Origin of the sequence: Pseudoalteromonas sp. SCSIO 43201, from assembly GCF_023716725.1 — a bacterium.
Classification (GTDB): Bacteria; Pseudomonadota; Gammaproteobacteria; order Enterobacterales; family Alteromonadaceae; genus Pseudoalteromonas; species Pseudoalteromonas peptidolytica.
Map to the genome: position 1 here is coordinate 1 of NZ_CP072684.1, position 115,343 is coordinate 115,343.

Annotated in this window: 98 protein-coding genes (1 of these 98 running past the window's edge); 38 read left to right on the top strand and 60 right to left on the bottom strand. The window is 41.8% G+C overall.

Features of this window, described 5'->3' with window-relative positions:
- The first annotated feature begins 116 nt into the window (after positions 1-116).
- Positions 117-1,301: an alkaline phosphatase family protein gene (locus J8Z24_RS16885; RefSeq protein ID WP_176032273.1), complete on the top strand. Its 1,185-nt coding sequence runs from the start codon at positions 117-119 to the stop codon at positions 1,299-1,301.
- A gap of 402 nt (positions 1,302-1,703) precedes the next feature.
- On the opposite strand, the gene J8Z24_RS16890 is transcribed toward J8Z24_RS16885, so the two are convergent.
- A complete protein-coding gene (locus J8Z24_RS16890) occupies positions 1,704-1,913 on the bottom strand; it encodes a hypothetical protein (RefSeq protein WP_147390881.1) in 210 nt (69 codons plus the stop codon).
- 227 nt (positions 1,914-2,140) lie between these two features.
- On the opposite strand from J8Z24_RS16890, the gene J8Z24_RS16895 reads away from it, so the two are divergent.
- The 3 genes from J8Z24_RS16895 (at position 2,141) to J8Z24_RS16905 (ending at position 8,378) form a co-directional block, all read left to right on the top strand.
- A complete protein-coding gene (locus J8Z24_RS16895; protein ID WP_147390882.1) occupies positions 2,141-3,730 on the top strand; it encodes a sensor domain-containing diguanylate cyclase in 1,590 nt (529 codons plus the stop codon).
- 92 nt (positions 3,731-3,822) lie between these two features.
- Positions 3,823-5,232, top strand: coding sequence for a YfcC family protein (locus J8Z24_RS16900; protein WP_128731515.1), 1,410 nt, complete (start codon positions 3,823-3,825; stop codon positions 5,230-5,232).
- Positions 5,233-5,819: 587 nt separating this feature from the next.
- On the top strand, positions 5,820-8,378 hold the full coding sequence (locus J8Z24_RS16905) for a bifunctional diguanylate cyclase/phosphodiesterase (protein WP_252095806.1): 2,559 nt from the start codon (positions 5,820-5,822) through the stop codon (positions 8,376-8,378).
- Positions 8,379-8,902: 524 nt separating this feature from the next.
- On the opposite strand, the gene hemH is transcribed toward J8Z24_RS16905, so the two are convergent.
- Entirely contained in the window at positions 8,903-9,922 is a 1,020-nt protein-coding gene (gene hemH / locus J8Z24_RS16910) for a ferrochelatase (protein ID WP_125252947.1), read from the bottom strand.
- Between the two features lie 234 nt (positions 9,923-10,156).
- Here hemH and J8Z24_RS16915 point away from each other — a divergent pair, with 234 nt between their 5' ends.
- Positions 10,157-11,710 carry a methyl-accepting chemotaxis protein gene (locus tag J8Z24_RS16915; RefSeq protein ID WP_125252948.1) on the top strand — a complete coding sequence of 518 codons (1,554 nt, stop codon included), beginning with the start codon at positions 10,157-10,159 and terminating at the stop codon, positions 11,708-11,710.
- A gap of 192 nt (positions 11,711-11,902) precedes the next feature.
- Here J8Z24_RS16915 and J8Z24_RS16920 read toward each other — a convergent pair whose 3' ends face one another.
- The 5 genes from J8Z24_RS16920 to J8Z24_RS16940 all read right to left on the bottom strand — a co-directional run bounded on the left by J8Z24_RS16920 (position 11,903) and on the right by J8Z24_RS16940 (position 19,317).
- Positions 11,903-13,111: a tyrosine-type recombinase/integrase gene (locus J8Z24_RS16920; protein ID WP_125252949.1), complete on the bottom strand. Its 1,209-nt coding sequence runs from the start codon at positions 13,109-13,111 to the stop codon at positions 11,903-11,905.
- Positions 13,112-13,848: 737 nt separating this feature from the next.
- Complete coding sequence (locus J8Z24_RS16925; protein WP_252095807.1) at positions 13,849-15,072, bottom strand: DUF642 domain-containing protein; 1,224 nt, start codon at positions 15,070-15,072, stop codon at positions 13,849-13,851.
- Between the two features lie 365 nt (positions 15,073-15,437).
- A complete protein-coding gene (locus J8Z24_RS16930) occupies positions 15,438-16,661 on the bottom strand; it encodes a DUF642 domain-containing protein (protein WP_252095808.1) in 1,224 nt (407 codons plus the stop codon).
- 260 nt (positions 16,662-16,921) lie between these two features.
- Positions 16,922-17,866 carry a substrate-binding domain-containing protein gene (locus J8Z24_RS16935; protein WP_252095809.1) on the bottom strand — a complete coding sequence of 315 codons (945 nt, stop codon included), beginning with the start codon at positions 17,864-17,866 and terminating at the stop codon, positions 16,922-16,924.
- Positions 17,867-18,126: 260 nt separating this feature from the next.
- On the bottom strand, positions 18,127-19,317 hold the full coding sequence (locus J8Z24_RS16940; RefSeq protein ID WP_252095810.1) for an MFS transporter: 1,191 nt from the start codon (positions 19,315-19,317) through the stop codon (positions 18,127-18,129).
- A 112-nt stretch (positions 19,318-19,429) separates the two neighbouring features.
- On the opposite strand from J8Z24_RS16940, the gene J8Z24_RS16945 reads away from it, so the two are divergent.
- A complete protein-coding gene (locus J8Z24_RS16945) occupies positions 19,430-20,320 on the top strand; it encodes a LysR family transcriptional regulator (protein WP_128732522.1) in 891 nt (296 codons plus the stop codon).
- A 204-nt stretch (positions 20,321-20,524) separates the two neighbouring features.
- Positions 20,525-21,469 (top strand): metallophosphoesterase, encoded by a 945-nt coding sequence (locus J8Z24_RS16950; protein ID WP_176032215.1) that lies wholly within the window; start codon positions 20,525-20,527, stop codon positions 21,467-21,469.
- Positions 21,470-21,495: 26 nt separating this feature from the next.
- Here J8Z24_RS16950 and J8Z24_RS16955 read toward each other — a convergent pair whose 3' ends face one another.
- Together J8Z24_RS16955 and J8Z24_RS16960 are read right to left on the bottom strand one after the other, a co-directional pair.
- On the bottom strand, positions 21,496-23,202 hold the full coding sequence (locus tag J8Z24_RS16955; protein WP_252095811.1) for an alkaline phosphatase D family protein: 1,707 nt from the start codon (positions 23,200-23,202) through the stop codon (positions 21,496-21,498).
- 143 nt (positions 23,203-23,345) lie between these two features.
- Complete coding sequence (locus J8Z24_RS16960) at positions 23,346-24,266, bottom strand: sensor domain-containing diguanylate cyclase (RefSeq protein ID WP_252095812.1); 921 nt, start codon at positions 24,264-24,266, stop codon at positions 23,346-23,348.
- Positions 24,267-24,470: 204 nt separating this feature from the next.
- Here J8Z24_RS16960 and J8Z24_RS16965 point away from each other — a divergent pair, with 204 nt between their 5' ends.
- Positions 24,471-25,646 (top strand): efflux RND transporter periplasmic adaptor subunit, encoded by a 1,176-nt coding sequence (locus J8Z24_RS16965; protein ID WP_252095813.1) that lies wholly within the window; start codon positions 24,471-24,473, stop codon positions 25,644-25,646.
- Positions 25,647-25,648: 2 nt separating this feature from the next.
- Positions 25,649-28,834 carry an efflux RND transporter permease subunit gene (locus tag J8Z24_RS16970; protein ID WP_252095814.1) on the top strand — a complete coding sequence of 1,062 codons (3,186 nt, stop codon included), beginning with the start codon at positions 25,649-25,651 and terminating at the stop codon, positions 28,832-28,834.
- Between the two features lie 256 nt (positions 28,835-29,090).
- Here J8Z24_RS16970 and J8Z24_RS16975 read toward each other — a convergent pair whose 3' ends face one another.
- The 18 genes from J8Z24_RS16975 to J8Z24_RS17060 form a co-directional block, all read right to left on the bottom strand.
- Positions 29,091-29,516, bottom strand: a complete 426-nt coding sequence (locus J8Z24_RS16975; protein WP_125253134.1) for a hypothetical protein — start codon at positions 29,514-29,516, stop codon at positions 29,091-29,093.
- 111 nt (positions 29,517-29,627) lie between these two features.
- Entirely contained in the window at positions 29,628-30,539 is a 912-nt protein-coding gene (gene secF, locus J8Z24_RS16980) for a protein translocase subunit SecF (protein WP_252095815.1), read from the bottom strand.
- A 1-nt stretch (position 30,540) separates the two neighbouring features.
- The gene (secD, locus tag J8Z24_RS16985; RefSeq protein WP_252095816.1) at positions 30,541-32,370 is read right to left on the bottom strand and encodes a protein translocase subunit SecD; all 1,830 of its coding nucleotides are present in this window, start codon (positions 32,368-32,370) and stop codon (positions 30,541-30,543) included.
- A gap of 634 nt (positions 32,371-33,004) precedes the next feature.
- Positions 33,005-33,472: a hypothetical protein gene (locus J8Z24_RS16990; protein ID WP_176032208.1), complete on the bottom strand. Its 468-nt coding sequence runs from the start codon at positions 33,470-33,472 to the stop codon at positions 33,005-33,007.
- Between the two features lie 117 nt (positions 33,473-33,589).
- Positions 33,590-33,865 carry an HU family DNA-binding protein gene (locus tag J8Z24_RS16995; RefSeq protein ID WP_125253138.1) on the bottom strand — a complete coding sequence of 92 codons (276 nt, stop codon included), beginning with the start codon at positions 33,863-33,865 and terminating at the stop codon, positions 33,590-33,592.
- Between the two features lie 153 nt (positions 33,866-34,018).
- The gene (locus J8Z24_RS17000) at positions 34,019-34,543 is read right to left on the bottom strand and encodes a DUF2878 domain-containing protein (protein ID WP_252095817.1); all 525 of its coding nucleotides are present in this window, start codon (positions 34,541-34,543) and stop codon (positions 34,019-34,021) included.
- Positions 34,515-35,777: an SAM-dependent methyltransferase gene (locus J8Z24_RS17005; protein ID WP_252095818.1), complete on the bottom strand. Its 1,263-nt coding sequence runs from the start codon at positions 35,775-35,777 to the stop codon at positions 34,515-34,517. Before J8Z24_RS17005 ends, J8Z24_RS17000 begins: the two co-directional genes overlap by 29 nt.
- A 1-nt stretch (position 35,778) precedes the next feature.
- A complete protein-coding gene (locus tag J8Z24_RS17010; RefSeq protein ID WP_128732537.1) occupies positions 35,779-36,510 on the bottom strand; it encodes a DUF1365 domain-containing protein in 732 nt (243 codons plus the stop codon).
- Complete coding sequence (locus tag J8Z24_RS17015) at positions 36,507-37,760, bottom strand: NAD(P)/FAD-dependent oxidoreductase (protein ID WP_252095819.1); 1,254 nt, start codon at positions 37,758-37,760, stop codon at positions 36,507-36,509. The genes J8Z24_RS17010 and J8Z24_RS17015 overlap by 4 nt, the downstream gene beginning before the upstream one ends.
- Positions 37,753-38,469 carry an SDR family NAD(P)-dependent oxidoreductase gene (locus J8Z24_RS17020; protein WP_252095820.1) on the bottom strand — a complete coding sequence of 239 codons (717 nt, stop codon included), beginning with the start codon at positions 38,467-38,469 and terminating at the stop codon, positions 37,753-37,755. The genes J8Z24_RS17015 and J8Z24_RS17020 overlap by 8 nt, the downstream gene beginning before the upstream one ends.
- A complete protein-coding gene (locus tag J8Z24_RS17025) occupies positions 38,466-38,891 on the bottom strand; it encodes a nuclear transport factor 2 family protein (protein ID WP_176032204.1) in 426 nt (141 codons plus the stop codon). The genes J8Z24_RS17020 and J8Z24_RS17025 overlap by 4 nt, the downstream gene beginning before the upstream one ends.
- 5 nt (positions 38,892-38,896) lie before the next feature.
- Entirely contained in the window at positions 38,897-40,270 is a 1,374-nt protein-coding gene (phrB, locus tag J8Z24_RS17030) for a deoxyribodipyrimidine photo-lyase (RefSeq protein WP_252095821.1), read from the bottom strand.
- A 2-nt stretch (positions 40,271-40,272) separates the two neighbouring features.
- Positions 40,273-41,232, bottom strand: a complete 960-nt coding sequence (locus J8Z24_RS17035) for a YbgA family protein (RefSeq protein WP_128732534.1) — start codon at positions 41,230-41,232, stop codon at positions 40,273-40,275.
- A 15-nt stretch (positions 41,233-41,247) separates the two neighbouring features.
- On the bottom strand, positions 41,248-41,898 hold the full coding sequence (locus J8Z24_RS17040; protein WP_252095823.1) for a ChrR family anti-sigma-E factor: 651 nt from the start codon (positions 41,896-41,898) through the stop codon (positions 41,248-41,250).
- Positions 41,895-42,515, bottom strand: a complete 621-nt coding sequence (locus J8Z24_RS17045; protein ID WP_128732532.1) for a sigma-70 family RNA polymerase sigma factor — start codon at positions 42,513-42,515, stop codon at positions 41,895-41,897. The genes J8Z24_RS17040 and J8Z24_RS17045 overlap by 4 nt, the downstream gene beginning before the upstream one ends.
- Before the next feature lie 64 nt (positions 42,516-42,579).
- Entirely contained in the window at positions 42,580-43,152 is a 573-nt protein-coding gene (locus J8Z24_RS17050) for an LON peptidase substrate-binding domain-containing protein (RefSeq protein ID WP_252095824.1), read from the bottom strand.
- 87 nt (positions 43,153-43,239) lie between these two features.
- Entirely contained in the window at positions 43,240-43,557 is a 318-nt protein-coding gene (locus J8Z24_RS17055; RefSeq protein ID WP_128732530.1) for an MGMT family protein, read from the bottom strand.
- Positions 43,535-44,437 carry a LysR family transcriptional regulator gene (locus tag J8Z24_RS17060; RefSeq protein WP_128732529.1) on the bottom strand — a complete coding sequence of 301 codons (903 nt, stop codon included), beginning with the start codon at positions 44,435-44,437 and terminating at the stop codon, positions 43,535-43,537. Before J8Z24_RS17060 ends, J8Z24_RS17055 begins: the two co-directional genes overlap by 23 nt.
- A gap of 100 nt (positions 44,438-44,537) precedes the next feature.
- Between J8Z24_RS17060 and J8Z24_RS17065 the strand changes: the two genes are divergently transcribed.
- Together J8Z24_RS17065 and J8Z24_RS17070 are read left to right on the top strand one after the other, a co-directional pair.
- Positions 44,538-45,617: an efflux RND transporter periplasmic adaptor subunit gene (locus J8Z24_RS17065; protein ID WP_252095825.1), complete on the top strand. Its 1,080-nt coding sequence runs from the start codon at positions 44,538-44,540 to the stop codon at positions 45,615-45,617.
- Position 45,618: 1 nt separating this feature from the next.
- A complete protein-coding gene (locus J8Z24_RS17070) occupies positions 45,619-48,687 on the top strand; it encodes an efflux RND transporter permease subunit (RefSeq protein ID WP_176032198.1) in 3,069 nt (1,022 codons plus the stop codon).
- Positions 48,688-48,749: 62 nt separating this feature from the next.
- On the opposite strand, the gene rluF is transcribed toward J8Z24_RS17070, so the two are convergent.
- From rluF to J8Z24_RS17125, 11 genes are all read right to left on the bottom strand, one after another.
- The gene (gene rluF / locus J8Z24_RS17075; RefSeq protein WP_176032197.1) at positions 48,750-49,745 is read right to left on the bottom strand and encodes a 23S rRNA pseudouridine(2604) synthase RluF; all 996 of its coding nucleotides are present in this window, start codon (positions 49,743-49,745) and stop codon (positions 48,750-48,752) included.
- A gap of 67 nt (positions 49,746-49,812) precedes the next feature.
- Positions 49,813-50,886, bottom strand: a complete 1,074-nt coding sequence (locus tag J8Z24_RS17080; protein ID WP_128732525.1) for an ABC transporter substrate-binding protein — start codon at positions 50,884-50,886, stop codon at positions 49,813-49,815.
- Positions 50,879-51,976 carry a DUF418 domain-containing protein gene (locus J8Z24_RS17085; protein WP_252095826.1) on the bottom strand — a complete coding sequence of 366 codons (1,098 nt, stop codon included), beginning with the start codon at positions 51,974-51,976 and terminating at the stop codon, positions 50,879-50,881. Before J8Z24_RS17085 ends, J8Z24_RS17080 begins: the two co-directional genes overlap by 8 nt.
- Positions 51,976-53,193 (bottom strand): EAL and HDOD domain-containing protein, encoded by a 1,218-nt coding sequence (locus J8Z24_RS17090; protein WP_176032196.1) that lies wholly within the window; start codon positions 53,191-53,193, stop codon positions 51,976-51,978. The genes J8Z24_RS17085 and J8Z24_RS17090 overlap by 1 nt, the downstream gene beginning before the upstream one ends.
- 763 nt (positions 53,194-53,956) lie before the next feature.
- Entirely contained in the window at positions 53,957-55,495 is a 1,539-nt protein-coding gene (locus J8Z24_RS17095; protein ID WP_176032195.1) for a glycogen synthase, read from the bottom strand.
- A 16-nt stretch (positions 55,496-55,511) separates the two neighbouring features.
- Positions 55,512-56,786 (bottom strand): glucose-1-phosphate adenylyltransferase, encoded by a 1,275-nt coding sequence (glgC, locus tag J8Z24_RS17100; protein ID WP_128732475.1) that lies wholly within the window; start codon positions 56,784-56,786, stop codon positions 55,512-55,514.
- Positions 56,787-56,818: 32 nt separating this feature from the next.
- The gene (locus J8Z24_RS17105; protein WP_176032194.1) at positions 56,819-59,302 is read right to left on the bottom strand and encodes a glycogen/starch/alpha-glucan phosphorylase; all 2,484 of its coding nucleotides are present in this window, start codon (positions 59,300-59,302) and stop codon (positions 56,819-56,821) included.
- 1 nt (position 59,303) lies between these two features.
- Positions 59,304-61,346: a glycogen debranching protein GlgX gene (glgX, locus tag J8Z24_RS17110; RefSeq protein ID WP_252095827.1), complete on the bottom strand. Its 2,043-nt coding sequence runs from the start codon at positions 61,344-61,346 to the stop codon at positions 59,304-59,306.
- Positions 61,340-63,577: a 1,4-alpha-glucan branching protein GlgB gene (glgB, locus tag J8Z24_RS17115; protein ID WP_252095828.1), complete on the bottom strand. Its 2,238-nt coding sequence runs from the start codon at positions 63,575-63,577 to the stop codon at positions 61,340-61,342. The genes glgX and glgB overlap by 7 nt, the downstream gene beginning before the upstream one ends.
- A complete protein-coding gene (gene malQ / locus J8Z24_RS17120) occupies positions 63,578-65,557 on the bottom strand; it encodes a 4-alpha-glucanotransferase (protein ID WP_252095829.1) in 1,980 nt (659 codons plus the stop codon).
- 8 nt (positions 65,558-65,565) lie between these two features.
- On the bottom strand, positions 65,566-65,865 hold the full coding sequence (locus tag J8Z24_RS17125) for an isoamylase early set domain-containing protein (protein WP_125253163.1): 300 nt from the start codon (positions 65,863-65,865) through the stop codon (positions 65,566-65,568).
- A gap of 545 nt (positions 65,866-66,410) precedes the next feature.
- Between J8Z24_RS17125 and J8Z24_RS17130 the strand changes: the two genes are divergently transcribed.
- Entirely contained in the window at positions 66,411-68,312 is a 1,902-nt protein-coding gene (locus J8Z24_RS17130) for a putative bifunctional diguanylate cyclase/phosphodiesterase (protein ID WP_176032190.1), read from the top strand.
- 69 nt (positions 68,313-68,381) lie between these two features.
- Here the strand turns inward: J8Z24_RS17130 and J8Z24_RS17135 are convergent, their stop codons facing one another.
- Positions 68,382-68,810, bottom strand: coding sequence for an Lrp/AsnC family transcriptional regulator (locus J8Z24_RS17135; RefSeq protein WP_125253165.1), 429 nt, complete (start codon positions 68,808-68,810; stop codon positions 68,382-68,384).
- A gap of 184 nt (positions 68,811-68,994) precedes the next feature.
- Here J8Z24_RS17135 and J8Z24_RS17140 point away from each other — a divergent pair, with 184 nt between their 5' ends.
- The 3 genes from J8Z24_RS17140 (at position 68,995) to J8Z24_RS17150 (ending at position 72,133) form a co-directional block, all read left to right on the top strand.
- Positions 68,995-70,200: an aspartate aminotransferase family protein gene (locus J8Z24_RS17140; protein WP_125253166.1), complete on the top strand. Its 1,206-nt coding sequence runs from the start codon at positions 68,995-68,997 to the stop codon at positions 70,198-70,200.
- Positions 70,201-70,230: 30 nt separating this feature from the next.
- A complete protein-coding gene (gene astA / locus J8Z24_RS17145; RefSeq protein WP_125253167.1) occupies positions 70,231-71,256 on the top strand; it encodes an arginine N-succinyltransferase in 1,026 nt (341 codons plus the stop codon).
- Between the two features lie 73 nt (positions 71,257-71,329).
- Positions 71,330-72,133, top strand: a complete 804-nt coding sequence (locus J8Z24_RS17150; RefSeq protein WP_125253168.1) for a DUF1338 domain-containing protein — start codon at positions 71,330-71,332, stop codon at positions 72,131-72,133.
- A gap of 55 nt (positions 72,134-72,188) precedes the next feature.
- On the opposite strand, the gene J8Z24_RS17155 is transcribed toward J8Z24_RS17150, so the two are convergent.
- Complete coding sequence (locus J8Z24_RS17155) at positions 72,189-73,022, bottom strand: trypsin-like serine protease (RefSeq protein WP_176032189.1); 834 nt, start codon at positions 73,020-73,022, stop codon at positions 72,189-72,191.
- A gap of 741 nt (positions 73,023-73,763) precedes the next feature.
- Between J8Z24_RS17155 and J8Z24_RS17160 the strand changes: the two genes are divergently transcribed.
- Together J8Z24_RS17160 and J8Z24_RS17165 are read left to right on the top strand one after the other, a co-directional pair.
- Positions 73,764-74,594, top strand: coding sequence for a polyphosphate kinase 2 family protein (locus tag J8Z24_RS17160; RefSeq protein ID WP_128732468.1), 831 nt, complete (start codon positions 73,764-73,766; stop codon positions 74,592-74,594).
- A 3-nt stretch (positions 74,595-74,597) separates the two neighbouring features.
- Positions 74,598-75,905 carry a DUF2252 family protein gene (locus J8Z24_RS17165; RefSeq protein WP_252095830.1) on the top strand — a complete coding sequence of 436 codons (1,308 nt, stop codon included), beginning with the start codon at positions 74,598-74,600 and terminating at the stop codon, positions 75,903-75,905.
- A gap of 8 nt (positions 75,906-75,913) precedes the next feature.
- Here the strand turns inward: J8Z24_RS17165 and J8Z24_RS17170 are convergent, their stop codons facing one another.
- On the bottom strand, positions 75,914-76,930 hold the full coding sequence (locus J8Z24_RS17170) for a ribonuclease Z (protein WP_353507003.1): 1,017 nt from the start codon (positions 76,928-76,930) through the stop codon (positions 75,914-75,916).
- A gap of 37 nt (positions 76,931-76,967) precedes the next feature.
- Between J8Z24_RS17170 and J8Z24_RS17175 the strand changes: the two genes are divergently transcribed.
- From J8Z24_RS17175 to J8Z24_RS17200, 6 genes are all read left to right on the top strand, one after another.
- Positions 76,968-77,504: an isochorismatase family protein gene (locus J8Z24_RS17175; protein ID WP_252095831.1), complete on the top strand. Its 537-nt coding sequence runs from the start codon at positions 76,968-76,970 to the stop codon at positions 77,502-77,504.
- A 44-nt stretch (positions 77,505-77,548) separates the two neighbouring features.
- Positions 77,549-77,812: a DUF3081 family protein gene (locus J8Z24_RS17180; RefSeq protein WP_125253173.1), complete on the top strand. Its 264-nt coding sequence runs from the start codon at positions 77,549-77,551 to the stop codon at positions 77,810-77,812.
- Positions 77,805-78,134, top strand: coding sequence for a hypothetical protein (locus J8Z24_RS17185; RefSeq protein WP_252095832.1), 330 nt, complete (start codon positions 77,805-77,807; stop codon positions 78,132-78,134). Before J8Z24_RS17180 ends, J8Z24_RS17185 begins: the two co-directional genes overlap by 8 nt.
- Positions 78,127-79,605, top strand: coding sequence for an FAD-binding domain-containing protein (locus J8Z24_RS17190; protein ID WP_252095833.1), 1,479 nt, complete (start codon positions 78,127-78,129; stop codon positions 79,603-79,605). Before J8Z24_RS17185 ends, J8Z24_RS17190 begins: the two co-directional genes overlap by 8 nt.
- Before the next feature lie 124 nt (positions 79,606-79,729).
- On the top strand, positions 79,730-81,334 hold the full coding sequence (locus tag J8Z24_RS17195; protein WP_252095834.1) for an AbgT family transporter: 1,605 nt from the start codon (positions 79,730-79,732) through the stop codon (positions 81,332-81,334).
- Between the two features lie 187 nt (positions 81,335-81,521).
- A complete protein-coding gene (locus tag J8Z24_RS17200; protein ID WP_252095835.1) occupies positions 81,522-82,139 on the top strand; it encodes a glutathione S-transferase family protein in 618 nt (205 codons plus the stop codon).
- A gap of 38 nt (positions 82,140-82,177) precedes the next feature.
- On the opposite strand, the gene J8Z24_RS17205 is transcribed toward J8Z24_RS17200, so the two are convergent.
- From J8Z24_RS17205 to J8Z24_RS17215, 3 genes are all read right to left on the bottom strand, one after another.
- Positions 82,178-82,627 (bottom strand): DMT family transporter, encoded by a 450-nt coding sequence (locus J8Z24_RS17205; protein WP_147390000.1) that lies wholly within the window; start codon positions 82,625-82,627, stop codon positions 82,178-82,180.
- Complete coding sequence (locus tag J8Z24_RS17210) at positions 82,624-83,265, bottom strand: nitroreductase family protein (protein ID WP_252095836.1); 642 nt, start codon at positions 83,263-83,265, stop codon at positions 82,624-82,626. Before J8Z24_RS17210 ends, J8Z24_RS17205 begins: the two co-directional genes overlap by 4 nt.
- 61 nt (positions 83,266-83,326) lie before the next feature.
- Positions 83,327-83,926, bottom strand: a complete 600-nt coding sequence (locus J8Z24_RS17215; RefSeq protein ID WP_128732462.1) for a Crp/Fnr family transcriptional regulator — start codon at positions 83,924-83,926, stop codon at positions 83,327-83,329.
- A gap of 53 nt (positions 83,927-83,979) precedes the next feature.
- On the opposite strand from J8Z24_RS17215, the gene zapE reads away from it, so the two are divergent.
- Positions 83,980-85,059 carry a cell division protein ZapE gene (gene zapE / locus J8Z24_RS17220; RefSeq protein ID WP_252095837.1) on the top strand — a complete coding sequence of 360 codons (1,080 nt, stop codon included), beginning with the start codon at positions 83,980-83,982 and terminating at the stop codon, positions 85,057-85,059.
- A gap of 156 nt (positions 85,060-85,215) precedes the next feature.
- On the opposite strand, the gene J8Z24_RS17225 is transcribed toward zapE, so the two are convergent.
- From J8Z24_RS17225 to J8Z24_RS17235, 4 genes are all read right to left on the bottom strand, one after another.
- Entirely contained in the window at positions 85,216-85,986 is a 771-nt protein-coding gene (locus J8Z24_RS17225; RefSeq protein WP_252095838.1) for a class I SAM-dependent methyltransferase, read from the bottom strand.
- Positions 85,987-86,037: 51 nt separating this feature from the next.
- Entirely contained in the window at positions 86,038-86,856 is an 819-nt protein-coding gene (locus tag J8Z24_RS17230; RefSeq protein ID WP_252095839.1) for a helix-turn-helix domain-containing protein, read from the bottom strand.
- 159 nt (positions 86,857-87,015) lie between these two features.
- Positions 87,016-87,189: an AraC family ligand binding domain-containing protein gene (locus J8Z24_RS21910; RefSeq protein ID WP_176032180.1), complete on the bottom strand. Its 174-nt coding sequence runs from the start codon at positions 87,187-87,189 to the stop codon at positions 87,016-87,018.
- A gap of 192 nt (positions 87,190-87,381) precedes the next feature.
- Entirely contained in the window at positions 87,382-88,353 is a 972-nt protein-coding gene (locus J8Z24_RS17235; RefSeq protein ID WP_252095840.1) for a transposase, read from the bottom strand.
- Positions 88,354-88,704: 351 nt separating this feature from the next.
- On the opposite strand from J8Z24_RS17235, the gene J8Z24_RS17240 reads away from it, so the two are divergent.
- The 3 genes from J8Z24_RS17240 (at position 88,705) to J8Z24_RS21855 (ending at position 89,656) form a co-directional block, all read left to right on the top strand.
- Positions 88,705-89,193, top strand: a complete 489-nt coding sequence (locus tag J8Z24_RS17240) for a hypothetical protein (protein WP_125253511.1) — start codon at positions 88,705-88,707, stop codon at positions 89,191-89,193.
- A 25-nt stretch (positions 89,194-89,218) separates the two neighbouring features.
- The gene (locus J8Z24_RS17245; protein WP_252095841.1) at positions 89,219-89,455 is read left to right on the top strand and encodes a hypothetical protein; all 237 of its coding nucleotides are present in this window, start codon (positions 89,219-89,221) and stop codon (positions 89,453-89,455) included.
- Positions 89,456-89,524: 69 nt separating this feature from the next.
- Positions 89,525-89,656 carry a hypothetical protein gene (locus J8Z24_RS21855; protein ID WP_280177928.1) on the top strand — a complete coding sequence of 44 codons (132 nt, stop codon included), beginning with the start codon at positions 89,525-89,527 and terminating at the stop codon, positions 89,654-89,656.
- A 68-nt stretch (positions 89,657-89,724) separates the two neighbouring features.
- On the opposite strand, the gene J8Z24_RS17250 is transcribed toward J8Z24_RS21855, so the two are convergent.
- The 4 genes from J8Z24_RS17250 to J8Z24_RS17265 all read right to left on the bottom strand — a co-directional run bounded on the left by J8Z24_RS17250 (position 89,725) and on the right by J8Z24_RS17265 (position 95,546).
- Positions 89,725-90,852, bottom strand: coding sequence for an alpha/beta hydrolase-fold protein (locus tag J8Z24_RS17250; protein ID WP_252096027.1), 1,128 nt, complete (start codon positions 90,850-90,852; stop codon positions 89,725-89,727).
- A gap of 164 nt (positions 90,853-91,016) precedes the next feature.
- Positions 91,017-92,786 carry a hypothetical protein gene (locus J8Z24_RS17255; RefSeq protein ID WP_176033373.1) on the bottom strand — a complete coding sequence of 590 codons (1,770 nt, stop codon included), beginning with the start codon at positions 92,784-92,786 and terminating at the stop codon, positions 91,017-91,019.
- Between the two features lie 506 nt (positions 92,787-93,292).
- Complete coding sequence (locus J8Z24_RS17260) at positions 93,293-94,576, bottom strand: DEAD/DEAH box helicase (RefSeq protein WP_176033372.1); 1,284 nt, start codon at positions 94,574-94,576, stop codon at positions 93,293-93,295.
- A 55-nt stretch (positions 94,577-94,631) separates the two neighbouring features.
- Positions 94,632-95,546, bottom strand: coding sequence for a 4-hydroxy-tetrahydrodipicolinate synthase (locus J8Z24_RS17265; RefSeq protein WP_128732325.1), 915 nt, complete (start codon positions 95,544-95,546; stop codon positions 94,632-94,634).
- A gap of 174 nt (positions 95,547-95,720) precedes the next feature.
- On the opposite strand from J8Z24_RS17265, the gene J8Z24_RS17270 reads away from it, so the two are divergent.
- The gene (locus tag J8Z24_RS17270; RefSeq protein ID WP_125253507.1) at positions 95,721-96,374 is read left to right on the top strand and encodes a DUF6058 family natural product biosynthesis protein; all 654 of its coding nucleotides are present in this window, start codon (positions 95,721-95,723) and stop codon (positions 96,372-96,374) included.
- Positions 96,375-96,718: 344 nt separating this feature from the next.
- Here J8Z24_RS17270 and J8Z24_RS17275 read toward each other — a convergent pair whose 3' ends face one another.
- Positions 96,719-96,973, bottom strand: a complete 255-nt coding sequence (locus tag J8Z24_RS17275; RefSeq protein ID WP_125253497.1) for a hypothetical protein — start codon at positions 96,971-96,973, stop codon at positions 96,719-96,721.
- 531 nt (positions 96,974-97,504) lie between these two features.
- Here J8Z24_RS17275 and J8Z24_RS17280 point away from each other — a divergent pair.
- Complete coding sequence (locus tag J8Z24_RS17280) at positions 97,505-97,762, top strand: type B 50S ribosomal protein L31 (RefSeq protein ID WP_125253496.1); 258 nt, start codon at positions 97,505-97,507, stop codon at positions 97,760-97,762.
- Between the two features lie 5 nt (positions 97,763-97,767).
- Positions 97,768-97,905 carry a type B 50S ribosomal protein L36 gene (gene ykgO, locus J8Z24_RS17285; RefSeq protein ID WP_080672543.1) on the top strand — a complete coding sequence of 46 codons (138 nt, stop codon included), beginning with the start codon at positions 97,768-97,770 and terminating at the stop codon, positions 97,903-97,905.
- 61 nt (positions 97,906-97,966) lie between these two features.
- On the opposite strand, the gene J8Z24_RS17290 is transcribed toward ykgO, so the two are convergent.
- A complete protein-coding gene (locus J8Z24_RS17290; RefSeq protein WP_252095842.1) occupies positions 97,967-98,362 on the bottom strand; it encodes a cytochrome b562 in 396 nt (131 codons plus the stop codon).
- A 239-nt stretch (positions 98,363-98,601) separates the two neighbouring features.
- Between J8Z24_RS17290 and J8Z24_RS17295 the strand changes: the two genes are divergently transcribed.
- Both J8Z24_RS17295 and J8Z24_RS17300 read left to right on the top strand, forming a co-directional pair.
- Complete coding sequence (locus J8Z24_RS17295; protein WP_252095843.1) at positions 98,602-99,651, top strand: ABC transporter substrate-binding protein; 1,050 nt, start codon at positions 98,602-98,604, stop codon at positions 99,649-99,651.
- A gap of 159 nt (positions 99,652-99,810) precedes the next feature.
- Positions 99,811-101,457, top strand: coding sequence for a S8 family serine peptidase (locus J8Z24_RS17300; protein WP_252095844.1), 1,647 nt, complete (start codon positions 99,811-99,813; stop codon positions 101,455-101,457).
- Between the two features lie 21 nt (positions 101,458-101,478).
- Here J8Z24_RS17300 and J8Z24_RS17305 read toward each other — a convergent pair whose 3' ends face one another.
- The 4 genes from J8Z24_RS17305 to ybaK all read right to left on the bottom strand — a co-directional run bounded on the left by J8Z24_RS17305 (position 101,479) and on the right by ybaK (position 106,855).
- A complete protein-coding gene (locus tag J8Z24_RS17305; protein ID WP_252095845.1) occupies positions 101,479-102,309 on the bottom strand; it encodes an EamA family transporter in 831 nt (276 codons plus the stop codon).
- The gene (locus J8Z24_RS17310; protein WP_176033368.1) at positions 102,310-103,251 is read right to left on the bottom strand and encodes a phosphotransferase; all 942 of its coding nucleotides are present in this window, start codon (positions 103,249-103,251) and stop codon (positions 102,310-102,312) included.
- Positions 103,252-103,524: 273 nt separating this feature from the next.
- Positions 103,525-105,780: an acyl-CoA dehydrogenase gene (locus J8Z24_RS17315; protein ID WP_176033367.1), complete on the bottom strand. Its 2,256-nt coding sequence runs from the start codon at positions 105,778-105,780 to the stop codon at positions 103,525-103,527.
- Positions 105,781-106,396: 616 nt separating this feature from the next.
- A complete protein-coding gene (gene ybaK / locus J8Z24_RS17320) occupies positions 106,397-106,855 on the bottom strand; it encodes a Cys-tRNA(Pro) deacylase (RefSeq protein ID WP_125253489.1) in 459 nt (152 codons plus the stop codon).
- Between the two features lie 278 nt (positions 106,856-107,133).
- Between ybaK and J8Z24_RS17325 the strand changes: the two genes are divergently transcribed.
- Positions 107,134-107,307, top strand: a complete 174-nt coding sequence (locus J8Z24_RS17325; protein ID WP_176033366.1) for a hypothetical protein — start codon at positions 107,134-107,136, stop codon at positions 107,305-107,307.
- Positions 107,308-107,482: 175 nt separating this feature from the next.
- Positions 107,483-107,704 carry a hypothetical protein gene (locus J8Z24_RS17330; RefSeq protein WP_176033365.1) on the top strand — a complete coding sequence of 74 codons (222 nt, stop codon included), beginning with the start codon at positions 107,483-107,485 and terminating at the stop codon, positions 107,702-107,704.
- A gap of 129 nt (positions 107,705-107,833) precedes the next feature.
- Here the strand turns inward: J8Z24_RS17330 and dnaJ are convergent, their stop codons facing one another.
- Positions 107,834-108,970, bottom strand: a complete 1,137-nt coding sequence (dnaJ, locus tag J8Z24_RS17335) for a molecular chaperone DnaJ (protein ID WP_125253487.1) — start codon at positions 108,968-108,970, stop codon at positions 107,834-107,836.
- A 153-nt stretch (positions 108,971-109,123) separates the two neighbouring features.
- Positions 109,124-111,046: a molecular chaperone DnaK gene (gene dnaK / locus J8Z24_RS17340; protein ID WP_176033364.1), complete on the bottom strand. Its 1,923-nt coding sequence runs from the start codon at positions 111,044-111,046 to the stop codon at positions 109,124-109,126.
- 343 nt (positions 111,047-111,389) lie between these two features.
- Between dnaK and J8Z24_RS17345 the strand changes: the two genes are divergently transcribed.
- The 4 genes from J8Z24_RS17345 to J8Z24_RS17360 all read left to right on the top strand — a co-directional run.
- A complete protein-coding gene (locus tag J8Z24_RS17345) occupies positions 111,390-112,184 on the top strand; it encodes a thioesterase family protein (protein ID WP_176033363.1) in 795 nt (264 codons plus the stop codon).
- Between the two features lie 217 nt (positions 112,185-112,401).
- Positions 112,402-113,607 carry a PqiA/YebS family transporter subunit gene (locus tag J8Z24_RS17350; protein WP_252095846.1) on the top strand — a complete coding sequence of 402 codons (1,206 nt, stop codon included), beginning with the start codon at positions 112,402-112,404 and terminating at the stop codon, positions 113,605-113,607.
- Positions 113,604-115,262 carry an intermembrane transport protein PqiB gene (gene pqiB, locus J8Z24_RS17355; RefSeq protein ID WP_176033361.1) on the top strand — a complete coding sequence of 553 codons (1,659 nt, stop codon included), beginning with the start codon at positions 113,604-113,606 and terminating at the stop codon, positions 115,260-115,262. Before J8Z24_RS17350 ends, pqiB begins: the two co-directional genes overlap by 4 nt.
- Positions 115,259-115,343: the 5' portion of a PqiC family protein gene (locus J8Z24_RS17360; RefSeq protein WP_128730703.1), read on the top strand. It continues 500 nt past the right edge of the window; 85 of the gene's 585 nt are visible here — the first part of the coding sequence; its start codon is at positions 115,259-115,261; the stop codon falls past the right edge of the window. The genes pqiB and J8Z24_RS17360 overlap by 4 nt, the downstream gene beginning before the upstream one ends.

Below are 115,343 nucleotides of genomic sequence, written 5' to 3' on the forward strand. Positions count from 1 at the left end.
CTATTTAACGCAAATAAATAGCAATTTCATATTGTTGTGATTTAATGCGGCATACGATCGTAAGCGAGTGCAACACATGCTCACGTATCGGTAGTTAATCACACAGGGAACCACACATGCTCAAAACACTTTTTGTCATTTTAACTTTATTCAGTAGCGCGGTATGTGCGCAGAAGGTGTCAACTGTCTTAATTTCGATTGATGGCTTTCGATGGGATTATATCGAAAAACATGATGCCAAAAATATCGCAAAGCTCGCCAGCACCGGTGTTCGCGCTACAAAGATGTGGCCGCAATATCCAAGTAAAACGTTCCCAAATCACCTTTCTATTGTCACAGGTTTAAAGCCTCTCAACCATGGTATCGTCGATAATTACTTTTGTGATAAGCAGCGTGAAGCTTGTTATAAAATGGGGATGGGTAAAGTCGATAGTACTTGGATAGCAGGGATCCCCCTCTGGAATTTGGTTAAAATGCACGGGCACAAATCAGCAGCTTACTTTTGGCCAGAATCAGACGCGAGGGTAAATGGCATGACACCTGATTATTACTACCATTACTCAAAAAAAGCGGATTATAAAAATCGTCTCAATCAGATCCATAATTGGTTAAAACTTCCAAAAGCGCAAAGGCCCTTATTTGTGGCCAGCTATTTCTCTTTAGTAGACAGTAAAGGACACGAGTTTGGACCTGATCACGACGAAACTAAAAAAGCGGTGCAATATGTTGATTCGCTTATAGGCGATTTCGTCAATGAACTCGCTAAAGACGATATTAAAATCAATTTGGTGTTGGTCTCAGATCATGGGATGGCCGAAGTCTTGCCTGAAAAGTCAGTTTTCATTGATGAGTTAGAGATACCAAAAGGGTGGATGATTAAAAATAGTGGCACCCGTTTGTCCCTATACTCCTATCATGATAAGAATTTAGATATCTCAGTATTAGAGGAAAAACTAAAGGATAAAGCTAAAGGGCGCTTCGAGGTGCTCTCAAAGTCACGAAAAATACAATTGCACGGAGGCACCTCACCTCGTATTGGCGATATTATCTTGCAAGCCAAAGCACCTATTGTATTTATGCAGCAAGGGAAACATAGCTATTATGGAACCCATGGCTATGAGATTACAGACGATATGGCTGCCTTTTTTGTTGCACAAGGACCTGCTTTTAAATCTGGCGTTTCTGTTAAACAAGCAAGTAATTTAGAGGTGTATCCGACACTTGCCCACATAATGGGATTAAAGCCCCTTAATCAGCTTGATAGTAAAGGTGAGAACTTACTCAAGTTAGTCAGGCAGTAGTCGCCTACTTTGTCGCTGAAACAATTAAGGAATACGAGCTAATCCTCAGCTCGTATTCTAGCTATCACGTTAATTTTACAGCTATTGTCCAAAGGTAGATTACCGTCTTAGCTGCGTTAAAAATGTTCAACCGCTTAATATAGCTAACCTGAACCACGGAGAATTAATACCGTTCTAGCAGCAAGTTTTAGCACTGGCAGCGTCAGATTTACTCCTTCAAATTGAGTAAGTATTAAGTCAAGTTGGTATTAGCTTTGCCTACAGCATCTAGGCACATTAGCGAGGGCAGGGCGCGAAGCGACTTCACCCTAAAACGCTCTAGCTGGACAAGGGAAAAATTAAGTTATGGCTTAGTACTGATGAGTTAGAAGACCTCTTATCCGTACATAAGGTGAGCTAGTATCATTTCGATTTTTTTGAGGTTGGAGGGCTTGGCTTTTTATTTGAAAATTGCATCAAACGACGCCCTAATGCGAAGACCACATAAACTAAAACCAAGGAATTAAGGACAATCAATGTATCTTTATCTGTCACAAACATCCAAATTGCCGCCAATGCCAAGCAAGCAAAAGTAAAATGGCCGACTAACGGGTTCGTTTTCTTTTTTTTCATCAGGGGTTCGCTGTATTCATGTTCAGAATATTTTACACCCTATAATGACGACAATTCCAACAATCCGTTAAGAAAACTAAATATTTTTAGCTAACTGGTTATAATGCAAGCATACATCTTTTAGCAAACAGATAAGCTATTGCTCAGATCATAGTTTGATATAGATTAACTGTATCACTCATTTGAATAGCTAAAATGTCATGGACGTACATTAAAGAGAACTTTTAGTGGTACAAATAAATAAAACAACACACTGGCTAGATCTTAAAAAGTTGATACTTATCCTCGCGTCACTTTGCATATTTACCTCACTATTAAACGCCTTGTTTTCCAGTTATCAAGTACAAAAGCAGGTGATGGTAACTGACACGTTGGAAGCGAACCGTGCATACGCTACCAAGCTGGCAGATGTGACAGACCTTTTTTTACAATCTGTTTTGATGCAATTAAAGGCCTCAAGTAATGTGATTGCCCAAAATCTGAATAATAGTGCACAGATCGATAACGAGTTAAAACAAATGCTGGTACGCACCAATAGCTTCGACTCTGTTGTCCTCGTTAGTGCTAGTGGCAAAATAATTGGCGCACAACCAAGCTCTCTGGGGATCACCGGAACGATGCTAAAGAATGAGGTAGAAACCTCGCCGCTTCGTAAACAGACTCCCTATATAGTAGGCCCATTTATTTCACCCGCAGGCAACTTAATGGTTAGCCCAACTCATCCCATATTTGATAACAATGGCAACTATTTAGGCTTTATCGCCGCTGGGATTTACCTCAAAGGCGATAATATTTTAGGTAAATTACTCTCAAATCATCACCACCAAGATAAAACCTATGTTTATGTAACAGGGCCTAATGGCAAGCTTATTTATCATCACGACGATCATCGTATTGGCCAGGATGTCACTGCAAATGAGGTCGTAACTTCATTGACTCGAAAAGGTTCAGGCGCAAACCAGATTATCAATACACAGGGGGTTGAAATGTTGGCTGGATATGCTTCTGTTGAAACTAGCGGGTGGGGAGTTGTAGCTCAGCGTCCTCTCGCGGTTACGATGTCGCAGCTTTCTGACACCATGAGCCATGTACTAAAAACCACTGTTCCATTTACAGTATTTTTGCTTATCTGCGTATTGGGGTTTGGAGGACTAATAGCCAAACCACTATGGCGATTGGCTAAATTATCAGAGCAGGTACAAGATGGGCGTAACATCGACTTCCCGCACGTAGCCACTTGGTATTATGAAGCTACATGGTTATATCAGGCTATGCACGGCAGTGTTAAACATCTAGGAGCGCAAGTACAGCGTTTTGATGATGAACGAAAGCAAGACCAATTAACCCTCTTATTTAACCGCCGCGGGATGGAAAAATGGCTCGAAACAGCATACGAACAGGCGACCCCATTTAGTATTATTGCCCTAGATATTGACCACTTTAAACGCGTGAATGACACCTTTGGCCATCATATTGGCGACACCGTCATTCAAAAACTCGCAGAATTGATGCGTCGCAATGCCAGAGAGCAAGACCATTTATGTCGAAGTGGTGGGGAAGAATTTCTCATGTTTCTGCCTCATGTTGAGATCAGTCAAGCAACCAAAATTGCCGAACGGTTACGTCACTGTACTGAAACCACCGTATTTGCTGATGCCGGACATATTACTATCTCTTTAGGCGTATCACATTGGCCGACATGCTCTGAGGATTTACATCATGCGTTAAAACTTGCTGACAGAAGTTTATATCAAGCCAAAGCTAACGGTAGAAATAGAGTTGAGCAGGCTGTTTTAGCTAATCACAATGCCGCCTAATTTAAAATCTACTATTAAAAAGTGAAATATGCTCCGAATATCGGTAAGATGCTGAGCAATATTATCGTTACCTTTTTGGAGCTGTACTTTCCATGGCAAAAACATTGAAAGTTCCTCATACCTTAGTGTTACTTTTGGGTATGATGCTTATTGCACTAATATCTACTTGGGTTATCCCTCAAGGCTTTTTTGATACTGCGACTACAGAGTCAGGTCGACAAGTTGTATTACCTGGTACTTACCATATTGCACAAGAATCTGTACAACTCACCCCTTGGGACTTGTTAAAAGCAATTCCCCGTGCTTTTGCAGCAGCGCAAGATGTAATCTTCTTTGTAATGATTGTGGGTGGTGTACTTGCCATAGCTCGTGCAACTGGCACAGTAGACGCATTAATTGGAAGGTTATTGGAAAAACATGGAGATAAGCCGCAAAAGCTTATTTTTATGGTTGTGTTTTGCTTTGCTATTGCTTCGAGTGCGATTGGTACCGCTGGCGAGTATATCCCATTTGTACTTATTCTCGTTGCGCTTTGTAAAGCAATGAAACTTGATGCAATGACGGCTGTGGGCATGATAATTGCCGGTTATGGTATAGGTTATGGCGTCTCAGCGTTTAATCCGTTTACCGTGTTAATTGCACAACAAATTGCCGAGGTTCCTGTTTATTCAGGTATTTGGCTGCGCTTCGCTATTTTTGTTCCTTTTGTATTGATCGGCTTTCATCATGTCTGGAGCTACACTAAAAAAGTTCAATTAGATCCAAACGCTTCGATGATGAAAGATGTTCCGTGTCCGTTAGCTGGACAAACACAACCTAGTTACCCACAGCTTAACGGCAGACACCAAGCCGTGCTTGCTACATTTATCATCACTCTTGTATGCGCGGTTTGGGGCATAGCAACGCAAGGCTGGTATCTTTATGAGCTAGGCGGATTGTTTATTGCTTGGGGTATCATTATTTCTATTTTAGGTAAACTTTCAGCTGATGAAGCTGCAAACCGCTTTATCGAAGGCGTTTCTGATCTTGTCACAACCGCTGTATTAATTGGTGTTGCCCGTGGTATTGCTTTAATTCTGGAAGACGGCCAAATCCTTCATACTATAGTGAATGGGTTATCGACACCTCTGTCTTACGTTGCAGCTGAAATTTCTGCAGTCGGGATGCTACTTATCCAAACATTGTTAAACATGTTTATTCCTTCTGGATCAGGACAAGCCTACGTGACTATGCCATTGATGGTACCTGTTGGTGACTTAGTTGGTGTGCCTAGACAAGTTGCCGTATTAGCCTATCAATTTGGTGATGGCTTCTCTAACATGATAGTGCCAACTAATGCCGTACTTATGGGTATTTTAGGAATGGCTGGCGTCCCGTATACACACTGGTTTAGATTTTGTTTACCATTGATGGCTAAGTTAATGTTTGCTGCGGCTACTGTTTTAGTGCTTGCAGTCATGTTTGGCTATGGACTTGATGTACAGCCACAGTTAGTTAGCTAATTCCAAAAGTAAATCAGGTAATGCAAGCTGCATTACCTGATCCTACAGTCAGCTTGCTCATCGCAAGTGATATTTTTCCAAACACCTTCTTCAAATAACATTTTCAGCGATTTCTTCATATCAACTGGCTTAATGAAGAGAGCTATTTTAGGCATGAAAATCTTGGCGATAACTCCGCTACCGTACCCTGCTATCGCCAAAGTACCTAGCTCAGTAGGCAAGGCAAAAATTTTGCTACTTAGTTGCTCTAAATAAGAAGTTTTTGACGCAGGTGGCGTCAAATTTACTTCTTCAAATTGAGCAACTATTAGGGTTATTTGGTATTACACGGCTGGCGCTAAAAGGCCTAACCCCTTGCAAGCAAAGCACACTAATATACAGCTCGCGCCTGATATACTAAAAACGAGCACAAGCATTAAGACTAGATGATAGAAGTATAACGTCATTAAAAACCTAAAATTTTAAGGCAAACATAAGCCACTTAAAGCAAATTTATTGATCTGCATTTATATTGTCTGTAGTTTTATAAGCTACTATTACCTACTAAACAAAAAAAGTTGCCGCTATCTTTAGCCAAACAGAATGTTATGAATTTAACCTTTAGCCAATTTTACAATTTGACTTCTACTTCCCAACGGTATCAATTTGCATTGAACCAACTGCATCAACTGTTTGATGCGGATCATTGTTTTGTAGGCAAGTTTATTGATGACGATACCCGTGTAAAAACACTAATGTATCTACAAAAAGGTGAAGAAGTTGACAATATTATCTACGACCTTGAGGGTACACCGTGCTCGGATGCTAAAGCCAGTAGTGATGTCTGCAACGTAACATGTGGCCTACAACAGCTATATGAACAAGATGATATTCTCCGTGTACTTTGTATTGAAGGGTATCTTGGCGTTACCTTGCGAGCACTAGATCATAAACCTATTGGTATTTTGGTCTGTATGTTTAATAAAGAAAAGGTAATAACAACGGAGCAGAAAGAGTGGTTTCAAGAACTTGGCCACCTAATAGCGACTGAGCTAAGCCATAACATCGAATTGACCAAACAAGGGCTGCTCCTTAAACAACTAGCTAAGGGCGAACAAATTGCAAACTTATCGACTTGGACATGGCAACTTAAACAGAATAAACATTACTTTTCCACGCACCTAAATCACCTATTAAAATCTCATACAACAGCTCCTACATTGTCGTTGCTATTAGAGAAATTAACACCTGAGGATAGTGAGCGGGTCAAAAACGCATTAAACAAGGTAAAGTCTGGTGAAATAAGGTATGTGGATTTACAAGTCTCATTAACAACGCGTGATGACCATAGTGGTTTACTGCGAATTATTGGTCAGGTTGAAAATGACCCGCATCATGGTGACGAATTGGCGTTTACCGCGACAATCCAAGATATTAGTTATATATCTTCGCTCAATAAGCAACTTGAATTAACCAACGTTGTATTTGAACATGCAACAGAAGCCATTATGATCACCAATAGCAAAAATAAGATCATTATGGTAAACCGCGCATTCGAAAGACTAACTGGTTACACCGGCTATGAATTAATAGGTCAAGATCCAGCAGTATTGTCATCTGGAAAGCAGGATAAAGCTTTTTATGAGTCAATGTGGTCATCGCTTTATACACATGGCCACTGGAAAGGTGAAATTCAAAACCGCCGCAAAAATGGCCAAATTTATCCAGAAGAGCTGACACTGAGTGTAGTAAAAGATGAACGCGGTGAAATAGCCAACTATGTCGGAATATTCCGAGATATTACCGAATGGAAGCGGAACGAGTCACAACTTACTTTTTATGCTAATCATGAACCACTTACGGCCTTACTAAATCGTCGTAGCTTTATGCAGCGTTTAGAGGAGAAAATTTCTGGTTCTAGAAGCAATAACACAAGTTGCTCATTATTATTTATTGGACTCGATAGATTTAAAGAAGTCAACGACGTATTTGGTCCCGAAATTGGAGACAAGGTTCTTATATCAGTCGCAAAGAGGCTCAAAAATGCCGTGCGGCAAAATGATATTATCGCAAGATATGGCGGTGATGAGTTTGCATTATTACTTAGCCATAGTGATGTAGAGAGTGCATTAAAAGTTGCTGAAAAGTTATCACAAAAATTATCTCAACCATATGTATTTAGTGAAATAACAATAGAATTGACTTGCTCAACAGGCGTAGCGCAACTTGAGGCTGGCTCTCGGATCACCGCAGCTAACTTGCTAAGAAATGCAGCACATGCACTCAACAGTGTGAAAAAAACAGAGCGAGGTCAAGTTGCACTCCATAATGCCACCATACAAAATGCTTATCTGAACAAAATAAAACTCAAAGATAGATTGAAACAAGCATTGAAAGAGAAAACGCTTACTGTCTACTATCAACCTATCGTGAACGCAGATACTCATCATATTACCAAGTTTGAAGCGCTTGTTCGCTGGTTTGATGATGAGTATGGAATGGTATCGCCAGGCACGTTTATCCCCATCGCGGAAGAGTTTGGACTGATACACTTAGTTGGTCAATTTGTGCTCGAAAAAAGCTGCCAAGATTTAGCGCAGATCCATAAAGCAGGCTTTTCGGATGTGGGAATTTCAATCAACCGCTCGGTAAGTGAATTTAAAGCCAGTATTAATCAAGTAAAGTTAATCACCAGTGCCATTGAAAATGCTCAAATCCCCTATGATTCAATCACGATTGAAGTGACAGAATCTCTGGCAACAAACCGCTATACTTGGAGAACATTAAATGAGTTGAGAAAGCATGGAGTAAAAGTATCACTTGATGACTTTTGCACCGGTTACTCTTCTTTAAGTAACTTGATTGAAAACCAAGTGGATTATCTAAAAATTGATAAGAGCTTTGTCGACAGCTTGATGTCGGATTTAAACAAGCAAGTTATGATAGATTGCCTGATCAAACTTAGTGACAAGTTAGGTATTGACGTCATAGCTGAAGGTGTGGAGCACCTAAGCCAACTGGAGAAATTACGAGAGCTAGGCTGTCACCACATACAAGGGTTTTTCTACAGTCCGGCAAAGCCAATCGAAGCATGTTTAACACTCTTACAAACCAATGCTTTTGTTGAATTTGCTGGTGCAGAGCGTGAAACAGCAGCTGAACGATAAATGAGGTGTTGTTAGCTGCTCTTCATTAGGGTAATACGCTGCTTTTAAATAAAGAAATACCGTGTATCCGCCCAATAATCAATAACGAGTCTACACTGATACCACAACGTCAACATGACACAACGCGGTTATACTAAGCCTGAAATTTTTATGTATTCAATCTGTTAATTAATACCAATTTGACTTAATATTTGTTCAATTTGAAGGAGTAAATCTGACGCTAACATCGTTAAAAATTGCTTATTTAGAACAAATAAATAGCAAACTTGCCTACAGGAAGTAGGTACCTTGGCGGTAGCGGGGCTATCGACAAGGTTTTCTCGCCTCAAAATAGACCTCTTAATTAAGAAAATTGGTATAACAGACAAACTCGATGACTTTAACACCGAGCTTGCGCCACATGGTTTTGATCTTATATCCGTTTTGGAGTAATCGATAGTCTGGATTGGGAATATAATATAGAAGCGCCAGTGAGGATAGGGGATTTACCTCATCGGTAAATCCTCTGGTTAATTGCAACTGTTCTAAAGTAGCGGTTTAATAAGCGCCGTGATTGCTTTGATATGATCATCACGATCATTAAGCGCTGGAATGTAGCGGTATTTGTCACCACCTGATGACTCAAAAACCTCTCTGTTCTCAACTTCAAGTTCTTCCAGTGTTTCTAAACAATCAGCACTAAAAGCGGGACTCAATATTGCCACATCTTTTACTCCTTGACTTGGAAGGCTTTCTAACGTTTTGTCAGTATATGGCTGCAACCATTCTGCCTTACCAAAGCGACTCTGGAACGTAGTTATCACTTTATCTTTGTCTAACGCCAGCTTTTCAACCACAAGGCGAGTCGTTTGTTGGCAAAAACAGTGATACGGATCGCCCCTATCTAAGAATAGCTTCGGAGTACCGTGATATGAAAATACCAATTTTTCTGGCTCTCCATGCACTTCTAAATCTTCTTTAATAGAGTTCGCCAGTGATTCTATGTACAGAGGGTGTTTGTGATACCCATTTATGAAGTGTAGCTCGGGAACCCAACGCCATCCTCGCAAGACTTTAGACACCTGATCAAAGGTTGAACCCGTTGTGGCGCTGGAATATTGTGGATATAGCGGTACGATAATAATTCGAGTCACACCTTTATTTCGCAGCTTTTCCAAGCCGGATTCTATGGAAGGGTTTCCATAACGCATCGCCAGTTCGACTTCTATATCGTTAAAGCCTTCATCACGAAGTTGCTTCTCGATCTTAGCAGTTTGGGCTTTACTAATGGTGATGAGCGGTGAGCCTTCGTCGGTCCAAATAGACTGGTAGGCGTGGGCTGATTTCTTTGGACGAACCCGAAGGATGATTCCGTGCAAAATCATCAGCCAAATCAACCTTGGAATTTCAACGATGCGTGGATCAGAGAGAAACTCAGCAAGATAGACCCTAAGGGCTTTTGCAGTAGGTGCATCAGGGCTACCTAAGTTGGTTATCAAAATCCCTGTTTTGGAGTTAAATCTACCTTCATGTGGGTTATCAGTAATTGCTGAAAAGCGAGACACCAAACGCTCCTTAGGTTATTATTCAAGTGCTATTATTTTACAAGAAAGCTTGTACGTGAGTAAGCCCAATTTAGATCTAAACTCGATCAAATCAATTTGCGCCGCGAAATCTCTCACACTATAGTTGTAATTATCGTTAATTAATCCCTTCTCTATTGCTATTCAGTGTGTGAGGGCGTATTTTCCTGCATTCACAAAAGGAAAATAAAATATCTGTAGTTTTGGAATATTTAAATGAGAACCAACCACCCAATAACTCAAAGAGAAAAAACGTTTTCTCGTGACGTAAAACTGATTTCTGTCACTGACCTAAAAGGCAATATTATTGACTGTAATCAAGCACTTATCGACATTAGCGGCTTTTCGCGTGACGAGTTAATTGGTCAGCCTCACAATCTTGTTCGCCATCCAGATATGCCGCCTATTGCTTTTGCTACAATGTGGAAGCAGCTTAAAACTGGTAAGCCGTGGATGGGGATCGTAAAAAACAGATGTAAAAATGGCGATCATTATTGGGTAGACGCGTACGTGACTCCAATCACTGAAAATGGCCAAATTGTTGGTTATGAGTCAGTGAGAAGCTGCCCTGATAGGTCAACTGTTGAACGTGCAAGCCAGCTATATAGCAGCGTAAACAGTAACAAAAGCGGTGGCATAGGCCTGCCGAAACTACGGATCATCTGGCCTGTTTTCAACATTATCTCATCATTATTGCTGTGGTATTTTGTTTCCGAGTCCGCCGGATTCTTCTGGCTAATGGCAAATATGCTCGGATACTCAGCTTATGCAACTTGGCGCGATAAAGAGCAACTAAAGCGCTTAGAGTCTGAGCTTGCTCATAGCTTTTGCGACGAAATTTCACAACAAGTTTACTCCACTTGGGATGGCACGATGGCGTCTATCCAAGTACGCTTAAAAAGCGAACGCGCCCATCTTGACACTATCCTTACCAGAGTAGAGCATGCCGCGCAAAACGTTTCAAAAGGTGCACATACTGCCAGTAACGAAGCACAAGCAACCTACGCAGACCTACAAAAGCAACAATCTGAAACCGAGCTTGTAGCAACAGCAATGAATGAAATGACTACAACTATTAATGATGTCTCAAATAGCGTTCAGCTGAGCGCCAAAGATGCACAAAATTCATTGGAGTTGACGTCTCAGACAGAGCAAATCGCCAACAAAACCAAAGTCGCATTTAGCGACCTGAGTAACACAATCTCGGATATTCGCAGCTCCGTTGAAGGCGTTTCTAAACAAACTGATAAAATAGCGGCAGCCGCACAAATTATCGAACAAATTGCAGAGCAGACGAATTTGTTGGCACTAAATGCCGCCATCGAAGCTGCAAGAGCAGGAGAGCAAGGTAGGGGCTTTGCCGTAGTCGCAGACGAGGTAAGGCATCTAGCACAGCGTACTCAAGAGTCAACAAAAGAGATCCACGCTATCATCGAAGAGCTAACTAGCAGCACACAAGCATCTGTTAATATCGCTCAACAAGGTCAGGAAGAATCTCTTCACGGTATTGATCAGCTGAACCAAAGTACTGACATGCTTCAGCAAATTACTCAAGCTGTAATACAGATAAGTGATATGTCCATGCAAATTGCAACATCAGTTGAACAGCAAGCAACCGTATCAGACGATATTAACCAACAGGTAGTCAATATTGCTCAACTTGCAAATAATAGTCTAGATAGTGCAGATAAAGTGCATCAAGAAAGTAAAGATTTAGAGTCAATTGCAAAAGAGATGCACGAATTAATTGTACGATTCAAGCGTAATTAACCGTGATAATATGAACATCCATATGCCACACATTAAGTAATGTGTGGCATTTTGTTACGCTAATTTAACCTCTGAGTAAGTATTCCTCTTCGTTTTTCCCGTAGCCATACCTGTTGTAACACTCGTAGAAACAGTAGGTTAGACACCATTTTTAATTTTTTGTAGCAGCAGATCTAGATTGTATTGATAAGGCTATATTTTTCGTTTTAGCCCAGATTTTGCTCGCTCTTTAATATTGGTTTGAATATAAATTTGGTCTGTAGTTGCAATTTTTGCATGCCCAAGATCTTCTGATAGGTGCTTAAGCGGGCGATGCTGTGCGTCGTGAGTCGCACCAGTGTGCCTCAACCAATGTGATGTTGCGGCTTGTAATTGCTCTGATTCTTCTGTGAATCCATCCTCTTTTAACTTATCTACTGCCAAATCAAAGCTCTGCTGAACTATACGGCGTAATTGGCGAACATTCATACCACCTTGTCCGCGTAACTTATGGATAATCGGATATGGCTCATCAACACGTGGGAGGGCACTTAAACCTCGATAGTGGCGATAGCGTTTTAAGTAACCAATAAAATCTTCGCTTAATGTCACGTCTCGCAACTTATTACCTTTACCCATGATCCTGAGATACCAAAAGTCATCTTGATCTTGCCAAAAGTGGCTCATAACAGGAGACCAATGAGGGCGATCTGACAGTTCAGAAATACGTAAATATAAACCTTTTAAACACGCAAGAACGAAAAGGTTTCGCTCTAAATCCGGCTGTTGCTCACATAAGTCACGGGTGACTCCGAATACGTATTCCCACTGTAGATCACTCAATGTGTCGGGAAGGTTTATTTGTGACTGTACAACCAAGTAGGGACTATTTTTCTTTACCACAGGAACAAAATTGGTGAATGATTTTTCCTCCAAAATTGCAAACTTATAAAACACGTTAAGTGCCGTAAACATTGCAGCCAATGTCTGTTGGCTCGCACCATTTTCTTTTAGAACAAAAGGGCGCCAATTCTCATTAACTCTACGGATCCCTTGGTCTTGTTTGTAGCGCCATTGAACAGAAGTTTGCGTCCATGCTTTGTCCGGCTCAACAACAAAATCAACATATGCTTCAACATCTTCACGTTTTAAATCAAATACAGACTTTTGTGCTATCAGCCATGACCACAAATAAAAACGCTCAAGCTCATTACGGAACCGATTAAAAGTAGCCTCTGATTTACGACCGTAAACATATAAAAACTGAAATAGAAACTGCAGTTCCGCTTCAACAGGCAAAGATTTATTATGCACGACTAAGAATTTAGCCAACTCTGGATATTCATGTGCTAACGTATTATCTTCTAGATGCGCGATTTGATACCTAAGTTGCTTAAAAGTATCGACTAAAGGCAGAACCATAAAAAGTCCGATATTGGTTAGTATTGGACATATTATAGTAACGATAACACGCTTAATGCAACCCAAAAAAACAACCCATAATTTACGTTATGTTAAATAGATGAATATGAGGCATTTTTCCTTCTACTGTTCGCAACGCGCGCTGTATTCTTATTATCTTGGTAGATAACTTGGGTTCACCCACCTCGTTTACCAATGTACGAACACCCATTCTTAGTTACAACTTCATCAAAACATTTTCTAACAGGTATAATCTTCTCGCCTTGGTCAATAGGGGTTACCACTGAACTACATAAATCATCTAAAAGCTGTGTTTTTGTTGCACTTGCTTTTGTAAACACCCGAGTATGAATGTGCCCCACGAGATCCTTGTGTGATTTTGTAGAAATTTGGATTATTTGCTTTAGATGTAAATTGGCTTCATCAAACTTAATGAGTCGACCATACTGGGGTAAAATCTAGGCATGAACACTCTGCTTAAACTTGCTTAACAAGCTGTTGGTTTTGTTTTTTGAACCTTGGCTTGAACCTAAGAAAAAGCTGAACATTCTAGCAAGAGCTTTCGCTAAAATATTTCAAATCTTACGCGGTCAGACATCACACATGTTATGGGAAGTGGGCTGTGTGGCCACAACGTTTCAATGCTACCATATATTTCAACACCTTAGAGTGAACGTTCATTTATAAAAAAGCGAGGGACTCCCCTCGCCTTTATTTTAACGCTGCTGCATTAATGATTATTCGCAATTAGCGACATAGGTTAAATCGTTAATATGCTCCGGTGCGTCCATGACATAAGTCGCTTCGCCTGTATTGGCATCTAGCGTATAAAGTTTTGCATCCTCACCTTTGTTACGCCCTGATACATATAATGTGCCATCGCTACTCACTGCAAGACCCGAAGCCCAATTTACGCCATGCTCACCCACTAAGTCTAACGTCATGGCTCCTTTGTCAAGCACATACAAGGCTTTGCCTGTTAACACATAAATTAGATTCGTGTCAGCTGAGTATGCAATATCGCCATGTGAGAAGTCATCACCTGCATAGCTTAATTTGCCTAGTACCGTTTTTGCACCACTTTGTAAGTCAAACTCGTACAAGTACGTTTTACTGCTTGAAAGGAGCTTTGTACCATCTGGGGTAACCGCTGAGCGGTAAATCGGCCAAGAAACGGTATTGGCTGCGAGCGTTTGCTCGGCGCTATCTAGCGAAACTTTCCACAGTGATGAAGCTTTGGTCGTACCGTTAGTCTGCTCCATAAAATATAGCTCACCGTTGTGCGCCGCGATGTTAGAGGCAGTGTTATCAACGCCTTCTACGTATGAATATGTACCACCACTGATATCAAAGTGATAAACATAACTATTGCTTTGTTCGCCGAAGTTGTTTATCCCATAAACACCTACTTTACAACCCGTCGTTGGTGCTGGTGTCTGTACTTCTTCTGTCACAACAACGTTGTCGAGTAACGCACCTAAAGAGTCTGAACGACCCATTCCTTGAAACCTTAGTTGAGTAACCTCACTTGATGCAACGACCGTATATTCAAACTTCTGCCACCCTAATGTGTTGGCATTCATAGTAGTTAAAGTTGTATCTCCAAACCATACTCTGGCACGGTTTGTCGAATTATCTCCTTCAACCCTTGCTGAATAATAAAAACTTACTTTGTATTTGTTACCAGCAGTCGTCGCAAGATCTTGGTAGATGGTATAGTTGCCCGTCGAGTCGAGCTCAACGTGGTTACTGCCATCTTGCGAGTTTATAAAACTAATGGTTGATTTTTGAATTTCTAGCTGAGCACCAGCTATCGTCCATCCGTCAATCTCGTCCACTAACCCCCAAGTTCCTGTCAACACCGAGTTATTTTCAAACGACCCATTACTAACTAAGTTTGGCGAGCCTATTGTGGCAAAGGGTAAAATAATTAGCGCTGAGTATAATAGAGCTGTTCTCATAATAAATCTCCGTTAAAGTACCTGTATGTTGACTGCACAATACATGCCAACACAAACAATAAATAACTTAATATTTATCAAAAGCTTATGCTATTTATTTGTATCTTTTCTCTTGAAGTTTCATGTTTATTTGCAGAATGCAATTACGGATTTTCATTTTACGAAAAGTGGTTTTTTAGCGCATGCACATCCTATATCAATATTGAATAGACCAATGGAGCAAAGTTATTCATACCGGCAAGAGAATAAAACGTAATAGATCAACATTCTTTTAGTAGGTGTGTCGTATCGGTTACTGCTCTGACGTAAAAACAAAAAAGCGAGGGACTCCCCTCGCCTTTATTTTAACGCTGCTGCATTAATGGTTATTGGCAATTAGCGACATAGGTTAAATCGTTAATATGCTCCGGTGCGTCCATGACATAAGTCGCTTCGCCTGTATTGGCATCTAGCGTATAAAGTTTTGCATCCTCACCTTTGTTACGCCCTGATACATATAATGTGCCATCGCTACTCACTGCAAGACCCGAAGCCCAATTTACGCCATGCTCACCCACTAAGTCTAACGTCATGGCTCCTTTGTCAAGCACATACAAGGCTTTGCCTGTTAACACATAAATTAGATTCGTGTCAGCTGAGTATGCAATATCGCCATGTGAGAAGTCATCACCTGCATAGCTTAATTTGCCTAGTACCGTTTTTGCACCACTTTGTAAGTCAAACTCGTACAAGTACGTTTTACTGCTTGAAAGGAGCTTTGTACCATCTGGGGTAACCGCTGAGCGGTAAATCGGCCAAGAAACGGTATTGGCTGCGAGCGTTTGCTCGGCGCTATCTAGCGAAACTTTCCACAGTGATGAAGCTTTGGTCGTACCGTTAGTCTGCTCCATAAAATATAGCTCACCGTTGTGCGCCGCGATGTTAGAGGCAGTGTTATCAACGCCTTCTACGTATGAATACGTACCACCACTGATATCAAAGTGATAAACATAACTATTGCTTTGTTCGCCGAAGTTGTTTATGCCATAAACACCCACTTTACAACCCGTCGTTGGTGCTGGTGTCTGTACTTCTTCTGTCACAACAACGTTGTCGAGTAATGCACCATAAGAATCAGAAGTACCAACTCCTTGAAATTTGAGTTGTGTTGAGCTTGATGTCGCCTCTACAGTAAACTCGTATTTTGACCATCCTCGTGTCGTCGCATTCATTGTTGCCAGCGTATTTTCGCCAAACCAAGCGCGTGCAAGATTTGTTGAGCTATTATCTACAACACGAGCCGAGTAATAAAAGCTCACTTTGTATTTTCTACCAGCTGTAGTCGGTATGTCTTGATAAATCGTGTAATTAGCCGTTGAATCAAGCTCTAAATACTGATCCCCGTCTTGTGGGTTAATGATACCAAGACTTTGCTTTTGGATCTCGAACCTTGCTCCGTCTCGACTCCAGCCCTGTAAGTCATTAAACAAAGCCCAATTGCCAGAAATACTACCTGATGTTTCAAATGAACCATTGATGACTAAATTATCAGCAGCATTGGCTGACCCAACTGCTAACAACATCGCACCTGCAATAACGCTTAATTTCATACCTACTCCAAACCACAAGCCGAATTTGTAAATTAAATGTTTACAAAAATCAAAACAACATACTACCATTGTCGTATTTTTCTACTCCATGGTCAATGAGCAATCAAAAAACCAGACTTATTCATTTATTTAATCCATTTCCACTCATAAAAAACAATACTTTTTAACTAGAGTGTTATGGGTGCGATTGAAAGTGACACTACCATTTCAAAGCATGCGTACATTAAACTCGGGGGTTGTTAAACATAGAAAGGGGGTCTTTAGTAATTTACCGTGCAGCTTCGTGTATTTTCTTGGTTACAATAATGAAAGTCTAAATAGTAGCTGTCTTGTGATGGCATTTCTCCCAATTTAATGGCGTGATACAGCAGCTCAGCTCCCTTGCGACCCATTTCAAACGGATTTTGACCAATGTTTATTGTGGACAAGCGGTTTTCTAAGGCTCTCAACTGTATTTCTTCAGTATCAGCCGAAATAATTACGGCTTTTTCGCTAATCACTTTTTCCCTGTACGGAGTCAACTTCGTTATATATTTTGGATGAAACTGAGCAAAACCTGCTACCGCTAAAAAAATAGGCGGTTTCTCATACTGAACTAGTGCCAATAGTTGGCTAAGAGCATCGTCACGCTTGCCCATCGTATATAGTGGGCAGCGCTCAAACTCAATCCAGCCATGCTCGCCTTTAAGTGGCTCTATACTTGAGTGCTCAGATAGTGCATACCTGACACCGTTCATTCGCTTATCTAGGTTTGGTGTTGAGTGGTGCCCTGTTTGTATGCAGATTTGTTGTGGCTCGCTAGACTTAAATGCTTTGGCGGCCTCACCTAACGCAACACCGAACGAAAAATTATCGGTACCTACATATGCGAGGCGATAACTTTTATGTGCTTCCAGTAAATCTGAATCAAAGGTTATTACTGGTATATTAAGCTGCTTTGCTTTTTTCAGTGAACGCGAAACCAAGAAGTCAGAATCAGTCGTGGAAATTAATAACCCATCTACTTTTTGCGATAATAAGTCATTTATCACTAAGCTTTGTGTTCTAAAGTCCTGATAATCATCAGCACCATCGTAAATACATCTCAAGCCAACATGACGACGTGCAAAATGAACACAGCCTTTGAAAGATTGCTCATAAAAGCTGTCGTTTTTAGTCTTACCAACGACAGCAATGGTTATGCTGGCGTACGCGTTCTGGCTCATAACTAATAGGCTTATCAAGCCTATTGCCATTACAATAAAACGCTGTACTTTATGAGTTAACTGCATGTTTCGAGTGGACTATTTTTAATCTCTACAGCAAGCATAACCGATATTTTAGACAACGCAACCCTCAATAAACCGGCATATAAAACAAGCAACAGGATGAACAATTAATGCAATGCCTAGGCTAGTCGCCCTACTCATCTAGAAGTACTTCAATAACGAACAATTCACAGGACGCTAAGCATTGCAGGTTTATTTTAATTATTGGCGTTCGTAAACTCTCTGTCTTTGGGTTTACTATCCAAATGCCCGCTATAGCGGGTTGCTATCAACGCCATCATGCTTATCAGTGCACCTACCCAAGCGGTATCTTGTAGTGACATGCTGTCAACAATCTGCCCCCCAAGAATAGATCCAAGTGCGATCCCTATGTTAAATGCCGCAATATTAAAACCTGACGCGACATCAACCGCCTTAGGAGAAACCTGCTGTGCCAATTGCACAACGTAGACCTGTAACCCAGGCACGTTACCAAAGGCAAAAGCTCCCCATAATACGACCGTTATTATCACACCGACTTTGGACTGCATAGTGAAGGTAAGCGCCAACAACACCAGGCTAAGCATGGTAAAAATAATGGTAAGCGCACTGACAGCACCCTTTTTATCAGCTAGTTTACCACCATAAATATTCCCGACCGCAACAGAAACGCCATACACTAGCATGACAAGACTTACCGCAGTAGAACTAAACCCAGCTTGTTGTTGTAATATGGGAGCCAGATAGGTAAAAGCGGTAAACGTGCCACCATACCCCAATATTGTGATTAAAAACACAAGGAGTAGCCTAGGCTGTGCAAGCACTTTTACTTGCTCTGAAAACCTTGCGGCAGGCGCTTTTTCAAGATTTTTAGGAATAAGCAATACGCAACCAACGAGCGCGATAAAACCAAGCCCAGCCACAATCAAGAACGTCGCCCGCCAGCCAAATATTTGCCCTACCCATGTACCTAACGGCACCCCGGTGACTAAAGCAACGGTCAGGCCTGTAAACATAATAGCAATTGCGCTAGCAGCGCTTTCTTTGGCCACTAAACTAGCTGCAATTGTCGCACCAATAGAGAAAAACACCCCATGTGCAAGCCCAGTTAGAACACGAGCAATAACTAACCTTTCATAACTTGGAGCTTGCCAAGCGATAAGGTTACCGAGAATAAACAGCACCATTAAACTGATAAGCAACCGCTTTCTCTCCCATGTGTTTGTAAGCGCAGTTAATAGTGGAGCGCCTATCGCTACGCCAATCGCGTAAAGGCTCACTAATAAACCTGCGCTGGGCAAAGACACGTTCAAATCAGCAGAAATGGTTGGGACTAACCCAACGATGACAAATTCAGTGGTTCCAATAGCGAATGCACTGAGGGTCAGTGCGAGTAAAGCAAACGGCATAGTGTACCTTTTGTGCCAAGATTAAATAGTTGCTGTAGTGTGCGTGAAGTTTTATTTGCCAAAAACAGTAAAAATGACAAAATACTTTTGTCAAAATTGAAAAGGTAACCCAATGGCTGTGAATTCAAAATCAGAAGATCTCGACGCTTTCGTTAGTGTGGTAGATACAGGAAGCTTCTCATCCGCTGCCAATTTGATGGATCAACAAGTTGCAAAAGTATCTAGAGCTGTAACCCGCTTAGAAAAGTCATTGAATGTAACGTTATTAAATCGTACCACGCGGCGTATCGAGTTAACTGAAGAAGGAACACTATTTTTGAACTATGCGCGCCAAGCGCTGAATACGCTTGCCCAAGGAGAAGAAGCGTTGCGGCTTCTGCGATTTTCCCCTGCAGGGAGGCTAAGAGTAGATGCTGCCAGTCCATTTGTGCTCCACCAGCTTACCCCTTTACTTAAAGGCTTTAATAATGCTTTTCCTGCAATTAATCTTGAAATTACCAGTCATGATAGCATTATTAATTTGCTGGAATACAAAACTGATATTGCAATTAGAATTGGCGATTTACCTGACTCTAACCTCCATGCTCGCCTATTAGGGCGCAGTAAATTACATCTAGTCGCAAGCCCTGACTATCTTGAAAAGCTTGAAAACCCAAAGAATGAGCCTCTTGAACTTGCTGATCATCGCTTAATTGGCTTTACTGATGCGCCGCATCTCAATCATTGGCCACTACACACACCACAACAACTAAAGTTTTCCATAAGTGCGTCGAGTGGCGAAACTGTGCGACAACTTTGTATTGCTGGCCACGGTATCGCACTTTTATCTCACTTTATGGTCTGTGACGATATACGTTCAGGTAAACTGGTTGAGGTATTTCACGAGCGCATTGTTTCACCTAATAGACGAGAAACAGTGCAAGCTGTTTACTATCAAAATAGTGCCGTCTCATCGAGGGTTTCTGCATTTTTAGATTACATTACCCCTAGACTGCAACTTTGATTATCAAATTAAACAAGTTACAAATTCAGTATGTACACTATAGATCAATCAATGTGTTTCATTTTAATCTACAATCACAGCTCGCTATGTGTTGAAAATACAACCGCGAGCCATGAAAGCCTATCGCTCAAAATCCCTATTGTAGAGACTAATTCTGTCACAGAGATAGTGTATGATGCCTAGCTCAATCCAAGGAGCATTATCGTGTCACAAATATTCTCATTTACTATCGTACTTACTTTTCTGATTTGCACATTTCATGCTTCAGCAACTTCCTTTTTAGCTTTTGGCGATATGCCATACACACAGGTAGACCATGAAATGCTGACATCAACAGGGGTGTTACATAAGTTAGCGAATGCGACTGAGCATGACTTTATCGTCCATGTTGGTGATATGAAGTCTGGCTCGCTTTCATGCACGAATGAATTACTGCGCAGCAATTATGCTCTGATTTCTAATGTGAGTAGCAAACCCTTTGTCTACACACCTGGGGACAATGATTGGACAGACTGCGATCGTGAAACACTCTCGCCAAGATATGATGAGCTAGAAAGGCTGAACTTTATTCGCGATAACTTTGCAGTCCAAAGCCCTCATTTGCCACAATTTAAGCGCCAACTCACTCTACCAGAAAATCAGGCATGGGTAGTTGATGATGTACAGTTTTTAACCTTGCATATCCCTGGTACCAATAACGGCCGTAGGCAGATTTTACTTTCAAATAAAAAAGTGGCGTACAAAGCATCCCAAAGTCGTGATGAAGAAAATATAAAATGGCTGAATAGCTTGCTATCTTCAACGCGTAAAGCGGCGGTTATATTCATGCAAGCCGACCTATATCAGTCACAAAAATACTCTGGACACTGTAACAAAACAACCAAAGCCAAGTGCGATGGCTATCAACTATATCGCGAAACATTTGCACAATATGCAGCAAGGCTTAGCTATCCACTATTGCTGATCCATGGCGATACCGGTGAATTTTGCTTTACTAAGCTTGCAAACAACCTGTGGCGGCTCAATGCACCGGGAGATTTTCAGTTTTTAGATATTGCAAAAATCACTGTTACTGACGACAAAAATAAGCCGTTTTCGGTTTCGGCATTACACTCAAAGGCAAAGGTTGCCAAATGTAAGGGGCTGTAAAGCCCCTTTACTGTATGAGTCTAAGGTTATAATAACAGCTCTTGTTGCTTACTATGGCTTTCAAACTGCTCTTGCTGCACAGTGTCTACAAAGACCCACTCACTTTCTATTTTCTCTTTGCTGATATTAAGTGTTAAGTAACCGCGCTGATGAATATTGGCATATTCAAGGTCATCTACTAACAATGTTAATACCTCAGCAAACTGTAACGCCTGCTCATCGCTCAATTGCAAATAGTGCTCAAGACCAGGAGAGCTCACCGAGGCCGTTGCATATTCATAGCCGCAAACCTCTCCCTTGGTATTACATAATTTACCTGACCACGCATTATGTGTGTCACCCGCAACAACGACTAGGTTTTTATTAGCGGCTTTTGCTGTCTGTAAAATAACTTCACGCTCAATCGGGTAGCCATCCCACGCATCAAGGTTGTACGGTGCAGTAAAATCTACTCGTGCTTTTTCTTGGACTGTTAGGGTCGGATCGCCCGCTAATAATCGTGTTTTTATTTGCGCAAGCTCAGATAGTTGTGCTGACATCTGCGCAGAAGGGTTTGCTAATGACATGAGTAACTCAGCAGGGATCATCATTTTGGTCATTAATACCTGCTGTCCCAGCACTTGCCATTTGGCAGATGAAGTTTTCATATTATCGGTTAACCACGTAAGCTGTTCGAGGCCTAACAGTTGTTGCGTCGGTGCAGTGAGATCAGCTTGAAATCCAGTTATATCAAGTTGACCGCTTAAGGGGTCAACATAGTTTTGGTAATCTAAAGATTTTGCTCGACTTTCGTGGCGTGTGTCTAGCATATAGAGTGATAGTAAATCACCAAATTCAAACTTTCGATACAAACTTTCTAATTGCCCTTTGACCATGGGGCGTACTGGCATCCACTCATAATACGCTTGTAGGGCAGCAAGCTTACGGTCAGAGTATTCTCCCTCACCTTCATTATGATTTTCAGCGCCATCTAAATAGGAGTCGTTACAAACTTCATGGTCATCCCACACTGCAATAAAAGGCGTATTAGCATGGAGTGCTTGTAAACCAGGATCAGTACGATACTTTGCGTACCTCAAACGATAATCATCTAACGAAATGATTTCTTCTGCATTATCGGACTCTAACCCTCTGCCCATTTGCATCGCATTATCAGTCGCGTAGCCGCCCATACCATATTCGTAAATATAATCACCTAAATGCAATACAGCGTCTAGGTCATTACGCTTTGCAGCTTCTGCGTAAACATGAAAGTACCCAGCAGGATAATTTGCACAAGACATAACCGCCAATTTAACTTGGTTTACGTCATTAACAGGTAAGGTTTTGCATCTACCGATTGGTGAATGGGTTTCTGTGGTCACAAAGCGGTAAAAGTATTGGCTATTTGCGCTTAGATCACTAAGATCGACCTTCACCGTATAATCGTTTTTCGCCTGTGCCACTAGCTGATGGCTTTGTAACAGCACCCCAAAATCCTGAGATTCAGAAACTTGCAAAGTGAGTGCAACACTACTTGGATTGCCTTGCGGCGTTACGCGAGTCCATAGGATAACTTTATCTGATAACGGGTCGCCACTGGCAACACCATGGTCAAACGCCACGGTAAAATCATTGCTTGCTATATCCTTACTACCACTACTGCCACATCCGGTTAGCGAAACACTCACGGTTGCTGCCCCAATGCCAATCAGTGCACTTTTGATAAAATCTCGACGGGTAAAACTTGCCATTATTCTCGTTCCTTAACTACACAGTGCACCTTAGGCCCTATTCACCTTCTTATATAAATAGATAACAAAGATGCACTGACTAACTTTTTGAACTGACAAGCTTAATGGGGCATTATGACAGTTTTAGGACTGGTCTTATCTGTTTATTGCTCCATGGCAACCACACTACCTCGTCCTTGACGTTTTGCCTCGCTCAGCGCTTCCTCAGCGCGGTGGATCATTGCTTCTACCGAGCTTTGAAGACCGCAAAACTCCACTACCCCGAACGAACTAGTAAGCGCGATGTTTTTATCACAAGCCACCTCAAAGGCTTGCTGCACAATAAGATTTTTAGCACGAGTCGCCAACAATGAGGCACCTTCAAGAGCAGTATTGGGCAATAACAGGGCAAACTCAGTACCATTGATCCGCGCTATTATGTCGGTTTCTCTTAACATTCCATTAAGTAGGGAACTAAATTCAACAAGTACCCTATCACCTGCGGCATAACCATATTGCTCATTAATTGTTCTAAAATAATCAATATCGGTAATAATTAGACTAAAAGGAACTCGGTAGCGCTCATATAACTTAATTTGACCATCAAGCTTTTCACTAAGTTGTCTGCGACTAGCAACCCGTGTCATCGGATCGATCTGAGACACAAAGTCGAGCTCGTTTTGCAAATGCGCTCGTTCACTCTCAAGCACCTTAATCGCGGTAATATCTTTACCGTATATGAGGTAAGCATGGGAACTTAACGGGAGGCACTTTACACTAAAAAACACGCCAGTCAGGGTATCAATCTCCAACTCGGTAGCGCCCTGATCTTGGTTGCCCTTCAGACTTAAAAACCAGTCAGCCAATTCATCGCCGTCAATTCTGTCCTCAAAAACACTCCCCTGATCAGATGAAAATAGCGCCTCTATTGTATTGCCAATTAACGACTTGTTGTGCTTACCAAGCAATGTTGCCATCGTATCATTACAAAAGGTTATCACATTCTGTTGGCTCACTATCGCTACTGCATCTTCACTTTTGTTCAGCGCTTCAATCAGTGTCATTTCTAAATGGTTTTCGCTCAAAATAATGGTTCTCCCTTGGCTTTTCCATACTGTAAAACAATTTATTTAATTTATCTTCTATCTCAGATAAAGCGCTCTCTTATTTTGGAATACACATCAATCAACATTTATTGATTCTAATTTGGCACCAATTATTTTCCCAATTACCTGTATTTAACGCAACAAATGAAACGTATAGTGTGCGTCATATACACAGGAGGCACTATGTTCAAACCAACCAGACTTGTCACACTCATTTCTGCTTTACTCTTACTCAGCGCATGCGGTGGATCAGAGCAAGCGATAACTAACGCTCCACAGTTACAACCTATCGATGTAGCTGCCACACCACAGATAAATGTTGCCGATTGGCACACTTATACAACGCGTCTTTCTTCTCCCAATGAGGTCGCGTTACGCGCCCGCGTAACTGGCGTTGTTCGAACGGTAAATTTTAAAGAAGGTGATACTGTTGAAAAAGGTGAGGTTCTTTTTGAGCTTGATGACCGTACTTTTTTAGCTGACGTGGCCAGCCTTGCTGCGCAAGTAACTCGAGCAGAGGCAGCGCTTTCGCAAGCGAAAAGTGAGTCTGCTCGAGCTCTTCGTCTTAGTAAACAAAAAGCCATATCCACTGAAGAAGTAGACGCTCGAGTTTCACTTACGGCACAGCGTCAGGCTGAGTTAGATGCCTTAAGAGCCTCTTTTAAGTCTGCACAACTTAATTTGGAATTTAGCAAGGTCACGGCTCCTATTAGCGGAAAAATTTCATTTGCTGAAGTGACCCAAGGCAATACGATCCGTGCAAATGACACGCTACTCACAACGATTGTCGCGACCGACAAAATGTATGCGTATTTTGATATTGATGAACGCACATGGAACAGCCAATTTGCCACAGTAACCGACACAGATAAATTACCAGTTAAACTTCAGCTTTTAGGTAGCCAGGCACAGCCAATTATCGGCCAGCTAGACTTTATTGACAATGCTATCGATAACCACTCAGGCACCCTAAAAGTAAGAGCCTCTTTCGATAATAAAAATGGTTTGCTACGTCCAGGGTCGTTTGCTCGTGTGAGTTTATCATCCGGAGAACTTAATAACCGCGTAATAATACCTGATAAAGCTGTTGGTACAGATCTTAAAAATCGTTTTGTGCTTGTCGTAAACGATGCTAACACTCTTGAATATCGGTTAATCACGCTGGGGAATCGCTATGGTGAGTTTCGTGCGGTTGAGTCAGGACTGAGCGCAGGTGAGCGCATTGCAGTCAATGGCCCTGCTCGGGTGGGCCCTGGAATGCCCATAAGTCCAAACAATGTAACACTTACGCTTCCCGAATCCATTTCAGCTCAAGTCGTTGCAATGACCGAGATAGAGTCAACACAAGGACTAAATTAACAATGAAATTTTCACATTTTTTCATTAAAAGGCCTATCTTTGCCGCAATGATGTCACTGGTGATACTTATCGCCGGTGCCATCTCCTTGTTTCAGCTGCCGGTCAGTGAGTATCCTGAAGTCGTACCTCCGACTGTTGTAGTGTCAGCAACTTACCCAGGCGCTAACCCCAAAGTCATTGCCGAAACCGTAGCAACGCCTTTAGAGCAAGAGATCAATGGGGTTGAAAATATGTTATACATGTTTTCACAAGCGACTAGTGACGGCCGACTGACACTCACCGTTACGTTTGCACTAGGCACAGATCTAGATAGAGCACAGGTTCAGGTACAAAACCGTGTAAACAGCGCGACTCCCAGATTACCAGAAGAAGTGCAGCGCCTTGGTGTAGTCGCAGAAAAAGCTTCTCCAGATCTCACTATGGTCGTGCATTTGGTGTCACCCAGCGGCTCCCATGACACGAGTTACCTTTCAAACTACGCGGATATTTATGTTAAAGACCAGATAGCACGACTACCTGGTGTTGGCGACGTACAGCTGTTCGGTGGAGGAAAATATGCGTTGCGGATTTGGCTAAACCCCGAACAATTAGCTGAGCGTAACCTAACTGCCAGCGATATAGTTAAGGCGATAAAACAACAAAACCGTCAAGTTGCGGCAGGCTCATTAGGTGCACAACCGACTACCAATGATAACCAATTTCAAATACTGCTAAACGTAAAAGGCCGCTTGGCTGAGATAAACGAGTTTGAAAACATTATCGTTAGTGTATCCAACGATGGAGCAATCACGCGATTACAAGATATAGGTCGAGTCGAGCTTGGACAAGATAATTATGCGTTACGTGCACTATTAGATGGAAACGAGGCTGTTGCGATGCCTATTTTCCAGCGCCCAGGCTCAAATGCTATCGAGCTTTCTGATCAGGTGCGTGAAACCATGAAATCACTTGCGACACGTTTTCCTGAAGGAGTCGAATACGATATTGTGTATGACCCAACAATCTTTGTACGCGGCTCTATAGATGCGGTTATCTCAACCCTTCTAGAAGCCATTGTTTTAGTTGTATTGGTGGTTATTTTATTCCTACAGACATGGCGCGCATCTATCATTCCTCTTGTCGCGGTACCAGTATCGTTAGTGGGCACTTTTGCTGCCATGCAGTGGCTTGGCGTCTCCATTAACACCCTCTCCTTATTTGGTTTAGTACTTGCAATTGGTATTGTCGTCGATGATGCTATCGTTGTTGTAGAGAATGTAGAGCGTAATATTGAAAACGGTCTTGCACCTTTCGAAGCCACAAAGCAGGCGATGTCTGAAGTAACAGGCCCGATTATTGCCATCGCGCTAGTGCTGTGTGCCGTATTTATTCCCACCGCATTTATTACAGGACTATCGGGGCAGTTTTACAAACAATTCGCCCTTACTATTACTATTTCTACGTTAATTTCCGCTTTTAACTCTTTGACATTATCTCCAGCGCTTGCTGCGTTACTGCTAAAACCACACGGTGCCAAGCCTGATAGGCTCACTGTGATATTGAATAAACTATTTGGACAGTGGTTATTCAAGCCATTTAACCGATTTTTTGACAAAGCAGCACAAGGCTATGTCGCGCTTGTAAAAAGGCTGATCCGCTTAAGTGCTATCGTGCTAGTCATTTATCTAGGGTTGATTTTTGCCACAACAAAACTGTTTGATACCATCCCTGGAGGCTTTATACCGCAACAGGATAAACAATACCTAGTTGCTATCGCTCAGCTCCCAGATGCAGCCAGTTTAGATAGAACAGAGGCTGTTGTTCGTGAAATGGAACAAATTGCATTAAATACACCAGGCGTATTGCACTCTGTGTCATTTCCGGGGTTATCTGTTAACGGCTTCACAAACAGCCCTAACAGTGGCATTGTATTTGTCACTCTGGATAAATTTGAAAATCGCACTACACCTGAGCTTTATGCTTCCTCAATCGCAGCAAAGTTAAATCAGCAATTTACTGTCATAGATGAAGCATTTGTTGCCGTATTTCCACCGCCTCCTATTCAAGGTCTTGGCACAACTGGTGGTTTTAAATTGCAAATTGAGGACCGTGCTAACCTCGGATTCGAAAAGCTATTCGCAGATCTGCAAGCTGTAATAGCCAAAGCTCAGCAACAACCTGAACTGATGGGACTTTATTCTAGTTTTCGGATCCAAGTACCACAAATGGATATTGACATCGACCGTGAACAAGCAATGGTGCAAGGAGTGCCGCTTGAGGAAGTATTTAACGCATTACAGATCTACCTTGGCTCGATGTATGTTAATGACTTTAACTTGTTTGGTCGTACATACCAGGTGACAGCACAAGCTGACGCTAACTTTAGAGCAGATCCTGCACAAATATTGTCGTATAAAGTCAAGAACAACTACGGCCAGATGGTGCCGCTTGGCGCGGTATTAAAGGTAACGCCAACCACGGGGCCTGATAGAGTTATGCATTACAATGGTTATCCAACAGCAGAATTAAATGGTAGCCCAGCTCCGGGTTTTTCATCGGATCAAGCGCAAGTTGCGATTGAAGCGGTGTTAAATGAAACCTTAAGTGAGGGTATGGCGTTTGAATGGACCGAAGTAACCTATCAACAAATTCTAGCTGGTAATGTGATGATTTATATTTTCCCGTTAGTCGTCTTATTGGTATTTATGGTCTTAGCTTCACAGTATGAGAGTCTAAAATTACCTTTTGCAATTATATTAATTGTGCCTATGACGATTTTGTCTGCGCTGGTCGGTGTCTGGTTGACAGGTGGTGATAATAACATCTTCACACAAATTGCATTGATCGTACTGGTTGCTTTAGCCTGTAAGAATGCCATTTTAATGGTCGAGTTTGCTAAAGAGGAATATGAGCAAGGAAAAACAAATTTAGCGGCTATTATTGAGGCATGCAAATTAAGGCTCCGCCCAATTCTGATGACATCTATTGCGTTTACAGCTGGTGTCGTTCCTCTAGTTTTAGCGACGGGTGCTGGCGCTGAAATGCGAGAAACAATGGGAATTGCGGTATTCTCTGGCATGATTGGTGTAACGTTATTTGGCTTATTGTTCACGCCAATATTTTTTATGGCGATGACCAAACGCTTTCATATTTCTGCCAGCCACCAGACAAAAGCGGCTCACCAGCAGGTTGAAACCAACGTCAATTAGTCTGAAGGTAAGTAGTAATCATCTTAAAGGTCTCCAAGGAGGCCTTTTTTATTCCCTCAATCTAAGGAGCTGAATTAAGAGGTCTATTTTGAGGCGAGAAAATCTTGTCTATAACTTCGCTACCGCGTCCTACTACCGCTAAGATACCTATATCCATGTAGGAAAGACAAAATTTTGCTATTTAGTTGTTCTAAATAAGGAATTTTTAACGCTATTAGCATCAGGTTTACTCCTTCAAATTGAGCAACAATTAAGTCTAATTGGCATTATAGTGGAAAGATAGATTTTGATTAACGTATTCAACGGCAGTGTCCAGATCGACAAACAGCACTTGCTCTATTGGCTCTGGCATCCCAATTTCTTTTCGAAGCTTTTCCATTTGGCGCTTTGCAATCGCTGAATTTAGTACATAACCTGCGCTTACACACCCTAGTTGCAGACACCGTTTGGCGACATTAACTAATAAATCATAGGCTTGCGGTGTAGCGGCAATCGCTTTTTCTGAATAACTAACATAACCCCATGCTGGCACCGCAATTTCATCACGACATTGTTCCATCGTCCGAGAAAAGAAATGGATCATGGATTCATTAATATTGCCTTCAAAGCAGGCAAATAGGATATTTTTTTCAGTCCAAAGGGTGACCTTACCGCAACGAGTCTGAAAACTGTATTTTGACATTAGCGCCCACCAACTCCTTTCAACAGCCGTGAATTATATCTTAGTCAACAAAGGTTAAAAAAGAGTTTGCACTACTTTTTTAACCTTCCACTTGATAAATGCTTGCTAAAATCAGGGTTCTGCAAGCTGCTTCTTCGTTGCTTCTGACTCTTCTTTGCGGTAATTGTTATATGATAATCCCATAAACTGTGGCAAAGTCGCGCTAATTGCAAGTGATGATAGTGTACCAACTGCTATGCCACAGCATAGCGCCATGGCAAAACTACTCAACCCGGCTCCTGCGAGCCACCATATTGACAGTACAGTTGCTAATGTTGTCAATGAGGTAATTAACGTACGACTCAACGAATCTTTTATCGCTTGATCAATGACTTTTGCCACAGGCGCTTGCTTGTAACGTTCCTCAAAAAGCAGCTCCCTCACTCTGTCTCCAACCACGATGGAGTCATTGAGAGAGTACCCGATGATAGCCAGTAACGCAGCTAATACCGTTAGGTCAAATTCAACCTGCGTGGCAGAAAATAACCCTAACGTAATAACGACATCATGAAATAATGCAATACTTGCTGATACCGCTAGACGCCACTCAAAACGACATGCCAAATAGAGCAGCACGCTCAGTAAAGCAAATAATCCTGCCAGTCCGCCTTGCTCAATAAGTTCATCGCCAACCTGAGCGCCAAGATAACTGGCATCTAATACCGTTACATGCCATTGTGAGTTTAGCTCCGAGATCCACTCTTTTACCTTTAAATCATTAGTAGAAGAAGGAATCTGAAATATTCGCCAACTACCATCCATTTGCAGGTCAATTCGAGCACTCTCCACCCCGAGCTGATGTAACTTCAGTTGCATTTCATCAACAGTGACGGACTTTGGTACATCAATTACAGTGACATACCCACCTGTAAAATCTTGCCCAAAAGCGATTCCTTTTTGGGCTATTGTAACCAAGCTCGTGAAAACCAATACCATCCCTAAAATAAGCCCTATCAATCTGATGTGTTGCGTATTACTTTTCATATTACTTTCCTCCTTGGTGCTGCTGAGAATATAAAGACTCCGACAGTAACCCCGATACAATAACCCCAGCAAAAATACTAGTCACAATGCCAAGCGCTAGCGTGATAGCAAACCCTTTCACTGGCCCATATCCAATCCCAAGCAGAATAAGTGCTGTGATCATCGTTGTTAAATTAGCGTCAACAATGCTGGACATTGCTTGTTGGTAACCTTGCTTTAATGCTATCACCATGGTTGCTCCTTTTGACCTCAGCTCTCTTACCCGTTCAAAAATAATCACGTTTGTATCCACTGCCATGCCAATTGTCAGCACCAAACCAGCAATGCCTGGAAGCGTCAACACAACTCCTGGCAATAATGACATTAAGCCAATGAGGCATACTAAATTGACGAGTAACGAAATAATTGCGATGACTCCGAGCTTTCGATACCACAGAGCCATAAATAACAAGGTGATGCTGAGTCCAAGCGCAAGAGCTTTAAAGCCGCTTTCAATATTTTTCTCACCCAAAGATGGGCCTATTGTTTGCTCTTTTACTATTGTGATTGGTGCATCCAACGATCCTGCTCTTAATAACAACGCTAACTCTTGCGCTCGTTCCATTGATTGCATATTGGTAATGCTAAAGCGGGTATTTAGTACTTGTTGTATAGTTGCAACCGATATCACCTCTGCATGCTTTTTAGTCTCTCCACTGGTACTGACGTAGTACTGTGCAAACACAGTCGCCATTGGCTTGCCGACATTTTGCCGGGAAAACTGGTTGATCTTTTTGCCACCACTTGATGATAAAAATAGCTCTACCAGCGGTTTGCCGTATTCATCTCTACCGGCCGTGGCCGATTCAATTTCATCACCACCAAAAATTGCGGTAGGGTCAATATTGATGACGTTTCCTAATTTATCTTTTATTCTCTGGCCGCCTGCTGTCTGTAACGCATGGAAAGATAATTTGGCAGTGGCACCTATTATGCGTTTTGCTTGGTCAGGGTCTTGCACACCCGGTAGTTCTATACGGATATAATTATCACCTTGTCGTTGGGTTACCGCTTCAGTGATCCCGAGTTCCTCAATTCGCGAGCGCAATGTTGATAATGCCTGAGTCATTAACTGCTTATGAAGCTCAATTTTTTTTGCCTCGGGAAAAGATAAAGTCAATGTAGTGAGACTACCATGGGCTTTTCTATTGCTGCTAAGGTGCGGATACCGGTCGCGTAAAGTAGTGCTTAATGCTTGTAACTCTGTTTTCCCTTGTACTGTTGCAACTATCTCGACCTCTTGAGCATTGACAACTTGAGGCGAAGATAGATGGCGATAGCGGTTGTTAATTCGAATGCTATTGGCCTCATCTGCAACAGATTGCAGTTGGCTCAGCATTGCCCGCTCAACATCAACTTTGAGAACAAACAATACTCCCCCATCTAGGTCTAAACCAAGCTTGATTGGCTTTAATCCAGTATACTCAAGCCATAAAGGCATTGTGGATGCACTTATTACTTTAACATTTAGTTCACTGTGCAGTGCGGCTATATGCGCCCTAGCCTCTGCGGTAAGTGCTCGATTTTCTAGCTCTACTAAGTATCCACCTTGATGTGATATTACCTTTTTTACCTTAAAGCCCTCATTTTCCAGATTATTTTTTAGCTCAGGTACAGATACAACAAGCACGTTGTTAGCGCTTGCCTGAACCTGTATTAAGTTCTTATTTGGGTATAAGTTTGGTGTAGCACAAATTATCAGTATCACTATGATAATTGCGGTAAAGAATTTCTTGAAGCGCGACGAAGTTGTCATGCCGTGCTTGCTATTCAATTGTTCTATATTCTTCATTTTATTCTCATTGGTCGAGCCAATTTATTTATACCAATTTGCTTAATCCTGATTTCCGATGATAAGTAGTTCATTTTGTGGCAAGAAAATCGTCTCTATAACACCATAGCCCCTGCTCGTGTAAAGGTATCTACATGCTCTGAGCAAGGAAAGTTTCGCTATTTAGTAGCTGTAAACTAGAAACTTTTAACACAGTTAGCATCAGATTTACTGCTCCAAATTGAGCTCATATTAGGACAAATTAGTATTAAAACTGGCGAGCATGGCAATACTATTTCGACTTTTACTAATTTTGTATTTACCAAATCAGTTATGGCAATTATCTTAATTAAGTGATCAACTTGCCTACACGGGCACTGGTATGTTGCCTTCGTTGACCAGCAAAATTACGCAAAGTAAGTAAACCATCGGTCAATACTGGATGCTCAAAATTCAAATTAATACCAAGTATCTTAATTAAGTGATCTATTTTGAGGCGAGAAAATCTTGTCGATAACCAGGCAAAAATTTTGCTATTTAGTTATTCTAAATAAGAAATTTTTAACGCTGTTAGCGTCAGATTTTATCCTTCAAATTGAGCAAGTATTAGGTCTAATTGGTATAAGGTTAACTTTAAATTCGAAATGAACGATGATTATACGTCGTAGCTTAGACGTCCTTTGAAGATGAGGTTGGCTGGTTTGCAGGTATCGATAGAGCCGTTTGCTGGCCGTGTATCAGACATGTACCACGGTAAATCATTGGGTTTTTCCATTTGATAAACCATGGTGGGAACATATTTTGGCTCTGCTAGCGCAAACGCCAGTGCATATTCCGCTTGCTGTTTTGGATGCAAAAAATAACTAGGATGATTGGAGCGCTCTCGCTCTGGTAAAAAGCCAGTATCATGATCGTTGTCATCATGTGAAAGCTTGAACGGCATAACTTGCTTATGCTGATCTGGTTGATTAACTGGTAACTGAATAGCATCATCGGTAATAGACATCGACTTTGTTACCGATATAGGAGAAGCCGTATTGCAATCAAGTTCTGTCGCATACGCAGCACCAACCCATAAAAGTATGAGTAGTGAGAGCATTGCTGACAGACTAAAACGTTTCATTGCAATTATTAGTGTAAGATAATTTAAATCATAAGTTGGGGCGATGTTAGCAGATTCAAGACTGCCGAGATATAAAAAAACCCCCGTTTTCGGAGGTTTTTCTGTCCAGCGTATGGATTACAGGTTTACTTGGTCTTTAAGACCTTTACCCGCTTTGAACGAAGGAATGTTCGCAGCTGGGATCTGGATTTCAGCACCAGTTTGTGGGTTACGGCCAGTGCGAGCAGCACGCTCTTTTACAGTGAAAGTACCGAAACCAACTAAAGCAACTGAACCACCTTCTTTCAAAGTGTCCGTTACTGCGCCAGTGAATGATTCTAGAGCGCGAGTTGCCGCTGCTTTTGAAATTTCTGCGTCTGCCGCCATCTTTTCAACTAGTTGAGCTTTATTCATTATTAGATTCCTATAACTTTATAATTTGCCTAAGCAAAACCTATGTTTATGCATTTTGCCTTTGTGTGCAACCCCAAAATTGATAATTTAGACTAAATATTTATTATTTTGCGCTGTTTTAGCTCAAAGCGCACAGTTTGAGACCAAAAGCTATCAATTTGCGTGTCCACGCGCAAGGTTTGTACCTAACAAAAACCGATTAATACAAATAATAATATAAAAGCCAACACTCCACATTGCCCCAAATGTAGGCCAAAAAACGTACCAAGGTTGGTGTATTGTCAACACATCAAAGTTCGCAGCGCCTAGATAACTGGGCGGCGCACACACTGCAAAAAGTAAAATTTGCACAGGCATTGGTAAGGTAAGCAATTTAGCGAGTGCTTTATTTAATGTTAACAGCAGCGCTATCCAAAGTACCCACAGCCAAAGAGGGATAATCGCTTCTCCTTGATAGCTCATTAGACTACTTTCAACCGCTATACGCTCAACGAGCACACCTATCACTGAGCCAACAAATGCCAATGTCATGTTCAACCGTCTGTTTGAATGCCCCAACAACATTATCACGCAGCCTGTTGTCATAAACCAAAGTGCCTGAGACTGAAAGAACAAAGCTGAAAACCAAACACTTTGGAATATCAGCGCGTTAGTAATCCAATGCTGCAACACAATCATTTGACTGATATCCGGGTTTTCTAGCAACTAGGTGAACAGCACTGGTCGCTCGACGCTTAAACGCGCCTTCGCAATAGCACAAGTAAAACTCCCACAAACGATAGAAACGTTCATCAAATCGCTTGCTATCCAAAGATGGCCAAGACTTTTCAAAGCGAACTCGCCAATCATACAAAGTTCTTGCGTAGTGAAGCCCTATGTCATGTAGCTCATGTACTACCATGTCTGTTGCGCTTGAGATTTGTTTACTCATCTCGGTGACTGAAGGCAAACATCCGCCCGGGAAAATATATTGTTGGATAAAATCAGATTGCTTTAGATAGTGTTGATAACGTTGACACGCGATGGTGATTGCTTGAATCAACATGGCACCAGACGGCTTTAGGAGTGCATCGCATTTCGCAAAAAAGCCAGAAAGATATTCATGTCCTACGGCTTCAATCATTTCAATTGAAACCAATTTATCGTACTGCCCTTGTAAGTCTCGGTAATCTTTCTTCAATAGAGTAATTTTATCACCAAGTCCTTCCTCTACAATTAACTTCTCCACATAAGCGTGTTGCTCCTCAGAGATTGTTGTGGTCGTTACATGGCACCCGTGGTGTTTAGCGGCATAAATAGCAAAAGCCCCCCACCCAGTGCCTATCTCAACCACTTTGTCAGTGGCCTGTAAGTCTAGACGTTTGCATATTGCAGCGAGTTTATATTGCTGTGCCTGCTCAAGTGTCGCCTCTTTACTGGGGTAAACAGCACTAGAATAAAGCATTTCTTCGCTGAGAAACGACTCGTAAAGGTCATTTCCTAAATCGTAATGAGCTTCAATATTACGTTTTGAACCTTGTTTTGAGTTTTTGTTCCTAAAGTGCTTAAACTTGTGTGCGATACTAGATAAAACCGCAAACTTTCTTTCAAAGGCATCCAACTGCGCTTGGTTGAGCACGAATATTTCTATTAATGCTGTTAAATTAGAGCAGCTCCAATGACCCAAAATATACGCTTCTCCAGCGCCTACGCTTCCTCCGAGCGCAAACAATTTATACATTGCGGCGTCGTGCACCACAACTTCAGCAATAAGCTCTGAGTCCGTTGAGCCAAAGAGATGTCGGTTACCGCCTTCGACAAGCACGACCTTGCCAGACTCCAAGGTATTTAAAGCGCCGAAGACGAACTTCTTGTATAACTTATCTAGCGTGCTGAGTGATATTGATGAGGTGATTGTTGTGGTGTTTTCCATCTTAAACTCTTCCCGGATGCCCAATGAAGGGTACCTTCTTTAAAAATAACTTTAACGCTTGCCAATAGATACCCTTTGCTATACTCCACGTCATCGCAGGAAAGCGACGTAACAAGCGGTTGATGTTCTTGTTAGTCAGTGCCTGCTTTTTCAACGCCAAAGTCGCATCGAATAGCAATTCGTTACCTTTTCTGTTCTCTATATGGATAACTGTGGTTTGTCCTGGCGGCTTTACTTTCCAGTGATAACGCATATCCAAATTCATAAAAGGTGATACGTGAAAAGCTTTTTCAAAGTTCACATCTTCATGTAAATCAACTGAATAAAAATAGCGCTCGTTCCAAGGCGTGTTACTCACCTCTGCAAGCATATGACTGAAGCCTTGTCCGTTTTCATGCTCAAAGAAGTAAAAGTTCACTGGACTAAAATAAATACCAAAGCAGCGCATTTGTGCCATCAGATAAACTTTGGTCGAGTCTGTTACAGGTCGACCTAGTTGTTTAGACTTTAAATAAGCGCGTTGTAGTAAGCTGCCTTCACCATCTTTGATGTAGTCCTGCTGATTAAACTTGAGCAGTTTTAAGCCAGAGGAGCCAAACATTGACGAGATCCCGTTCAGGGACTCTGCCTCATGTAAGTCAATCCACATCATATACATCGGGTAAGAAAAAGCATGATGAGCGTGCGCAAAACGCCTATGTCTCACTCTCCCTACCAAGATGGCGCTGTTCAAAATTCAACTCCAAGCTGCCTTGCAACATCTACAGCACTTTTGACACCATCTTCGTGAAAACCGTTAAACCAATAAGCGCCACAAAAATAGCTATGATGTTTGCCATCGATCTCAGGCTTTCTTTTTTGTGCATCAATGCTGGTCGTGTTGAAGACCGGGTGATGATATACAAATCGTTGGATCACTTTGCTTTCATCAATGCCACTATCATGGTTTAGTGTGACACAATATTGATGTTTTGCGTCTAGCCCTTGAAGTATGTTCATTTGGTAGGTCACGACTGCGGCCTTGTCGGTCGCCTCGTTTAACAAATAGTTCCAACTTGCCCATGCCGCTTTACGTTTAGGCAGCAGGCTTGTGTCGGTGTGAAGCACAACTGAATTTGCCGTATATGGAATAGCGCCAAGAATTTGTGTTTCTTGTTCCGACGGCGAGGCCAACAATTCAAGCGCCTGATCGCTGTGGCACGCAAACACCACTTTATCAAACTGCTCTTGGTGACCATCCTCAAATACCAAAGTCACGCCATCATCGTCGCGTTGTACGCTAGTGAGTTTGGCATTCAGAACAATATTCTCACGGAACTGTTCCACTAATGGCGCGATGTATTCTCTGGAGCCACCTGGGATCACATACCACTGTGGGCGGTTAGCAATATCCAAGAGACCATGATTGAAAAAAAAGCGCACAAAGAACTTAGCCTCGAAGTCGAGCATCTCTTTGATACTTGTAGACCAGATTGCCGCCCCCATCGGTAGGATGTAATGCAGTTTAAAAAATTCATTAAAATTATGATGGCTTAAGAGCTTACCTAATGTTTCGACGCCATTATAGTCATCACGCTGGTGTAACTCTTTACATACTGTATTGAACCGAACAATATCTTTTAGTAGCTGCCAAAACTTGGGTCTAAACAAGTTGCGTTTTTGGGCAAATAGAGTCCATAGTGAGTGCCCGTTATACTCAAACTCTGTTTGGCTGTTGTGAACGCTGAAGCTCATCTCTGTTGGTTTGCGCGTAACGCCTATTTCTGCGAGCAGCTTTTCAAACTTTGGATATGTTCTGTCATTAAATACGATAAAACCGGTATCTATTGCGATTTTTTCGCCATTATTTTCTACATCAATAGTTGCCGTGTGACCACCAATATAATTATTTTTTTCAAACACTTTGATATCGTGTTTACGGTTCAGTAAATACGCAGCAGTCATACCTGAGATGCCACTACCAATGATTGCAATTTTAGCCACGGGCTATCCTTTTCGCGAGAGGCAACCATAAAGAAAATGGTAAAAGCCTAAGAAGTTTCAAAAATAAGGTAAAACGTCTGGGAAAGTGTACTTCCCTTTTGCGCTTAGAGATCCCCTCGCTTATGTATCCTACTGCGTCTTCAACGCTGACTATACATGGCATCGGGAAATCATTTTTGTCTGTTAGCGGTGTTTCAACAAAACCTGGATGTACAACTGTGACGTCCACACCTTTTAAAGTAACAGAAAGCGTTCTAGCTAGATAGCTGAGTGCCGACTTTGACGCGCCATATGCTTCAGCACGAGGCAATGGCAAAAAAGAGCTGCTAGAGCTGATGATACATAGCTGACCGCCTCGTTTGATTTTGGGTAGAATAATATCTAAGCAATGCCCTATTGAAATCACATTAATGGTCATGATCCGTTCAAAAAGGTGGCCGTCAAAGTCATTCGGATTGTCAATATATTCACAACCGCCAGCATTTAGAATAACCAAATCTAGCTCATCAAGGTCGGCAAACTGACGCTCTATTTCTTCACGCTTCGTTAAATCAAACGCTTTCATTTTTACGCCACTCTCTTGTGCTAGCGAACTAAGAATCTCAGTATTTCGCCCACATGCCGTAACGGTATCGCCCTGGTTAGCATAATATCTGGCCAACCCCTTACCTATGCCTGATGTTGCACCCGTGATCAGTACATGTTTCATCCAGTCACCCTCTTATCAAGCATACGAATTATGTTGCCAAGTACAGGAACCTGACGGTATAACATTTGTGCGCTATCGAAATAATCTCGGTGGTAAGTAACTTTATCACCTTTAAAGCTCAATCTACTGTGCCCATCAACATCAATGGTCTTTCCACCATTAAGCTTTGGATGACGATAAGACATTATCCAGTAAATAAAGCTAACATCATCAGACTGGTAATCGCTTGTCACCGTAAAATTGATGTCAGCAACATTTTCATATAAAGCTTGAAAGTACAGTGTTAGCTGTTCAAGTCCTTGGATGTGATGGAGCGGATCTGTGAAATTAATATCGTCTGTATAAATCTCTGCTAGCTTGTCTAGACAATGCTTGTCGATTTCGTTATACACTGACACAAATCGCTGGGTTTTGTGATCCATACCTTTTATACCTTAAATGCCTCAAGCGCTCTTGCTCTGGCTTCTTTGTGATCCACAATTGGTGCACAATACTGACCGCCAAAAGCCGACAAATAGTCGTGCGGAAAGTGGATGTGCTTAGCTGGAACGTTTTTCAATTCAGGCACATAGGTACGAATGAAAGTACCATCAGGATCAAACTTTTCACTTTGCGTAATAGGATTAAATATTCGAAAATACGGTTGAGCATCGCATCCTGTACTTGCAGCCCATTGCCAACCACCATTATTACTCGCTAAGTCCCCATCAATAAGTTTAGACATAAAGTAGGCTTCACCTTGACGCCAATCGATCAATAGGTGTTTTGTTAAAAAGCTAGCCACTATCATGCGTAACCGATTGTGCATCCATCCAGTTTTGTTTAGTTGACGCATAGCCGCATCTACAATGGGATAACCTGTTTGACCTTCACACCACAATTGAAACACCTCGGGAACTGACTGCCATGCAACAGCATCGTATTTTTCGTTAAAGTTAGAGCCTTTGCATAACTTAGGAAATGCAACGATTAGGTGTCGATAAAACTCACGCCAAATTATTTCATTTACCCAACAAAACTCCGGCTGGCTAGGTCTCTCTAGTACTTCAGGGTTATCGAGTTGGATCTGGGTTAGCAATTGCTTAGGTGAAATAATGCCAAGTGCAAGATATGGACTCAAACCTGAAGTTCCCTTGATTGCAGGGAAATCTCTATCACCCTGATAGTCTGTCAACTTATCTTTAATAAAACGATTAACAACTGCCACGATAGATTCATCATCAACCGGCCACTTCTGTGATTCCATGGTCATTGCAAAAAACGATGGTGTAGTAAATTCACCGGTGCTGCGCTTTTCAAGTGGCCAATGTTGAAAGTTAAAGCGCTGATCTGAAAATAACTTGAGCCACGCTTTCTTGAATGGCGTAAATACTTTGAACATTTCACCAGAGCCCGTCAGCACGGTACCCGGGGGGGCAATTACATCTCCATCAAAACATCTCAGTGAAACCCGCTTAGAGCACTCATTGTCGCGTGCAATTTCATTTACTTCATATTCTTTGTTTGCAAACAGACGACTGATGTTATTTTCTTCGCAAAATGCGCTGAGCCGCTCTGGCAGCTCAGTGAACATGCCCGCCTCAATAATATGTAGCTGGACACCAAACTCGCTCAATAACGCGCCAAGCTCAACCAGCCTCCGCTCCAATAAGTCTATCTGGATAGACGCGGTATTGTGTTGTTGCCACTGTGGCTTACAATAAAAAAAAAGCGCATCTCGTGCGCCTTCATTTATGGCTTCTATCAAAGCCTCATTGCCGTATACCCTCAGGTCACGGCGAAACCAAAAAGCAGTTTTCATGGTTAAATTCCGAATCTTAAGCGCAACTCGTTGGGGTATGGGTCAAAGTAGACTTGACTCTGCAAGTAGGCTTTGGGATGTACTGTTAAATGATGCTTTAACAATGTAAGAGGAACGTAAAGCGGCACTATACCCTTACGATACTCTTCAATTGCCGTACACATTTCTTGCTTCTCAACGCTCGACAGCTCATTTTTGAAATACCCTTGTAAGTGGGTCAACGTGTTAGCCTGATTTTTTCTGTTTGCAGGCTTTTTGAGCGCTGTCATCAAACCGCTTATGTATTGCAGCTTGAGCGTTTCAATATCTAATTGCTTGCCATCGCCCAACAGCCTTCCCAAATTTTTGTATGCCTGATAATTGTGACTCATCAAAAGGTACTTATGCTTGGCGTGAAACGTAGTGATTTCATGTAAGCCAACGTGTTCCTGACTGACTAATTCTTGCCAGCTTTTATAAACAAACACACGCATAACGAAATTTTCTCTGAGGTACATATCGTTGAGACGGCCATTTTCCTCACAAGGTAGTAATGGATTGTGTTTCATAATTTGCTCGGCGAACACACCGATACCCTCAGAGGTATTGCCCGTACCCGCTTCGTTATATACCTTCACACGCTCCATGCCACAGCTTGGGCTTTTGGCGCAAAATACAAACCCCGATAAATTGTGAGCCTGTGACGTGGCGATTTGCTCGCCATACGATTTAAGTTTTGGCGCTACATCTTCAATGCCGTCAGGTCGACTTACCTTGATGATGTCACCGACCCTAATTTGTCTAATGGTGGGTCTTGGAATTGGGAGGCCTATAGCGACCTCAGGACAAAACCTAACATATTCAACGTGTTCTGCAAATTCATCCATACAAAAGTTCGAACGCTTATGGCCGGAATCAAACCTTACTTTATCACCGGCCAAACAAGCGCTAATACCAATTTTTATCGAAGATGAAAACTTCATACTGAGAATTTTTCCTTAATAAATCAGATTACCAATTGGATTCAGCAACTTACTAAGCCCTTTATTAAAGTGTAGCGCACTGCTGACGACAGTAAAGCACAGACAACCTGATTTCGTACGGGGCGAGTGATTATGTTGGCCATCTTGCCAAATAAAGTCTCCGGGCACGTATTCACCGGACTCGTCAGAAAAATCACCGTCCAATAGCAAAGTGATCTCAAAACCGGTGTGAGTATGCTCAGGGATCTCACCTTCCGCTTCTATTTCTAGCAGGCTTGAACGCAACTCGCCATCTTCAAGCAACAAGCGAGAACGCGATACTTTCCCCACGCCAGAAAACTTTGTTCTATCAATATTGGCTATGGCTCGTGGTAGTTGCACATCACGTCCTTGATAGCTGAACTTCGGCTGAATGTAGTCGTGTACTTCGTCAACATCGTCAGTCAACGCAATCGATTCCATCAGCTGTATCATATCAGCGTCCATAGAAGACGGCTCTACGTCGTTGAATTGTTGGCTTGCTTTGGCTTCCTCTAATGCTTGGGTTTTCTTTTGACAGCAAGGACAAAGCTCTACGTGTGCAGCAATCGCGACGCTAATACTTGCGGGCAGACTGCCCTCAACAAATTGTTCTAATAATAATTCATTAGGGTGATGCTTAATCATGCTTGATCTCCCAGCTCTGCGCGAAGCTTTTGTAGTGCTAGTCTTAAACGAGATTTCACCGTGCCAACCGGAATATTTAAATGTTCAGCCAGTTGCTCCTGTGACATTTCTTGAAAATAAACCCCTTTGACAATATCACGTTGGGCAGGTGGTAGCTTGTTAATGTATTTTTGTATTTGAGCAGTTTGAAGGTGGTCTTTGAAGCCTTCATCGTCTGTTTGAGAATCTTGAATTATCGGCCAGATGTCTTCGCTTATATGCTCTTCTTTGTTGCTCTTCATCTTGCGTAAAGCATCAAAAGACGCGTTTCTCATCACCGTATAAATCCATGTCGTCGCAGCTCCCTTATCGTGGTGATACAAATGGGCCTTTCGCCATACCGACGTCATGGTGTCTTGCACTAACTCCATTGCTTGTGCTTCGTTACCAAATTGCTTCACTCCAAATCGTTTAATTTTAGGAGCAAAATATTCGAATAAATACGCGAAGGCCTTTCGATCCCTGCTTGTCGCGACTTTGACTAGTGCGTCTGACAACGCTTGTGAAGGAGTATCTTGCACTGCTTTGCGAGTTCCTGATTTAACGTTGCAATCAATTGATTGCTGTTGGCCTATCATAGCTCACCTTCCTGATTATACTTACTACCGTGCTTTACGATTTGAAGCTGAGAATCGATCACTTTTATTTTTCATCTAACACAGTATGTAAGAATTCGGCTACCTGTTCAAATGTCTGGGCTTGCTTTATTTTTAATTTTTGTGCCATCGATATAGGCAAAATCTCCAACCACCTGTACGCAACCCAGAGCGGCTCTGAAAAACGCTTGTCTTTGTATAAATCGTCCAGTATTGGATTGGCGATGAATACATTGCGAAGTTTCTCCTTTAGGGTGCTATCAATTAGCTTAAAAGCCGTGTCATTACACAGCCACGGTGGCCCTTCTATCTCGCTACATCCTCCATACCTAAGACCTTGGTGGTCAACCTCAACGTTACTGACCGAAACTCGTTTGACTGCCTCAACATCTATCAATAGTTGGCCATCTTCACCTTGAGAGAAATCCACTATTTTCACGTGAACCCCTTCATTTTGTATATCTTTAGGCGCCCCCTCCACGTCAGCGCACAACACAAAACCTTGATTGGTTTTGGCCGCTTCTTTCACCATATATAAGTAACGTTGCTCGAAAATCCGCAAGCGGGTAAAGCCACCCGGAAGCAAAAATATCGGCAATGGAAATAAAGCTAGTTTCATAATTCCCGTTCAAATACTCAAAAACTAACGATAATTACGGCTATGTTATTTATCTGGATCAGTTGAATATGAAGGGTTCTAAATTTGTTACTCCCAAAAACATTGCTTTGCTATGAGATTTGTGCCAGAAAAGGTCACGCCCTCACCTTCTAAACGTTGTTTTTGTTCTTGAAATTTATCGCTATCTGATGCAAATGAAATGCGCCTTTGACTATTCACTACCCGATACCAAGGCAGAGTCGATTCTGGTGGTAAATGTTTAAGTAACTGCCCTACTTTACGGGCATGATTGGGAAAACCGGCTAAACGTGCGACTTGTCCGTAAGAGGCTACTTTTCCTCTTGGAATGGCACCTATCACGGTAAACATTCGTTCTGCTAGTTCATGTTGTTCGATGGTCTTCATATGCTTTATTCAACGCTTTTAGTTGATCCCAAAAATATCTAGCCACTGGCCCATGATGAGAAATATGTAGGCGAAAAGCATGGATCTCTGCTTCAAACTCGTCCTTTCGATCGTTAACACGTACACGCTGTAAAATACCAGAGTCAATTTCCTCACGGCAAAAGTTAAGGCCGATAAGCGCGTATCCCATGCCTTGTAAAAGGTATCTTTTTATCGCCAACGCATCGTCTAGTTTCATCACGTTTTTACTATTGCCATACGCCAGACGTTCGCTGTCAAAATTAAATTTACTCTCTTTCATCGCAAGAGACGGGTAATTAGCAAGCTCAGCAAAGCCCAACGATTGTGGCATGTAGCCATGTAATGAGACTAGACCGAGTTTAATTTTCCCTATCGGCATGGTTTCAAGATCGCCTGTTGAATGAAATAAATCAAACCAAGGGCCTATACCCAGATTTGCGGCTCCTTGAGTAACCTGCTCTAGCGCAAAAAAGCGCTTACCACTTGAAATGTTCATTTCAGTCGAGGGAAACTTCATAAATGCACGTCCTAGTACTTCATCAATTTGGTGTTGATAGACAATTGGCTCGTAGCAGATATTAAAGCTTGGCTCATTACCAGCCGCAAATTCATTCGCGAGTAATGAAAGATCTCTATGATGATTTAATAATTTTTCAGCCTCGAAGTAAAATCGGCGGCCTTGTTCTGTCAATATATTACGGTATTTCTCACGCTCAAACAGCGCAAATCCCATAGATTGTTCTAATCTTTTTATTGATTGCGAGACCGCTGGCTGCGTTTTATGAAGCTTATTTGCAGCTTCGGTAAGACTAGGTGCTTCAACAACAGTACAAAATACTGCTAAGTCTGAAATCTTCATAAATAAATCTTATGCAGTAGAGAATGTTTTATAATTTTTATTTTATAAGTAATTCTATTATTCTGCACGCATTATAATTAACGTTGTCATGGAGAACAAAATGTTAAGAGTGTTTTCTGGGCTTGTATTGGCTACTTTATTACTGGGCTGCCAAGAACAAGTTGAACAAACTCAAGTAGAAGCCCCAACAAGACCTGTAAAAATCCACACGGTCTCAGATCCAAATAGTAGTACACTACGCAGCTTTCCTGCCGAAGTGGTTGCAAACCAAGGCTCCTATCTCGCTTTTCGTGTCAATGGTGAACTCATTGAGTTTCCTGTTCTTGCCGGCCAAGACGTGCAAAAAGGCCAACTGTTGGCAAAGTTAGATCCTGAAGATTTCAATCTCCAATACGAGCAGCGCAAAGCCCAATTTGAACTAGCGAAAGCGCAACTCTCAAGAATAGAGCCACTCTACGAAAAAGGCATTGCGACTAAAGCTGAATTTGATAAAGCTCTAGCGGATAAACAAGTAGCAGAATCGGCATTTAAAATCGCTAAAACGAATTTGGAATACAGTGAACTACGAGCACCTTTTAGCGGTACAGTTGCAAAAGTATTTGTAAAAAATTACGAGAATGTCGTTGCAAAACAAAATATTCTTCGTTTAGAAACTCGCGATATGATGGACGTTGTTATTCAAGTGCCAGAGCGTATTGTTGCGCGCGTAGACAAAGATTCAGACTACAAGCCAACGGTTGTTTTTGATGGTTATCCGAGTAAATCATATCCATTGACAATTAAGGAGTGGGATACACAAGCAGATCCTGCAACGCTTACTTATAAAGTTGTTTTTAGTTTGCCTATTCCAGAAGATTTTAACCTTTTTGCTGGCATGACAGGTCATGTTTATGTCGACCCAAGCAAGATAACAAACAAAGACAATACGGCAATCATTATCCCTAACCAAGCTGTTTTTTCCGATAAAGAGCAAAACCCGGATGAAAACAGTTATGTCTGGATTTACCACAACGACCGACAAACGGTAAGCAAACGCAAAGTTACTGTAGGTCAGCTCAATCACACTGGGATAGAGGTAACTTCTGGTCTTGAACCTGGTGAAAAGATCGTCGCAGCTGGCGTACATTATCTACAAGAAGGTGCGAAAGTGAGACCTTGGACGAAAGAAAGAGGCCTGTAATATGAGTTTAGCCAAATGGTCAATTGAAAATAAAGTTATCAGTTGGATGTTTGCCTTGCTCTTACTGATAGCAGGTGCAGTATCTTATCTCGGCTTGGGTCAACTTGAAGATCCTGAGTTTACGTTGAAAAAAGCCATGGTTGTGACGATGTACCCTGGTGCTTCACCTCAGCAAGTCGAAGAAGAAGTTACATTTCCAATTGAAAATGCAATCCAATCTTTGCCCTACGTCGACTATGTGACTTCCATCTCATCACCGGGTAAGTCCCAGATCACGGTTGAGATGAAGAGTAAATATCGAAAAAAAGATCTACAACAAATTTGGGATGAGCTAAGACGTAAAGTAAATGATCTAGCACCCAAACTCCCTCCGGGAGTCATGACACCCAGCGTTATTGATGATTTCGCCGATGTATACGGAGAGCTATATGCCGTGACAGGCGAAGGTTACTCATACGACGAGCTAAAAGATTATGTGGACTTTTTGAAACGAGAGTTAGTTTTAGTCGATGGCGTAAGTAAAGTGACCGTGGCTGGTGAGCAGCAAGCCCAAGTCATTGTTGAAATATCAACGCAGAAACTATCCCAGCTTGGTATCCCAACAAGCCACATATTTTCTTTACTTCAAGCGCAAAATACCGTTTCAAACGCGGGTAAAATCAGAGTTGGAGATGAATCAATCCGACTCCACCCAACAGGAGAGTTTACAGATGTCTCTGAGCTTGAGGGATTACTCATTTCAAAGCCTGGTGCTAAAGAATTAATATATCTTGGGGATGTAGCAACCGTTACTCGTGAATATGCAGAAGTCCCCAACCACATCACTCGTTTTGCACAGCAGCGCGCTTTATTAGTGGGTGTTTCTTTCACGTCTGGCGTTAATGTGGTTGAAGTGGGTAAAGAGATCGGCCGACATTTAACCCAGCTTGAATATCAACGACCTTATGGTATTACCATCAATACGGTATACAACCAACCTACCGAAGTGGAGACCTCAGTTGATGGCTTTATCATCAGTCTGGTTGAAGCGGTTGCTATCGTTATTATTGTGCTACTTATTTTTATGGGCGTGAAAAGTGGCATATTGATAGGTGGTATCCTACTCATAACCGTGCTCGGTACATTTATTTTTATGAAGATGTTCGCCATTGACTTACAACGGATCTCGCTTGGTGCATTAATCATAGCGCTGGGAATGTTGGTAGATAACGCCATCGTTGTAACCGAAGGGATCTTGATAAATATAAAACGTGGACAATCAAAGCTCCAAGCTGCGGTTAATATTGTAGAGCAAACTAAGTGGCCGCTTCTTGGCGCAACTGTGATTGGCATTACCGCCTTTGCACCAATAGGATTGAGCTCAGATGCAAGTGGCGAATTTGCCGGTTCTTTATTCTGGGTGCTTTTAATATCACTATTACTAAGTTGGGTTACCGCTATCACGCTTACCCCATTTTTTGCTAATGCCATGTTTAAAGGGCCAAAAGCAAAAGAAAACAATGATGACACTGAAGATGATGACCCTTATAAAGGCGTAATCTTTACTGTATACAAGTCAATGCTGACGTTTTGCCTCAAGCACAGAGCGGTAACTATTATCTCAATGGTGTTATTACTTGTTGGTGCGGTCGTCGGTTTCAAATCAGTAAAACAATCATTCTTTCCCGCATCGAATACACCTATGTTTTACGTAGATTATTGGCACTATCAAGGTGCTGATATCCGTAGCACAGCGAAAAATGTCGAGAAAATAGAATCATTCTTACTTGCCGATCCACTTGTAAATGAGGTCACCACAACGATTGGCCAAGGTGCACCTAGATTTATGTTAACCTACTCACCAGAAAAGCAGTATGACGCTTACGGCCAGCTTATTGTCAGAGTAAAAGACAGAGATGCTGTTGTCAGTATGATTGCGAAGTTGCGTGAGTATGAAAATCAACACGAACTAGACGGTCAACTAAAAATTAAACGAATGGAAATAGGCCCATCTACTGATGCTAAAATTGAAGCTCGTTTTTCTGGCCCAGACCCTGTTGTCTTAAGGCAATTGGCGGAAGAAGCTAAAAATATAATTCGACGAGATGAGAAAGCATTTAACATTCGAGATAACTGGCGTCAGAGAACTAAGCTCATCCGCCCACAGTTTAACGAGCTTAAAGCAAGACGCTTGGGGATCAGCAAATCTGATTTAGATCAGTTATTACTTTCTTCAGTATCAGGTAGTAAAGTTGGCTTATATCGAGATGGCACTCAATTACTACCAATCATCGCTCGTTCGCCGGAAGAAGAGCGGCTAAATGTTGAAAACTTGGGCGACCTACAAATATTTAGCCCAGTTTTAAGTGTTTACGTTCCGGTTTCCCAGATCGTAGATGATTTCAGTGTTACATGGGAAGATAGCCTTATCATGCGCAGGGACAGAAAACGCACAATTACTGTTATGGCGGATCATGACGTTATTGGTGATGAAACTCCTGCAAAACTGTTTGCACGAGTCAAAAGCGATATTGAAGCTATCGAGCTTCCTCAAGGCTATGAGATGCAATGGGGCGGTGAATATGAGTCATCTAGTAAAGCGAAAACTGCAATTTTTGGCTCGCTACCAATTGGCTATCTTGCTATGTTCATGATCACTGTATTGCTATTTAATTCAGTGAAGAAACCTTTAGTGATATGGTCAACCGTGCCACTTGCCATTATAGGCGTAACTGCCGGACTTGTTTTATTGCAAGCCCCTTTTAGTTTCATGGCATTACTCGGGTTGTTGAGTTTATCAGGAATGCTCATCAAAAATGGGATTGTACTGATGGATCAAATTAATATTGAAATTGAATCTGGTAAGTCTCCATATCAAGCTGTTTTTGATTCTGGTGTGAGTCGTGTAAGACCGGTTTCAATGGCTGCTATTACGACCATCCTAGGCATGATCCCACTGCTATTTGATGTGTTCTTCCAATCGATGGCTGTTACCATAATGTTTGGTCTTGGATTTGCTACTATATTAACCTTGATTGTGCTTCCTGTACTTCACTGTGTGTATTTTGGTATTAAGCAACCAGACGCTTAAAATAAAAAGCCCCTTGATAAACTGTCAAGGGGCTTTACGTTCAAATTGATTTCTTTGACACACTACTTTTTAGTTTTATTTAAAGACAGCGTACCCTTCACTCTGTTAGCGGGTTTACCACTGTTTTTCTGACCGGGTTTGCGTGTTTTACTACTTCTGCCTTTATCAAAAGGGTATTGTTTTCCCCGTGTTTTACTCTCTCTTTCTTTATTTTGGCCCGATTCACTCGTCTTGGTATTCCGGTTTTGAGGGCGCTTCTGCAACTTTACTTCGTTCGACTCATCATCGTTTCGTTTGAACTTATCGCTAACTTTTCCTGCACCCGCCCCCGCTGAGGCTTCTTGTGTTTTAACCGAAGATTCCGTAGCTCGATTAATTTCGCGCATTTCTTGCTCGCTGAGGTGACGCCATTGGCCGCTGGCAAGTCCGGTAAGGTCGATATTCATAATTCGAATACGTTTTAAACTCGTTACTTCAAAACCGAGGTATTCGCACATTCTTCTTATCTGACGATTTAGACCTTGAGTAAGTATGATAGTAAATGACTTTATGCCAGTTTTACGTACCTTACAGCGTTTAGTTACCGTGCCAAGGATCGGAATGCCCGATGACATACGCTTTACAAAACGCTCATCAATTGGTTTATCAACAACCACCTCATATTCTTTTTCATGGTTATTTCCAGCTCGGAGAATTTTGTTTACCATATCCCCTTGATTAGTAAGAAATATTAGCCCTTCTGACGGTCTATCTAAACGCCCAATAGGAAAGATCCTTTCTGGATAATTGATAGCGCTCACAATATTGCTTTTAATTTTTCGCTCAGTGGTACAGGTTACACCAACCGGTTTATTGTAAGCGATAAAGACCGATTTTGGCTTTGCTTTGAGTGGTTTATTATCAATAATAATGGTGTCAGCGTCTGACACTTTAGTGCCCATTTCTGGTAGCGTGCCATTTACTTTAACTCGGCCAGAAGCAATTAAGTCATCAGCTTCTCGACGGCTGCAAAATCCTGTTTCACTGATGTATTTATTGAGGCGCTTTTGTTCTGTCACAATAGGGAACCACATAGAGTAAAAACGATTATTGTAATCGCTTAATGGCCTTTACACTACCGGATTTCTAGTTTTGTCGGGTTTTTCTCAATAACTTTGGTGAAAATTGATACCGCGCGTCTGGTTTATCAATTAAGCTCATGGCTTTGTAGTCTATAGAATGCCAATTCTTTGCAGATTTAATCCAATGATAACTATCGAGATTTTCTTTTGTCAGCACCATCAGATCAAACGCTAACTCTGAATTATTTTGCCAGTAGGAATGGCCATTATGATGATCGTAAATCGAAACGAGTGCCCATGCCCCCATCATGAAATGTCCACCTACAGAAGCATGCAGATCATCATCTCTAATTAGTTCAAATGTATCATTTAACCAGTCAAACCCACCAAAAACTGCACGATTATTATTCTCTCCAGCAGCAGTAAGTGCGCCCATTGCCATTAAATCAGACGCGCACCAAATAAGGTTTGTTTTAGGATAACGAGATAACAACTTTTTTGTCTTTTCGAACGCTTGCTCTTTTGACCATCCAGCATATACCGTTTGCTGTAGCGCCACCCCAACCTCTGCAAAAAAACGACTTGCACCACCACTTCTAATGTCTGACTCCGTACCATAATGCCCATTGATTGCTACTGGATATATTTCTTTATGACCCTTTGATTTTGCTTGAAGATAAAGTTGTTTTGCTAGATCGTAGCCCGCCTTATCGTTGTCGTGATGCAGCTCACCTAACCAATATTTGTATATTTCTTTTGGGTTTCCAATCGCAAGCTTCTCTGGTCCCGATATTGTCTGTTCTAACGTAATATGGTTGATTTCATACTTTTCTAAAAGTCTAAGACTCTCCTCTGCACCACCGGGATAATTAATTAAAATAACATAGTCAGGTGTGGCACGATAATTCAAATATTTTGTCAATTCTGACAATTGGATTATTCTGTTTCCTTCGCCATAAATCACATTAAGGCGTATACCCAGTTGCTCGGCGGCAGCTTCTGTAGCGCCTTGTACACGATGCCAAAAAGGCTCACCGGGTAAAGAAGGATTAACAAACAGTACGTTAATAGAGTCAGCCGCACTTACCTTTACACTGCAAACCGAGAATGCCATAGCAACAAACAGTTTTTTAATCATGACCCCCCCTTCGTAGCGTTAACCACTTAAGTAGCTTTTCGAGCGGGCCTTGTTTGAAGACCTTAAAGTACAGATTCGCAATAACTAGCTGAAGTATAGTCGCAACCACAAAAGCAGCGAAGTAGTCCACTCGATCCCACTTACTAATCGCTTCAGGTTGAATGAAATGAAAATAGCTAACAAAGATAATTGATTGTGAGATATAAAGGGTGAGTGCCAATCGCCCCACAACTTGCATCGTATATAATTTATACCTACTTGCTCGCATTACTGATTTAATCACCACAATATAAAATAGAGCCACTGGTATAGCTAGTAACCAGTCAATCCCTTCAAAAAAAGCAATACCAACCTTTCGTTCAACGACAAATCCAACAAATGAAAGTACAATAGCTAGAACTGCATATAAATTAATTTTCTCTGTCGGTTCACGCGTATTTAACTCAAATAAGCCGTCTTTAAAAAGTAGCATACCGAGCAGCATTAAACCTGCGGTGTACCATAAAGTAATAACTGGAATAAGCAGACTAACAATAATGAAATAAAGACCATTGTTTACAACAAGCTGCCAATAAGTATTCGGCACTCGTTGTACAAGCTCGAGGTATTCTGGACTGCTACGGTTTATGCTCGCTTCAGGGTCAACAAGCAATAGTAAACTCAATAACAGTGCCGGCAATACGATAAACCCTGCCGTATAACGTATTAATTTTGCACGCTGAGCGTCTATAAATTTCAAAGCGACAAAACCACTTAGGGCATAATTAAAAAGAATATCGCCGGGCCATATCAACACACCATGCACCATGCCAAAAAGTAGCAGCCATTTGAGTCTTATTTTTGCTTGTTCTGATGAACTGGCATTAGCCACTTGGACGCACAGAGCTGCGCCGAACAACATTGCAAAAAGAGAGCGAAATCGACCGTCAAAAAAAATGCTATTCACCATAGCAAAAAAGGGGTCTAAATGATGAGCAGGACTTGCAGCTACATAACCCAGTTCAAAGTTGGCCATGTGCACTAGATTCATGGAAAGCAACCCGAGTAGCGCAAAGCCTCGAATTGCATCCATTACGATAATTCTTTTCATTAATACACGCGATTTTTATACATATCAGCCCAGTTTATCGCAGCAGCATGAAAATCAGGAAGGTTTTCATCTTTATAATTCAAATAACTACAAGCGTCCTGTAATGTCCACCAGCTGCCCGATTCATAGGCTTTCACAATATTTAAAATATAATAAAGCGTATTGGGCTTGCCAATCAGCGCATCATGAAGTTGCTCAGGAAAGGGCAATTTATTTACTACCTGCTCCATAGGTTTATCAAGTATTGCATCCAGTAACGAGAATAGACCGGTCATAAAACTCATATTTGCCAAGCCAGGAGAGATCTGTTGAGCAATAAGCTCGCAAAAACGCGAACGAACTATCGACAACCGAGTTAACTCCGTTGGCTTCCCCTCTGCCACATGGGCAGTCATGATTAAATTAACAAACTTTTTGACTCGTTCGTTACCCAAATAAACGAGCGCTTGCTTCAACGATTCAATCCGGCTCTTAATTGGAAATACTCCTGAGTTAATTAATCTCAGCAGTTTGTAGGCTAGTGCAGTATCTTGAGCAAATAACTCAGCCAACCTCGTTATACTCATATTTGACTTTAACGCTTCTTCGTAGATAAGCATCACAATGACATAATTAATTGAGATATCTTTATGCTCTATCATTTTAGGTTTAGCAAAAAAGTAACCTTGGAAGAACTGGAAGCCCATTTTTTTAGCTTGTTCAAACTCTTCTTCAGTTTCTACCTTTTCCGCCAGTAGCTTAATGTTTTTTCGAGCTTTGATCATATTAACAACCGGCTCGATAGAGTCGAGTGAGTTTTCCATGACATCAAATTTGATCAATCTAACCAGCTTCAGAAAAGGATCCCAATCTTTTGAATACTGAAAATCGTCCAACGCTAACCTAAAATTACTATGAAACAGCCCCCTAATACGTTCATAGTTCTGTTTTGTTGGAGGAATAGTCTCGAGCAACTCTAAAATGACATCATTGGCAGGCAGAAATTCACAAAGATCTTGGCGCAGCGAATCTGGACCAATATTAATTAGCGCTTTCTTCCCTGAAGTGAGATTTCGCATACCGAGGTTAAGTTGATTATTCATTATCAGCTTGGCTGTCGCTGCATCATCTGCAATATTGGGAAAGCTATTTTTTACACCATCGCGAAACAACAACTCGTATGCAACAACTTGTTTTTTACGATTAAATATGGCTTGGCGAGCCACAAAAACCTTCAAACAAAAACTCCTTTGTAGCCAAAGTGACCATTCGCACTTTTGGTTTACTATTTTTTAGATTTTAACCCTTTATGATGATAAAGAAAATCAAACTAAGCTATTAAGAATCAAAATAATAGCTTAAAAGATAATGCAATTTGGAAAAAAAGAAAGGCTGAAGCCAGCTTTTGCTGCCTTTTGCCTAGAAGGTTGATTAAGATTCGTGCTAATTTGCGATGAGTGAATCCAACTTTAAACAATAGAGTCCTTACTCGCAGCCAGCCTCGTCGCTAGCCAGGTTATATTTTTGGTAAACGTTCACTTATCTTCGAGTGTGCTCGCCAGTCTGCAAATGCGCAACGTAATTAATAGAACTGAGGGAAGGATTAGTTATACCAATTTGACTTAATACTTGCTCAATTTGAAGGAGTAAATCTGACGCTAACAGCGTTAAAAATTTCTCATTTAGAACAACTAAATAGCAAAATTTTTGCCTTGCCTATATGGATGTAGGTACCTTAGCGATAGCAGGACGCGTTAGCGGAGTTATCGACAAGATTTTCTCGCCTCAAAATAGACCACTTAATTAAGCAAATTGGTATTAATCACTTAAAATACCTAAGCTAAAAAAGTGTAACATCTGGCTAGCCTCTTGATACAAGGCGAATTTGTGTGTCAAAAGCGAGTCTGTTGCATACAAATTTAACACAGTAGTAAGGGATAACCGCTGCTAGAGAACCAGTTATTATCCCGAGTTTAGGTTAATTAATGCAGCTAGCGTCGTTTATCGATAAAGTTGCTCTGTGTATTTTTGGGCGACACTATACCAGTCAAACCGCTGTAGTTTAGCCTGCTGGCAAAGCGCTTGGTATTTGATTTGATTGTTACACAGATCGGCTAATGCAAGTTCAAAAATCGCGATAAGCTGTCGACCTTGCTCTGCAAGTGTATCACCTTCAAAGCAATATCCTGTTTCGTTATGCTTTACCGTATCAGCAAGCCCACCTACCTTGTGAACGATACAAGGCTGCCCAGCTCGCATCGCAAGCATTTGACTTATTCCACATGGTTCAAATGAGCTAGGCATTAAAAAGAGGTCGCCAAGTAAATAAAGTAACTCCCCCAACTCTTTGCCGTAACCATTTAAAAATAGTACGTTACCGTGCCTTGCCATTATTTCAGTGAACAATTGTTCTAAGGCAGGATCCCCAGAACCCACGATAATAATTCTAGCACCGCTTCGACCAGCCAACTCAGCAATATTATCCAAAACAATCCCAGCGTGAGTCGGCTGCCTTAAAATAAGCGCTTTTTGATCTGTGAGTCTACCGACACTTGTGATCACTTTTCCTTCAAATGGCTCGCCAAGCCAAGCTTGTATCCGCTGGTGAGCAATGTAAAACCGAGACAGTACCTGATTAGACTTTGCCATCCATTGAAATACGTGTGATTCAGCAAGTTTCAAGTAATCTATAAGATTGGTTTGGCAGTGTGTCTCTGCGTCTTCAGCATACACACACCCGTTCAAGATACCTGCCAACCGCCCTTCGTGACAAGCATGCTGCATATCTCCCTCCAAGCCCTCACCACCAAAAAAGCCTAGTTCACGGTGGCTTGGAAGCATCACTTCTTTTGCATAATTGGGAGAGACGACGTGGACTCTATCAGTGAGATTAATGGCCGCTCGCATCGGATTAAAGCAATGAGGATATTTTGGGTCGCAAATACTAAGGCCATCATAAGTCAGTGTTGGAAACCAAGACTCTAAGCTTGAAAAGTCATGATTGAAAGGTCGTATACCTTGAAGCGCGAGGTTGTGTACTGTGTATACCGTTTTTAGCTGCTTTAGGCGTTTAAATCTCGGACTAAATCGACGCAACACCGCAACCACAGCGGCATGCCAGTCATGTAGGTGCACAACATCTATGTCTGCAATTAATTCATGCTCTATAAGCTCAGCCACCGCCGCACTAAAAAATGCGAAACGGTTTGCATCAGTCGCAAATGGTTGATGAGTATCATTACAATAAATTGCTCCATGGTGCTCACTAAATAAAGAATGTGAGACCACATATTGAGTAACGCCGTCAGATTTTTCCACAGACCAAAGTGTTGCTGTCTCTAAATGTTGACGGAATGGCACTGCAATATCTGCTACAAAGTGTCGATTTAACGCAATTTGTCCGTAATCAGGCGTTACAACTGATACTTTAATACCAAGCTCCGCAAGTGCATAAGGAATATCACGGATAACATCAGCTACCCCGCCTACTTTACAATTTGGCAACCGATCATTCTCGGCTGCCACAAGAATTACATGCATAATACCTCTACATGGACTATTGATTATGTTTTTTTGGTAGCTCAGCCAACATGTCTCGGGTAACTAGCACTATCCCTTTATTCGACACTCTGAAGCCATTCGCTTTATCTTGCTCGTTATCATGACCTATAGTCATACCCTCTGGTATCTGGCAACTCCTATCTATAATGGCATTTTTAATACGACAATTCCGCCCTATTTTTACACCAGGCAACACAACTGCGCCTTCAATTTCGCAATAGGAATGTACATGCACATTTGAGAACAGTAGGGATTTTTTTACTTTAGAACCTGAAATGATACAACCACCAGAGACCGTTGAATCAACTGCCATACCACGTCTATCATCATCATCAAAAATGAATTTAGCTGGCGGTAGCTGTTCTTGATATGTCCAAATAGGCCATTGCGGATCGTACAAATCGAGCTGTGGCTCTGGTGAAACTAATTCCATATTCGCTTCCCAAAACGAATCTAGCGTACCTACATCGCGCCAATAAGGTTGGCCGCCGTATGACGGATCGCTAAAGGGATAAGCAAACACATTGTGCTCTTCTATAATAGCCGGAATAATATCATGGCCAAAGTCACGGCCTGATCCCTCACGTTCTGCATCTTTTTTTAATTGCTCAAATAAGAACTCAGTATTGAAAACATAATTTCCCATCGAGGCTAGACACACACCAGGCTTGCCCGGAATAGAGGTTGGGTCAACTGGTTTTTCATCGAAACGACGTACCCGATTACTCTCATCGACCGTCATTACACCAAACGTTTTTGCCGCTTCTTCACAAGGCACTTCAATACAACATACGGTCATATCAGCCCCTGTTTCTACGTGTTTTGCAAGCAGTCCACCGTAATCCATTCTATAGACATGATCACCGGATAAGATCATCACGTATTTGGGGAGCTCGTGACGAATAATATCCATATTTTGAAATACTGCGTCTGCGGTGCCGCAGTACCACTCATCACCATATCGTTGTGATGCCGGTAATATCTCTACAGATTCTCCCAGCTCTTTTTTAAAGTGACCCCATGCGCGATTAACATGACGGATAAGCGAGTGTGATTTATATTGCGTGGCAATCCCCACTCGTCTGATCCCTGAGTTAATACAGTTAGACAGTGGAAAATCAATAATTCGATGCTTACCGCCAAAGTATACTGCGGGTTTTGCTCTCCAAGTGGTGAGCTCATGAAGGCGCGAACCTCGTCCACCCGCAAGTATTAAAGCATATGTTTCTCGAGTGAGGGTACTAATATAACGATTCGCATAATTAGGCATTATTTGTTCTCTCCATAACTTTGTTGCGGTGACTACTGCATCGGACTCAATCGCCAAATATCATCGCTGTATTCTTGAATTGTTCTATCACTGGAAAATTTTCCACTCGCTGCTGTATTGAGAATACTCATACGCAGCCAATGTTCCTTGTCTTTATATGCTTGAGCCGCATGTTCTTGACTTTCAACATAAGAAGGAAAGTCTTGAGCGACTAACCATGGGTCGCAGCTACTTTTTATTGAGTTGATAATGTCATCGAAAATATTAGGCTCAAAAAGATTGAAATGGCCGCTTTCCAATAGTGTCATCACGCGGTTTAAATCTTGATTACTTTCTATGATTTTTAACGGTTGGTAATGTAGTCTGGCCTGCTGAGCTTCTTCTGCTGTCAAGCCAAATAAGTAAAAATTATCGGCACCGACACAGTCTCTAATTTCTATATTAGCGCCATCAAGAGTGCCAATTGTCACAGCACCATTCATCATAAATTTCATGTTTCCGGTGCCTGAAGCTTCCTTGCCTGCGGTTGATATCTGCTCCGATAAATCAGTTCCAGGACATATTACTTCCATCTTTGAAACGTTGTAATTTGGTAAAAATGCAACGCGAAGATAAGGCTTAGCTGCGGGATCATTATTAATAACGCTTGCAACATTATTGATGAGTTTAATGATCTTTTTAGCCATGTAATAACCTGGCGCTGCTTTACCGCCAAATAAAACACAACGGGGAACCAACCCAGAAACTTCCCCTCTGCAAACTCGATCGTATAGGTGGATCACATGAAGGATATTTAATAACTGACGTTTGTATTCGTGTATCCTTTTTACTTGGACATCAAACATCATGTCAGGATCAAACTCTACGCTACACTCTTGTTTTACCAGCTCAGTTAAGCGGCGCTTATTTTGCTGCTTCACCGCCAACCATTGTTGTTGGAAAGCGTGATTATCATAAAATCGACGCAGCTCGCTGATTTTTGAAAAGTCTGCTTGCCAGCCATCTCCGATTTTCTCTGAAATAAGCGCTGCAAGTTGTGGATTACAATGTGACAACCAACGTCTTGGTGTTACCCCATTCGTTTTGTTGTTGAACTTTTCTGGGCATAGTTGATAAAAGTCATTGAATAAGCCAGCTTTTAATAACTCGGTATGTAAAGCTGCAACTCCGTTTACCGAATAACTACCAACAATTGCAAGGTATGCCATACGAATTTGAGGGTGTTCTGACTCTTCGATGAGCGACAACGCGCGCTGCTTCTCTATATCTCCTGGCCACTTTAATGCGACTTCGGAGAGGAAACGAGCGTTTATCTCATAAATAATTTCTAATAGCCTAGGTAGTAAACGTTGAAAAAGACTGACCGACCAACGCTCCAAAGCCTCTGGCAGTAGAGTATGGTTGGTGTAGGCCATCGTTGAGGTCGTTATTTTCCATGCTTCATCCCACTCCAGCTCATAGTCATCCAGCAAAATACGCATCAGTTCAGCAACGGCGACGCTAGGATGTGTGTCATTAAGTTGGAACACATGAAAGTCAGCAAAGTCCTTAAAATCATCTCCATATTGTTCAACCCATGTAGCAATAACATCTTGTAAACTTGCGCTGGATAAAAAGTATTGCTGCCTTAGTCTAAGCTCTTTACCGTTTTCACTGGCGTCATTAGGGTAAAGCACCATAGTGATCTGTTCAGCTTGGTTTTTTTTAGCAACCGCTTCTGAATAACTCCCGGCATTAAACTCGGTTAAATCAAACTCATCCGTCGCTTCAGACTTCCAAAGCCGTAAGGTATTTACAACACCATTTCGATACCCAGGCACAGGTACGTCGTACGGAACGGCCAAGACATCTTGCGTATCAAGCCATTCGTGGTGTTGCCTACCCTGCTTATCAGTATGTACCTCAACATGTCCAAAAAACTTCACTCGCCTTGCTTGCTCAGGCGCTGCCAGCTCCCATGGATGACCTTCTCGGAGCCAGTTATCAGGCTGTTCAACCTGATGACCTTGCTCACAGGTTTGATTAAACATACCAAACTCATAGCGTAAACCGTAACCAATAACAGGAAGCGCAAGTGAGGCACAACTATCTAAAAAACACGCTGCTAAACGTCCTAAGCCACCATTACCTAAGCCTGCATCATGCTCTGCCTCTGCTACTTCTTCAAGTTCAGTGCAGTACTCTTGTAGCGCCGACTGCACTTGTTCATGAAGGTCAAGATTAATCACTGCATTTGACAACGCTCGGCCCATCAAAAACTCTAAAGAGAGATAGGCAGCTTTTCGAGTTTTCTGACTTTTAATGTGTTCTTTGGTCGCTCGGCAACGAGCAACTAATCGGTCGCGGATTGTCAGTGCCAAAGCGTGATACAGGTACAAACGGGATTCCCCGACTTTGTCACGCCCCAAGGTATAATAAAAATGACGCGTTAAATCGTCGGTTAAGGTGTCTTCATCTATCTTTGGTGCATCTTGCCAATGTTTCACAACGCAAACTGGTGCACTTTTATTAGCCATGCTATTCATCCCCTTTGATTGATGTAAATATCCATGCTGACTTAGCCGGAACCTGTAAATATGAGTCAATATCTGTTTTGTGTACCTCGACAGCCGTTGTGATCGCTCGTTTCCAATTAGAGGAAAAAGCACTTTGTGGCAATTTGATATTTATTGTGTTGTCACTTGCGTTCAAAATAATCAGTAAACTTTGGCCTAATTGCTGATCTGTAATGGTGTAACTTAGCCATTTTCGACTCGGCTCACGCCACTGCTCTGGGGAAAGCGGTTTGGCTTCTTCATTAAACCAATTAACCGCAAACCGGCTGTCGCTGTTATGCACATAAAACAAGTAAGAAAAGGCCGCAAACTGTTTGCGTATTGCCAATAAGTCTTGAATGAAGAAAGTAAGCGGATGATGCTGTTGATGATTTTTCCATGCTAACCAACTCGTACAATTGTCTTGGCAATAAGCATTATTATTACCATTTTGCGAGTGTGCCATTTCGGTGCCAGCACAAATCATCGGAACGCCTTTAGATAAAAACAATGTTAGAAGCGCATTTTTTTGCATACAAAGTCTAAGTTCATTAACTTTAGGATCTGCACTGAACCCCTCAACACCACAGTTAAATGAATAGTTTTCACTATGGCCATCTCGATTAGCTTCACCATTGGCTTCGTTATGTTTTTGTTCGTAGGCCGTCCAGTCAAACAGTGAAAAGCCGTCATGACTGGTAATAAAATTAATAGAGTTCAACGGTCCCCGTAGATTATGTTCAAATACATCACTTGAACCGTGGATCCGCATTGCCAGCTCAGGAAGCACTCCCTCATCCCCACGCCAGAAGCGCCTGACAGTATCTCTAAATTTATCATTCCACTCTCGCCAAGGTGCTGGAAATTGCCCTAGTTGGTAACCCCCAGGTCCAATATCCCAAGGCTCTGCAATTAATTTCACCTTACTCAGAATAGGATCTTGATTAAGCGCTTGCAAAAAAGCATGCTGATTAGAAAAGCCAGAGGTTTGACGCGCTAGGATCGTCGCCAAATCAAATCTAAAACCATCTACTCCCATATATTCAACCCAATATCGTAAGCTGTCTAATACCAGTTTCAACACGACGGGGTTTGAAATATTAAGGGTATTTCCACATCCAGTGTCATTTATATAAACATTTGGTTTATTTGGTAAGGTGCTGTAATAGGTAAGATTATCAAACCCTTTAAAGCTAATCGTAGGTCCATCTATGCCGCCTTCGGCTGTGTGATTAAAGACCACATCTAAAATCACCTCTATTCCAGCCTGATGCAGTCGCTCGACCATTAACTTAAATTCATTAATATCATCACTGACAAGGTAACTTTTGTGTGGAGTAAAAAAGCTAAGCGTATTGTAACCCCAGTAATTTTTTAATCCCTTAGTAGTCAAAAACTGTTCGTTAATAAAGGCATGCACTGGCAAGAGCTGCACAGCTGTCACACCAATATGCTTCAGATGATCAATAAATACAGGTTCGGCAAGGCCCAGATATTTACCTTGCAGCTTAGCAGGTACCTCAGGATGGCGTACCGTGGCTCCTTTTACATGACACTCATATATTACGGTTTTACTCCAAGGTGTGTTTGGGCGCACCCCTACATACTTTTCGGTCGCTACGACTTTGCTTTTTGGCATGTCACATGCGTTGTCTGATGGATTCAAATGCCCCACAGGCAGGTGGCAAAAATGTCGCTCACTCCATGTAAACTCACCAAAAAAATCTTTGCAATATGGGTCTAGTAAAAGTTTATTGACGTTGAATAATAAACCTTTCTCTGCACGATAATCGCCATCAACCCGGTATCCATATAAATCACCTGCTTTTGCCCCTTCGATAAATAGCGACCAATTTCCCCCTTCGTGGCGAAACATGGGCAAACGATTGACTTCACTATGCCCGCTTTTATCAAACAAACACAATGTCACTTTTGCCGCTTTTGGCGCATAAACACAAAAGTTAACGCCTTTGCCCGTAACAGTTGCGCCAAGCGTATAAGGGTGGCCACGATAGCTTATTAGCATGTGCCACCAGAGATCAGCTGTAAATAAATAGTCGCCAGCGGCGGGATGGTTATATCAATACTTTGACTAAGTCCGTGGCTTTCAATCTCTTTCGACTCTATCAATTGTTGCTTATGTGCAACAATACCAACGCCACTGCCCCAAAATTCCGTGTCATCAGTGTTTAAAATCACTTGATAAACGCCAGAAGCCGGCACGCCTAAACGGAAATGGAAATGTGTCTGGGGGGTGAAATTTGCCACTACGACAAGTGGGGTCAAGCCATCGTTTCCATAACGGATAAAACTAAAGATACTTTGTTCAGCATTTCCACCATCTATCCAATTGAATCCAGTGGACTTAGTATCACACTCGAACAATTGAGGCGTTGTCTTGTAGGTTTCATTTAGGGATTTGATACATTTATAGATACCGCGATGCGCTTCACTCTCTAACAAATGCCAATTTAATTGCTGGTTGTGGTTCCACTCCTCACGGGGTGCCAACTCAGATCCCATAAATAGCAGCTTTTTGCCAGGGTGTGCGAACATAAACCCATAATAAGCCCTTAAGTTAGCAAATTGCTGCCAATCATCCCCTGGCATTTTGCTCAATAACGCACCTTTCCCGTGAACGACTTCGTCGTGGCTTAATGGTAAAATATAATTTTCAGAGTAAGCATAGACCATGGAAAAGGTCATTTCATGATGATGGTACTTACGGTGAATGGGGTCTTTTGACATATAATTCAGAGTGTCGTTCATCCACCCCATATTCCATTTATAGCCAAAACCCAATCCATCATGTTCGACACTGCGCGTCACCCCAGGCCAAGCAGTAGATTCCTCAGCTACCATCATGATCCCATCATTTTCACCGTAACATTGAGTATTTACTGACTTTAAACATTCAATCGCACCCAAGTTTTCACGTCCACCATATTGGTTAGGGATCCACTCGCCTTGCTTTCTGCTGTAATCCAAGTACAACATCGATGCCACGGCATCGACACGCAAGCCATCAATGCCGTATTCCTTAATCCAGTACATCGCGTTAGACAATAAGAAGCTTTTTACTTCTGCGCGGTCATAATTAAAAATGTATGTGTTCCAATCAGGGTGGAATCCCTGTCTTTTGTCAGCATGTTCATACAAGTGCGTGCCATCAAATTTATGCAAACCGTGAGGATCGGAAGGAAAATGTCCAGGAACCCAGTCTATTAACAATCCCAACTCAGCTTGATGACAACATTCAACAAAGTATGCAAAATCTTCTACTCCTCCAAACCGACTGGTGGGTGAGAACAAGCCAACAGGTTGATAACCCCAAGAGCCATCAAAAGGATATTCGCTGATTGGCATCAATTGCAGATGAGTGAATCCCAAAGACTTCACATAAGGGATTAAATCATCTCCAAGTTCACGGTACGTTAAATAGCGATTACCTTCTTGTTCTCGGCGCTTCCAAGACCCAAGATGTACCTCGTATATACTAATTGGTGCATCAATCCTATTGCGAGATGCTTTTTCTATTTGCTCAGGTTGAGTCACCACTGCTGTTGGCTTTGATTGCGTAATACTTGCAGTCCCTGGCGCTTGCTCCATTTTGAATGCAAATGGATCTGCCTTTTCAATTCGCTCTCCATCAAATGTTGTAATAGCAAACTTATAGCAACGGTCGACATTCAGCTCAGGTATAAAAAGTTCCCATACGCCACTGGCAGGGTGCAATCTCATTGGATGTTGAGTGTTGTTCCAATGGTTAAAGTCACCGATCACCGAAACAGATAATGCGTTTGGTGCCCAAACGCTAAAGCGAAACCCTTCAACACCATCCACTGTAAGTTGATGTGCGCCGAGGTGCAGATAGGCTTGCGCCTGTGTACCTTCATTAAATAAATACAAAGCTTCATCTGATAAGGTGCTCGCAAACGAATATACATCTCTACCGGTTACTGTCTGATTTGGATAAACAACTTCTAACTGATATTCTTGATTGGCAAAATTTTTGTCTAAAACCGATGAAAATAGAGCGCTTTGACGAAATTGCGTTAGCGGATACCTGCTATGTTTTGTAAGTACAAATACCTCTTGCGCCCCTGGAATGTAGCATCGTACCACCGACTGATTATCATCAAATTGATGTAACCCTAAAAAAGCAAACGGATCACGACACTTACCTGCCGCCAGCGCGGTAACTTGGCAATCATAATGAGGCATTTGAGCGTCTTCTAAATTTGGTCTTGTATTCATCTATAAATTCCTGCTTGTGACAGCGTCGCGGATCAGCATTTGGGATTTTGCGATAATCTCTGTTGATGTTTGCGTTAACTGCCGCCTCCAGTTTGGATATTCCTTATCGGTACCGGGGATATTTACTGGTAGCCGCTGACAGTCGAGATCATCCAATTGTAGCGTCAGCATTTTTGCCGGTGACTGAGCTAGCACCTTTATTAACGCCGGATAAACTAAAGCAGCCTCGCTTTTTAGGTCTATACCTCGCACACCATGAAGACTCAACCAACGACAAAGCTTGTCTCGCTCCGTCTCCCTTTGTGCATTTGCAACTGAGGTTTGCCGCTCATCGAGTAGCTGATATTGCTTTTTGAGCCGCAAATCATCGTGCTCCCACCAGCCAAAAAAAGGTGGTACGTCATGATTAGCAACCATTAACAAAGCATTTTTTTTATAATGTTCAACGGCAAGAAACTGATCATCATGATCTTTTTCAAAATAAAATAGAATATTGCTGTATATGTGGGACTCTGCCATTGCTAACTTAATTTCCGTTGGCACCACTCCCAAATCTTCTCCGATCACCATGACTTTGTGTAGCGCCGACTCTATCTTCAATATTGCGAGTAAGTATTCAAAAGGATAATAAACGTAACAGCCACTCTGAGACTCCCCACTTACAAAGCACCACCATAAGCGTCTTAACCCCATCACATGATCAATCCGTAGCCCCCCGACTCCGCTGATATTTGCTCTAATCAGCTGTTTAAAAAACTCGAACCGTTCAGCTTTTAACTTGACAGGGTTAAGCGCTGGCAGTCCCCAATTTTGTCCCTGCTCAGCCCATGGATCTGGCGGCGCTCCAACTCTCGCATGTTCGGCATAGAGTGACCGATTACTCTCATATTCACTCGAGCCGTCAGCACAACCAACGGCTAAATCATTAATAAGCCCTATTGCCATACCGTGTTCTAGTGCCACTAGCTGACAATGTGCCAACTGCTCAAACGCTACCCACTGTAAAAACCTGGCGAACTCATCGTCAGTAAACCCACTCAACTCTTCTTTTTTGCGCTGACAAAACTGTTTAAAATCAGCATCCCAGTCATTGCGTTGATTTTGTAAGTACAGCCATAAGCTATGCAGCTTAGCTAATTTGTCGTTCATACAACGAGACATATCAAGGTAACTGTGATTACGGTCACTTTTATCGATATTACTTTGCTTAAAAAACACGTTTTTATCTACATTGAATCGCTCACATAACAGCTCAATAGATATATAAAAAGGGTGAAGTAAGCGCCTATCATTTGGGCTATATGGGCTTGCCTTTTCTGGTTGTTCAACAAACAGTAGGTGGAGTGGGTTCAATAAAATGTAATCAACTCCCTCGCCAGCTGCCAAAACAATCAGCTCTTTCAACTCAAAAAAATCAGCGCTTAGTTTTGAGTTTTCAGGTTTAAGCGAATAAAGTTGTACAGAGATCCCAAGTAACTTTTTATTATCCGAGATGGGATCGTAGCAATGCTCGGGAGTAACCCAAAGCTCAGTTTCGTAGCATTGTCCATTTATGGTTACTTTGGCTTGATGATAACCAACAACAACTGGAGCAATGGCGACTGATAATGCTACATAACGCGTTCCTTGATAAACGTAGTCACCCACTTCTGACAGGTTGTTGCATTCACAAACAAAATGATAATTTAATGCAGGAATAGAGATAGTAAGCTCAGATAAGCTACTACACGCTTCAAGTCTCAACGTTAACTTAGGCTGGGCTTCTTTTGTTAACGTAATAGCTTCGATAGGTGTTAGCCATTTTGCAATATCCAAAGTAAAATTAAGTGCATTTACTTCATCAATATCATCTGTATTTACACCACATTCTTTGAGGGCTGACAAGCGAGTCTGGTGATCAAAGATAACATGATCACCTGTATATTTATGATATTCATAACCAATACCATATAAATATAAAAGCTGAGCAATATGGTCCATTTATTGTCTTAAGCCCTGCAAGTGGATACAACGCTGTTGTCTTCCCCAAATCCATTTGGCACGTAATCATCCGCTTGATGATCGTTATCCCAGACCTCGCCATCAATCAAATATCTAAAATGGTAATCTTTGTCGGTTGGTAAACGGTGTTTAAGTTTAAAAGCACACTCTTTTTTAACAAACTTCATTGGCTCAGGTTGCCAGCCATTAAAATCCCCGACCAGCGCTACCGTTTTAGCTTGTGGGTGTGAAAATGAAAATGTAACTTCTGCTTCGTCTTTTGTTTTAAAAAACCGTTTGGTGAGCATATAACCCCCATTTACCTTGTGTGAGTCCATATTTCACAGTGACGTACGCTAATACTGCAAACGACTGGTAACTGTGTACGATTTATTTTGGGTATTTTTTAAGAACCCAGCTATTTGACACTGTACTAACACAGCACCATCAAGCCTGCTCTATCAATCACGAACCTCAAGTACAGCAAACAAATATTGAGTTTGTATGACAGTACTAATTTGGTGCGCTTTTGCACCACTTTGTCGCAACCTAAATCTGACAAGTCGTAATTTCAGGTTGCTATGAGATCCTTGCAATCGCTGAGCCAATTACGTTAAAAGTTAAGATGAAAGCTAGTTAAGAACCGTTCTCATGTAAAGTGAATTTAACTAATAATTGATCAAGCGCATATAAAGTCACGACCAATATGAAATTTTTGGTACTTTTGCACGATGAAGTTTGCAACTGAATGCTAAAATGTGTAAAAAACTATCTTACAGACCAAATCATTATCGCCTACCATGTCATCTTAGCTTGATAACGTGAGTAGCGAATTTTTAAGGAAAGCCTATTCATGACACGTGCTATAAGACTAACAAGTACCCTAGTTTTAGGCGCGTTATTTGTTGTCATATTGCTTCATCTATCGTTTAAAGCGCACGTTTTTGAATTACTATCTACTGGTTTTGCGGTTAGTTCATTAGAAAACTCAGTGGCATCACCTTGGTATGCCTTTTTATTACATGGAATACATTTTAGTAGCAGCGAAAGTGACCTATTTGTGGTGATTGACCTTGCAGCTGATACACGCAAATTTATTGACGTCAACTTAGTATGGTATGACGTATTTACTTCCCCCATCACACTGACGGCTTTAGCGACCTTACTCACGATTATTTTTTATTTACTGAAGGCAGAATGTCGATACCGTAATCAAGATAGAGACGTGGACAAGATAAACAATGATGTACACAATATCCTGACTCGCCTTGAAGTTGACAGTGCACCGCTTCATCACAAGTCACCTCTTGCTGGGTTAAGTCACTCTATTCATGATTTATCTAGTCACCTGGCGAGGGTTAAACGTCATTCCGAGTCGCAAACTTTTCAAGATAAGCTCACCAAGTTAATTGACCGCCATGCCTACATTGACCATATCGAGGTAAAATTAAAACAAGCAGAACTCAATCAAGCAAAATGCGGCCTGCTATTTATTGACTTAGATGGCTTTAAACAAGTGAATGACTCTTTCGGTCACAGTTTTGGAGATGAAATTCTTATTCAAGTTGCACTACGACTATCAAAAGTAGTTCGTCAGTTTGGACTTGAAGACACCCACCCAATCTATGGACTTGAACAAAACTTATCACGCCTAGGGGGCGATGAGTTTTCGATTTTTATTCCCACACTTCCTAACCCTAATTTATGTACTGAAATTGCACAGTCTATCTTGTGCGATATAGAGCGTGACTTTTTACTTGGCAATAAATTGGTAAAAATTGGCGCAAGTATTGGTATCGCGGTTTATCCCGACAGTGCAGCAACGCCAAACTCGCTGTTGCAAATGGCCGATGTAGCTATGTACCGTGCAAAATCAGACGGTCGCGGCATATTTAAAGTCTATTCACCTGAAATGGGCTCTAAAATGCGGCGCTATCATTACCTGCTTGAAGAACTGAGACTAGCCATTGCAGCACAAAGCTTTTATCTCTCATTCCAGCCTATCGTACATGTTGAAGATTGCGCGATTGATTATTTTGAAGCGCTGATCCGCTGGAACCATCCAATAGAGGGGCTTATCCCCCCAGCTGAATTTATTCCTATTGCTGAAGAGTCTAATTTAATCCTAGAGCTTGGCGACTGGATCTTGCTTGAGTCATGCAGGCAAATGTCTGCTTGGCATAATGCAGGTATGAAGAAGGTAAAAATTTCGGTCAATGTCTCGGGTATTCAGCTTAAACATCGGAAAATTTTTGAATGGGTCAATACGGCACTGGAAAAAACTGGGCTACCTGCAAGTGCATTGATGCTAGAAATTACCGAATCAACGCTGATCAAAGCCAGCAATGAAACAATTTCTCAGCTACAGCAATGCAGAGATGCAGGAATAAGCGTTGCTATTGACGATTTTGGTACTGGTTTTAGCTCTTTGAGCACACTCGCTGACCTTCCTATCGATGTAATCAAAATCGACAAGCTATTTATCACTCAAGCAAATAGCAATCCGAAATATCGTAAAATATTAAATTCGATCAGTGAACTTGGACAGCAATTAGAGCTGAAAGTTGTCGCCGAGGGAGTTGAGCAAATTGAGCAATTTGAGTTAGTTAAAAACCTTGGGATCAGTTGTGTACAAGGCTACTTAGTCAGCAGACCAGAAAGCTCCAACAACGTTGGTAGCAAAGTGCTCAATGGCAATGTAAATCACATCGCAGCTACGGGCACGAGTATTTGGTTGCCAGAACACGTAGGGTGATCCCCTCACCTTACGTTGAAAAATAGATACAGTCTTATAAAACTCACTTCACGTTATCCATGAATTGTTCTAACGCTTAAATTTTGTTTCTAAGATAACTGACGAATTAGTACGCTCTATTCCTTCCAAATTACCGATTTCGTCAAGTAGATGACTCAGCTGCTCCAGACTCTGCGCTTCAACAATAGCAATCAAGTCATATTCTCCACTTATAGCATAAAGTGCTGAAACATTCGGTAACTGTTGTAATGCCAAGTTTGCTTTTGCGGTGAGCTTTTGCTTTACCTTTATTGCAACATGGGCAGACACAAGGTCATCGATATATTGTTCAGCAAATTCGACCCGATAGCCCTTGATCACTCCATTTTGTTCTAATTTCGCAATACGGTTCTGTACTGTCGTTCTAGAAATATCGAGTTTTCGTGCTAATTCTGAGATGCTCTCCCGTGCATTATTTCGCAACAGTGCAATGAGCTTTTCGTCTTGTAAACTTATCATTTTGCAATTTAACCATGTCAATTTGATATAAATAATAGCAAATATGTGAATTATTGCACTGCAAATTATTATAAAAGCGCGTAATAATGAGGAAATAGCAAGTTGGCTGTGAGCAGAACATCAAATAAACAATTTTTGCTCAACAGAAATAACGCACAATGATAAAAATTTAGGAGAAAGCGTCATGCAAGCAAACCGCGAATTATTCGATGAAGTCATGGTTCCAAATTACAACCCATCTGCTGTGATCCCTGTCAAAGGTGAAGGCTCTCGTGTATGGGATCAAACAGGCAAAGAGTTCATCGATTTTGCTGGTGGTATCGCGGTAAATTGTCTCGGTCACTGCCACCCTGCGCTTGTCTCTGCACTAAAAGAGCAAGGCGAAAAAATTTGGCACCTATCGAACGTAATGACGAATGAGCCAGCATTACGCCTTGCCAAAAAATTAACCGATGCGACATTTGCAGAGAAAGTATACTTCGCAAACTCAGGTGCTGAAGCAAATGAGGCTGCGCTTAAGCTTGCTCGGCGCTGGGCTTTAGATAAATTTGGTGCAGAGAAGTCGCAAATCATTGCATTTAACAAAGGCTTCCATGGACGTACTTTTTTCACCGTAACTGTGGGTGGTCAAGCAGCCTATTCTGACGGCTTTGGTCCAAAGCCTGCTGATGTTACTCATGTTGATTACAACGACCTATCTGCGTTTGAGAAAACAATCTCAGATAATACCTGTGCTGTAATGATGGAACCGCTTCAAGGCGAAGGTGGAATAATTTCTCCAAACCCTGAATTTGTACAGGCTGTACGTGAGCTTTGCGACAAGCATAATGCTTTACTTATTTTCGATGAAGTTCAGACTGGTGTTGGTCGTACGGGTGACCTATATGCTTATCAAGGCCTAGGTGTAACACCTGATATTTTAACCACTGCAAAGGCACTTGGTGGCGGCTTTCCTATTGGTGCGATGTTAACAACAACTGACATTGCGTCACACTTAAAAGTAGGTACACATGGTTCAACATACGGTGGTAACCCGTTAGCCTGTGCCGTTGCAGAAGCCGCGTTTGATACAGTAAATACCGAAGCGGTGCTATCAGGTGTAAAAGCCAAAGAGCAACTATTCAGAGATGGTCTAAACGCTATTAACGACAAATACAATGTATTTTCTGAGGTGCGCGGTAAAGGTCTTCTTCTTGGTGCCGTGCTCAATGACAAATTTGAAGGCCGTGCACGTGATTTCCTTGTAGCAAGTGCAGAGCACGGTTTAATGTCATTAGTGGCAGGCACTAATGTCGTTCGTTTCACACCTTCTCTTGTGATCACAAATGAAGAGATCGCAGAAGGTTTAGCACGCTTTGAACAAGCGGTTGCTGCAGTAGTTAACGGCTAAGGAGCTGGGGATCTTGATCCCCTCTTTCTCATGTTAGTATTAAGACCAATACAAAAAACTGACTTTGATGCGCTAAAAACGATTGCGATTGAATCTGGTCACGGGTTTACCTCATTACCTGTCGACGATGAATTGCTATCGAATAAAATTGATCGCTCAGTTAAAAGCTTCACAAAGTCAGTTACAAAACCGTATGACGAAGGCTATTTATTCGTTCTTGAAGACACCCAAACGGGAGAAATTATCGGCACCACGGCAATCGAGGCCGCTGTTGGTATGTCTGTACCTCTGTATCACTACCACTTGGGTAAAACTGTACATCATTCAAGTACGCTTGGGGTTTATAACACCGTAGATATTTTGTCCATGTGTAACGATTACACTGGCAGTTCAGAGATTTGCACGCTGTTTTTACGAGAAGGTCATCGCCAAGGGTTAGCGGGGCGTTTTTTATCACGCAGCCGTTTTTTATTTATGGCCGAGCATGCAGAGCGTTTTAGCGATACTGTTATTGCAGAAATGCGAGGCGTTAGCGATGAGCATGGTCATTCACCATTTTGGCAGTGGTTACAAGAACACTTTTTTAGTATCGAATTTCCACAAGCTGATCACTTAGTCGGACTGGGAGACAAGGTTTTTATTTGTGAGCTGATGCCGAAGTACCCTATTTACGCAAACTTACTAAGCCCAGAAGCACAAGCCGTTATCGGTCATGTACACGAAAAGACCAAACCTGCATTAAGATTATTACAAAAAGAAGGATTTGAGCACCGTGGTTACGTTGATTTATTTGATGCGGGACCCACTGTTGAGGCTAAACTCGAAAATATCAGCACAGTAAGAGAATCTTTTAAGGGCGAGGTTGAAATTGTAACCTCAGTACCAAATAACCTCCCCAGCCTCGCAATTTCCAATGGTCGACTAGACGTGTTTAAAGCCACTTTTACCGATCAAGCATATTTGTGCGAAGCTGAGGAAAAAATTCAACTCACCACCGAAGTTGCAAATGCACTTGAAGTCACTCAAGGCGAGTTAATAAGCGCATTTAAATTATAAATTTCATGTCGTGCTAATACCAAAAGGTATAACGTTAACAACTGTCACCGAGACAAAAAATTAGGAAACCATTATGCACAACAACGTAGATACATTATTTGAACAGCTGTGGGATAATTACCTAGCAGTAACGCCCTCTGCGGTAAAGGTCCACGAACTGCTGGGCTCGACACAAAAAGATGACGTGATCAATGACCATATCGCGCTTCGCACCTTCAATATCGAAAAAGTTGGGCTAGAAAAACTCGCAGCACACTTCAAAGCTGTCGGTTATAAAGAGTGTGGTGAATATCACTTCGAAGCAAAAAAACTATATGCAAAGCACTATGAGCACCAAGATCCTACTAAACCAAAAGTGTTCATCTCTGAGCTGCTAGTTGAGAAATGCTCTGAAGAGCTACAAGCAATAGTTAAAGACATGGTTGAGCAAATTGACGAGTCAGCGGTTAGTGCTGAAAACTTTTTGTACTCAGGGACGCATTGGAGTGTATCTCACGACACATATAAAAAACTATTAGCAGAAAGTGAATACGCAGCATGGATGTCGGCCTGGGGTTACCGTGCTAACCACTTCACGGTCAGTATCAACTATCTGAAAAACTTCACCACAATTGAAGCAGTCAACCAAGCACTAAAAGACAATGGCTTTGAGCTAAACACCTCAGGTGGCGAGATCAAAGGCTCACCAGAAGTGCTACTTGAGCAATCTTCTACACTTGCTGATCACCAATCAGTGAAGTTCAGCGACGGTGAATTTAGTATCCCTAGTTGTTTTTATGAGTTTGCACTGCGCTATAAAAAACCAGATGGAGAGATCTACACCGGTTTTGTTGCAGCCTCTGCTGACAAGATTTTTGAAAGTACCAACGCAAGATAGTCACTGAAATGACAGTGCTTGTACTCAAGCACTCTGCCCAAATTGCGAAGCAGCCTTAAAGGCTGCTTTTTATATTAATTTCTTCACAAACTTGCGGCAATATCGCTTCAGTAATGTCTGCTGGCAGCTGGGTTAACTTAGGCGTAGCCAACTTGGTTACATTGTTACCAGCAATAATATTATCAATCCAATCAGCGAAATAAGAAACGCGACTATAGACTTCTGTCACACCGTAACGGCCAATTTTTCCGCCCTCTACTCTTGAGCTTACCCCAAACACAATACCTTGCCCATTCTCATATTGATAGGCTGGACCGCCGCTATCTCCCCCACCCGACACACCTTCCAAAGGGAGCCCATTTTCACCACGGTCGAAGCTAAATTTAATAACCGGACCTTGGGCTACTTTTACGGTATTTTGTGCCCGTCGCATTTGACCTTGGTTAGCTAAATTGTCAATCGTTTGCCCAGTTATACCATTACCAGTTCCTCCTATGCCGATAAACCATAAAACTTCATCAAGCTCTTCTTTTTCACGGTTAATCATCAGTGGCTTAACATCACTTAGCGCTTGCTGGATCTTGATAAGTGCAATATCGTGACTTTTCCCTGGCATATAGTCTGAGTGAACAAATACTTGGTCAATCACAGTAGGGACATTATTTATGAGTATTGTCGAATTCGGCCGCAGGCAAAATGTTGCATGAGCGGCGGTTAATACCCACTTTGATCCTATCAGTGTGCCATGCCCACCATCGATGTAAAAAGTTGCTAATTGCGGCAATACATCGCTCGATACTCTATAGTCTGCGTCATCTACGTCATGTCGGATCACTATACTATGTGAATTAAAAGAAATACCTAATATTATCAAAAGCCAAAACCGCATTTTATACTTCCTTTATCAAAACAGAGTGAGCCATCAAGGTGGTGTCCTATAATGGGTAAAAAACCACCATAAAACATAATAATACGATGCTCAACCCCTGCGTACTTTTTCGCTCAATGACTAGGGCTTTTTGTATCTTACCGCTATTGAATACAAAGAAATGGTCTTACGGAAAATTCGGCTTTATACCACTTATTTTGCTAACGTAAAGGTGTCTACATCAAAGCAGACAAGGTGAGAATTTTTTATTTGGTTGTTCTAAATAAAAATTTTGAACATAGCGAGTGTCAGATTGACTTCCTTACATCGAGTAAGTAGTAAGACCAATTGGTATTATTGACGATGTTTGACATATTTTTGTCAAATAATACTTGTAGAGTTCATACTGGGCGACTCTACGGCGTCCAATAGTGTATGGTTCAATATCATTTGTTTAATCTGAGGTTTGGATAAGGAGTGCTTGAATTCATTGTTGCTTAAGCACAACTTAGTGTTCTCCTTGTCTAGCCAGAGAGTTTTAGGGAGAACACCGCTTCCGCGTCCTGCTCTCGCTAAGGTATCTACATCCTGTAGGCAAGGCGAATATACGCATCAATAGCTGGCTATTGGAAGTAAATTCAACACAGTTAGCGCTAAAACTGGCTGCTAGAAAGGTATTAATTATCCAAAGCTCAGGTTATTTAATTCAGAATTGACTGATATTTAGAGCTATTTAGCTAAGGAAGTTTTGAGGGAGTGATCATGACCAGCTACGTTTCTATATTTAACACGCTAAACCGAGGACTAAGTGTAAAACCTCCGGTTACGTATCCTGCTATGGATTCAAAGAAGCACTATAAGCATGAATTAAAATACTGGCAAACTCAGCTATTACACGTACAGCAGGCCTATTTTCACCAAAAGAAGCGCGCTATTTTAGTATTTGAAGGATGGGATGCGGCTGGCAAAGGTGGTGCCATTCGCCGCATGACCGAAAAGCTCGACCCTAGAGGCTTTAAAGTGTTCCCTATCGCAAAACCCGACCCAGAAGAGCAAGGTCGACACTATCTGTACCGCTTTCAAACTAAGCTTCCCCCGCTTGGCACTATGACTATTTTTGACCGCTCTTATTACGGACGAGTGTTAGTCGAACGCGTTGAAGGGTTTGCCAGCGAAAATGAATGGCGTCGCGCCTATCAAGAAATCAACGAATTTGAACGACTACTAGTCGATGATAACGTTCGCATTGTGAAAGTCTTTTTGCATATTAGCGAGAAAGAGCAGCTAAAACGATTTACAGAACGGTTAAATAACCCCTATAAACGTTGGAAGCTAACAGAAGAAGATATTCGTAACCGTAAAAAGCGTGAAGAGTACGAGCAAGCCATTGATGATATGTTTGGAAAAACCGATACGAACCTAGCGCCTTGGCATGTCATCCTTGCTGAACATAAATGGTATGCGCGAGTACAAGTATTAAAGACCGTAGTCAATGCGCTCAGTGAGGGGGTCGATATTAGCCCGCCACCTATCGATAAAGCGGTTGTTAAGCTGGCTAAATCTCAATTGGGTATTATTCAAAAGGAGGACTAATCCATGAATCGTCATGACTATCTAGCATCTTATTTTGAGGAACGTGAAGGCGTGAGCGTTAGCCGTGAGTGCAGTAAATTCAGCAAAATGAGACTAAGTCCACTTCGGTTTTTTCGGGGTAGTGCTGCACTGATGTACAAAGACCTACTAGAGCAACAAATTACCTTACCAGACACTGCCACTACACTTCCCCTGACTTACATTATGGGCGACTGTCATACAGGAAACTTCGGCTTTCATAGTGAAGAAGGCAGCCATGGTGATACCTTAATTTTTGAACCTAATGATTTCGACGATGCGTGTGTTGGACATGCAGTATGGGATCTGTTCCGCTTTTTGGTCAGTTTGCCTCTTACTCAACTGGAGGGAGGCCGCATTCAAGAGCAAGCTAAAGATATAAAAGATCGCAGCAAGCCTGTTGTGAATAAAGAACAGATACTCCAAGCACAACAGGTGTTTTTACAAAGCTACATAAAAACTTGTCAATTGTCGCTGGAACATAAAGTCGATAGTAATACCGGCCTAATTGTATTTAATAATAACCACATATTGTACAAACGGTGGCAAAAAGGCTTGCAAAGAATGGCGGGAGGTGCCGCATTTACGATTAAAAGTACGCTTGCTAAAGAGATTGACCTCAGTATTAAACCCCTTAGCTTTCGAGACGACAAACTCAGATTTAAGCAAATTGATCCAGATTTGAAAGAGAGCCTTATTGACCACTTCGCGGCATACGTTGATGACGAAATTTTGGACTGTGTTGAGCGAATTGACCAAGGCACAGGTTCGTTGCACCTGAGCCGCTATTATTTATTGGTTGGGCCAAGTGTGCAAAAGCCTACCAAAGACATTCTGCCCTTGTGTCACATTGTTGAGATTAAGCAGCAGCAGGTTGCATCACCTCTGGCTTATTTTTCCAGCCTAAGCCCCGTTAACCGCCTCGACCCTGCGCATTTAACGGTTAATAGTCAAAGAAAAATGCAGCGCCGTACCGATCTTATTTTGGATAATGCACTGTGGCAAGGCAGCCATTGGTTGGTGCGCTCACGTCACCATGCTCGTGTTGGTATCGACCCAGAAGACATCACTATCGGTAAACGCGCTGCAACTAGATCCGGTTTTAGTCAATACGCGGAAACCTGCGGTGAGGCACTTGCCCTCTCCCACATGCGCTCAGATCGACGCTCGCTACATTTTCAAGAACAAGTTGTCGCTGTCTTACCTGATTTAATCGATGAATTGATAAAAACCGCCTGTCACTACAGTGAACAGGTTATCGCTGATTGGCGCTGGTTTTGCGAGCGAGGGTAGCATTAACTTCAGTCGCCATCAAACTGCTTTTGATTTGGAATATCAATAACTAAACCATCATGGGCAATAACAAGCTCGCCGCCGAAGTACTTAGCGGCTTCATCAATAAGAGGTTGTAGCATACCTTCGCCGTGGTAACGTACGCTAAAATGGGTAAGCGCGAGGGTCGGCACTAGATGAGTTTGTGCGAACTGAGCAATGCGTTTGGCATCACTGTGCCCGGTGTGAAATCCGACTTTATGTAGATCAGGCGCGGTAAAAGTGGCTTCGTGAACAAGCAGATCTGCTCCCTGAATAGCCTGTGAAAGTAAAGCTGGCTTTTCATTGTCGCCACAAATTATTGCCACTCTAGGCCGCCAGCTATAAAAACTGTAGTCCGCTGAGCGTAAAAGTTGGCTTTGGTATTCAACATCTTGGCCTTTTTGAAGCAAGTTATAATGACCGCCAGAACCAATGCCATCTTGCTGCAGTTTACTTATCTTTAACTTACGTGGAATACACTTTTCGGTAAGTTTATAGCCAACACTAGGAACTCGATGCTGAAGCGCTATGGTTTCAATGTCGCAACAGTTAAGGCTTAATTTATCGGTTAATTCTTCCAGAGCAATGGTTATTAGATCAAAGCCCAACTTAACTTCTGTCAGAGCAAAACAACTATGCACAAATTGCACAACCGCACGCGGAGCAATTAATTTAAGTGGAGCTTGCCTCGCGTTGAGCGCCATTGACGAAATAAGTCCGGGTAACCCATAACAATGATCCCCATGCAGGTGAGTGATACAAATGGCTTCTAAGTGATATAGCGTTAACTCGCTATGTAATAGTGCATGTTGCGTCGCTTCGGCACAATCAATCAACACCCAAGCCTTTGTATTATCAAAGCTTACAGCGGTAGCGGACATATTACGCTGTTTGGAAGGACAACCAGAGGAGGTGCCCAGAAAATGTACTTTCACGCTAAAACCATTTACTTTTTTGCTCGGTCTGTCATTGTAACTAACAAATAAAGTATATGTGAAGCGCACATATTAACCTTGCGAGATTATCTCTAAGGAGAAGAAGATGAATTTAATAGCGTCAGATTGCATGATCCTAGTGATTGATATTCAAGAAAAGTTTCGTCCACATATCGCTGAATTTGATGCCGTAGAAAATCAAGTAACAACGCTACTAAACGCTGCTCAATATTTGTCTATACCAGCCCTAATTTTTGAACAATATCCCAAAGGGTTAGGTCACAGTGCAGCTAATTTACTTAAATTTGACTTACCTATTATTGAAAAAACAGCTTTCAGTGCCTATTACACAGAGGACTGTAAGCAAACTATTCAATCGTTTCATCGAGATACTGTGATTGTTGTAGGGTTAGAGAGTCATATTTGTGTACAGCAAACTGTGAACGATCTATTGGCTGATAACTTTAATGTGGTTATTGCAGCAGATGCTATATGTTCGCGTAACCCGAAGCACACGCAGTGGGCTTTGGCGCAAATGCAAGCCGACGGAGCACGTTTTTTAGCCATAGAATCTATTCTCTTTCAATGGCTTAAAACAGCAAAAAATGAGCAATTTAAAGCAATTTCAGCGCTAGTTAAGTGATCACGAACCACTTTACTAACGTATTTAAGGACAGAGGTTAAGAAATGAAAAATGAATTAGACAGCAGATTTTTGTTAACCGTTTTTGAGCATATTCAAAAAAACGGTGAGGTGACAAGTGATGGAAAACGCTACCAAGGCGTAACAGCTTTTGCCGATCCAGACGGATACACGATTTATCTTCAAGGCAGTGGCGTGCTGCTACGCTCTGGTTTTCATAATACTTATCACCTCGACTATGAGCATGATAAACACAAAGACGATTTAATAAAAAAGCTTGAGTATATATACAAAGAGGCGAATGCGTAGTTTATATCCAAACAGCAATCGAGGACGCCGTGTCCGGCGACCTCGCCCAGAACGCAACCAAACCCGCGTTTACATAGAGCAGGTAGTGGCCGCACTAAAAGCCAACCCAGATAAGATAAATATCATCAAGCGCAACTGTAACGAATACCGTCAACAAAGCTTTCTCAAACGTGGGTTTTTGCTCGCTATTGAACGGTTCGACTGGGTATTTGCCATTGACGATGACGTACACAGGATCTGCGAACAAATCCTAGCTGACGATTACATTGGCAAAAGACTACGACGTTATCCTTTACTTTTTAAAGGCGTGTTAAATGATTAATCTCGTTTGGCTAAAGCGAGATCTCAGAGTATCTGATCACCGACCGCTGTATGAAGCAGCAAATAACGGCAAGCCTACTTTAATTCTGTATGTGATAGAGCCTGACTATTGGCAGCTCGAAGATACCAGCAAAAGGCAATTCCAATTCATTAAAGAGTCGCTATTAAGCCTGTCAAAACAGCTACAGCGAATTGGTGCTTCTTTGACCGTACGTAAAGGTGATGTGGTTGAAATTTTGGAGAAAATTCATCTACATGTTGCTATTTCAAATCTATATTGTCACCAAGAGACTGGCAACCCCTGGACGTACGAGCGAGACAAACGCGTTATTGCATGGTGTAAATCCAAGCAAGTTAACTATCAAGAATATCAACAACAAGCTGTATTCAGAGGCCATGTCAATCGTGATAGATGGCATCATGTCGCTGAGAAGTGGCTTCAGGCAGCCGCTTTTCCCGCACCAACACATATCCACGCTTTACTTCAACACCATAACGGCCTTGAGTTGCTTGATGTCTACCCGGCGGATGACAACAACGAAGCTATAACACCACAACAAGGCGGGTTAGAAGCCGCGAACAAAACTCGAGACAGCTTTTTTCACCACAGAATCAACGAATATCTATACGGAATATCGAGCCCGGTAAAATCTACCACAAGTAGCTCAAGGCTTAGCCCCTATTTGGCTTATGGTGTGCTCAGCTTGAGGCAAATATTGCAACAAGCTCAAGCTTTACCGGTCACCTCAAAGCGCAATAAAAGCGGCTTTTTATCTCGGCTCTATTGGCACAGTCACTTTGTGCAAAAACTTGAGTCAGAGCCCCGATACGCTGAGCAAGCGGTACATAATTCCTTAATTGATATGAGAGCAAATGAATTTAATGAATCATGCTATTTACGGTGGTCATCAGGCGATACTGGGGTACCGTTTATAGATGCCTGTATGAGAATGCTTATCCAAACTGGCTGGATAAACTTTCGAATGCGAGCCATGTTGATGGCATATTCTAGTTATCATCTGTGGCTTGATTGGCAAAAGCCAGCAGCAAGGCTCGCCACGCTGTTCGTTGACTATGAACCTGGGATCCATTACCCCCAGGTACAAATGCAATCGGGTACAACAGGAATAAATCCATTTCGCATATACAATCCTGTAACTCAAGGGCTTAAATACGATCCTGACGGACATTTTATTCGTCGTTATATTCCCGAGCTTGACCATGTTCCAGACAACTATCTTCATACCCCTTGGCTTTATGCAGGCCTCAAAGACGACTTGTATGCTCCCCCTGAAAAGCATCCTGACGATGCTGCGAAAATAGCAAGAGAGAAGATCTCTAGTTTCTATAAACAACACCTAGATAAGGGAGAGACTGGACGCGTGATCAGCACGCACGCTTCTAGAAAACGCGCGACGAGAAGAAGAAACAAAAGCAATACAATGAGTAAAAATCAACTAAAGCTATTCTGATTGCTTTGTTTTTGCACAATCTATCTAATTTCACCCTGAAAACAGGACAAATAACCGCTTTCACATGATTTCAGTCCAAAGAGATGCTAAAGTTGCGGCATTTTTTGGAACTGAGAATTTAGCTATGTCAAAAGCTGTAGAGACGCAGGCTGATAGTCAGGCTCAAGCAGAGCACAAAGGTGGGTTATTTAACCGCTTCTTAGCAACTGTTGAGTTTCTGGGTAACATGCTTCCTCACCCTATTACATTGTTTGCCATGTTTTGTATCGCCATTGTGGTATTCAGTGGTATCGCTGATTGGATGGGCTTGTCGGCTATCGATCCCCGCCCTGAAGGCTCAGCAGGCAGAGACCCTGACGGCGTTATTGAAGTCGTAAGCCTAATGAGTGCAGAAGGTCTACAACGCATAGTGACAGGCCTTGTAACTAACTTTACGGACTTTGCTCCTTTGGGTACTGTATTGGTTGCATTACTAGGTGTGAGTGTTGCTGAACATTCTGGCATGCTATCAGCAGCTATGCGTGGCATGGTGATGGGCGCTTCAAAGCGCTTAGTTACTTTTATGGTAGTGTTTGCTGCAATCTTGTCTAATACCGCCTCAGAACTTGGATACGTTGTGCTGATCCCACTTGCAGCGATGATTTTCCATAGTTTAGGTCGCCATCCACTGGCTGGTTTAGCAGCTGCTTTTGCAGGTGTGTCTGGTGGTTACAGTGCAAACCTACTGTTAGGTACAATCGATCCGCTGCTTGCAGGTATTACCACACCAGCTGCGCAGATGATTGACCCGACCTACCAAGTTGGTCCTGAAGCAAACTGGTACTTTATGATGATTTCTGTATTCCTTATTGCCATTGTTGGTACTTTGGTAACAGAAAAAATTGTTGAACCACGCTTAGGAAAATATGATGCAAGTGAAGCTAGCGTTGACTTAAGCGAAAACAACATTGAAAAGCTTACAGCAAAAGAAAAATCTGGACTAAAATGGGCTGGAGTTTCTCTTTTGGTGGTCAGCCTTTTACTCGCGATGACCATCGTGCCTGAAGACGGTATTCTGCGTCACCCAACCACAGGTGAAGTAGCAGGTTCGCCATTTTTAAAAGGTATCGTCGTCTTTATTTTCGTGACTTTCGCCATTCCGGGCTTTGTATACGGCCGGGTCGTAGGTACCATGAAAAATGACCGTGATATTATCGATGCCATGAGCAAAAGTATGAGCTCAATGGGGATGTATATTGTACTGGTATTCTTCGCTGCGCAGTTTGTCGCATTTTTCAAATGGACTAACTTAGGCACTATTTTAGCGATTAACGGTGCAGCATTACTACAGGCGCTTAACTTAACAGGCCCTGAGGTATTCGTACTGTTTATCTTGATGTGTGCCCTTGTTAACCTCAGTTTAGGCTCATCTTCTGCGCAGTGGGCAGTAACAGCCCCTATTTTTGTGCCTATGTTGATGCTAATTGGATACGCACCAGAAACTATCCAAGCTGCATATCGAATTGGTGACTCTGTCACAAACCTGATTACCCCCATGATGAGTTACTTTGGGTTGATATTGGCAGTGGCCACCAAATACAAGAAAGATATGGGGATCGGTACGTTGGTAGCGACTATGTTGCCTTACAGCATGTTCTTCTTTATTGGTTGGGTCGCACTATTTTATATCTGGGTATTTGGCTTTGGTCTACCTGTCGGGCCAAACTCACCGATTTACTATACTCCGTAGCAATAACACTAAAAACTTTACATGCCAGCAATATTTGCTGGCATTTTTATTTGAGAAAACTGCATCCGTCACCTAAGGTTGAATAGGAGAAAGCACAGAAGGAGCCGCTTAATATTTTAACTTCGCAACATCGAAAGCCTTATTGTCCAACCTAATATCGATGTTTGTGACTTACATTAGGTGAATTATGTATACACTCTTTTACTATCCACAGAGCGCAAGCCTTGCACCTCATATTTTATTGGAATTGATAGGCGAACCTTATCAGTTAGAATTAGTTGATGTGAAAAAAAATGCTAATCACAGCTCACATTACCTAAAGCTCAGCCCCGCAGGTCACATACCAGCGCTTGTCGATGATGATTTCACACTGTTTGAAAGTGCGGCTATTTCTCAATATCTTGCTCATAAACACAGCGACAAGCAGTTATTTCCAGCAGATCCAAAGCTTAAGTTTCAATCTATACAATGGCTCCATTTTATGAGCGCTTCGCTGCACAGCGACTTATTAATGTACACCTATCCCGAACGACACACCCAAAGTGCCCTGATGTATGACGATCTGATCCGTACACAGCAAGCTCGGTTGGAAGCAGGATTTGCCGTGATAGATAATTTGCTAGCTGACAATCACTACGTAATAGCCAATCAATTTACTTTGTGTGATAGCTACTTATTTATGCTTTGTGAGCGAGCAAAAACACTGTTAGAAAAGACGCCTTCACTCAAGCAGCTACGACGTTATTATCGGCAAATTGCAGCCACTCCCGCAGTCAGCAAAGCGCTGGAAATAGTCGAGTACTAAGCTTACGTCCGCTTGAGATAACATCACTTCAACGTAAATTAGTTTTGCTGATTTACGTTAAGAAGCACGATACCGGTCAGTACGGCAACCAATCCTAGCAACTTTTGCAAGGTAACGGGAGTATGCGGTACGGCAAATAAACCCAACTGACCGATTATCATCGCGACTACCATTTGGCCGCATAAATAATATGCCATTAAATTACCAATACCCATTTTGGGGATCAAAAAGTAGCTCAGCCCTACTCCGGTGGCACTTAATATTCCGCCAATACACCAAAGGTACCAAGGCACGGCTTTTATTTGTGTGATTGTCGGAAAAACGCTATCAGATAATCGAAAAGCCACGACCGTATAAAGGGCACTAGCAGTAAATGCAACCCCAGCAGCTAGTATCGGACTTTTTAGCAACGCGCCTAGTTGAGCGTTCATACTTGCCTGAACCGCAATGGCGCCACCGGCAAAAATAGCAAGTAAACCGAAAATCATAGTGTCATCTCTGTACTTAACTTCGCTTGTGTTTTTCTTACTTTAGGCGCAGTAGCATTTTTATCGGAACTACAGCGGATACCAAGTGGTACAACCAAGACCGTACGGAGATGCATCGCTTCAAGACCAAGTATTTTATCTATCTCGCCTTTTTCAATACCTGTTATAGGACAAGCATCTATTTCGAGGCTCGCAGCGGCAACCAATAACGTTCCAACCGCCAGATGAATTTGTTCTGAACACCAGATGTACTGGGCATCTTTATTCATACCACTTAATGCCGACTTAATCCCAGTTTCCATTGTTAAATAGGTGTCCTCTGTTAAGTCGCGCTGACGCCTAAAATTATCCATATAGTGTTCAACTTGTGAGTTTAATGGCGACATATCAGCTGCAAATAAAAGTAAATGGCTATTATCTACTACTTTTTGTTGTCCATACGAGTAAGGAAACATAGCTTGTTTGGTACGATGACAGGTTATCTGTAAAATCTTATATGACTGCAGGCCATATGAAGAAGCGCTAAGTCCAGTGAGCTCAATTAGTTTATCAACTTTTGCTTGTTCAACTGGTTGATCTGAGAATTTGCGAACGGCATAACGCCAATTTAGTAATGACTCTAATTGTGTAATATTCATAAGTTGCTCTCCATATTCTGTTGAGGCAACTTTAACAAGGTAACGAACGTGGCTCATTTACCTATGTAAACGAACCCGAATTTTTTAAAGATTTTCTAATACGACTTAACTGCGTTGGCGTGATCCCAAGGTGCGAAGCCAAATGATACTGCGCAACTCGTTCAGCAAGCTCAGGCTGCTCCTTTAAAAAAGCAAGATAACGTTCAGTTGCATCCAACTGCACCATATAAAGCTCCCGCTTGTCTTTTTCTAGCAACCAATTCTTTTCAAGATAATGGATCTGGAATCGCATTAACTCAGGGTTGTCCATTAGCAATGCTCTAAATTGTTTAAAGTTTATTAGTACCACCTCTGTGGGTTCCAACGCTTGGATCCCCTGATTAGCTGGCTCAGCACGGTGTAGAGCATGCATTACGCCAGGAAACTCCCCCGCGACAAAGAAACGCTTGTTGTACTCTTGCCCTGCCGCATTGGTGTTTACTAACCGCACTAAGCCTTGATATAAAAATGCGAATGTTGTCGGATATTCACCCTCTTGGTATAACCAGTCGTCTTTAGCAAATGATTTTATTGTAGTGATCGCTTCAATAGCGGACCAAGTTTCTTGTGACAGAGCATAGTAGCTCGCTATTGCTTGCTTTAGCTTTAATAGTGCGTCCATGAATTCTAGCTTTATGATATTATTAGGATTAACTATTCCTATTTGCAGCGACTATGTCAATCTCTAGCCATTACGAAACACAAGTTGAACTTGGAAATCTTGCGCCTGACGCAGCGCAGCAAGTCGCAATTGACGCCTTAGATAAACTTTCTCGTTCAGTTGTAGAAGGTAGTGCAGCCAAAGGTATCTATTTTTATGGGCCTGTTGGTCGCGGCAAGACTATGCTAATGGATTGGTTTTATCAGTTTACCCAAATCGATAACAAAACTCGTCTGCATTTTCATCATTTTATGCAAAGAATCCACAGAGAGCTAAATCAAATCCAAGGGATTAAAGATCCACTACAACATATTGCGAAAAACTGGGCTAAGCAAACATCGTTATTGTGTTTTGATGAATTTTTTGTCACTGATATCGGCGATGCCATCATTATGGCAAGACTGTTTGAAGCACTATTTGAAGCTGGCGTAACTTTAGTTGCCACCTCAAACTGTCACCCAACGCAGTTATACAAAGACGGGTTACATAGAGACCGTTTTGAGCCAACCATCGACCTGCTTATGCGCAATTGCGAAATCATACCTATCTGTGGTGAGACGGATCATCGCTTTGCTAAAGGTACGCAAGCACATCACTACTTTGTCAAAGACAAGCACGCGTTTTGGCGGGCGTTTGCCAAAGCTGGGGGAGTATCAAAACCTGAAGTATTAACGCTTAATCATCGCTCAGTGAATATACTTGGAGCGACTAAAAATCTAGTCTGTTTTGATTTTATGTCGTTATGTTCAACTCCTCGTGCTATCGATGACTATATTAAACTTACACAGCAATATAAGTGTATTTTTATCTCTGACTTACCTTTACTTGGTGTTATGCCCGAGCAGAACCCAATAGCGCAAGGGACAGAGGAAGGCTACATCCGCCCACATGAGGCAGCACAAGTTCGAATAGGTGATGATGAGACAAGACGACTTATTGCGCTTATCGATGAATGTTACGAGGCCAAAGTACTAGTTGTATTTTTGGCCGCCGCGCCCATTGAGAAAATCTACCGAGGCGAGCAGCTTCCGTTTGCTTTCGCTCGCTGCATTAGTCGGATCACTGAGATGCAAAGTTGGCCACTTGAAATCTGATAGCCTTACACAATACTTGTTCCTGTAAGTTAAATAAGGCATTGTAATAAGAGATCCTCAATATATGTTTGCCGTAAACGATTTTTTCGGCCAACCAAACTAGCGAAATTAAATAGACCTGAGAATTGCCAATACCGATTAGACAAATTCGGCTAGCTATTTTTCGCCGACATAAACTGATATTGGATAAGAAAAATGAACTTCATCTCCACATTTATGAGATTCAACACCCAAACAATTAGCATCTACATCCTGTAGAAAGATCTCTCGTATCTTTTTATCGTCCCCTGGATTAGGAAAAGATGCGTTAAGTTGCGTTTCAAGTTCCATAGGAACTTTGTAACTACCTCGTCGGATTTTCTTCAACCCAGAGTTAAAGAGCAATTGCTTCCACTTATCATAGGATAATGCTTCTGTATGTGATGGGTCTCGGAGTCTTTCCATGCGATTGAATGCCTCAGATTTATCTGCGGGTAATGCGACATCTGCAATGACAATAACACCACCTGGCATGCACACCCTAAGCATTTCAGCTAGTGCCATATCGGGGTTTAGCAAATGATGAAAACTATACCTGCTCACTACAACGGAAAAGGTATCTGAATCATACGGCAATTGGTATACGGTACCGATATCCCAAGAAAGATTATTCAACCCTTTTTCTTTTTGATGGCAAAGCGCTTGCTCAATCATCTTCTCTGTTAAATCGATCCCAGTTACATGTCGTGCAACTTTTGCGAATTCACAAGCTACTAGACCAGGGCCACAAGCTATGTCCAATATATTATCGTCTGCTGTGGCTCCACTCATTTCAACAAGCAGTTCTATTGAATTCAAGTGTCCAGTTACTTTTGTAAAAGGAATAGCCTGCTTAGTAAATTGTCTGATAACTTCTTCGTCATGTTCATTATTTCGTACATACTTCATGTGTTGCTCCCAAGGTTAGTGATAATTAAGGAAGCAAGATATAAATATATATTAACGTCGTCTTGTACAAGATTGATGTGATTCTTTGATCCGCATTCGATATTCAGCCGGGCTAATTTGGAATATAGCTTTAAAAATACGGGAAAAGTGACTTTGATCGTAAAACCCGCTTAGAACCGCTATCTCTGAAATGGGGAGATCACCTGCTAATAAGCTCCTAGATAGATGAGCCTTTTTGTTAAGAAAATATCCTTGTATCGAAAGATTATAAGTGCGACGAAATATCCGGTTGCAGTGTTCTTTACTTAAATTTAAGGTCAATGATATCTCGTCAAACAGAGAAGTTTCTTGGTGGTGGCAATCTATCATCGCCTTAATTTTTTTTGCTAATTCATGACCAGTCGGGCAACTTTCAGCGTGTGGTATCTTTTGATGATCCAAAAAATTATTAATCCAATTTAAAATTAAGTTTTCTTTTTCTGAACTCTTAACTTCCGAAAGGAGCACTGTACATAAAGTGGTAAATCTGTCGTATAAATCCGGCGACTCTAACACCTGACTTTTAAAAGATTGACAATTTCTTGAGTTAATGTCACCCAATATACGTGAAGAGTCGAATACCTCCAAGGTAAAGACACCTTTGAAATCCGGAGAATAGCTTCTAACGCAATGTAACGTGTTTGGACTAACAGCGACTATGGATGGTGGTTGAAGAGTAAATTCGTTTTCATTCATTTGAAACAACATCTCCCCCCTCGAAATAGCAGAAAAAATAAGGGAAGAGTGAGTATGCGCTCTTTCGCACCCAGCAGCCTTGTCAATATACCTAACTTCAAACACAGAAGGTAATTTAAATATGGTTTCGGTCATAAAATAGCCACCACCCCAAGCAGGGGCAACGTTAAAACTGGTTAAAATTAGGCATAATGTATCACTGACACCCACTATTAACTATGTGCCATAATGTATCACTGATGAATGTATCACTGACACCCACGGCATAACGTAACGTATCGCTAACATCCACTATTATTTATTATGTAACGTGTTTGTACTAACAACTACTATGGATGGTGGTCGAAGAGTAAATTCGTTTTCATTAATTTGAAACAACATCTCTCCCCTCGATATAGCAGAAAAAATAAAGGAAGAGTGAGTATGCGCTCTTTCGCACCCAGCAGCCTGACGGTGTATCACTGACACCTACTATTATTTACTCACCATGACTGTGACAATTTCAACATGGAAATGTTCATTATTCTTATTAAAAGTGCTCATAAAATCAGGTAACTAGTGACATTTATGTGTTTCTCTACATTAACCCCAGTGTCATACGCATGACAAAAGCGCCGTAATTTACATAGCTTGAGGGTTATCGCTAAAAAATTTATTTGGTTAAGCCAGAAAATGTTCACAATTTGCTAGATTTGTGCGCCGTCGCTTTTTGAGTGTTTCACAGTAAGCGGTGAGTACTCGCTCTCGACCAACAGCACCATGGAAAATCCGAGAAAATTGGGTTGTGAGTTTCATCCAATTATCAGGTTCAATGTTTAGTCGAGACAAAATTGGTTGAGCCTCAAAGATAGCGCCTTTTTTATCGGTGCGAATATAATTCCCCGTAAGCTCTACTAATGCTAAGTAAGACTTGAGTTCGAAAGGCAGCCCTTTTGGCATCTTCTTTCGGGGGCTACCTGCAAATCGTAATAGGCTGTTTGGTTGTTTCCCTCGCCTTGCATGGTCGATGCGCTTTTTGATACTGGTAAAGTCAGAGGTTTCAGGCGTTGGGGCTAACTTGGCTCGAATGGGGTTCAAGTCGACGTATGCCATACAAGCAGCTAATGCGGCTTCGTCTAGCAAGGGTTGAGATTTGAATCTGCCTTCCCAAAATCGGCCTGTACATTCATCCTCTTTATTTGCTCTGCGGGCAATATCCTCGTTGAGTACCCGCATAAACCAGCTAATATCTGCCAATCTCTGTCTGTACTTGGCAATATATTCACTGAGTATCAACTGCTCCGACTCACATAGTGGCTCTTCTTCAACGAACTTCCACGTTATCCAATTACCTTTAAATAGCTTGTGCCAGCGTATCACTATGGCCTTGTCAGATAAGCGCTTTGCTCTTTTATCATCAACATGCAATACAATGTGGGTGTGATTACTCATCACCGCATACGCACAGACGTCGATACAAAAGACGGTAGCTAACATCAGGAGCTTTTCCTCAACCCAATCACGGCGATGTGTATAGGATTTTCCAGTTAGTTTATCTTCACCGCATAAATACGCACGTCTAACGCAGCGGGAGATGCAATGATAGTATTTGGTATCTGTTAAGCTGATTTGGTTTTTACGGGCAGTCGCCATCGCTTGTTTCTCTCAATCCTTGAGTGCAGAGTTAAAGCGTAGCCGACTTTTAAAAAAGGCACAAATTAGTGGTGGGTGTCTTTGGTTTTGCAAATTAGTGGTGGGTGTCTTTGGTTTTGTTTTTTGGTTTTGTTTGTCTTTGGTTTTCTTTTCTTCTTCTTTCTTTTGGTTTTCTTCTTTATCGATGAGTGTTACGAAGCCAAAGTACTGGTTATGTTCCTAGCCGATGTGTCACTGAGTTTATGGCTTTTGTAATTGTATTGGCTACAACCAAATGATAACGTGCTGTAACTAATTATAAAAGAGATGCTTCGATGAAAAAGCTTCCGTTGTTAATGAGTGCCAGTAACAGTGACTAAGCAACAAAAACAAGGTCAGCCCTTTATTCCCGATTCTTTTGAACCACCAAAAAGGGTTAGCACATCTCATTTTTCTTTTACCGTGCTAGACGAGCAAATTGCGACTGCAGATTATGAATTGGTGATGGCTAATCAACCACGCTTACAGGGCATATTTGGCCCAAGTTCAAACTGGCCAAAAGCTTCTATGACTTTTGAGGAAAACATTGCAAGTTTAGCCACGCACAGGGAAGAATTTATGTCGCGAGCAGCATTTGCTTATGCGGTTTACACCAGACACAGTGAAAGGTATATCGGTTGTGTCTATATCGATCCGCCTCAATCTTCAGATTTTGATTGTGATGTGTATCTGTGGATAGGGTCAGAAGATATAGCATTGGATGACCTACTCTATCAAACAATTACTCATTGGTTAAAAACGGCGTGGCCATTTTCTAAACTTGCATTTCCCGGTCGAAACGCTGCATTCTATACAGAGTAAAAACAATAAATTAGGGAAAATCATAATGAAAATGAAAGCGCTATATGCACTGCTACCATTCATGCTTGTTTCAAGTGCTTGCTCTGCAGAAGCGCTGAGTGACAAGGTCAACGCTTATTTTGACGCCCAAAAAGCCGTTGAACACCAACATTCAAAAGAATCTGATGTTACCAATTTACTGATGCTTTTAACACCCGATGCCACATTCGAGCATCCTAGGTTTAATGCCATATTATCAAAAGAAGAATATAAGGCGGGCTGACTCAGCTATCTAGGCCAATACACAAAGTGCGATATCCAAGTAACAAACATCATTGAAGGCCTTAATGCAGTGACCGTTGAGTATTTACACCCTTGCATTGATCAGCAAGGTAACACGAATGAAAAAGAAAATAAGCAAAAGCTTGTGACACTGTTTGAGTTTAGCGGCGAAAAAATTAAACGTATTCGCCACTATTTTTAAGTAGCACTAAATACCCAGCAAATAGACCAAGTCAAATACTTGCGTGGTCTATTTACGTATTTGAAATCTCACTCACCAAGTAACTTAGTTAATCGCTCTTTACGAGCAACAAAAACATCGTAGCCATCATCATCCTTCGATGATAATGCTAGCGCTCTGTTTACTTGCTCTAACGATGCTCGATATTGTTTATCGGTTTCATAACCGTAAGCTAAACCGTTGTATGCGTCTGCATTATGTGGATAGCGTGAAATGCCATACTTAAACAACTTAATTGCTTCTTTCACGTTACCCGTACTCACATGGTGATAGCCGAGCCCTCTTATCGTCGACTCTTGAGGCTCAATCACTTCGCCATACTGAACGGATAGCTGCTGATAATACTCATTAATGGAGCTCAATTCGCCGTTATAAGCACGAACTGGCATTTGGGTCGGAAAAAACAGCTTTTGGTACGCACTAAAAATACCGGCGCTAGAGACAAGCCCATGAGGGACATTATCGTAAGCCTCGCTGAAAAAGCGCAGCTCTACAGGTTTGTTATCAGCTAAAAAGTGCGCCATATCTTCATACCGTTCGCGCATCACGCCCCCCTCTTCGCCAATTGCAATAAATAAAAAGTTATTTAATTGCTTGGTTTTGGATATAAATGCTTTGGTGCTTTTTGCGGTGGCACCAAAATTCCACCATACCGCTGGACTATATGCTATGTGGCCTTGAAATAACGTAGGCTTAGTCTGCAACGCGTAGAGTACGAAAGTACCAGCTGCCGATGCGCCGGCAATCACTTTAAAATCGTGAGTGCGGTACTTCTTATTTACAAAAGGAATAAGCTCTGTCTCGATAAACTCTAAAAACTTTGGTGCGCCACCGCCCATGTTCATCGGGCCTGCTGGCTCTTTGTTTTTTGTTGGATAAAGATCTCGCAACCGATCTGTATTTTCAATAGCAACAATTATGACCTCAGGTGCAGCAGAGACGCTTGTCTTTTGCAAACGTTCAAGCACTGCACTCATAAGTGGAAGGCTCCCTTTACCGTCAAGGCGATATATTACAGGATATGTTTTATTAGAATTGGTGTGATAACTTTTAGGAAGTTGTATCGTAACAGTGCGCGTTTCACCGAGCACTATTGAGTTTAGCGTTTTTGTGTGTCGATCGTATTCTTTATTTGCTTTTTGAGTGTCCTGAGCCATTGCAGAACACGAGAGAAAAACTACAAAAAAAACCGTGCAAAACCATTGAGCCGCTTTACCAATTATCATTTATTATTATTCCATTTATATGATTTTATTGGTAAAGCTAGCATATAGAAAAAGGGATTGATAGGATAGATCTCAACCAAATGAAGCTGTTATCTTCATAAATTATCTAATAGCCGATAAATAGCGTTTATCGCAGGATCAATACCTGCAAAGTAACTTTTCGAATCAGGTAGTATAGGCATATGTGGCGGTACCCATATACGGTGATCTTCCGCACGAGATGTTTGATGAAACTGAGATGAAATCAGACCAAATACCCCACTATAAGGCAACTTGAACCGCCCAGCTTCACCGACATGATTAGGTCTAGAACCGCTTGGCTCACCAACCAAAATAGCATCAGTGAAAAGATTTATATTGGTCAGTAAATTTTGAGCAGCCGAAAATGTGTTGCGACCCATTATAACAAATAGTTTGCCATCAGGTTTTGCTGCCTCAAAGTAAATTAACGCTTTTAGTAAAGGCGGTAAAATAGAGCCGTTCCCGCCACTGTTGTGCCGTAAATCCAGTACTAAATGCTTTACTTCATCCTGTTTAACCCTGTCGATTAACGTCTTACTAAATTGGGCTAGCGACTGTGTTTTCATTTGTGCCACTGCATTAAACTGTACCTGTAGTACCCCATTAGATTTATTTAAGTATTGCCAGTAGTGCTTGTCTTTATGCTGTAGGTACTCTGGCGCATTTTTATGATTTTTTGGAAGTGTGGGCAAACCACTAAATGCAAATGCTTGCCCCTCAAGATGAATTTTTTCTGTAACATTATCAGTACTTTGAACTGTGATAGTAATTTTATTTGTACTATCAGCAATACCTAACCCAGTTAACACTTCAGGCATAGCTAAATAATAAGGCGCTAACCAAAGCTGCTGCATTTCATTATCACGAGGGTTTATTTTTGCTGCTTTTGCGATTGCCTCCTCGCTAGAAGTGCCCTCAAAAGCCATGACTTTTTGACCTATCAAAGCAGAGTAATTTGGTGTTGCATCAACGATATAGAGTCCATCTGTAAATACGTAAAACTGCACTGGCAAACGGCTGAAATTACCTTTTTCTCCAAAGGTTGGTACGATAAGGTTATGGCCATTACCTAAGGTGCCAACTAGTTCCATCATTCTAAATACAATTTGCTGGTCATTAAGGTTTGGTATATCCGCGTGTAAACTCTTCGCCAATGCCACCAGCTCAGCGTTGGTGCCAGCCATTTCATTTATATGTAAGCGATTAATTTCAGCAAGTAAAAATTCCAAATCAGCACGCCATTGTTGCACCCGTGTTAGTGTGGGGTCTTTGTACTGTCCTGCCAATATCTGAAATTGCGTATTATCTTTGATAGCATCAAATGCGGCTTTTCCCGCTATACTGCTGCGCTCATCATATCTCGCTGACAGAGATTTTCTTAGCCACTCGTGTGCTTGCTCTATATTCCCAAGCTGTGCATAAGCCTCCGACACTTTTATCATGATGTCGTTTGAAGGGCGTGAAGCATTTGGGATATTGGTTACGTTTACCCCAAGCGTCAGTGCATTTTTCAAAGCGGCTATCGCTTGCTCATGATGCTCCAATTGCATCTGCGTCAACCCAAGTAGGTACCAAGTATCTCCATCATCTTTATAAGACGATGTTAAGCTTTGTAATAGAGGTAACGCCTGTTGCCAGCGCTCTTCACGTACAAAAAACAACGCTTTTTTACGAGTTTTAAGATAAACAACCGGATCTGCAACCCCACCTCGCTGTGGAAAAACACCAATAGCATCATTTGTTGGTGATAGTACCCGAGCAGTTTGAGACATGGCAGGGTGTGTGAAAAGTACACTACTAAAAATTAAACAAGCGGATAGCTGTGCGAAAAAACTCGAATACATCTCTTTTCCTTGTTATCGATTCAACGCTAAATTATGAATGACGCTCTTTTATACCAATTTTCTTAATTAAGTGGTCTATTTTGAGGCGAGAAAACCTTGTCGATAACTAGGCAAAAATTTTGCTATTTAGTTGTTCTAAATAAGAAATTTTTAACGCTGTTAGCATCAGATTGACTCCTTCAAATTGAGCAAGTATTAAGTCAAATTGGTATTACATCAGAGCTGTGTTGTATTCGAACATTCTACTATATTAGAACCTACTATACCTACTTGCTTTACGAAAAGCGCCCCATTTGAGACGCAAAGGCCTTGTCGATAACACTGATGTCGTGTCCAGCTGTCAACAATAGTCTCTGTAACCGTAAAGAAAACTGTTTATCTGTTCTGCCATTAGCAGCTGATTTAATCACTCAAATTGAGTAAATATTAAGGAAGTATCACTCTGAGTAAGATCAACAACGCCAGCATAAAGACTGGCGTTGTTGCTGAAGTGAATTAACTAACGATTATTTTTGCTTCTGCTGCTTGCGCACATTTGCAATACGAGAACGGTTTTTTAATCGAGCTTCTGCACTTGCTTGGTTCGATGGCTTGTTCACACGAGCTTTGCGACGTTGATGTGCAGGCTTTTTCTGAATTGTTTCCACTAGTTTTTCCCGATTAGCGACTTCATACCCTGGTAAGTAGTAACGCGAGATCTGCTGTTCAATTAACTGCTCGATATGGATCAGATCCGACTCTTCTTCACGGCTCACAAAAGTAATGGCGTAACCAAACTGCCCTGCACGTCCTGTTCTACCAATACGGTGTACATAGTCTTCAGCCAGATAAGGGACGTCATAGTTCACTACTCGTGGTAAACCAACAATATCAAGGCCGCGGGCTGCTACTTCAGTGGCGACCATCACACGCACTTTACCCTCAGTAAATTCCCTTAGCGCTCTGCGACGGGCTCCTTGAGTTTTATCACCATGACAAACATTCGCGTCAATCCCGTCGAGCTTTAACTCTTCAACCAGTTTGTCCGCTGTTTCTTTCATGTTGACAAATACCAACACCTGTTGCCAATTCTTTTTACCAATTAGTTCCGAGAGTAGCTCCCGTTTACGCTCTTCTTTGACTGGATATACAACATGGCGAACAGTCTCTGCAGTGCTATTGTCAGGTGTTGTCTGAATAAGCTTAGGTTGATTCAGGACTTGTTTGGCAAATTGCTTCATCGCTGACGGAAAAGTCGCCGAGAATAGTAACAACTGCTTGTTCTCATCTACCGATGCAATTACCTTTTGCATGTCTGTGATAAAGCCCATGTCGAGCATACGGTCAGCTTCATCCAGCACGAGATACTTTACTGTGTTCAAAGCAACATTACCAAGGCGGATATGATCTAACAGGCGACCTGGCGTAGCGACCAGAATATCAACTCCCTGTTTTAAACGCTCAGCTTGGCCGTTAACATTGACTCCACCAAAAAGCGCTTGCACTTTTAAGTCTGTATATTTTGCAAACGTAGCGCAATTATTGGCGATTTGCTCAGCAAGTTCTCGAGTTGGAGCCAGAATAAGCGCACGAGGTGTTAGCTGCGACTCAGTCTCTAGCAATTTTTGGATAATAGGTAATGCAAACGCTGCGGTTTTCCCTGTTCCAGTTTGCGCTGTAGCGAGCACATCGTTGCCCTGACGAATGGCAGGAATTGCGGCCTGCTGAATTGGCGTTAATGTGTGAAAATTGATGTCTTGCAGCGCATCTAAAAGAGGCTGTGCGAAACTAAATGAAGAAAACGTTGCCATAATAACCTACGACCGAATCAAAAACGGTCGCAGATTATAAATGACAAACGGGCTTTTAACAAAACTTAAGCAGTGTTTCGTCGATTAATTTTGGTGTAGCGCCAATAAAATCGCTTTCTTTCAATTGCGAAAGAAGCGCAATCCCCTCTTGTTGCTGTGCAACAGAAAGCGGCACATAAGGTAATCTAAATACGGGCTTTACCGCTGCGGTCATGATTAAAGCGGAATTAATCGCGATTGGATTTGGCTCGCAGAATAACCACTTCATTAGTGGAAGCAAAGATTTGTTAAGCGCGTCATTCGGTGCGTCCATTAATTGCCGGAATAACCCTGGTACCAAATTTGACGTCACAGAGATAACACCGTGGGACTGGCTTTTATGGCGGCTATCATGAGCCTCATCATCATTCCCAGACCAACAAGCAATCCCCATTGCTTCATAATGAGCGATACGAGCATCACCGGCACACTCTTTCATGCCAACGAAGTGCTTGTGATTTGCAAGCGGTTCAATAATGTCGGGGGTAAGATCTTGCCCCGTTCTACCCGGCACGTTGTAGATAAAGGCCGGACCGATTTCTAACACCTCGTTTAAATGCGCTTTCACGCCTGTAATCGATGTTTTGCCGTAATAAGGGTTAATTTGAAGCGCGCAGTGCATGCCTGAAGCAAAGCCATATTCAGTTGCTTTTTTTGCTTCTCTGGTGTTGTTGCTTCCTGTATTACCAACAATTAATAATCTATCACCAAACTTATTCGCTGAGTGAGCAATCAGCATCAAGTGCTCCTCCCAGTTCATTAGTTGACCTTCACCAGTCGTACCCGCAACTACGATACCGTCTACACCGTTCGTAATTTGGGCTTCCACCAATTTATCAAAGGTATCTAAATCTATTTCGCCCGCCATGGTATAAGGCGTTTTAATTGCTGTGATTAAGCTCGATTTTTTTATTGATTGGATATGATACATGGTTTTTCTATTACTCATTCTGTTAACCGCCATTTTTACCATAAATACGACGGAGATCCGACCCATAAAATCATGGAAATCAATTAAAACTGATTAATTTTGCCTTTGCACACTTGTTATTTGCGTAAAGATCCATCAGAATTACATCCACTGTATATCCATCCAGTTAACTTTATGGGATTGTCACATTTTTTAAATACGCACTTTTATACCACTGCTGAGCTGAGCAGTAGCTTAAAAATTACCGAAGACCGACTGGCCGAATGGCAAAGTCTGAGTCTTTTTCCTAACCCAAGCTACAGCATTCAGAACCAAATAAAGTGTAGTTCTTACTTCGGACTTTATGAATGCGAAGAGTACACCGACTTTTACGCTCGCGGCTTATTAAATTGGGGTCAATTGATACAAAAACACAAAATAGATCAATCGAGTAATGCCTTTGAACTTTTTAGACAAAAATATTGTGACGCATTGGGTAGATGTGTAGAAAAAGGCTTTTATACTGAAGATCCGTCGTTTAGTGATGATTTAGTTGAACATGTTCAGCAGGTGTGGCAACAGTTTTTGTGTGGTAAATACGGCGTTATCAGCCAAAATGGGCTCATTGAAGAAGCGCTGTATATTGATTTAGGCCGTGCCATTATTGACGACATTACAGAAGCCAGAACAGCTAGTAATATTGCAGCTGAGCAACGAGAACAAGTGCACAATGCAATGAAATTACTCAACAAAGCGTTAGCAGCAAACACTCAAGCTGAGCAAACTGAGTCGCTACGGTCAAAGTACATTGATCAGTTAATCCGTAAGTATGATTTGTCTATAAAGTAGCGTAAATTTAATATCATACTTAACTGACTTCTCTGAGCGTCAAAAGAGGGGCTTCGTCTTGCTAGCAAAAATTAAATACTTCTTGGAACAAATCAGATACCAATTTGTACTTCTTCGGGTACAAGACACTTTATCGCCTAACTCCTTCTATGGGCGGTTGCAACCTACAGACTGCTGCTAGCTTCAAGCGAATAAAACCGTGATTGTCTAAAGCTCTGATGAATTGTTGATAACAGCACGAATAGATGTGCTGTTTCTGGAGCTTGAAGCCTTGTCGATAGCACTTTTCTTAAACACTAATCCTTGGTATTGGTCGTTTGTAATTACAGCGAGAGAAGCTGTGGCTATATTTGCTGCTCAATATGCGCACGAATAATCTCAAACGCTTTTAATACTTTCAATTGATCTTCACATAAACTGTCATACCAAGCATCAAACAATTCATCTTCTTGCTCGCTAAGTGTCTGATACTGCGCTAATAGCGTCACAATATCGCTGTGTGTACAAGACAAAGAATCCAGCTCTTGCTGTAGTGCAGAATCATCGCTGCTTTGCAGTTTAGCTAAAATTGAGTTATCTAATTCAGCTTGTTTATCCATAATGAATGCTCTTTTATCTGTATTTATATCGGTCAACAACGATGCTCTGTTGCAAACCATTGTACTAGGTTTTAGTTATTTATGAGGCTACTGCTTTATACCACGCACGATGTACGTAATACGAGTTACATTCTTCCACCAACAAGTCGGGAGGATAAAGTCCACTCCTAGCTTCGGTAAAAGCTTTTGACTAATAATAATGTCGTTATGCAAACTGCCCTTACATTTATATGGCTTCGAATCAAATTACCGTAAAAACAGGTATGAACAATATACCTGCACTACGCTAATTTTTTGATACGCATATCATAATGATCTGTTATGCAGCATTAGTTATATCAGGCAATTTTGAGGAAAGTAACCCCCTTTTTTTTAACTGCTCAAGATACGTTCAGTTTCATGTTGATGGCGACGATAAAACAACCATTATGCTGTAAATATCATCTCATCAAAATTTAGTTGTTGAGAATAGTTTTTATTTAATTTATATTTGATATAGTATAACAACACATAAATGTAGGAATCGTTGTAATGAAACCAAATATTCACCCTGACTATCAACTTGTTGCTTTTCATGACACATCTGTAGACAAATACTTTATCGTGGGATCCACTATTAAAACTGACCGAACGATTGAGTTAGATGGTAATACTTATCCCTATTTTCCGATCGATGTGTCTAGCGCTTCTCACCCTTTCTATACAGGTAAGCAAAAACTTGTTGCAAGTGATGGCCGCGTTGCGCAATTTAATCGTCGCTTTAAAAATTTAGCGTCTAAAAAAGGATAAAAATCATGAAAGTCTTAAGCTCACTTAAAAGCGCTAAAAATAGGCCTGGATGTCAAGTTGTGAAAAGAAGAGGCAGAGTGTATGTGATCTGTAAAACTAACCCTAGATTTAAGGCGGTACAGGGTAAAAAGAAAAAGCGCTAAATGTATAAACAAGTGCCAATCAACATCGCTGATCGGCACTTGATTAGAATAGACTTTACTATCACTTGTTTCCAAATAACAGTTCCCAAAAGCTTGGTGGCTCATGGAGCTCGTGATATTTCTTCCTCAACTTATCGACTTCCAGTAATTTTTGACGTGCAGCATCAAGTTCGCCTGACTCAAGTCGCTGCTCAACTAACGCCACAGTTTCTAATACTTGCTCAAGACCGGTTAATGATTCTGAAGCTACCGTTTTCTTAAAATTAAACGCTTTGCTTTCACGTACAAGTAGCTTAAATTCATCTAGATGTACCTGCATTTGTTGTTTTGTTTCAGACTGCACTGCTAATTTGTATATATGTCCCATCTTTTTCATTGTTTTATTCAGGTCACTTTGCTCGTTTGCGATGACAGAAGTAGAAACAAAAAATATGATAGCGTAAATTACTTTTATCATGAGGGTCTCCCTATTAGATTTGCCGCTTAGTATAAAGCAAATGCAATCAGAGCTACATTTATTGTTGATAACCTAAGTACCTTCGTAAACAGCTGGCTTAAAACAACTAGTACCCGACCCTCCTTTATTAAGCCACATGATGTGCGTGACAATGACAGTCACTAAAGCGCATTTATGAGCTATAATTTGTAAAGCAACGGTTCTTTTGACTTATCAATACAATTTCGCAGCTATGGCTTATGTTCAAAAAACTCGTACTTTTCATCCTGCTCTTAATTACCTCAAAGATAGCTTTAGCTGCACCACGATTCAGTGTTACGTTTGTGAATCCAGGCTTTGCCAACGAAAACCCCACAGGAGACTTCTGGCGTAATGTAAGCAGGATTATGCAAGCAAGCGCCAATAACCTAAATATCGAGTTAAAAATTAGCTATGCTGAGCGCAATCATATTTTAATGAAGCAACTGATAAGCCAAGCATTATCCAATCAGCCAGACTACCTTATTGTCGTAGATGAGAAATCCAGCGTTATTCCTTATTTATTATCAATACCAGCCTCAAACGTAAAAATCATATTTTTGCTAAACGGCCCGTCAAAAGAAGCAGAACTCGCGCTAGCCAATGCAGGACATCAAATTATTGGCACTATTGAACCTAATAATTTCCAAGCCGGGTTTAAGTTAATGCACCAACTTGCGAGAAAATCAATGAAGTCCACCGCCCCATCTAAACACCTGTTAGCACTGCTAGGTGATGTCGCAACTGCAGCTGCATTGGATAGACAGAAGGGCATGCTAGCCTACCTTGAACATAATAAAGAGATTGAGTTAATCGCTGAAGAAAACAGTCAGTGGTCACAACAAGAAGCGTACAGAATAACAGCAGCATGGTTACGTCGAGATCCATCAATTACAACAATATGGGCTGCCAATGATCCAATAGCCATTGGCGCCTTAAAAGCTGCAAATGAACTGCAGCGAAAAGTAGTCGTAGGTGGTATTAATTGGGATAAGAATATTGCCCCGCAACTTGACGTTTCTATAGGTGGTCATGTTCTTCTTGGGGCTTACACACTTACTAGGCTTGCCCACTACCATCAATTCCAAAACTACATTGGACATTTAAAAGTATCAATTTTCGAACAACTAGACACGTCAAACTTACTTCTTTTTAACGCGATCCATGGAAACTTTATTGGACAGCTGGTATTTTCACGTTACATTAATGAGCCAGAGCAATTTACAATACGGGAAATAAACAACTCAATAAAGCAAAAAAAACAACAATAAGCCACCCATATATTTATACTTTTAAAATTATCAATTCAAATACAGAAATTAAAAACTATAAATAATGCAATTTGGAAACTAATGGCACCTTCCAATTGACAGCGATGTCAACACCTGTTTTAGTTACAAAAGTAAACAACATGTAAAACAGGTGAACTTATGAAAAACAGTAAAAAAGCAACAAAATTTATCAAGCTTTCGGCGTTAAGCGTATGTGTTTGCGCGAGCCTCTCATCAGTAGCGCAGGCGGACACTCAGCGTGTTATCGTGACATTAAAAGATAACGCCACAACTAACGTATTACCGCTACAGCTAAACGATCTTGAAGCCGCGCATTTGAAGTCTCAGATCCTTTCGGAGGCGGCATACACAACATTAGGTACAACGGCTTTGGGCACACTTCCGAGTGTCAATGCGTATGTTGCAGAGGTATCTCCGGCACAAATGCAACAACTGCAGGAAGATAAGAATATTGCTCAAGTTGAGATTGACCCAAAGCGTTACTTGCCGGCGATAGAGCCTACTGCAATTGACTTGCTAGCAGAAGCCACTCCATATGGGATTAGAATGGTACAGGCTGATCAGGTTTCAGATAGTTACAGCAGTAATCGCAAGGTTTGTATCATGGATACAGGCTACACGCTAGGTCATCAAGACTTACCTAGTACTGGGATCACCGGTAATGATGGCTATGGTAATTACGATACAGGTTTATGGAGTAATGACGGCAACGGACATGGCACTCACGTAGCTGGTACAATAGCAGCGCTTGGTGGTAATGGAACAGGTGTGGTTGGTGTAAACCCATCAGGTCAATTAGGTCTGCATATTGTTAAAGTATTTAACGACCAAGGCCGTTGGGCATATGGCTCTAATCTTATTAAAGCGATTGAGCAGTGTGAGCAAGCAGGCGCTAACGTAACCAGCATGAGCTTAGGAGGCAGTGGCAGCTCTACGGCGGAACGAAATGCCTTTGAACAAAGTTATCAACGTGGCATGCTACATATTGCCGCAGCAGGTAACGGCGGTAACAGCTCGCTAAGCTATCCGGCATCTTATGATGCAGTTGTGTCAGTTGCTGCGGTAGATAGCTCAGAATCTAAAGCTTCATTCTCACAGTACAACAGCCAGGTTGAAATTGCAGGGCCTGGTGTTGGTGTTAACTCTACATGGAATAACGGTGCTTACAGAAGCATTAGTGGTACATCGATGGCAACACCTCACGTTTCCGGCGTTGCAGCATTGGTTTGGAGTCAATTCCCGCAATGTACAGCCAAGCAAATCCGAAATGTGTTAAATGCAACGGCAAAAGATAAAGGTCAAGCTGGACGTGATACGTCTTATGGTCACGGTATTGTCCAAGCGAAAGCTGCTGTAGATTATTTAACTGCGAATGGCTGTGATACCTCAGGCGCTGTAAATGCGAACTTTAGCGTTGCTGTAGATGGTATGACCGCTACATTCAGTAACCAATCGACGTCTGGTCGCTACCAGTGGCAATTTGGTGATGGTGCAACGAGCTCGCAAACAAACCCATCACATACCTATGCTTCAGCTGGTACTTATCAAGTGACATTAACTGTAACTGCTGCAAACAATAAAACAGCATCAAAAACAGTTTCCGTTACAGTAGATGGCGCACCTACGGGATGTAAAGGTATCCAAGAATGGAATGCGACAAAGCGCTACTATAAAGGTGACCGAGTATCATTCAAAGGCTTCGAGTACAAAGCGACATACTGGTCACAAGGTGCAAGCCCTGAAATCTACTCAAATGTTTGGACAAAGGTGGCACAGTGTAAATAACAACTTGATGAGTAGTGGTGTTTAAGCACCACTACTCATTGCTAACAAAACACTGGCAATCAAGATAACTAATATCATCCACCACTCTCTTATTGATAGCTGTTCTTTAAAACACCACATGCCGAGCAAACTCGCACTGACGATACCAATGGCTCTTTTCAGCCCCTCCACCATCCCAGGCTGTAGCCCACTTAATGCTTGCATCTGGGCAATAACAGCAATGGCAAACACAAGCGTCGACAACCCCCAAAGCCCAGCATGCTTTGTTAGCTCTTGAAATGAATACCTCGGGCGTAGAAAGATGAAGTTAACCATAAGCACCATTAGGGTAATAAACGTGGCATGAAAAGAAAGCGAACTGTACTGTAATGCTTGCTTGTCAAAAACAATACATAACCCCCAACAAAATGATGTGATAGTTACTTGTTTTGCACCAGGCTCTTGAAAGATAAATTTGCCACCTTGCAATATGAAAGACGCACTCACAATCACCGTTAGAAGAAGTGACTGATGTAAGGTTAATAATTCCCCCAGTAATAGCCAAGCAAAAATGCCAGCAACAGCAGGAGTAACCGATAACAGAGGTAAGATCAATGCCATCCTGCCCAGTGCCAACGCTTGAATAAAGCTGACGCTACCAATAGCTGCAAGTACTCCGCTAATTAGCGCAGGTTTAAAATATTTCCAATCAGGTAGCTGCTTATCAACGAAACACCAATAACCAAGGTAGACTGGTAGCACAAGCAGACTCAACATCACTGACATCTGTGCCGCGCTATAATAGCTCGCTAGCCTTTTTCTTAAAAAATCAAAAATAGCCCAGTGTAAAGCGCTTAGTAGGGCAACCGCCATTTACCGCCCTTGTTGTAAAGCAATTTGAGTTTGAAACTTCATGTATTTATTAATTTTAAAGTGATCAGGCTTCCAGCCTAACAAAAACCGATAGAAGTCAGCCCACACAACCGGCCACAGCGCTTCCCACTCGCTAAGTAGCTGTGCTACGTCTATTGAGGCTGCTTTGCCTAACAGCTCGACCCGTAAGGTATCTAAGTACAACTTAAGGTAGTCATCCGCATAAAGTAGTTGTGCTTGCTCATCTAAAACCGAGGTAATGAACAGCATTAAATCTGAAACTCCAATGCCTTTGCCCACGTATTGGAAATCAAATCCCAGCGCTTGCTCTCCATTAAATGCAAAATTAGCTAATTTTGCATCTCCGTGGATCCATGTGTGCCAGTAGCTATTTTTTATTTTATGGTGCAATAAACTGGCGGCTTGCTTTACTTCACCATCAGCCATTCTTTTAAATTCATCAGGACGAGTTTCTAGGTGCCAGTAATTTCCTTGCTCCCAAACATGCTCTGCGGGGCTTTGTAAAAAGTGAGCATGAAACTTGGCAAGCCAGCCAATCACAGCCATTATTTGTGCTTCAGATGGTTTATCAACTTGCACAAAACCCTGACTAGAGAAGTCCCTAAATACAATGTAATCCATACCATTAGCTCCACCTTCCCCTAAATAACTCGCGGTATTACAAGGCGGTATAAGCTCGCAAGCATGGTATTTATAAAAGTGCCTTTCTACTTGGTATGAGTGTGCTTTTCTCTTTAAGGCCACGGCTGACTGTGAAATGCGTGAGTGTGTTACCTGCTTAGGCACTTTGGTTCTTTTTATCGCTAATTTACCAACGTCATGGTTGATAAACAGCATATCACCACAACCGCTCCAAAGTTGCTGATTTCTTTTTAATGAGATGGGCACAGAAATTACATCATTAGGAATAATTATTTTCACTGAGTTATACCCTTTTTGTTATTTAACTTGAAATGTAATTAATCAATCTCTCTGATTAATTATTCGCCCAAGTTATTCAAACACAACACCAAAGCCTGCTCGTTTGATAAGCCCTGAGCGTCAAAATCAACAACACTCGGTCACCTAATATAAACAAGCTATTGTCCCGTGAGACTCTTAGTATAGCTGCTGTTATTATCTTTACCCAACATGAAAAAGCCCTTAACCAATCGGCTAAGGGCTTTTAAGTTTACCAACAAGTGAATGGCTAACTTATTCGTTTACCGCTTGCTTGACAGCTTCTTTTGCGGTTTCCTCATTAAGTAAGTTTAAATCAAAGTCAAACTCATCTACGCGAATGGCTTTTTCACGCTTACGATTGTAGTCAACTAATTTTGCGTATTCTTCTTCATTGATAAGATTTGCAACTAGTGCATTATCAAGAGTTTGCTCAAAACGAACACCAGGTTGAATTTCACGTCGACGAACGGCTTTTTTCACCTTAGCAAGTAAATCTAAACAGCCCATTTTAGCTTTATATGCCTGCTCATTAATATCGTGTCCGTCACCTGCTGTAGGCTTAACAAGGTGGGTTAATTGAGCCTTAAATGGTGTATCCATTTGTGCAGCAGCGGCAAGCTCGCGCACCATGTTATCATTTATTTTCGGCATCTGTTTTCCACTAAACTGCATCGTGATTACACGCATGAATTTACGAGTACCGCTCGCAGGGAAGTTGTCCAAGAACTTATGCAGTGCTTCTTCTGCGCTAGTTAACGCGTATCTTGTTGCGTAGTGGAAATAAGGAGCCGCCTGCTCACGCTCAGATACCGCAACTTTCTGCTCATAGTATTTAATGGACGCCATTGCTGCATATAGGTAACTCATAACATCGCCTAGTCGGGCGGAGAGCATCTCTGCTTGCTTCAATTTACCGCCCAACACAAGTAATGAAAAGTCAGCATATACGGCAAGTTTAGCAGCAAGCCTATGTGCCGCTTTTTCATACTCTCGAACTTCTGGCAGTGATGACTTAGCATCAGCAGTAAATGGCATCACACCGTACTTGAATGCGCGTAAGCTGTTTGCAACGCTGTAGCTTACCGTTTTGGTCAGAATACCTCTGAACTTACTGTCAGCATTTTTTTCTTCGCTGTGGATTGACTCTACCATTGATTGCAAGTAAGGGTGACAACGCATTACACCTTGACCAAAAATCATCAGGTTACGAGTCAAAATATTTGCCCCTTCCACCGTGATCGCTATTGGCTGAGCAACATAACCGCTTGCAAGTGTATTTTGCGGACCGTTTTGGATTGCCTTACCAGCAAGAATATCCATCGCTGAGTCAAGCACGTCACGACCAGTTTCCGTCATGTGATATTTAGCGATAGCCGTCACTACTGATGGCTTAAGACCCATCCCCAAACCTTCAGTAGTTAGTACTCGCATTGCTTCTTGCAAATATGCTTTGCCTGCGATATCCGCCAACTTTTCCTGAATACCTTCAAACTGACCAATAGACAGGCCAAATTGCTCACGGACAGCCGCGTATTCAGATGCCGACTTTAGTGCCACTTGGCTTGTCGATACGCCAAGCGCAGGTAATGAAATACCACGACCGGCACCTAAGCAACTGACCAGCATTTGCCAGCCACGACCAATATTCTTTTTGCCGCCGATAATAAAGTCCATAGGAATAAAGACTTTTTCACCACGGGTTGTACCGTTATAAAAGCGAATTCCCATTGGGTCATGACGATTACCAAGTTGCACACCCGGGTGATCATGCGGTATTAACGCACAGGTAATGCCAAGTTCTTTTTTACCGCCAAGCAAACCTTCTGGATCAAGTACTTTGAATGCTAGACCAAGAACGGTTGCGATTGGCGCAAGAGTAATGTAGCGTTTATCCCAAGTTATTTCGAGACCTAGAACTTCTTCACCATTGTGCACACCTTTTGTAACAATGCCTTGATCCGGAATGCCACCGGCGTCAGAACCCGCTTCTGGACTTGTTAATGCGAAACACGGAATATCACGGCCATTGGCTAGACGAGGAAGGTAGTGCGCCTGCTGTTCTTTAGTACCGTAGTGGAGCAACAACTCGCCAGGACCCAGCGAGTTTGGAACCATAACGGTTACCGCTACAGCTGAAGACTTGGTAGCAATCGTGCCAACAATCGTTGAGTTGGCGTAAGGGCTAAACTCTAGACCACCGTACTCTTTTGGAATGATTAGTGAAAAAAATCTTTCTTTTTTCAAAAATTCAAGCACATGCTCTGGCAAGTGTTTGCCATTTTGAATTTCTGAGTCATCTATCATACCCATGAGTTCTTTCACAGGACCATCTAAAAACGCTTGTTCTTCAGTGCTTAGCTTGGCTTCTGGCACAGCGCGTAGTGCTGCAAAATCAGGTTTACCTTGATAAATCGATCCTTCTAACCAAACATCACCGGCATCTAATGCTTCTTGTTCTGTGATAGAAATGCTTGGGAGGATCTTTCTTAAATTCGTTCTTAAGCTCATAATTAACTCATCCGACCAGATAAATATACTTACATTACGGCATAAAAATGCGTTTAGATCAATTACTCTACCTCTCTTTTTAACGCTTTTTTTACTGAGTTATCTAGCGATTAATATAAATGACTGCAAAATTAATAGCTTACACGTGTAAGTTGAAAGTAATATTTTGCAGAGCGATGACAAAAATATGCTTAAAAAAGGGAAGCTCTCCGTTGTGACATAAGAGAAGCTGAGATAGATGTTAGCTTACGCCCAAAATGAAGACGGCTTGATATCATGAAGTAGCAAGACATGCTGTTCAGTATGGCGCTATTTTTTGGCTATAACTTACAATGCACAACAACGTCTTGGTACTAATAAATGAAGCGTTTTAGCTCCTTAAAAGTAATGGCTTATCACATCAATACAAATAATATTTCGTCAAAAACAGCTACAATAGAGCACCTTATTCATCCGGTATAATAGTCTTTTGGGCGTCATCGTAGCGCACCAAAGCTATAACCTAAGGTAGGTGTAGTCGGCGATTTTTGCTTGATCCCAAGCTTCAGTTACCTTCATTATGAAATAAACGTTTCTTAGCCACACTGATAACTAAACGCTGTGCAAAGTTGTGACGCTAAAAACATGCTATTTTTGCTTTGCAAATAGCTTTTATATCTGTCGGCGAAATGGCCACTTCCACTCCACGTTTCCCTGCACTCACATACACTTGCTCAAATGACAAAGCACTTTCGTGGAGTAATGTAGGCAGTTGTTTTTTCTGGGCAAATGGGCTAATCCCGCCGACCAAATAACCGGTAACTTTTTGTGCATACAGCTGTTCAGCAAGCTGCGCTTTTTTACCTTCACATGCCTTTGCAAATGCTTTCAGATCCACCTGTTTAGTTGCTGGTGATACCGCTACATATAGTTGCCCATCAACCTCTATTAATAATGTTTTGAATACTTTTTCTCTATCTAAGTTAAGCTTTGTTGCAGCCTCATTTGCAAAGTCATTGTCGTTAGGATCATGCTCAAATTGCAGTATTTTAAATTCAACGTTAGTCTTTTTGAGTAAGTTAATCGCTGGAGTCATCAAGCTTCCTTTTACACTTCTGTTACTATTGCGCAAGTATTCTGATATTAATGCGCTTTCTCTTTAAGATGTCAATCTTGTCTATACTGATAAATACCAAACAAGCAAGTCTAGATTTCAGGTGAGGATCTTAGCTCTGCTTATTTTTTAAGTTTGTTTTTGTAGCAGTTTGGTTATACCCATTTGCTTAATTAAGTGATCTATTTTGAGGCGAGAAAGTCTTGTCGATAACAAGGCAAAAATTTTGCTATTTAGTTGTTCTAAATAAGAAATTTTTAATGCTGTTAGCGTCAGGTTTACTCCTTCAAATTGAGCAAGTATTAAGTCAAATTGGTATTAGTACTGATATGAGGCAGCCGCTACGCACCATAGTTACTCAATGTGAGTCAGGCGATAAAGGCCCTGTGCACCTGCAAAGCCACCCTAGCCTGTATTCTTGTATGGCAACATAGTAGTAATGTGGATCAAGCGCTTCTCTTTGAGTCCACCTAAGTGATTTTGTACATTGTTGCTCAACTTCTGCTTAGATTACTGGCGGCAAGTAGAGTGTTGCGACCAAAATACACTAAGGAGAATAAAAACCAAACGGCGAAGGACAAGCACCTCCTGTTATTTCGGTGGAAGGTAATGAAAATATTGATAGTTAAATATCTGTTTTGCCTTGTCGGGTTCTTCTTATTGGTATTAGTTTTATGTCAAGAGTATGAACATTGGAAAACCATGCAGCTATGCAGTAATAAGTGTGCCCATCTCACAGCGACGAAAAATATTCGCGTGCACGCCAAGATCAGTGGTGCTGTTTGTTATTGCGGAAAAGCACCAACGCACATCTTGATTGTTGAATCGTAATATTCTTTCCAATCAACAATGCCCACATTATTTGCGGGCATTATAAGTAAGCTAGCTACCAAACGTACATTTAATGCTGTTAGGACAAAAGTCCACGACTAGAGCAGCATTGATTATCCGAAATTCAAGCTACTTAGTTAAGTCGTCAAAGAACTTTTTAACGCCGTCAAAAAAGCCTTGCGCTTTAGGGCGGTTTTTACCATTATTTTCGCCCATAGAGTCTTCAAATTCTTGAAGAAGCGCTTTTTGACGCTCGTTTAAGTTTACTGGCGTCTCCAGTACGACTTTACAAATTAAGTCACCTACCGCACCACTGCGCACAGACTTCACACCTTTACCGCGCATACGGAACATTTTACCAGTTTGGCTTTCTGATGGAATTTTCAGTTTTGCACGACCATCTAGCGTCGGGACTTCAATTTCGCCACCAAGTGCTGCTGTTGTAAAGCTAATAGGCACTTCACAGTATAAGTTATTGCCATCGCGTACAAAGATAGGGTGTTCTTTTACACTCACCTGTACATATAAATCACCGGCTGGAGCACCATGTGCACCGGCTTCCCCTTCACCGGATAAACGTACTCTGTCACCCGTATCAACCCCAGCAGGGATCTTAACATTCAGTGTCTTCGTTTTTTCTACACGCCCTTGTCCATGACAGCTGTTACATGGGTCTGAAATTATCTGACCTGTGCCCTGACAAGTTGGACAAGTTTGCTGTACAGCAAAAAAGCCTTGGCGCATTTGAACTTGGCCTGCACCATGACAAGTTGTACAAGTTTTAGGCTTCGAGCCAGCTTTTGCACCACTGCCATCGCATGGTTTACAGCTCACCCAAGTTGGAACTTGAATATCAACCTGCTTACCACGTACCGCTTCTTCAAGACTTAACTCAAGGTTATATCTTAAATCAGCACCACGTTGTTGTCTTGATTGACGACGGCCACCGCCACCACCAAAGATATCACCGAATACGTCCCCGAAAATATCGCCGAAGTCGCCAGCACCGCCAAATCCACCATGACCAGCACCACCGCCTTGTTCGAAAGCTGCATGGCCGTATTGATCATACATCTGGCGTTTTTGACTATCAGTCAATATCTCGTAAGCTTCTTTTACTTCTTTAAATTTCGCTTCGAGTTCAGCGTTACCAGCAGTACGGTCAGGGTGATACTTCATTGCAAGACGTTTATACGCCTTTTTAATGTCACGTTCACTGGCGTCTCTTGCAACACCTAATACTTCATAATAGTCAGGTTTAGACATTTTTATCACACTACTCTTTCTTGGCAACTTATGTCGTTGCAGACTCTATTGAGCCCTGTCGCTTGCAAATAATTGCGAGACAACAGTCTAATTTATAAACACGTAGGGCGCGACAAGCCATACAGCCAGCGCGCCCTCCTTTAAGACCTACAATTACTTGTCGTCTTTAACTTCTTCAAATTCAGCGTCAACTACGTCATCGTCTTTTTTCGCTGAATCTTGTTGGGCACCTGCATCACCGCCAGCTTGTTGAGCTTGCGCTTTTGCTTGAGCGATTTCCATTAGCTTTTGAGATTTCTCTGCTAGCGCTTGTGTCTTAGCATCGATTTCTTCTTTGCTGTCGCCCTTAATTGCTGCTTCTAGCTCGCCAAGTGCAGCTTCAATTGCTGTCTTGTCATCAGCAGGAAGGTCGTCACCCGCTTCTTCCACTTGCTTGCGAGTTGCGTGAACAAGTGCATCAGCTTGGTTACGAGCGCCAACTAGCTCTTCAAATTTCTTATCTTCTTCAGCATTTGCTTCTGCATCACGTACCATTTTTTCTACTTCATCATCGCTTAGACCTGAAGAAGCTTGGATAGTGATTTTCTGCTCTTTACCTGTATCTTTGTCTTTCGCAGATACGTGTAAGATACCATCTGCATCCACATCAAAAGTAACTTCGATTTGTGGTACACCACGCTGAGCTGGACGAATACCTTCTAGGTTGAATTGACCTAGAGACTTGTTATCGCTTGAGCGCTTACGCTCACCTTGTAGTACGTGAATTGTTACTGCAGACTGGTTGTCTTCTGCTGTTGAGAAAGTTTGCGACTTTTTAGTAGGGATAGTCGTATTTTTCTCGATTAACGCAGTCATTACTTGACCCATAGTCTCAATACCTAGAGACAGAGGACAAACGTCAAGTAGTAGTACGTCTTTCACGTCACCCGCAAGTACACCACCTTGAACCGCAGCACCGACTGCTACCGCTTCATCAGGGTTTACGTCTTTACGTGGCTCTTTACCAAAGAACTCTGCAACTTTCTTCTGTACCAGTGGCATACGTGTTTGACCACCAACTAGGATGATGTCGTTCACGTCGTTTACAGACAGATCTGCATCAGCTAATGCACGCTTTAGTGGCTCGATTGATTGCGCAACCAAGTCTTCAACTAGTGACTCAAGTTTTGCACGAGTAAGCTTCACGTTCATGTGCTTAGGACCTGTCGCGTCAGCAGTTACGTAAGGTAGATTAACCTCTGTTTGCTGTGCAGATGAAAGCTCAATTTTTGCTTTTTCTGCAGCTTCTTTAACACGCTGCATCGCTAGCGGGTCAGTCTTCAGGTCAATGCCTTGATCTTTTTTGAACTCAGCAACTAAGTAGTTGATAACGCGGTTATCAAAGTCTTCACCACCTAAGTGAGTGTCACCGTTGGTTGCTAGTACTTCAAATGTGTGCTCGCCTTCAACTTCATCAATCTCGATGATTGAGATATCGAATGTACCACCACCTAAATCGTATACCGCAACAACATTGTCGCCTTGTTTTTTATCCATGCCGTAAGCAAGAGCTGCTGCTGTTGGCTCATTGATAATACGCTTAACTTCAAGACCTGCGATACGACCTGCATCTTTTGTTGCTTGACGCTGTGAATCGTTAAAGTATGCAGGAACTGTAATAACAGCTTCTGTTACTGCCTCACCAAGAAAGTCTTCAGCTGTTTTTTTCATCTTCTTAAGAACTTCAGCTGAGATCTGAGGTGCAGCTCTTTTCTCACCACGCACTTCAACCCAAGCGTCACCATTGTCCGCTTTTACGATGTTGAAAGGCATGATGCTAAGGTCACGCTGTACTTCTTCATCTTCAAAACGACGACCAATTAGACGCTTGATTGCGTATAGTGTGTTTTTAGGGTTAGTCACCGCCTGGCGTTTTGCCGGCTGGCCTACTAGTGTTTCACCATCATCTGTAAATGCAATAACAGAAGGAGTTGTGCGGTCGCCCTCAGCATTTTCAATAACGCGCGGCTTGTCACCATCAAGTACCGCTACACAAGAGTTAGTAGTACCTAAATCGATTCCAATAATTTTACCCATGAATCATCTCCGACTTCAAAATTCGTTGTTCAGTTAGTTGCTTTGATAAATAGGGCCGCCAATTTGTAATTCAAGCGTCACAACTAAAAAAAATTAAAAAAAATCGAATTTTTTTCCTGTTTCATGTGTTTCGCTCAAAAAATCAACTTTTATTGCCTATTTCGTAATAGCCTTATGTAAATCGACAACTGATAAACCATTGCTCAAGCATCGACCTAAAGCGACCAATGAATACGTCGATTTAGTGTTACTACATAATAATGGTTCTAACATTTCTCTCTTGCTTACCTGGTTAGACCAGTTATGCTAATTGCAAACATAATAAATAATGAGAAATGACAACATGACATTTGATGAACTTATTCACTCTCCGTGCTTAAAAGAGAAAGAAGCACAAATGACCTTCCCAGCAAGCTGGTGTCAAGGTCGCACTGCATTCGGCGGATTGTCAGCAGCTATTGCGGTACAAAACATGAAGCACCAACTTGATGAGCCTCGTCGGTTACTCTCCGTGAGTGTAAACTTTGTAGGCCCATTGCTTGAAGGTACTCCATTTACAGTATCTACAACTATTCTACGTAGCGGCAAAAATGCAACTCAAATGCAAACACAATTAGTTCAATCAGGCCAAGTATGTTTAATTGCTATCGGTTGTTTTGGCAAAGATAGAGAGTCAGCCATTGCTGTCTCAAATAATGAACGCCCTTCTCTACAGGAAGTCAATACAGCAGCAGTTTTACCGTATCAAGAAGGTGTTATGCCAGCGTTTTTCCAACATGTAGCCTTAAATGCCCAGCAAGGAGCATTGCCTTTTTCAGGCGCTGCATCTTCTAATTTAGGTGGATGGATGAGGTTCAAGCAGCAAAATGCCAACATGAATGAGCTGCACGTGCTAGCACTAGCGGATGCGTGGCCACCGACTCTACTGCAAATGTGTAAAGCACCAAGCCCTGCTAGTAGTATGTCATGGTATATTGAGTTTCTGAGTGATATTGACCTATCGTCTCAATCTTGGCTGGGTTTTGAAGCTATTACACACCACAGCAACAACGGCTATGGGATAGAAGATGCAAAAATTTGGACACAAGATGGTAAATTGGCCGCACTGAGCCGTCAAACAGTTGCGGTATTTGATTAAGCTAAACTCAGGATAAGGAGTTGGCGCATTCCTTATCCAAATCGCAGCTTGATTAGAATGTAGAAATTCAAAATATCATATAACCATCGCTTGCGCTTATTCTAAAAAAGTCTATTCCCACCAATCGAGCTGCCTCACGACCTCAACGACCTTAAATATTTGAATTATTTAAGTGCATCAAGCAAACTAGATAAAAATAAAATCAACGGATTTTTGTGTGTTAACAGCTTGCCCAGAATGCGACACGCTCGTTCAAATTGATCAGATCGACTCGCAAAAACGTGCGGTATGCCCAAATTGTCGGTGCGTACTTTGCCACGTGCAAGGCCATCATAATCAACTGATACAGGCTTTTAGCTTTTCCGCCCTGTTATTTTTATGTGCAAGTTTGTTCCCCAACTTCATTACCTACACTCAACACGGTATCACTCAGGTGGTGAGCCTTTGGCAAGCGTTGATGTTACTTGCAGATCATTACAGCTACTTCTTAGCTGGGTTATTTGCGTTTACTATTTTGATCATGCCTATTGCAGTTAGCCTGTTACTACTTCTTGCACACACTAATTATTGGCAAGTGATTAACGCACACAATGCTAGACATTTAGCAAAACTACTATCAGCACTTAAGCCACTTAACCTGACCGATATATTCCTGGTCGCGGTGCTTGTCAGTGCATTTAAACTGATGTCTTTTGCTGAACTTGAAATGGGATTAGGTTTTTGGGCTTACATACTATTTGTACTGTGTTTTATCGAAGCTCTATCTCTATTTGATCATGAATTTATGTGGCGCAATCAAACTCAGTGCAATCTACACCTAATTGAGCCTAAAGAGAATGCTACCACTCTACCCGCAGTATTAAAGCGCTGTAAGGTCTGTGGTTTTTTAGGAGAAGGTGATAAGTGCCAACGTTGTTATGCAAAATTAAAATATCGAAAAGCTCAATCTATTCAAAAAAGTTTAGCTTGGATGCTTACCAGCGTGGTGCTACTTATTCCAGCTAACTTTCTTCCGATTATGGATACTATAAGCCTTGGCTTGCATACACCGGCGACTATCTTTTCCGGCGTCCAAGTTTTATGGGAAGATGGCTCCTACCCTGTCGCTACGCTTATTTTTCTCGCAAGTATATGTATTCCCGTGCTAAAAGCGTTATTATTGAGTTACTTGCTGATCCGAGTGAAAATACCAAAGGATCCGCTAAAAGCGACAAAAGTGTATCGACTACTCGAATTTATTGGTCGCTGGTCGATGATTGATGTCTTCGTTGTCATTATTTTGGTCTCTTTGGTTCAACTTGGTACAGTGTTGAATGTGGAACCGGAAATTGGCATTGTATTCTTTACTCTAATGGTGCTTTGCCAGATAGCTGCCGTTAATAGTTTTGATCCAAGATTATTGTGGGATAAAAATAATCAATGACTACTCAAGCCGATATCGAAGACAAACCAAAATTTTCCGTAATATGGATAATTCCTATTATCGCGTTGCTGATTACAGGCTGGATGCTATATCAACACCAAATAAATAAAGGCCATACCATTTTCATCAAGATGAATGATGCCGATGGCATTATTGCAGGTAAAACTGAGGTACGGGTTAAAAGTGTGAAAGTTGGCTTGGTTGAATCATTAAAGTTAGAGCTTAATCAAAATGCTGTTGTCGCCAAAGTCAGAGTATTGCAACCTTACAGCGACTTGCTCGCGGAAGACTCATCCTTTTGGGTCGTTAAACCACGGATAGATGAGTCTGGAATTTCAGGTATGAACACCCTTCTGTCTGGGGTTTACATCGAGTTATCACCTGGCGAAGCGAAAGTTCGTTCTAGCATTTTTACCTTAATGGATGAACCAGCCCTCATTAGTGCAGAGGTTGAAGGGAAACGTTATAAACTGGTAGCATCAGATGCCGAGGTTTTGGATGTTGGTTCTAGTATATTTTTCCGAAACTTTAAAATTGGTCAGGTGGAATCTGCACATTTCAGTGTTGAAAGCCTAAAAATGGAATATGGTATTTTTATCTACTCTCCCTACAATAAACTCATTACAGACAATGCTATTTTTTGGATTAGCTCTGGGATTGACTTTAAGCTGTCAACCGAAGGCGTAGAAGTCTCAACTGGGTCATTAGCCAAGATGATCAAAGGAGGGATCTCCGTTGACTACCCACCTTCAATGCCTAGTGGTAAGGTTTCTACCGAAAATAAAAGCTATGCCCTACATAAAAACTTTTCTATGGCGCTCGAGCGACGCTTCGATCACTTTGATTACTATCTTGTTGAGTTTGAACAATCTATTCGAGGCTTAAAAGCAGGTGCTCCCGTAGAATACAGAGGAATGAGAATAGGTACAATTGAGCAAGTTCCCGCAACGGGTGTCAGTGACGACAGGCCACTTTATTTTCAAAGAGACAATACATCCGTTCCTGTTTTAGTTAAAATTGAATACGGTCGCATTTATGAAGATGCGAAGCTGGCACAAGAGTATTGGTCAACCAATATAGAAAAATGGATTAGAAATGGATTAAGAGCGTCATTAAAAAGTGGCAATTTGTTAACAGGTGCGGTATATATAGAGCTAGATTTCTACCCAAGTGCTGAAATCGTAAGTACCGATAAAGTGACTGTTTACCCAGTGTTGCCGAGCGTTTCAAGCGGGATCACTGCACTTTCGGAACAAGTCACCAGCTTATTAAACAAACTAAATGGGTTACCTCTTGAAACAACTGTTAAGGAATTAGAAGGCGCCCTTCAGCAACACAGGTTACTAGCAATGGAAATGAATCAACTCGTAAAATCTGTTAACGAGAATGACATTACAGAAAAGGTTGGTGGCAACTTAACCAGTCTTAAAGACACATTAAATCAGCTTACTTCCAGCTTAAAACAATTTGAACAAACAATGACTCAGTATCAAAAAGGCTCTGGCGTGATGGAACAGTTGAGCAGCACACTAGAAGAAATTGAGAGTCTTTCAAATCGCTTAAAGCCCATTTCAAAAGGACTGAACGAACAACCTAATATGCTGATTTTTAACAAAGAGGCTGAGGCAGATCCACAGCCAAGGAAAACTAAATGAAAACACGATTCACTGTATCTATGTTGTGTGTTTTGCTCGCTGGGTGTATGACAAATAAATCGTTACCAGTAAGCTATTACC

Excerpts from the sequence above, each read along its gene's own strand:
- ybaK (WP_125253489.1), bottom strand. The coding sequence starts at position 106,855 with ATGACTCCAGCGATTAACTTACTCAAAAAGACTAACGTTGAATTTAAA.
- J8Z24_RS17305 (WP_252095845.1), bottom strand. The coding sequence starts at position 102,309 with ATGGCGGTTGCCCTACTAAGCGCTTTACACTGGGCTATTTTTGATTTT.
- J8Z24_RS17255 (WP_176033373.1), bottom strand. The coding sequence starts at position 92,786 with ATGTATTCGAGTTTTTTCGCACAGCTATCCGCTTGTTTAATTTTTAGT.
- glgX (WP_252095827.1), bottom strand. The coding sequence starts at position 61,346 with ATGCTAATAAGCTATCGTGGCCACCCTTATACGCTTGGCGCAACTGTT.
- secF (WP_252095815.1), bottom strand. The coding sequence starts at position 30,539 with ATGAAAAGTAATACGCAACACATCAGATTGATAGGGCTTATTTTAGGG.
- J8Z24_RS17160 (WP_128732468.1), top strand. The coding sequence starts at position 73,764 with ATGACCAGCTACGTTTCTATATTTAACACGCTAAACCGAGGACTAAGT.
- J8Z24_RS17295 (WP_252095843.1), top strand. The coding sequence starts at position 98,602 with ATGTTCAAAAAACTCGTACTTTTCATCCTGCTCTTAATTACCTCAAAG.
- J8Z24_RS17205 (WP_147390000.1), bottom strand. The coding sequence starts at position 82,627 with ATGATTTTCGGTTTACTTGCTATTTTTGCCGGTGGCGCCATTGCGGTT.
- J8Z24_RS17130 (WP_176032190.1), top strand. The coding sequence starts at position 66,411 with ATGACACGTGCTATAAGACTAACAAGTACCCTAGTTTTAGGCGCGTTA.
- J8Z24_RS17040 (WP_252095823.1), bottom strand. The coding sequence starts at position 41,898 with ATGATTAAGCATCACCCTAATGAATTATTATTAGAACAATTTGTTGAG.
- J8Z24_RS17020 (WP_252095820.1), bottom strand. The coding sequence starts at position 38,469 with ATGAAACATGTACTGATCACGGGTGCAACATCAGGCATAGGTAAGGGG.
- J8Z24_RS17210 (WP_252095836.1), bottom strand. The coding sequence starts at position 83,265 with ATGAATATTACACAATTAGAGTCATTACTAAATTGGCGTTATGCCGTT.
- J8Z24_RS17000 (WP_252095817.1), bottom strand. The coding sequence starts at position 34,543 with ATGATTGTGTTGCAGCATTGGATTACTAACGCGCTGATATTCCAAAGT.
- J8Z24_RS17345 (WP_176033363.1), top strand. The coding sequence starts at position 111,390 with ATGACATTTGATGAACTTATTCACTCTCCGTGCTTAAAAGAGAAAGAA.
- zapE (WP_252095837.1), top strand. The coding sequence starts at position 83,980 with ATGTCAATCTCTAGCCATTACGAAACACAAGTTGAACTTGGAAATCTT.
- J8Z24_RS16900 (WP_128731515.1), top strand. The coding sequence starts at position 3,823 with ATGGCAAAAACATTGAAAGTTCCTCATACCTTAGTGTTACTTTTGGGT.
- J8Z24_RS17055 (WP_128732530.1), bottom strand. The coding sequence starts at position 43,557 with ATGAAGACCATCGAACAACATGAACTAGCAGAACGAATGTTTACCGTG.
- J8Z24_RS17140 (WP_125253166.1), top strand. The coding sequence starts at position 68,995 with ATGCAAGCAAACCGCGAATTATTCGATGAAGTCATGGTTCCAAATTAC.
- J8Z24_RS17235 (WP_252095840.1), bottom strand. The coding sequence starts at position 88,353 with ATGGCGACTGCCCGTAAAAACCAAATCAGCTTAACAGATACCAAATAC.
- J8Z24_RS17300 (WP_252095844.1), top strand. The coding sequence starts at position 99,811 with ATGAAAAACAGTAAAAAAGCAACAAAATTTATCAAGCTTTCGGCGTTA.
- J8Z24_RS17245 (WP_252095841.1), top strand. The coding sequence starts at position 89,219 with ATGAAAATGAAAGCGCTATATGCACTGCTACCATTCATGCTTGTTTCA.
- J8Z24_RS17215 (WP_128732462.1), bottom strand. The coding sequence starts at position 83,926 with ATGGACGCACTATTAAAGCTAAAGCAAGCAATAGCGAGCTACTATGCT.
- J8Z24_RS17180 (WP_125253173.1), top strand. The coding sequence starts at position 77,549 with ATGAAAAATGAATTAGACAGCAGATTTTTGTTAACCGTTTTTGAGCAT.
- J8Z24_RS16920 (WP_125252949.1), bottom strand. The coding sequence starts at position 13,111 with ATGGTTCTGCCTTTAGTCGATACTTTTAAGCAACTTAGGTATCAAATC.
- J8Z24_RS16970 (WP_252095814.1), top strand. The coding sequence starts at position 25,649 with ATGAAATTTTCACATTTTTTCATTAAAAGGCCTATCTTTGCCGCAATG.
- J8Z24_RS17195 (WP_252095834.1), top strand. The coding sequence starts at position 79,730 with ATGTCAAAAGCTGTAGAGACGCAGGCTGATAGTCAGGCTCAAGCAGAG.
- dnaK (WP_176033364.1), bottom strand. The coding sequence starts at position 111,046 with ATGGGTAAAATTATTGGAATCGATTTAGGTACTACTAACTCTTGTGTA.
- J8Z24_RS16915 (WP_125252948.1), top strand. The coding sequence starts at position 10,157 with ATGAGAACCAACCACCCAATAACTCAAAGAGAAAAAACGTTTTCTCGT.
- J8Z24_RS16935 (WP_252095809.1), bottom strand. The coding sequence starts at position 17,866 with ATGAGCCAGAACGCGTACGCCAGCATAACCATTGCTGTCGTTGGTAAG.
- J8Z24_RS16940 (WP_252095810.1), bottom strand. The coding sequence starts at position 19,317 with ATGCCGTTTGCTTTACTCGCACTGACCCTCAGTGCATTCGCTATTGGA.
- J8Z24_RS17175 (WP_252095831.1), top strand. The coding sequence starts at position 76,968 with ATGAATTTAATAGCGTCAGATTGCATGATCCTAGTGATTGATATTCAA.
- J8Z24_RS17315 (WP_176033367.1), bottom strand. The coding sequence starts at position 105,780 with ATGAGCTTAAGAACGAATTTAAGAAAGATCCTCCCAAGCATTTCTATC.
- J8Z24_RS16890 (WP_147390881.1), bottom strand. The coding sequence starts at position 1,913 with ATGAAAAAAAAGAAAACGAACCCGTTAGTCGGCCATTTTACTTTTGCT.
- J8Z24_RS17185 (WP_252095832.1), top strand. The coding sequence starts at position 77,805 with ATGCGTAGTTTATATCCAAACAGCAATCGAGGACGCCGTGTCCGGCGA.
- J8Z24_RS17050 (WP_252095824.1), bottom strand. The coding sequence starts at position 43,152 with ATGAAACTAGCTTTATTTCCATTGCCGATATTTTTGCTTCCGGGTGGC.
- J8Z24_RS17125 (WP_125253163.1), bottom strand. The coding sequence starts at position 65,865 with ATGCTCACCAAACGGTTTTTTAAAACAAAAGACGAAGCAGAAGTTACA.
- J8Z24_RS16995 (WP_125253138.1), bottom strand. The coding sequence starts at position 33,865 with ATGAATAAAGCTCAACTAGTTGAAAAGATGGCGGCAGACGCAGAAATT.
- J8Z24_RS16925 (WP_252095807.1), bottom strand. The coding sequence starts at position 15,072 with ATGAGAACAGCTCTATTATACTCAGCGCTAATTATTTTACCCTTTGCC.
- J8Z24_RS17225 (WP_252095838.1), bottom strand. The coding sequence starts at position 85,986 with ATGAAGTATGTACGAAATAATGAACATGACGAAGAAGTTATCAGACAA.
- J8Z24_RS17135 (WP_125253165.1), bottom strand. The coding sequence starts at position 68,810 with ATGATAAGTTTACAAGACGAAAAGCTCATTGCACTGTTGCGAAATAAT.
- J8Z24_RS16975 (WP_125253134.1), bottom strand. The coding sequence starts at position 29,516 with ATGTCAAAATACAGTTTTCAGACTCGTTGCGGTAAGGTCACCCTTTGG.
- J8Z24_RS17280 (WP_125253496.1), top strand. The coding sequence starts at position 97,505 with ATGAAACCAAATATTCACCCTGACTATCAACTTGTTGCTTTTCATGAC.
- J8Z24_RS17200 (WP_252095835.1), top strand. The coding sequence starts at position 81,522 with ATGTATACACTCTTTTACTATCCACAGAGCGCAAGCCTTGCACCTCAT.
- J8Z24_RS17265 (WP_128732325.1), bottom strand. The coding sequence starts at position 95,546 with ATGTATCATATCCAATCAATAAAAAAATCGAGCTTAATCACAGCAATT.
- J8Z24_RS16885 (WP_176032273.1), top strand. The coding sequence starts at position 117 with ATGCTCAAAACACTTTTTGTCATTTTAACTTTATTCAGTAGCGCGGTA.
- phrB (WP_252095821.1), bottom strand. The coding sequence starts at position 40,270 with ATGAAAACTGCTTTTTGGTTTCGCCGTGACCTGAGGGTATACGGCAAT.
- J8Z24_RS16930 (WP_252095808.1), bottom strand. The coding sequence starts at position 16,661 with ATGAAATTAAGCGTTATTGCAGGTGCGATGTTGTTAGCAGTTGGGTCA.
- J8Z24_RS16965 (WP_252095813.1), top strand. The coding sequence starts at position 24,471 with ATGTTCAAACCAACCAGACTTGTCACACTCATTTCTGCTTTACTCTTA.
- pqiB (WP_176033361.1), top strand. The coding sequence starts at position 113,604 with ATGACTACTCAAGCCGATATCGAAGACAAACCAAAATTTTCCGTAATA.
- glgC (WP_128732475.1), bottom strand. The coding sequence starts at position 56,786 with ATGCCTAATTATGCGAATCGTTATATTAGTACCCTCACTCGAGAAACA.
- glgB (WP_252095828.1), bottom strand. The coding sequence starts at position 63,577 with ATGAATACAAGACCAAATTTAGAAGACGCTCAAATGCCTCATTATGAT.
- J8Z24_RS17250 (WP_252096027.1), bottom strand. The coding sequence starts at position 90,852 with ATGGCTCAGGACACTCAAAAAGCAAATAAAGAATACGATCGACACACA.
- J8Z24_RS17330 (WP_176033365.1), top strand. The coding sequence starts at position 107,483 with ATGAAAATATTGATAGTTAAATATCTGTTTTGCCTTGTCGGGTTCTTC.
- ykgO (WP_080672543.1), top strand. The coding sequence starts at position 97,768 with ATGAAAGTCTTAAGCTCACTTAAAAGCGCTAAAAATAGGCCTGGATGT.
- J8Z24_RS17005 (WP_252095818.1), bottom strand. The coding sequence starts at position 35,777 with ATGGAAAACACCACAACAATCACCTCATCAATATCACTCAGCACGCTA.
- J8Z24_RS17080 (WP_128732525.1), bottom strand. The coding sequence starts at position 50,886 with ATGATTAAAAAACTGTTTGTTGCTATGGCATTCTCGGTTTGCAGTGTA.
- J8Z24_RS17230 (WP_252095839.1), bottom strand. The coding sequence starts at position 86,856 with ATGACCGAAACCATATTTAAATTACCTTCTGTGTTTGAAGTTAGGTAT.
- malQ (WP_252095829.1), bottom strand. The coding sequence starts at position 65,557 with ATGGACCATATTGCTCAGCTTTTATATTTATATGGTATTGGTTATGAA.
- J8Z24_RS16955 (WP_252095811.1), bottom strand. The coding sequence starts at position 23,202 with ATGGCAAGTTTTACCCGTCGAGATTTTATCAAAAGTGCACTGATTGGC.
- J8Z24_RS17190 (WP_252095833.1), top strand. The coding sequence starts at position 78,127 with ATGATTAATCTCGTTTGGCTAAAGCGAGATCTCAGAGTATCTGATCAC.
- J8Z24_RS17155 (WP_176032189.1), bottom strand. The coding sequence starts at position 73,022 with ATGCGGTTTTGGCTTTTGATAATATTAGGTATTTCTTTTAATTCACAT.
- J8Z24_RS17325 (WP_176033366.1), top strand. The coding sequence starts at position 107,134 with ATGCTGTTAGCGTCAGGTTTACTCCTTCAAATTGAGCAAGTATTAAGT.
- secD (WP_252095816.1), bottom strand. The coding sequence starts at position 32,370 with ATGAAGAATATAGAACAATTGAATAGCAAGCACGGCATGACAACTTCG.
- J8Z24_RS17095 (WP_176032195.1), bottom strand. The coding sequence starts at position 55,495 with ATGCATGTAATTCTTGTGGCAGCCGAGAATGATCGGTTGCCAAATTGT.
- J8Z24_RS17290 (WP_252095842.1), bottom strand. The coding sequence starts at position 98,362 with ATGATAAAAGTAATTTACGCTATCATATTTTTTGTTTCTACTTCTGTC.
- J8Z24_RS17260 (WP_176033372.1), bottom strand. The coding sequence starts at position 94,576 with ATGGCAACGTTTTCTTCATTTAGTTTCGCACAGCCTCTTTTAGATGCG.
- J8Z24_RS17070 (WP_176032198.1), top strand. The coding sequence starts at position 45,619 with ATGAGTTTAGCCAAATGGTCAATTGAAAATAAAGTTATCAGTTGGATG.
- astA (WP_125253167.1), top strand. The coding sequence starts at position 70,231 with ATGTTAGTATTAAGACCAATACAAAAAACTGACTTTGATGCGCTAAAA.
- J8Z24_RS17275 (WP_125253497.1), bottom strand. The coding sequence starts at position 96,973 with ATGGATAAACAAGCTGAATTAGATAACTCAATTTTAGCTAAACTGCAA.
- J8Z24_RS17165 (WP_252095830.1), top strand. The coding sequence starts at position 74,598 with ATGAATCGTCATGACTATCTAGCATCTTATTTTGAGGAACGTGAAGGC.
- J8Z24_RS16945 (WP_128732522.1), top strand. The coding sequence starts at position 19,430 with ATGGCTGTGAATTCAAAATCAGAAGATCTCGACGCTTTCGTTAGTGTG.
- J8Z24_RS16990 (WP_176032208.1), bottom strand. The coding sequence starts at position 33,472 with ATGAAACGTTTTAGTCTGTCAGCAATGCTCTCACTACTCATACTTTTA.
- J8Z24_RS17270 (WP_125253507.1), top strand. The coding sequence starts at position 95,721 with ATGGGATTGTCACATTTTTTAAATACGCACTTTTATACCACTGCTGAG.
- J8Z24_RS17150 (WP_125253168.1), top strand. The coding sequence starts at position 71,330 with ATGCACAACAACGTAGATACATTATTTGAACAGCTGTGGGATAATTAC.
- J8Z24_RS17035 (WP_128732534.1), bottom strand. The coding sequence starts at position 41,232 with ATGAAGTTTTCATCTTCGATAAAAATTGGTATTAGCGCTTGTTTGGCC.
- dnaJ (WP_125253487.1), bottom strand. The coding sequence starts at position 108,970 with ATGTCTAAACCTGACTATTATGAAGTATTAGGTGTTGCAAGAGACGCC.
- J8Z24_RS17025 (WP_176032204.1), bottom strand. The coding sequence starts at position 38,891 with ATGGATCACAAAACCCAGCGATTTGTGTCAGTGTATAACGAAATCGAC.
- J8Z24_RS17065 (WP_252095825.1), top strand. The coding sequence starts at position 44,538 with ATGTTAAGAGTGTTTTCTGGGCTTGTATTGGCTACTTTATTACTGGGC.
- J8Z24_RS17060 (WP_128732529.1), bottom strand. The coding sequence starts at position 44,437 with ATGAAGATTTCAGACTTAGCAGTATTTTGTACTGTTGTTGAAGCACCT.
- J8Z24_RS17045 (WP_128732532.1), bottom strand. The coding sequence starts at position 42,515 with ATGATAGGCCAACAGCAATCAATTGATTGCAACGTTAAATCAGGAACT.
- J8Z24_RS17105 (WP_176032194.1), bottom strand. The coding sequence starts at position 59,302 with ATGGCTAATAAAAGTGCACCAGTTTGCGTTGTGAAACATTGGCAAGAT.
- J8Z24_RS16905 (WP_252095806.1), top strand. The coding sequence starts at position 5,820 with ATGAATTTAACCTTTAGCCAATTTTACAATTTGACTTCTACTTCCCAA.
- J8Z24_RS17085 (WP_252095826.1), bottom strand. The coding sequence starts at position 51,976 with ATGAAAAGAATTATCGTAATGGATGCAATTCGAGGCTTTGCGCTACTC.